Below are 115343 nucleotides of genomic sequence, written 5' to 3'. Positions count from 1 at the left end.
GAAATGGCAAGGTCCGAATCTTATAAAGAAGGTAGAATACCATTGTCTACTTTTAGGGCCGATATAGATTACGCTTTGCATGAAGCCCAAACAACTTATGGAAAGTTGGGTATCAAAGTTTGGATTATGAAGGGCGAGGTTTATGGTAAGCGTGAACTTTCTCCATTGGTAGGCATGCAGAAAGGGCAGTCTTCAAAAGGAGGTAAGCAAGAAGGTGGTAGAAAACCGCGTCGTAGAAAGTAATAATTATAGAAGTAGAGAAAAATGTTACAACCAAAAAGAACGAAGTTCCGAAAAATGCAGAAAGGCCGTATGAAAGGTCTTTCTAACAGAGGGCACCAACTTTCAAATGGTATGTTCGGTATAAAATCGGTAGGTGATGCAGCCTTTTTGACTTCTCGTCAAATCGAAGCGGCACGTATCGCGGCTACTAGATATATGAAAAGGGAAGGTCAGTTATGGATTAAAATATTCCCGGACAAGCCTATTACCAAAAAACCTCTAGAGGTACGTATGGGTAAAGGTAAGGGGGCGCCAGAATATTTCGTGGCGGTCGTAAAACCAGGAAGGGTAATGTTCGAAGTAGCTGGGGTTTCAATGGAAGTTGCTAAAGAAGCTTTAAGGTTGGCAGCTCAAAAACTTCCCGTTAAAACGAAATTTATTGTTGCACGAGATTATACAGTTGAAAATTAATCGTAGGAATCATGAAAAAACAAGAGATTAAAGAATTGTCTGTTGAAGGACTTACGGAGAAGTTAGCTGAATATAAAAAGCAACATGCAGATTTAAAAATGGCTCATTTTGTAACTCCATTGGAGAATCCTCTTCAAATAAGAAAAGTTCGAAGAACGGTTGCAAGATTGGCTACTGAATTAACTAAAAGGGAAAACCAATAATTGGTTCTGCTTTATGGAAAAAAGAAACTTAAGAAAAGAGAGAGTTGGGGTTGTAACCAGTGATAAAATGGAGAAATCCATTGTTGTTGCAGAGGTGAAAAGAGTAAAACACCCTATGTACGGTAAATTCGTTTTGAAGACTAAGAAATACGTGGCTCATGACGAAAAAAACGATTGTAATGTCGGTGATACCGTAAAAATTATGGAGACACGTCCCATGAGCAAGACCAAATGTTGGAGGTTAGTAGAAATCTTAGAAAGAGCTAAATAAGTTATGTTACAGCAAGAATCTAGATTAAAAGTAGCAGATAATACCGGAGCAAAGGAAGTTTTAACTATTCGCGTTCTTGGTGGTACAAAAAGAAGATATGCTTCTATTGGGGATAAGATAGTAGTTACCGTTAAGGAGGCTACGCCAAATGGAGGTATTAAAAAAGGAGCGGTTTCCACTGCCGTTGTCGTTAGAACAAAGAAAGAGGTGAGAAGACCTGATGGTTCTTATATCCGTTTTGATGACAATGCATGTGTACTGTTGAATCCAGCTGGAGAAATGAGAGGAACCCGTGTGTTTGGACCCGTAGCCAGAGAGCTTAGGGACAAGCAATTCATGAAAATTGTTTCATTGGCCCCAGAGGTACTATAATTGATTGTCAAGATGAAGAAGTTAAAAATTAAAGCAGGAGATACGGTAAGAGTTATTGCTGGAGATCATAAAGGTTCTGAAGGTAAGGTAATGTCCGTAAATCTTGAAAAGAATAAAGCCATCGTAGAAGGTGTTAACATGGTTTCAAAACATGAGAAGCCAAGTGCAAAAAATCCCCAAGGTGGTATAGTAAAAAAGGAAGCTCTTATTCACGTTTCTAACCTATCGTTAATCGATCCCAAGTCTGGTGAGACAACTAGAGTAGGGTATGAGGTGAGAGATGGCAAGAAAGTAAGGTTTTCTAAGAAATCTAAAGAAGTAATTTAGTTATGGCTTACGTTGCAAGATTAAAGAAAGAATATAAAGAACGCATTATAGCCGCGTTGACCGAAGAGTTTGGTTACCGTAATGTAATGCAAGTACCAAAATTAGAGAAAATCGTAGTTAGTAGAGGTGTTGGTGCTGCCGTTGCCGATAAAAAGCTTATTGATCATGCCGTAGACGAAATGACTATGATTACTGGTCAAAAAGCGGTGCCCACAATGTCTAAAAAGGATGTTGCGGCCTTTAAACTTAGAAAAGGTATGCCTATCGGAGCCAAGGTTACATTGCGTGGAGAGCGCATGTATGAATTTTTGGATAGATTGGTTACTTCCGCTCTTCCCAGGGTAAGAGATTTTCAAGGTATTAAGGCAACTGGTTTTGATGGTCGTGGAAATTATAACCTTGGAATCACCGAGCAAATTATATTTCCTGAAATAAATATTGACAAGATCAATAGAATCAACGGAATGGACATAACGTTTGTTACCTCTGCCGAAACGGACAAGGAAGCAAAATCATTACTAACAGAATTAGGATTACCTTTTAAAAAGAACTAGTATGGCTAAAGAATCAATGAAAGCCCGTGAGAGAAAAAGGGCAAGAACTGTAGCTAAATATGCAGAGAAACGCAAGGCTCTTAAAGAAGCAGGCGATTATGAAGCATTACAGAAATTGCCAAAAAATGCCTCTCCAGTACGTATGCACAATAGATGTAAATTGACTGGAAGACCAAAAGGTTACATGAGGACTTTTGGAATCTCAAGGGTTATGTTCAGAGAAATGGCTAACAAAGGTTTGATACCCGGAGTTAAAAAAGCCAGCTGGTAATAAATAAAGAATAACTGGTTTCAGGTTTAGCTATAAAGCTAAAAACCGTCACCGAATTATATATAAATGGTAACAGATACTATAGCAGATTATCTAACAAGGATTAGAAACGCAAGTAGGGCAGGTCATAGGGTAGTAGAGATCCCGGCCTCAAATTTGAAAAAAGAAATAACTAAAATATTGTTCGATCAAGGATATATTTTAAGTTATAAGTTCGAGGACGACAAGGTTCAAGGTACTATCAAAATAGCTTTGAAGTACGATAAAATGACCAAAGATCCGGTGATTAAGAATATACAACGTATAAGTAAACCTGGTCTAAGAAAGTATGCCTCTAATGAAAATCTGCCTAGAGTTCTAAACGGGCTTGGTATAGCGATCGTTTCTACATCACATGGTGTAATGACTAGTAAGCAGGCCAAAGCTGAAAACGTTGGTGGTGAGGTTTTATGCTACGTATATTAATCGAATAAAGAGTTAGAAGATGTCTAGAATAGGAAATAATCCGATAGCAATCCCTGAGGGAGTAACGATAGAAGTCAATGATCAAATGATTACCGTAAAAGGTAAATTAGGTGAATTGAAACAGGAATACTCAGGAGTTGAAGTTAAAATAGAAGACGGACAGGCTTGGGTAACAAGACCGTCTGACTCTAAAGAGCATAAAGCGAAACATGGTCTTTACCGATCTTTGATTCTGAACATGGTAGAAGGTGTATCAAAAGGATGGACTAAAGAATTGGAATTGGTAGGTGTAGGTTACCGTGCAAGTAATCAAGGACAAAAACTTGATCTTGCCTTAGGTTTTTCTCATAATATAGTTTTTGACCTTGCTCCTGAAGTAAAAGTTGAGACTATTTCGGAAAAAGGTAAGAATCCTATTGTAAAATTAACCTCGCACGATAAACAATTGGTAGGTCATATTGCTGCCAAGATCAGGTCTTTTCGCAAGCCTGAGCCTTACAAAGGAAAAGGAGTCAAATTTGTTGGAGAACAATTAAGAAGAAAGGCTGGTAAATCAGCTTAATTATAGTATTATGGGATTATCAAAAACACAAAGGAAATATAGAATTCGAAGAAGAATCCGTAAGGTTTCTAAAGGAACAGCTGAAAGGCCAAGACTATCGGTCTTCAGAAGTAACAGCGAAATCTATGCACAATTGATAGATGACGTTAAAGGCGTTACTCTTGCTGCCGCTTCTTCTAGGGATAAGGATATTGCTTCTGCAAAAGGTACCAAAACCGAAAAAGCCGCACTAGTGGGTAAGGCAATTGCAGAAAAAGCCAGCAAAGTTGGTGTTGAAAAAGTTGCTTTCGATAGAGGTGGAAACTTGTATCACGGAAGAGTTAAGTCTTTGGCTGAAGGGGCAAGGGAAGCAGGATTAAAATTCTAAATTAAAGGTATGTTCCAAAAATACAAAAACGTAGAAACTGTTAAACCAGGAGGTTTAGATTTAAAAGATAGATTAGTAGGTGTACAACGTGTGACTAAAGTTACCAAGGGTGGTAGAGCATTCGGTTTCTCCGCTATCGTAGTTGTGGGCGATGAGAATGGTGTTGTAGGCCATGGTCTGGGAAAATCAAAAGAAGTAGCCACTGCTATTGCTAAGGCGATCGAAGACGGTAAAAAGAACTTGATCCGTATTCCTTTGAACAAAGGTACACTACCTCATGAACAAAAAGGTAAGTTTGGTGGGGCGCGTGTATATATTCAGCCTGCTTCACATGGTACCGGTGTTATTGCCGGTGGTGCTGTTAGGGCCGTATTGGAGGCAGTAGGTGTACATGATGTATTGTCTAAATCTCAAGGGTCTTCAAACCCGCACAACGTAGTTAAGGCGACTTTTGATGCCTTGTTGCAACTAAGGGATGCCAAGACAATTTCACAACAAAGAGGAATCTCCTTGGAGAAGGTGTTTAAAGGTTAAGAGAATATTATGGCAAAGATTAAAGTAAAACAAGTTAAGAGTGGTATTAAGAAGCCTCAAAATCAAAAGAGGACCTTGGAAGCTCTAGGACTAAAGGGAATTGGGCAAGTTGTGGAGCATGATGCAACACCTAATATCTTAGGAATGATAAATAAAGTTAAACATTTAGTTTCTACAGAAGAAGCTTAAATATAGATCTAATGAATTTAAGTAATCTAAAACCTGCAGAAGGTTCCGTAAATAGAGATGGTAAGCGTTTAGGTCGTGGACAAGGATCTGGAAAAGGCGGTACTGCTGCAAGAGGCCATAAAGGGGCTAAATCTAGATCAGGTTATTCTAAGAAAATCGGATTTGAAGGTGGTCAAATGCCTTTACAAAGACGTGTTCCTAAATTTGGATTTACCAATATTAACCGTAAGGATTATAAAGGGATAAACTTGGATAAATTGCAGGAACTAGTTGATAAAAAAGTTGTTAAAGATACTGTTACTCTTGATACTTTGGTAGAAAACGGTCTTGTGAAGAAAAATGATTTAGTAAAGATCTTAGGGGGAGGAGAATTAAAATCCACACTTAAGGTATCTGTACATAAGTTTACTGCTTCAGCAAAAGCTGCAATAGAAGCTGCAGGTGGTGAGGCAATAAGTTTATAAGCATTAACGGGAACATGAAGAATTTTATTGATACAATATCCAATATTTGGAAGATAGAAGAACTTAGAAATAGAATACTTATTACTCTAGGTCTTCTATTAGTTTATAGATTTGGTTGCCAAATCGTTCTTCCAGGTATAGATTCGACACAATTAGGAGGCTTGGCCGATGGTACCGATCAAGGTATTTTTGGATTATTGAACGCATTTACAGGTGGTGCATTTGCCAATGCATCCATTTTTGCTTTAGGTATTATGCCTTATATCTCGGCTTCTATTGTGGTTCAATTAATGGGTATTGCAATACCTTACCTACAAAAATTACAGAAAGAGGGCGAAAGTGGCCGTAAGACCATTAATCAGATAACAAGATGGTTGACTATTGGTATCTGTATCGTGCAAGCACCGGCCTATTTATACGGTCTGGGGGCCTTTGGAGTACCGGATAGCGCATTTGTGTTAGGAAAAGGATTGGATTTCATGATACCGGCGGTTATTATATTGGTGTCTGGTTGCGTTTTCGCCATGTGGTTGGGTGAGAAGATTACCGATAAAGGTATTGGTAATGGTATTTCTTTGTTGATAATGATCGGTATTATTGCAACGATGCCTCAGTCATTTCTTCAAGAAGTTGTTTCTAGAACGACAAATAATAATGGAGGGGCTATGTTTATCTTGATAGAGATTATCGTGTGGTTCTTGGTTATTTTGGCAAGTGTACTTTTGGTAATGGCTACTCGTCAAATACCCGTACAGTATGCTAGAAGAACTGCTTCTGGTGGTTATGAGAAGAACATCATGGGGTCTAGGCAATACATTCCATTGAAATTGAATGCATCGGGTGTTATGCCAATAATATTCGCCCAAGCAATTATGTTCGTTCCCGGTATGATCGGTGGAGCTTTTGACGATACTTCGTTCGGACAATGGATGCAAGTTCAATTTAGTGATATATTCGGATGGGCGTATAATCTGTTGTTTGCCTTTTTGATTATCATTTTCACCTATTTCTACACTGCAATTACAGTGCCTACCAATAAAATGGCAGATGACCTAAAACGTAGTGGTGGATTTATCCCTGGTATTAGGCCAGGAAAGGAAACTGGAGATTTTTTAGATAAAATTATGTCATTAATTACGTTACCCGGTTCAATATTCTTAGCTTTGCTGGCTGTTTTACCGGCTATAGTAGTAAAATTGTTGGATGTTCAACAAGGATGGGCATTGTTTTATGGAGGAACATCACTATTGATTATGGTGGGTGTGGCAATAGATACGGTACAACAGGTGAATTCATATTTGTTGAATAGACATTATGATGGTTTGATGAAAACCGGAAAAAACAGAAAAGTAGCATAATTTATGGCTAAGCAAGCAGCGATAGAACAAGATGGATCCATTATAGAGGCATTGTCAAACGCAATGTTTCGAGTAGAATTAGAGAATGGACATGTAGTTACTGCGCATATTTCAGGTAAAATGCGCATGCATTATATTAAACTATTACCTGGTGATAAGGTTAAATTGGAAATGAGTCCCTATGACCTTACCAAAGCAAGAATTACTTATAGATACTAAGACAGCAAGATGAAAGTAAGAGCATCAGTAAAAAAGAGAAGTGCCGACTGCAAGATTGTTCGCAGAAAGGGCAGATTGTACGTAATCAACAAAAAGAATCCTAGATTTAAACAAAGACAAGGGTAATTATGGCAAGAATCGCGGGTATAGATATACCAAAACAGAAGAGGGGCGTAATAGCCTTGACCTATATTTTCGGAATAGGAAGAAGTAGGGCAAAGGAAATTTTGAAAAAAGCCCAAGTTAGTGAAGATACAAAAGTTTCTGATTGGAACGATGATGAAATAGGTCGTATCAGGGAAGCAGTTTCTTTCTACACTATTGAAGGTGAGTTACGTTCCGAAACTCAGTTGAACATTAAGCGATTAATGGATATTGGATGTTACAGGGGTATACGCCACAGATCTGGTTTGCCATTAAGAGGTCAACGTACAAAGAACAACTCTAGAACTAGAAAAGGAAAGAGAAAAACAGTTGCTAACAAGAAGAAAGCTACTAAATAATAAATAGGTATGGCAAAGGCAAATACTAAGGTAACCAAAAAACGTAAAGTTATAGTTGATTCTGTTGGAGAAGCGCACGTAACTGCATCCTTTAATAACATAATCATTTCATTGACCAACAAAAAAGGTGATGTGATATCATGGTCATCTGCTGGTAAATTAGGATTTAGAGGTTCTAAGAAGAATACTCCGTACGCTGCTCAGGTTGCTGCCGAGGATTGTTCTAAAGTAGCTCATGAAGCAGGTTTGAGAAAAGTTAAGGTTTATGTGAAAGGACCTGGAAACGGTAGGGAGTCTGCCATCCGTTCTATTCATAACTCAGGAATTGAAGTAACAGAGATCATAGATGTTACGCCAATGCCTCATAACGGTTGTAGACCTCCAAAAAGAAGAAGAGTTTAATCAATATTAATATATTTCATCGAAGGTGTAATTACGATTATCGAAGGATAAGCCTTAATTCATAATCTCACTTTCATAATTTAAGAAAATGGCAAGATATACAGGACCAAAATCAAAGATCGCACGTAAATTCGGAGAAGCGATATTCGGGGACGACAAGTCTTTTGAAAAGAAAAATTACCCTCCAGGACAACATGGTAACAACAGAAGAAGAGGAAAAAAATCCGAGTACTCTGTTCAGTTAATGGAAAAACAAAAAGCAAAATATACTTACGGTATTCTAGAAAAACAATTTAGAAACTTGTTCGCTTCCGCTAAAAGGAAAGAAGGTGTTACCGGTGAGATTCTTTTACAATTATGTGAGTGTCGTTTGGATAATGTTGTTTTTAGAATGGGGATAGCTCCAACTAGAAGCGGCGCCAGACAATTGGTTTCACATAGGCACATAACCGTAAACGGAGAATTGGTCAATATTCCATCTTATTCTTTGAAACCTGGTGATGTAGTCGGTGTAAGAGAAAAATCAAAGTCTTTACAGAGCATACAAGATTCTCTTGCTGCCAATAGTGCTGTATATGAATGGTTGACTTGGAACAATGACAAAAAGGAAGGTACGTTTGTTTCTGTACCTGAAAGAATGCAGATTCCAGAAAATATCAAAGAACAATTAATAGTCGAGTTATACTCAAAATAAAACAACACTGATCCTATTATGGCATTATTTAATTTTCAGAAACCCGATAAAGTAATAATGATCGATTCCTCAGATTTCGAAGGAAAGTTCGAATTTCGTCCTTTGGAACCTGGTTATGGATTAACTGTTGGGAATGCATTAAGAAGGGTATTGCTTTCTTCATTGGAAGGCTATGCCATTACGTCCGTAAGGATAGATAAGGTAGAACACGAGTTCTCAGTAATTCCTGGTGTTGTTGAAGATGTAACCGAAATTATCCTAAATTTAAAACAAGTTCGTTTTAAAAAGCAGATAGAGGATTCTGAAGCCGAAGTGGTTTCTATTTCCGTGAGTGGAAAAGAGCAATTGACTGCCGGGGATTTTCAAAAATTTATTTCTGGATATCAAGTGTTGAATCCAGATTTGGTAATATGTAATATGGATGCCAAAGTAAGCATCAATATGGAAATTACCATTGACAAGGGAAGGGGTTATGTTCCTGCAGAAGAAAACAAAAAATCGGGAGCACCTATCGGTACCATTGCTGTAGATTCTATTTTTACACCTATTAAGAATGTAAAATATAGTATCGAGAACTTTCGTGTAGAACAAAAGACCGATTATGAGAAATTGGTTTTTGAGATTGTATCCGATGGTTCCATACATCCTAAAGATGCTTTGACAGAAGCGGCCAAAGTATTGATTCATCACTTCATGTTGTTCTCTGACGAGCGTATCACGCTTGAGGCGGACGAAATAGCACAAACAGAGACTTATGATGAGGAGTCTTTACACATGAGACAGTTGTTGAAGACCAAATTGGTCGATATGGACTTGTCTGTAAGGGCATTGAACTGTTTGAAAGCTGCTGAAGTAGATACCTTGGGAGACTTGGTTTCTTTTAACAAGAATGATTTGATGAAGTTTAGAAACTTCGGTAAAAAATCATTGACCGAGCTTGAGGAGTTGGTGATCAACAAAGGTTTGAGCTTTGGAATGGATTTGTCAAAATATAAATTAGATAAAGATTAATTAATCATATTTTGCTCCTCGTTCCAACGGGTCTGGTAGCAAGATGATAATACAAAAACATGAGACACGGTAAAAAAGTTAATCATTTAGGAAGAAAAGCTGCACATAGAAAAGCTATGTTGGCAAATATGGCATGCTCCCTAATAGAACATAAAAGAATAAACACCACTGTTGCTAAAGCCAAAGCGTTAAAGCAATTCGTTGAACCTTTGATCACAAGATCTAAAGCAGAAAATAATTTGACTGCCGATAAAGGAACTCACAACAGAAGAATAGTATTCAAATATCTTAGAGACAAGTATGCTGTAACAGAATTGTTCAGTGTAGTGTCAGAGAAAGTTGGCGATAGACCGGGTGGTTATACTAGAATTATCAAATTGGGAAATCGATTGGGAGATAACGCTGATATGGCTATGATCGAATTGGTTGATTTCAATGAGCTGTATAATGCTGGTAAGCCTAAGAAGAAATCTACAAGAAGAAGTCGTAGAGGAGGAAGTGGTAATGCTGATAAAGCCGAGGCTGTAGTTGAAGAAACTAAAGTGGAAGAGCCAAAAGTTGAAGCTGCTCCAGAGGTTAAGACTGAAACCGAAACTGAATCTCAAACCGAGAACAAGGCCAAAGAGGATGATTCAAAAGAATAACATGTCAATAAATATTGATAATTATAAAAGGATAAGCCTAAAAGCTTATCCTTTTTTTATGTTTTTTTGTTAACTGTAAAAAGTAAAGAGGTAGAATGAAATATCAATCTAAAAAGAAAGCGTTTATATTACTGGCCGATGGAACCATTTTTTATGGTAAATCTGTAGGTGATAAAGAAGGGACAGCCTTCGGGGAAGTTTGTTTTAATACTGGAATGACAGGGTATCAAGAGATTTTTACGGATCCTTCTTATTTTGGCCAACTAATGGTTACAACAAACGCCCATATAGGAAACTATGGTACAAACGAGGAAGAAATTGAATCGGACTCAATAAAGATATCAGGTTTAATATGTAGAAATTTTAGTTACGAGTATTCCCGATCTATTGCAGATGCCAGTTTAGAAGAATTTTTGAACAAGTACAATCTCTTTGCTATCTCTGATGTAGATACAAGGGCGTTGGTCAGTTATATAAGAGATAATGGTGCTATGAATGCCGTTATATCTACCGATGTTGACAATATAGAGGCACTAAAAGGGCAATTGGCAGAAGTGCCAAGTATGGAAGGACTGGAATTGGCTTCTAAGGTGTCTACCAAAGAGCCCTATTTTTATGGGGAAGAAGATGCTCCTTTTAAAATTGCCGCGTTGGATATAGGGATCAAAAAGAACATACTCCGCAATTTAGCGAAACGAGGGGCTTATATAAAGGTGTATCCATACAATGCAAAATTCTCGGATATGGCCAATTGGAACCCAGATGCTTATTTCATTTCTAACGGCCCTGGTGATCCAGAGCCGTTGGTGGATGCCATTGAGGTTGCCAAAGAAATAATAAAGTCTGATAAACCGCTCTTCGGCATTTGTCTGGGACACCAGGTCATTGCTTTGGCAAATGGAGTGTCTACCTATAAAATGCACAATGGCCATAGAGGTATTAACCATCCTATTCTGAATTTAAAAACAGGTAAAGGGGAAATAACTTCGCAAAACCATGGTTTTGCCATTAATAGGGAGGAAACTGAATCAAATGATAACTTAGAGATTACCCATGTTCATTTGAATGATCAGACTGTCGCCGGTATTAGAATGAAAGATAAGGATGTGTTTTCCGTTCAGTACCACCCAGAGGCAAGTCCGGGGCCTCATGATGCCGATTATCTTTTTGATGATTTTTTTAAATTAATTGAGAAAAACTCAAAACAATCGGCCTAAGTTTAAATTATCATTATATTATTTGTATTTAAAAGGTGTAAATGTTCACCTTGAAAACAAGGTTTGTATCTTTACAAATCATTTTTATAAACAATTTAATTAAGAGAATAACAGATGAGTATCATACTAAGTGTTCATGCGAGACAAATTTTAGATTCTAGAGGAAACCCAACGGTAGAGGTAGATGTAATCACCGAAAATGGTGTTTTGGGAAGGGCCGCTGTGCCGTCAGGAGCTTCTACGGGAGAACATGAAGCTGTGGAGTTGCGGGACGGTGGAAACAGTTTTATGGGGAAAGGTGTTATGAAAGCCGTTGAGAATGTGAATACCGTTATTGCAGAGGAGATTTTGGGTATGTCCGTTTTCGAACAAAATCTTTTGGATCAAACAATGATCGATTTAGATGGTACTCCCAATAAATCAAAATTAGGGGCGAATGCCATTCTTGGTGTTTCTCTTGCGGCCGCCAAAGCAGCTGCCAACGAATTGGGACTTTCGTTGTATAGATATATTGGAGGGGTAAGTGCGAATACCTTACCGGTTCCTATGATGAATATTATAAATGGAGGCTCACATTCAGATGCTCCAATAGCGTTTCAAGAATTTATGGTAATGCCTGTTAAGGCAAAGAGCTTTTCTCATGCCATGCAAATGGGAACGGAAATTTTTCACAATTTGAAAAAAGTCTTGCATGATAGAGGTTTAAGTACTGCAGTAGGAGATGAGGGCGGTTTTGCACCTAATCTTGCCGGAGGTACCGAAGATGCCTTAGATACTATTGCGAAAGCAGTAGAAAAAGCTGGTTATAAACTGGGAGATGATGTAATGATAGCTTTGGATTGTGCTTCAGCTGAGTTCTATGTTGACGGCAAATATGATTACACCAAATTTGAGGGAGATAAGGGAGTTGTTAGAACTTCAGAAGAGCAAGCACAATATTTGGCAGATCTTGCCGCCAAGTATCCAATAATATCTATCGAGGACGGTATGGATGAAAACGATTGGGACGGATGGAAAGCCTTGACCGAAAAAATTGGCGATAAAGTACAATTGGTAGGCGATGATTTGTTCGTAACAAATGTGGAAAGACTTTCTACTGGAATAGAGAAAGGAATAGCTAATTCCATTTTGATAAAGGTTAATCAAATAGGAACCTTGACAGAAACGATAGCAGCCGTGAATATGGCTAAAAATGCGGGATATACTTCTGTTATGTCGCACAGATCTGGTGAAACAGAAGACAATACTATAGCCGATTTGGCGGTTGCCTTAAATACGGGACAAATAAAAACCGGTTCGGCATCAAGATCAGATCGTATGGCCAAGTATAATCAATTACTTCGAATCGAGGAAGAATTAGGTAGTATGGCCTACTATCCGCAAGAAAAGGCATTTAAGATCAAGTAATGTCAATAATTAAAAATTAAAAAGGCTTTCATTGGAAAGCCTTTTTTTTTGGTCTAATCTAAAACTTTGCCTACCTTTTTAAGGATTATGAATTTTTAAAAAATGTAGCCTCCATATGAATAATTTCCTTTTTGTTTCTGCAGAGAACGATGCAATTCCCAATTGTAAAGCAGGCGGTATGGGTGATGTGGTAAGAGATGTTCCCCGAGAAATTGCAAAAAGAGGAGATAGGGCACATGTGGTGGTACCTGCTTACTGCAGATTGCACAAAAATGCAATTTTTAAAACCGATCTAGAGTTCAGTTTAAGGGGGGTAAATTATAAAGCGGAACTCTATGAGGTACTTCCCAAAAAGATAATCAAGAATATTACCCATTATGTAATTCATCATCCAGAGATTACCGAAGGGGGTATCGCCCATATTTATCACGATGACCCTACAGAGCCTTTCTTTAATGATTTTATTAAGTTCATGATTTTTTCCACAGCTGTAGCAGAGGCAATAAAAATAGGGGCTTTTGGTGATTTGGATATCGTACATATGCATGATTGGCATTCGAGTGCAGTTCTTTTTTTAAAAACATATCACCCTGCATATAAGGATTTGAAAAAAATGAGATATGTGTATAGTATCCACAATTTGGCAATTCAGGGTATAAGGCCTTTTTATGACAACTACGCTTCGGTACATAATTGGTTTAACGAGATACCCCTAGACCACGAGGCATTGAAAGATCCTAGATATCAAGACTGTATTAATTTGATGGCCGTCGGAATAAGATTGGCAGATGCCGTTCATACGGTTTCGCCTTCGTATAAAGAAGATGTAATGCTGCCAAGCAGACCGCCAGAATTTATAGGGGGCGAGGGTTTGGAAAAAGATTTACAACAAGCCGATAATGAGGGTAGGTTGTTCGGTATTTTAAACGCATCCAACTATAACAATATTAGAACGGCTGAGAAAGGATTCTTGTATAGAAATATTGTGAAGGCCTTGTTCGGGTGGCTTCAAGACGAATCAAAAAAATACAAAGCGGATTTCTTGGCCCATACAGGAGAAAAAATAATGGAGTACGTAGGTAATAGACCTAAGTTCATTGTTTCTAGTGTAGCCAGGTTGACCGAGCAAAAATTCTATTTCTTAAAACAATCTCCAGAAGCCTTCGAAGCAATTCTTGAACGACTAAAGAAAGTGGATGGTATTTTTATGCTGCTAGGTACCGGAAATCCTGATTATGAGGAAATGTTCCGTGAAATGAGCTATAAACACAAGAACTTTGTTTTTACCAATGGCCAATCCGAGGATTTGATAGACTCTATATATCTAGAGACCGATCTTTATTTTATGCCCAGTTTGTTTGAACCATGTGGAATAAGTCAAATGTTGGCCATGAGAAATGGAAATCCCTGTTTGGTACATCATACTGGAGGTTTAAAAGATACGGTCGCACATATGAAAACCGGCTTTGCTTTCGACGGTGATAGCTATGAAGAGAAAATACAGAATATGCTTAAGGTCTTTGATGAGGCCCTTACGATGTGGGAAAAAGACAGACCTAAGTGGAAACGTATACAGACCAACGCAAAAAAAATGCGTTTTACGTGGGAAAACTCAGTAAATGAGTATTATAAAGACCTTTATTTGTTATAGTCTTTCCGGCCAATATCCTTATTGTTAATTTTTGCCCAAACAGAACAGTTAAATTGTTAAAACATCCCTATTTTATTAACTTTACAACTATTGAATAACAAGTAAAATTTTAAAATGTCAGATAAAGCTACTTTAGAATATAATGGTCAAAAGTATGAGTTTCCAGTAGTGAAAGGAACTGAGGACGAACTCGCGATTGATATTAAAACATTACGCTCCTCTACAGGGGGTATGATTACCATAGATCCAGGTTACAAAAATACCGGTTCATGTGAAAGTGCCATTACTTTTTTGGATGGAGAAAAAGGAATATTGAGATATAGGGGGTATTCTATAGAAGAATTGGCAGAAAAAGCAGACTTTTTAGAAGTGGCCTATTTGCTCATATTCGGTGAATTGCCCAATGAAGAAGAACTGGCCAAATTTCATAAGGATATTACGGACGAGTCTCACGTAGATGAAGAAATGAAAAAGATTTTGGACGGTTTTCCAAAATCTGCACACCCAATGGGGGTTTTGTCGTCATTAACAAGTGCCTTGATTGCGTTTAACCCGTCGACGGTAGACGTTAGCTCCGAAAAAGATATGTACCATGCCATTGTAAGGATATTGGCTAAGTTTCCGGTGTTGGTAGCGTGGACCTTACGTAAGAAAAAAGGATTGCCACTAGACTACGGGGACGATACATTAGGATATGTTGAAAATATCCATAAAATGATGTTCAAACGTCCCAACCAAGAATACAAAAGAAACAAGGTGGTTATAGATGCCTTGGACAAGTTGTTGATTCTTCACGGGGATCATGAGCAGAATTGTTCTACTTCTACGGTTAGAATCGTCGGTTCTTCACATGCTGGGCTGTTCGCTTCGTTATCGGCAGGTATTTCTGCTTTGTGGGGGCCATTGCACGGCGGTGCCAACCAAGCGGTTCTAGAGATGTTGGAAGCTATTGAGGCCGATGGTGGTGATACTAAAAAATATATGGCGAAAGCAAAAGATAAAAATGACCCGTTTAGGCTTATGGGCTTTGGCCATAGGGTGTATAAAAACTTTGACCCGCGGGCCAAGATCATTAAAAAGGCAGCGGATGAAGTACTTAGTGACCTAGGTATAGATGATCCAATTTTAGATATAGCCAAAGGTTTGGAGAAAGAAGCATTGGAAGATCCATATTTTGTAGATAGAAAATTATACCCGAACGTCGATTTTTATTCGGGAATTATTTATAGGGCTTTGGGTATACCTACCGAAATGTTTACGGTGATGTTCGCCCTAGGAAGGTTGCCGGGATGGATTGCCCAGTGGAGAGAAATGAGATTAAGGGGAGAACCTATAGGTAGGCCTAGACAGGTTTATATAGGTGAAAAATTGCGACCTTTTGTTGATTTGAAATCTAGATAGTTAAGACTAAAATTAGAGTAAAAAAACGCCCTCTTAAATTTTTTAAGAGGGCGTTTTTTAATAGTACCTTAGCGCAAAAAATTATCGTATGCTAAAGCTTAATATAAATGATGAAATCTCACCATTAAAAGCTGTGGTGTTAGGTACTGCCAAAAGTTGTGGTCCGGTGCCAAAGCCCGAAGAAGCATATGATCCAAAATCTTTGGAACATATTCTTGCGGGGACATATCCAACAGAAAAAGATATGATGGAAGAAATGGAGGCCTTTGCCGCCGTTTTTAAAAAATACGGAGTCAATGTTTTTAGACCCGAGGTTTTAGAAAATTGCAATCAAATATTTTCTCGGGATATTGCTTTTGTCATTGAGGATAAATTGATCGTTGCCAATATATTGCCCGATAGGGAAAGAGAAGTAGAGGCTATTTTGCACGTTCTTGACAAAATAGAAGATAAAAATATCTTACACCCACCAGAAGAGGTGCATGTAGAGGGAGGGGATGTAATGCCTTGGAACGATTATATTTTTGTAGGTACCTATACAGGTGAGGATTATGCCGACCAGATTACCGCACGGACCAATAAACATGCCGTCGAATATTTAAGAGCCCAATTTCCGCACAAGAAAGTAAAATCATTTGAACTTAGAAAGAGTAAGAACGCTAAAGAAAACGCCCTGCATTTAGATTGTTGTTTTCAACCTTTAGGGCAAGGAAAGGCGATACTTCATAAAAATGGTTTTTTGGTAGAGGAAGAATATTTATGGTTGGTAGATTTTTTTGGAAAGGAAAATATTTTCGAAATAACTTCTGATGAAATGTATAGAATGTTCAGTAATGTTTTTTCGATTTCGCCAAATGTTGTGGTTTCCGAACGCAACTTTGATAGGTTGAACAATTGGCTTAGAGACGAGGGTTTTGTTGTGGAGGAGATTCCATATGCCGAGATTTCAAAGCAAGAAGGCCTTTTAAGATGTAGTACATTACCTTTAATTAGAGAATAGTTTATTATGCAGATTACCAATACTATATTGATGATTAGACCGGTGAATTTTCGTATGAACGAACAAACTGCGGTCAATAATTATTTTATGGAAGACTTGAAGGAAAAGAACAAGACCATAAACCAAAAAGCACAAGAAGAGTTTGATGCGTTTGTTAGTAAGTTACGAGGAATCGGATTAAATGTTATTGTTGTTGATGATACTTTAGAACCTGATACTCCGGATAGTATATTTCCTAATAATTGGATTTCTTTTCACAAAGATGGTACTGTGGGAGTATACCCAATGTTTGCTGAAAATAGACGAAGCGAACGAAGAGAGGATATTTTAGAAATTCTTGAGAATCAGGGTTTTTTGATAGATAATGTAATGGATTATACCGCAGCCGAAGAAGAAGGTGTTTTTCTTGAAGGTACTGGCAGTATAATAATGGATAGGGTTAACAATAAGGCATACTGCGCCCTGTCAGAAAGGGCAGATGAAGATTTGTTCATAGAGTTTTGTGAAGATTTTGATTGCATGCCGGTAATTTTTACCGCCAACCAAACAGTAGATGGTAAAAGGTTGCCTATTTATCATACAAATGTTATGATGGCGATAGGAGAAGATTTTTCGGTTATTTGTCTAGAAACTATCGATGATAAAAAGGAACGGAAAAATGTAATCGACCACTTAAAAAAAGACAACAAAGAAATCATAGAAATTACAGAGGAACAAATGCACTCCTTTGCCGGTAACATGTTACAGGTTCTTGCTTCTGACGGCCAGCGATATCTTGTGATGAGCTCTGCGGCATATAACAGTTTAAATGCCGGTCAGATTCAACAAATAGAAAAACATTGCAACATTGTGCATAGTCCTTTAGATACCATAGAAACTTGTGGAGGAGGAAGTGCCCGTTGTATGATGGCCGAAGTATTTTTGCCCAAAAAAGAAAACTGATTACCGGCAAATTGGCCAAATAATACACAACCACTGTTCATCAACGGAACAGGTATTTTAATTTTTTTACGAATTGTAAAGGGATATTGTAAGGAGCGTACCTCAAAGGTAGTTCTGGCCAATATCCTTTTTTGATTATCGCTTTTTTATGTGAAAAGATATCAAAAGAGTGTTTGCCCTGATAGTGGCCTACACCAGAACTGCCTATGCCTCCAAAAGGTAGTTGGCTATTTGTAATCTGTATGACCGTATCGTTTATGGTGCCACCACCAAAACTATATTGGTCAATGATTTTTTCTTGAAATTTTTTCTTTTTCGAGAATACATATAGGGCCAAGGGTTTGTCGTAGTTAGAGATTAACCTTGAAATGTCTTTTTCTGTTTCGTATGAAATAATGGGAAGCAGTGGGCCAAAAATTTCTCCTTCCATTATTTTACTGTTCAGTGTTGGCTCGTTCACCAAGGTGGGGGACAAAAAGAGGGTGTCGTCATTAAAATCCCCTCCAAAAAGTATCTCTTCGTCCCTTAGCATACTTTTTAAGTTTTCATAATGTGCTTGGGTGGTTATTCGTGCAAAGTCGGTCGAACTTTCAATATTTTCACCAAAGAAACCTGTAATGGATTTTTTTAAGGCGTTCACAAGTTTTTCCTTTACGTTTTTGTGGACCAAAATATAGTCGGGAGCTATGCACGTTTGTCCGGCGTTCAAAAATTTGCCCCAAGCTATGCGTTTGGCGGCTATTTGTACTAAGGCCGATTCGTCTACGATACAAGGGTTTTTTCCGCCTAGTTCCAATGTGACGGGTGTAAGATGTTCGGCTGCACTTTTGTATACGATCTTACCTACTTTGGTACTGCCGGTAAAGAATATATAGTCCCATTTATTGGACAAAAGTTTTTGCGATATGTCTACACCTCCTTGAACAGCGCATACATATTCCTCATCAAAGACGGTCTTAATGATATTTTCGATTACCTGAGATGTATTGGGTGTTAATTCCGATGGTTTAACTACGGCCGTATTGCCAGCTGCGAGTGCTCCTATCAGTGGCGACATAATTAGAAGAAACGGGTAGTTCCATGGTGCTATGATAAGGGTGTTGCCATAAGGTTGCGAATAAATGTAGTCCGCTGAGGGAAAGTTTACCCAGGTAGAGGAAACCCTTTTTGGGCCGCTCCACTCTTCTATGTTTTCTATGGCATGGTTTAATTCCGAAAGAGCAAATTGTGTTTCGGAAGCCATAGCCTCGAATTTTGGTTTTTTAAAATCATTGTACAAAGCCGTGCAAACATCATCTTCATAGTCGATTATGGCCTTTCTTAGTTTTTTTAAATAGATTTTTCGGAATTTAACATCCTTTGTTTTTCCCGATAAAAAGAAATTACGCTGTTTTTCTACCAATGATTCTATCATAAGATCATAAGACTTTAGTAAGGTAAATTACATTAATTATTTCTTTTATCTACTGAAACAGGGTTGCTTGTTGTCTTTTTCTTTATGGGGCCGTAAATGGCAATATTTCTTATCATACCCCTAAAAATGAAGTAATGAAAAGGAACAACGCTGTACCAGTACAAACGTCCTTTTAGGCCTCTGGGCCTAAAAGTTGCTGTTTGGTGCAATACATTATGTTCGTCTATTTGAAATTCTAACCAAGCTTCGCCCGGTAGTTTCATTTCGGCAAATAACAGCAAGCGTTTCCTTTTTTTATCCGCCAAAAGAACACGCCAAAAATCCAAAGAATCGCCTGGGTATAATTTGTAGGGGTGGGTTCTTCCCCTTCTTAGTCCTACACCACCCGTCAATTTATCCAGAAAACCTCTTATTTTCCATAAATTATTGCCATAGTACCATCCGTTGTTTCCTCCAATTTTCCATATATTTTCTAAAACTTGTTTGGGGTTTTTGACGGATAATTTTTTCTTGTCCTGCAAGACCCCGTACTTCGGAACCTGAATATACTTTTCTAGGCTTTTGTTGAAACGTCCGCTTATCATACTATCTTTCCAGCTACTTACAACAAGGTTTTGTTCTATTTTTTTGAAAGCCATGTCAATGGCTTCTCTGTAAGTATGTGGTGTTATATTTAAAATTTTCGACAACCTATCGTCTTTGGCGACCACTTCTATTTTCATACTGTCCACTAGGTTCAATGCAAGTTTATATGAGGTAGAAGTAACAAAATATAACCAATAAGAAGATAGCTTTGGTGTCATTACCGGTACTGTAAAAATCCAGTTTTTAAAGCCTCTTGCCTTCGCATATTGCTGTAGCATATCTTTGTAGGTAAGTATATCGGGGCCTGCAATATCAAAACAATCGTCATAGGTTTCTTTATGGCCCAATACCCCTGTGAGAAAAGCGATAACGTCTCTAATGGCAATTGGTTGGGTTTTGGTCAGTACCCATTTGGGGGTAATCATTAGGGGGAGTTTTTCGCAAAGATCTCTAATGATTTCAAAAGAAGAACTGCCAGAGCCAACAACGATTCCTGCCCGTAATACGGTTAGTTTAAAATGGCCTTGCGAAAGAATGCCTTCCACGTTTTTTCTAGAACTTAGATGTTTGGACAGCGTTTGGTCATTTACAATGCCACTTAGGTAAATAACCTGTTCAATGTTGGTGTCTTTTACGTGTGAGTTGAAATTTACGGCCATGGCCGCTTCCTTTTCATCAAAATCCGTTGTGGAAGAACTCATGGAGTGGATCAAGAAATAGGCGACATCCAAATCTTTTGGCAGTAACTTGTACTTTACCTCGTTCAGAAAATCTATTTCAATAACCTCAATCTTTTTTCTGGTTTCCTCATCAACCGATAACCTGCTTGCATCCCTTACCGCACAAACCACTTCATGGCCTGCGGCCAATAATTGGGGAAGTAGGCGCATACCGATATAACCATTGGCTCCGGTTAATAGAATTTTCACGATAAGGGAGTTTTGAACATTTGAAAAATATAATCGTTTAAATTATTATAATAATAATGGTCCATATTACAGGTCATCGATAGAGGTGGGGGAGTTGTCCGCCCTGTACTCCAATATCTTTTTGAAAAACTTCTGAACCGCCTTGGTGTCAGAGACTACCTTTATAAAGTAATGGTCTTTATGTATGGCATATATAGAGGAGTCCCCTTTGTAAAGGGTTAATTTATAGTACGGGATTACCAACGCATATGTTTCCAACAAAGAGCGGAACCGTACAATAATTCCGTGGGGTCTCATTTCAACGTTACAAGTATTTCTGTTGTTGTCCAAGATGAGCAAGTTTCTGATTTCTACACTTGTATCGGTGATTATAAGTTTGGGAGAGCCGATACCTCCCATATCAAAACGTTGTTTTAGTGTAAACGGTTTGCCTACCTGCTTATCTATCTTTCTGGTGATTTCGCTATTGTTGTAAGAAACGTTTAAAAGCATATTGTTTGTATAAGGGTAGTTTCCATTAAAGTTAATCAATTGTATGTTGAATGCCGCATCCGTTTACCTTAAAAAGCGCAAAAAATGCTTAGTTTTGCAGCCTTAATTACATGTTGATGAATATTCAGAAAGTTCTAGACGAGAAAGTAAAAGAAGCAGTATCGGCTATCTATGGTATAGCCTTGCCTACGGTAGAGTTTCAACCGACCAGGAAAGATTTTGAAGGAGATGTCACCGTGGTGGTTTTTCCAATGCTTAGGCATGTAAAAGGAAATCCTGTTCAAATAGGGGAGCAGATAGGAACCTATTTGAAAAAGGAAGTTTCGGAAGTTTCTGGTTTTAATGTTGTAAAAGGGTTTCTTAATATTTCTATTTCAGATTCTTTTTACCTGAGTTTTTTCAATAAGGTAAAAGATAATGATGAATTTGGTCTAATTGCTGTCCAAGATGACGCGGTGATGGTAGAATATTCATCTCCCAATACCAACAAACCCCTTCATTTAGGGCATGTAAGAAATAACCTCTTAGGGTATTCCGTAGCAGAAATTTTAAAGGCGTCGGGTAAAAAAGTATACAAAACGCAAATTATCAACGATCGTGGTATTCATATCTGTAAAAGTATGTTGGCCTGGCAGCGTTTTGGAAATGGGGAAACTCCTGAAAGTACAGGGCTAAAAGGGGATAAGCTGGTCGGGAATTACTATGTGGCTTTTGATAAGGCCTATAAGGAAGAAATTGCCGAATTGGTAGCAAAGGGTGTTGAAAAGGAGGTGGCCGAAAAGGAAGCCCCCATTCTTTTGGAAGCTCAAAAAATGTTGCAAAAATGGGAGGCCGGCGATGAAGAGGTGGTTTCTTTATGGAAAAGAATGAACGGTTGGGTTTATGAAGGTTTTGAAACTACCTACAAAAACCTGGGCGTAGATTTTGATACTTATTATTACGAAAGCGACACGTATCTTTTGGGTAAGGATGTGGTTGCGGACGGATTGGAAAAAGGCGTTTTTTATAAAAAGGAAGATGGCAGTGTTTGGATAGACCTTACCGATGAGGGCTTGGATGAAAAAATAGTGCTTAGGTCCGATGGTACCGCTGTATATATGACACAGGATATTGGTACGGCCATTCAAAGGGTTAAGGACTATCCGGATGTGAACGGAATGGTGTATACCGTAGGTAATGAGCAAGATTACCACTTTAAGGTTTTGTTCTTGATTCTAAAGAAATTAGGTTTTACATGGGCCGATAAGTTGTATCACCTTAGTTATGGCATGGTAGATTTGCCCAGTGGTAAAATGAAAAGTAGGGAAGGAACCGTTGTGGATGCCGATGATTTAATGGAGGACATGACCCAAACGGCAGCCGCTATATCAGAAGAGCTGGGCAAGTTGGAGGACTACTCTGATGCCGAGAAAAAAGAACTATATAAAATGATCGGCCTTGGGGCTTTAAAATATTTCATTTTAAAAGTGGACCCTAAAAAAAGAATTTTGTTCGATCCTAAGGAATCTGTCGATTTTCAGGGAAATACAGGGCCTTTTATCCAATATACGTACGCTAGAATACAATCTATATTAAGAAAGGCAAAAGAAACCAATGTTGAAAGGGCTGCCTTGGTAGAGGTGTCGGAACTTCATTTAAAAGAGAAAGAGTTGATCAAACAGATTCAACTTTTTCCTGAAACAATTCAGCTAGCCGCAGAAAACTATAGCCCTGCGTTGATTGCCAACTATACATACGATTTAGTAAAAGAATTTAATTCGTTCTATCAACAAGTTTCTATACTGGGCGAAGAAGATGTGAAAAAGAAAGATTTTAGGGTGCAATTATCTCAAAAGGTAGGTAACACTATTCAATCTGCATTTAAGTTGTTGGGTATTGACGTTCCGGAAAGAATGTGATTTTAAAATTGTATTCTAAAGCTGGCATTTGGCGTAACGCCCAATGATGTGCGTTGAACGGTTTCGACTTCATTGGCTTCGTTAAGTCTATAATAGGTGTTCAAAACGTTCTTCCTGTTAGTGAAATTGAGAACGGATATTCCTGTAGAGGCTTTAATGCGCGCGCTTATTTTAAAATCGTAGGTAACAGATGCATCGGCTCTAATATATTCTGGTAAGCGGCTACTGTTCGGTCTTTGGTAATTAATTTGATACGGAAAAGTAGTATCGTTAACAGGTGTGTTCGTATCGGGTCGGGTATATGGTTTTCCTGATCTATAATTGATTCCTATACCTATTTTTAAATTGTTGTAGTTATAGTTTCCGGCAATGGTCAGCGAGTGCCTAATGTCCAAGTTGTTGGGGAAATGGGTAGGTGTAATGGCGTCGAAGGTATAATCGTTGATGTTGTAGGCGTAACTTAGCCAAGCACTATAATCGTTATTCTTTTTATTGATCAAGAACTCCACTCCCTTAATGGTATACTCCCCTATCTCTTTGTTGAACTGGTTTTGGTTTTGAAATCCTTGGGTTTCTACATTAATACCTGTTACTAATTTATAAAAACCTTCGATACCAACATAAAAACTGTTTTCGTCGTAATTAAAACCTATAGAGCCTTGTTTGCTTTTTACCACTGGTAAAGTAGTGCCGTCGGCTAGAATCCATCGCCGTTTTTCTATACCTAGAAAGTTCTGTTCCAAGTCTATTATCTGGTTGGTGGACTGGCTTTTGTATTCTCCTAATACCTCTGTTTTTAGATGTGGGGCAAACTCATAACTTAGGTTAAGTCTTGGCTCTAGTACAAGCTCTTTAAAGGTGTTTATATTTTCGATATAATTTAATCTGGCTCCAATTTTTGCCATAAAACGTTGGTCGTAAGAATTGTATTCCCCTTCAGAATATAAAGAATGGGTGTAGATGACCCCTTTAATGTTGCTTATAAATTCGGGCTCGTTCAGATCTGTCTGATTCTGTATTCCTGTTTCGTTTACTTGGTAACCGTTTGTCCAGCGAAGGTTTTCGTTGAACATATAGGTAGAGGTAAGTTTTGCACTCTTCTCAAGAACAAGATTGCTTTGTAGCAAGCGTTGACTGTCGGCATCGGAAATGCTTAGGGCATTTAAGCGGTACCTTGTATAATAAAGGTTGAGGTCGGTTTTAAAATTCTCCGTCCAATCGCTATGTAAAGTAGCGCCAAAAGAAATGTTGGTCTGGTCTAAACTACTATTTTTAGAATTGCTGTCGTCTAAATTTGTTTCTAGGTAATCTAGATGGTTTTTTATATGTATCAGGCTAATTCGTAGTTTTTGATAAGGGGCAATGTCATAAAGGATTTTTCCTGAAAAGTCATAAAAATAAAAATCATTGTCCGACTGTACATCACTATCTTGAAAGGCTTTCTCAGAAAAAGTGTTGTATGTTGGGGTGTTTAAAAAATCGGTAAGTGAGCGCCTTCCTGAAAATTGTATGGCCAAATTATCCTTTATGGGTACCTGCCCATAGGCATCACCGCTGATAAGGTTAAGTCCTGCCCCGCCATAGACCGAGTTGGTTATGGTGTTCTTTGTCCTCATGTCCAATACACCGCTTACGCCATCGCCATAAAGGGCACTGGTGCCATTTTTTATGATGGTTATTTTATCTGTAAGATATGGGTTAAAAGCAGATATTAAACCAAAGAAATGTCCAGATTGGTACATTTTTATGCCGTCCCATATAATTAGGTTTTGATCATTGGTGCCACCGCGTATGTTAATGTCCGAAACGGTTTCGTCCACGCTCTTTATACCCGGTAACGATTGTACCGTTTGTAGTATGTCTGGTTCTGTAAGACCAGGTAAAATACCGAATTTATCGGTGTTCATTTCAATACCGCCATCGGGTAATTTTACGAGGCCATCGGTTAAAAACTTATATACTACCACTTCTTCCAGTTCTTGGTAGTTTTGGGCCAATACAATTGTTTTGCAAGAAGATGATTTGCCAATTAAATTTTCGGCCGTTGTAAAATAAGGTTTAAAGCCCATGTGGGTAATTTGTACAATTGCCTTTCTAGGAATGTTTTCAAGGTAAAAAGCACCTTCGGTATCGGTGACGGTCGCTTTGTCGGTATTTAATATTTTAACAGTGGCCCCAGGTATGGTATTGTCTTCATAATTGTCAAGTACCGTAGCGCAAATAGTAATGCTGCTATTTTTGGAGACGGAATAATAGCGATCATTTAATTTCTGAATCTGTAAAGAGCTTTTTTCCGATATGTAATTTATGGCGGTCTGTAGATTGTAATTTTTTGGTTTTACGATCTTTATTTCCTCTAGGTCGGCATCGGCATAGGAAAATTTTACATTGAACTTGTCTTCCAATTCTTGTAGAAAAACTATAATATCAATGTTCGAACTAACAGTATCTTGGGCCGTGCCATTACTTTTTATAAGTAACAGTAATAGTATAAGAATGCGGTGGGCCAGTGTCTTAAGGTGCGTTTTCTTCATAGAACAGCACTTTGTTCCCTTTAAATTTATATTTTATTCGCAAGGGGGTGCTAATACTTTTTAAAGCTAAATCGGTGTCGGTATTACTGAATGTTCCCGTGAACAGTTGGTTGTCATCTATTTGGCTTGCATCTACCGTTATATTGTGCTGACGTTGAAATTCTGCCAACACATATTTAAGAGGTATACTTTTAAACGAACTTTCATTGTTCAACCAAGAAGGTTGTCCGTTTTTTGTTACTTCAGATTTGGTTATGGAGCCGTTAATGGCTATCAGTGAATGCCCGGCAGAAAGTTTTGTTTCTTGGCCGTTCATGGTAACACTTACCAAGCCTTCGAAACAACTCACCTCAAAAAAGCCTTCCCGGTTTTCCACATTAAACTGTGTCCCTAAAACGGTAACCGATCCTTGTTCGGTGGTTACGGTGAATTTTTTTCCTTTGGCAACTTTAAAAAAGGCTTCGCCATTTAAGCCAATGTTCCTTTTTTTGTCCCAATTTTTTTCATCGTACGACAGCTTTGATTCGGCATTTAATATAATTTCGGAATTGTCGGGCAAAATAATTTCCTTGTTTTCGGCAAGATCCGTGATAACGGTTTCGTTAAGTGTGCTTAGATAAAAATAAGACCCCACAATTAAGACTGTTATTACCGCAGCGATTTTTAAGAATGTTTTAAAAGGGGCCAACGTAATTACTTTTGGGGTTTCTTGCACACGACGTTTATCAATACTTTCCCAAGCTTCTTCCATATTAAAATCGGGGGACTGTAATTTTTCTGAAACGTCCCTGATCTTTTTATAGGTAGCATACTCTTCAGATTCTTTAAAAACCTTAAGTTCTGCTTCCGTTAACTCGCCGTTAAGCCATTTTGCCAAGTAGTTTTCTTGCATAATTTTAGCTTTCTACCTTTAAATAACAATCAGAAGTTGTAAAACCCTACCTCTAATTTAATAATATTGATTTTTTCTAGATTCCATCTATTTTTCCCCTTAGGTTTTTAAGGGCCAAATGCATCCTTTTTTCTATTGCCTTTATACTAACACCTTCCATTTCGGCAATTTCAGCATATTTTTTCCCATCTATCCGGTTAAGTAGAAAAGTGCTGCGTTGGTTGTCGGGCAAACTATTTAAGGCATTTTCCAGTTTTTCTTTAAACTGGGTTTCCTCCAATATGAATTCAGGTGTCTCGTTGGTGGATCTTAATGTTTTGTCCGCATACTTTAACCGCACCTTTTCCGCTTTTATAACATTTAGGTAAAGGTTATTGGCGACCGTATATAAAAAAGACTTGGCTTTTTCCGGCGAAACCTTCGAACAGTTTTCCCATAATTTTACAAAGGCCTCTTGTACGGCATCGCTCGCTTTTTCCTCGTTGCCGAACTTATAGTATATGTAGTTGAAAATGGTTTTGGAATACTCGTTGAATATAGAACTGTAGACACTCTCTTTACATACGTTTTGTTTGTCCTCGTTTTTCAACTGTTCGTTTTTTTTCAAAGATATTTTAAAAAAAATAAAAAAGAAGGTAGGGTTTTTTTTTAGTAAATTGTTTTAAGACCGAATAAACAAATAATACCAAATCGTTATGAAAAATTTATTTAGCTACACCATCTACTTTAGCTTTTTAATGGTGGTTTTGAGTTTTACCTCATGTCAAGATGAATTTGAGGAAATATCTACCGACGAACAAGAGACCATTACGGCCAATAGTGCTACGGCAAGTTTGGTAAAAAGTGCTTCTGCCAAAGATGGTTCTTATGATGATGTTGTAGACAACTCTTCCTGTTTTGCCATTAAATTCCCATACACTGTCTCGGTCAACGACTTAGAAATTGTTGTAGATTCTTATAAAGACCTTTGGTTTTTAAAGCAGTTGGTTAAGCAATATGATGGAGATTTTAGAGATATGTTGACCATTGTTTTTCCAATTACGATCACCTATTCTGATTTTAGTGAACTGACCATAAACAATCTTGTTGAATTAAGGGAGTTGGCGAGTGAGTGTACCGGTAAGCCGGTAGATGCTCGTATACCATGTGTCGCCTTTGTGTACCCCATAAAGCTGTTTACTTTCGATTTAAACAATCAGCAAACCGGGTCTGTTGAGGTGGAAAGTGATATGGAGCTGAGGAGTTTCTTTAAGGATTTGGATGATGATTCTTTGGTCAGTATAGATTTTCCTGTCACTCTTAAGCAAAAAAGCGGAGTGGAAGTGGTCGTTAACAGCAATGAAGAACTGGCCATTGCTATAGAATCTGCCAAGAACTCATGTATCGAAGATGATGACTTTTTTGACGATGACTTCTATGATGACGAAGACGATGGCGATGATTGTGAAAACTGTAGTGCCGACCAGCTTACCGAAATGCTGTTGACTTGCCCTTATTGGTATGTTCATGAATTGGAATTGGAGGACGAAGATGGATTGGAGGAGCAATATAAGGGCTATTGGTTTTCTTTTCAGGAAAATGGCGGTGTTAATGTAACGGTAAATGATGAGGTTTTAGAGGGGTCTTGGGCTACGAGCGGTAGTTTGAGTGCTACGGCCTTAGTAATTAATATTCCAGATCTTCCGAATTTCAATGCTACTTGGCGATTGGACGAAATGGAAATAGGGGATGGCTTCAAGAAAATAGAGTTCGAGTTCGGTGATGAAAATGAGATGGTGCTTAAAAGCGATTGTAGTGATGAAATACCGGCCATTTGCGAAACGGAAGCGATCGTAGAAACCTTGAGTAGTTGCTCGTGGGATATCGCTAATATAGATGGTTCTTTCTTTGCTGAGCTTACCATTGATTTCTCAAATTACAATATGCACGTTTATAGTGATGATGATAATGATGAAACTGAGAATGTTCTTGATGAAGGAAATTGGGAAATATCGGGAAGCGTCATCACTTTCAATAGCTTAAGCATGACTTTGGCCAATTACGTAGGAAGCTGGGAAGTTATTTCTTGCGAACCCGAACAATTGAAACTTCAAAGGGGAGAAGAAATTATTGTATTGACCAAAGACTGTGACTAGTAATCAAATAGAATAAAGCCATCCAAGATACACCGCCAACAGTAAAGAGTTGGGCCTCGTTGGTGGTGTTGATGGAGGTCTTTTTACAGTGTTTGATTATAAAAATTTAATGCCTTTTTCCCCCAATATATATGCAAAGGGAGCATCCATTTTACAGATGCTCTTTTTGTTTGTTATATTTTGACGGGGTTTATGCCCGATTAGCGTTGATATTATTAAATTTGCATTCCCCTTAAAATTGCAATAAGATGTTTGATAATTTAAGCGATAAGTTAGATAAGGCCCTTCATGTACTAAAAGGTCATGGGCAAATAACGGAGATTAATGTAGCGGAGACCACCAAAGAGGTTCGTAGAGCCTTATTGGATGCGGATGTCAATTTTAAAATTGCCAAGGAATTTACCAATAGGGTAAAAGAAAAGGCTTTGGGGCAAAACGTACTTACGACATTGCAACCAGGGCAATTGATGGTGAAGATCGTAAAAGACGAACTTACGGCCTTAATGGGGGGTGAGTCGGAAGGAATCAACCTTTCTGGAAATCCGTCGGTAATTTTAATGTCCGGTCTTCAAGGTTCGGGTAAAACCACGTTTTCAGGAAAATTGGCCAATTATTTGAAGACCAAGAAATCTAAAAATCCGTTGTTGGTCGCCTGTGATGTGTACAGGCCTGCAGCAATAGATCAGTTGCATGTGGTCGGTGAGCAAATAAATGTTCCGGTATATTCCGATAGAGACAATTCTGATCCGGTGGCCATTGCAAAGGCGGGTATAGCCAAGGCAAAGGCAGACGGTAACAATGTAGTAATTATAGATACTGCGGGACGTTTGGCCGTAGATGAAAAAATGATGTCGGAAATATCCGATATACATAAGGCCATAACACCACAAGAAACGCTTTTTGTGGTGGATTCGATGACGGGGCAAGATGCTGTAAATACGGCAAAGGCATTTAACGATGTTTTAAATTTTGATGGTGTTATCTTAACAAAATTGGATGGTGATACCCGTGGTGGTGCGGCCATCTCCATTAAATCAGTTGTAAACAAACCCATTAAGTTTATTGGTACGGGAGAAAAAATGGAAGCCATTGACGTCTTTTACCCAGACCGTATGGCCGACCGTATTCTTGGTATGGGAGATGTTATTTCGTTGGTAGAAAGAGCCCAAGAACAGTTTGATGAAGAGGAAGCCAGAAAGATCCAGAAAAAAATCGCGAAGAATAAATTCGGTTTCGACGATTTTCTAAATCAGATTCAGCAAATAAAGAAAATGGGTAACATGAAGGACCTTATGGGAATGATACCCGGAGCAGGTAAGGCCCTAAAGGGTTTGGACATTGATGATGATGCCTTTAAACATATCGAAGCAATAATCTACTCCATGACACCCGATGAGCGTTCAAACCCATCAAAGTTGAACGCAAGCCGTAAAAAGCGAATAGCAAAAGGTAGTGGTAGACAGGTTCAAGAGGTCAATCAATTGTTAAAACAGTTTGATCAAATGAGCAAAATGATGAAGATGATGCAAGGCGGTGGCGGAAAAAAAATGATGCAGATGATGAGCGGCCTGGGACGCTAACAAAACAATAGAACCCTATTCTAATATAATTGTATTTATAGTGCCATGGAAATACTTGACGGTAAAAAAGTATCAAATCAAATAAAAGAAGAGATTGCTGCCGAGGTAGCAAAAATGAAAGAAAGAGGAGAGAAGGTTCCTCATTTGGCGGCGATTATCGTTGGTAACGATGGTGCTAGTCTTACCTATGTGGGTAGTAAGGTACGGTCTTGCGAACGTGTCGGCTTCGAATCTACCTTGATAAAGATGCCCAGTACCACTTCTGAGCAAGAACTACTGAACAAGATCCACGAACTTAACGATAATAAGGATATCGATGGCTTTATAGTACAATTGCCATTGCCAGAACAAATAGATACCCAAAAGGTAATTATGGCCGTTGATCCAGATAAGGATGTGGACGGTTTTCATCCTACCAATTTTGGGAAAATGGCCCTTGATATGAGCACTTTTATCCCGGCGACGCCATTTGGTATTTTAGAGCTGTTAGAGCGCTATAATGTAGATACCAAAGGTAAGCATACCGTAGTGATCGGAAGAAGTCATATCGTAGGGAGGCCTATGAGTATTTTGATGGGGAGGAAAGGCTGGCCCGGCAATTCTACCGTGACATTGACACATAGCCACACCAAGAATATTACACAGATTATTTCGCAAGCGGATATTGTTATCTCTGCCCTCGGTGTTCCTAAATTCTTAAAGGCCGAAATGGTTAAGGATGATGCCGTAATTATAGATGTTGGTATCACAAGAGTGCCAGATGATACAAGAGAAAGGGGCTATTACATAACAGGCGATGTGGATTTTGAAAATGTAAGTAAGAAAGCATCGTATATAACGCCCGTACCTGGAGGGGTAGGCCCCATGACTATAGCCATGTTGTTAAAAAACACATTACTTGCCAGAGAAAGACATAGAAGTAGAGATTAAAAAATGCCCCATCGGGGCATTTTTTTTTAGCATATAATTTTAAATCCCCCGTAACATTTCAAGTATTATTTAGTCTAACCTTTAACTAAACAAAATCTATCATGATGAAATCAAATTACTTAAAAATGGGGGCTTTAGCGGTCTTTGTTTTGTCTTATGCCTGTAAGACCGATGTTAAAGAGGAACCTGCAAGGGAATTGACCTCAGGAATTTTAAAGGAAAATATGGATCCAAGTGTAAGACCTGGAGACAACTTTACGGCCTATGTAAACGGTACTTGGGTTAAGAATACCGAAATTCCTGCGGACAAAGCCTCATATGGTGTTGGGTATATGGTTCATGAAGAGTCTGAAGAGAATGTTAAAAAGATTATAGAGGAATCGGCTTCCGGTAGTTTTGAGGAGGGATCCGACGAACAAAAGGTCGGGGATCTCTATAAGTCTTATATGGATTTTGATAAAAGAAACGAATTGGGGGTAGCACCTTTACAGGAAGAGTTCGATAAGATAGATGCGATCAAGAATTATGATGAATTGGCCACCTATTTTGCCTATGCCAACAAGTACGGCCTAAATGTACCCTTGGGCTTGTTCATTTACCAAGATTTTAAAGATCCTACGATATATACGGTATATGCATGGCAAGGAGGGTTGGCCTTGCCAGATAGGGAATATTACCTAAAAACCGATGAGCGTTCAAAAGAAATTCAAACCAAATATGTAGCCCATGTGGAGAAAATGTTCGATTTGGCCGGATTGCCGAACGGAGCCTCTTCCGCAAAGACCATAATGGACTTGGAAACCAAAATAGCATCCAAGCATATGGAAAAAGAAAAAACAAGAGATTTGGTCAGCTTGTACAATATGTTTCCCGTAGATACCTTGTCCAATATAATGCCAAATTTTAATTGGTCAAATTTCTTGTCAGAAGCAGGGTTGCAAAGTCAAGATAAATTAGGAGTGCTAATGGTGGACTATACCAAGGCCTTGGACGGTATTATTACCGGTACGGATTTAAATACTTGGAAAACATACCTTAAATGGTCGGTGTTAGATTCTAATGCATCTGTACTTAACGAAGCATTGGATCAACAGAATTGGGAATTTTATAGTAAAGAATTAAGGGGGATAAAGGAACAACGACCATTATGGAGAAGAGGGGTATCTGCAGTAAACGGTACACTTGGTGAAGTGGTGGGTAAGGTATACGTGAAAAGACATTTTCCGCCAGAAGCCAAAGAGCGCATGGAGACCATGGTAGAAAACTTGTTAAAAGCATATGAGGTAAGTATAAAGGAGTTGGATTGGATGAGCGATGACACCAAAAAAGAGGCGTTGGACAAATTGAGCAAGTTTACACCGAAAATAGGTTATCCCGATAAATGGAGATCTTATGACATAGATGTTAAGGCAGATGATCTATATGGAAATATCCGTAGGGCCAAATTAATGGAATACAATAGGGAGCTTGCCAAATTGGGCCAACCTATAGATAAGGATGAATGGGGAATGACGCCCCAGACAGTAAATGCCTATTACAACCCTACGATGAACGAGATTGTTTTTCCGGCAGCAATACTACAACCTCCCTTTTTTGATTTAAATGCAGAAGATGCAGTTAATTATGGGGCTATAGGTGCTGTAATCGGTCATGAGATAGGCCACGGTTTTGATGATATGGGCAGCACTTTTGATGGCGATGGTGCCATGAGAAATTGGTGGACGGATTTTGATAAGGAAGAATTTAAAAAACGCACCGCCGCTTTGGTAGAACAATACAATAGTTATGAGGTTCTGCCCGATGTTCATGTTAACGGTGAATTTACCCTGGGTGAAAATATCGGTGATTTAGGTGGGCTTAGCATAGCGTTAAAGGCGTATAAAATGTCTCTAGAAGGTGAAGAGTCTCCCGTTTTAGATGGTTTTACAGGCGAACAGCGAGTGTTTTTAGGTTATGGACAGACATGGCTTAACAAACAGAGAGATGAGGCCCTAAGGGTGCAGATAAGTACCGACCCCCATTCCCCGGCAGATTATAGGGTAAACGGAATCGTAAGGAACGTACCGGAGTTTTATACGGCATTCGATATCAAAGAAACAGATTCATTGTATCTATCACCAGAAGAAAGAGTTAAAATCTGGTAAAAGATTTTTGCGTTAAGAAAAAACCTTCAACCTTTAAAAGTTGGAGGTTTTTTTATTCTGGTAATTTTGATATTTCAATGCCTGTTTCGGTAGAGTCGTTGGGTGTTAAAATGTCAATATCGTTACTGTCGTCATACTCACAGCTAGCGACCAAGATTACGGTTGTTGCTAAAATTAGAATTCCTGTTATTTTCTTCATAATAATTTGACTTTAAAGGAATAAGAATTTTGTGTGTTCATAAAATATTACAACGTGTAAAAATCGAAAATGGTATATGGACCCTTATTTTACAGAGAGTCAAATAACCAACAAGATGTAATGGTTTTAAACAAATAGTTAAAAGGCTTTCTTTTTGCCATTATTATCAAAAAGGCCTTAAGTGTTACAAAAGAAATAAAGAGGTAAAAGTAGAACCTCGGTGTTTATGGTTATTATAACTTCTTTGTAGCGAACCGTTATACTTGCTGTAAAATCTGGTTAATGGCAAATAAAAGATTATTTTGTGCTACAATTTTATGATTGTGGAATCTAATGTAGTTTTTTCCCTTGGTTAGAAACTCTTTTGGTTTCAAAGAGCCTTGGTATGAAAGCAAAATTTAAACCGTTTTTTGAGTCGTCTGTAGATATGCTGTGCATAGCGGATTACGCTGGGTATTTCGTTGATGTTAATCCTGCATTTGTTAACCTATTGGGGTATACAAAAGAGGAGCTGCTTTCAAAGAAAATTAATGAGTTCATTTTTGAAAGGGACAAGAAGGGTACACAGCAGGTTAGAAATGAGATGCTTAAGAACGCTCCGATAATAAATTTTCAGAATAGGTATGTTAATAAATCGGGAGATATAATATGGCTCTCTTGGAGTGCGGTCCCGGTAGAAGAAGAAAAATTGGTATATGCCATTGCCAAAGACATTACCCATGAGGTTCATTTAAGAAATCAGCGAATTCATGAGTTTTCTAAACTTAAAAATATAAACGAAGATCTTTTCCGTGTAAATTATACTACGTCCCACGACTTAAGAGCTCCTATAAATAATATGCTTTCCTTGTTTAAGCTGTTGGATTATGGGCATATAAATGATGAGGATACCATTGAATTATTGGACTATATAAAAAAATCGGCGCAAGGCCTAAAGGGTTCTCTTGAGACCTATTTGGACTTAATACAAACGGTCGGAAAAAAGTCGGATGATCTTAAAGAGGTATATTTTGAAAAGATACTTTCTAAGGTCTTAAAAAATATTGGCTCTTTGATGACCAGTTCCCAAACAAGAATGGAATACGATTTCTCTTCCTGTGAAAGTATTTATTTCAACGAGGTATTCATAGAGAGTGTTTTTCTGAATTTAATAACGAATTCCGTAAAATATGCCCGACCTGGAATAGCGCCTGTAATTAATATTACCACAAGCGTCAAAGAAGGTGAAAAACAATTGATTTTTTCTGACGAAGGCCAAGGTTTTGATATGGAAAAGAACGGACATAAGATTTTTATGCTCAACGAACGTTTTGATGACCGGCAAGAAGGAAAGGGAATAGGGCTTTATCTGGTGCATAATCAATTAAAAAGCTTAGGTGGCAGTATTGCTGTAGAAAGTGAACCGAACAAAGGCGCTACTTTTTATGTTCGGTTCCCAAATTAGTTTTTATAGTAATTTGAGAATCAAAATTTTGTGGTCGTTTCAAAATGTTTGTTCATAGAGCGATAAATAGATGAACGATTGGTTATCTTTAAGGTAACAATCAACCACTATTATGAAAAAATCATTCTTTTATTTAATAGCTCTTACCAGTTTAGTTTTTAGTTGTGGGACAACTGAGAAACAGACACCCGGCTACACATTCGATATTTCTTTTACAGAGGATGTAAGTGCAATGCCAAAAGACGGTCGTCTTTTATTGATGCTTTCCACCGACGACAGTGCCGAACCCCGTTTTCAAATTAATGATGGTTTAAATACCCAACTTATTTTTGGAATAAACGTAGATGGAATGTCTCCCGGAAAATCGGTAAAGATAGATGAGACGGTTTTTGGTTTTCCGTATGCAAGTTTGGCAGAAATTCCGATAGGTGAATATAATGTACAGGCATTGCTGCATGTATACGAAACCTTTGACCTAGCTACCGGGCAAACGGTAAAACTGCCTATGGATAATGGAGAAGGGCAACAATGGCGTAGTTCTCCGGGCAATTTATACAGTACCCCGTTTAAGATAAGGGTAGGTAGTAATGGTATTGAAAATGTTTCGGTGGTTATGGATCGGATAATACCGCCCATACCTGAGCCAGAGGATACGGAGTGGATCAAACATGTTAAGATAAAATCAGAAAAATTATCAGAATTTTGGGGCCGCGATATGTACTTGGGAGCCCATGTACTGTTGCCAAAAGGATTTGAGGAACATCCGGAAGCTAAATATCCCCTAATGGTGTTTCACGGGCATTTTCCGGATGATTTTGGGGGTTTTAGAACAACCCCTCCAGATCCCAACTTAAAACCCGATTATTCTGCCAGGTTTGATATGGAAGGGTATAATATTGTTCAACAACAAGAGGCTTATGATTTTTATAAGCGGTGGAACGATCCCGATTTTCCTCGTTTTATAATTATAGAAATTCAGCATCCAACTCCATATTATGATGATTCTTATGCGGTTAACTCTGCCAGTCAAGGTCCGTATGGTGACGCTATTACTTATGAGTTGATACCATATATAGAAAAGGAGTTTCGTGGTATGGGAGAAGGTTGGTCCAGATTTTTATATGGGGGGTCTACAGGCGGATGGGAAGCCCTTGCCGTACAAGTAAAGTATCCAGAGGAATACAATGGCTGCTTTGCGGCATGCCCAGATCCCATAGATTTTAGGGCCTATTGCCTTACCAATATTTATGAAGATGAAAATGCCTATTATTATGATAGTGAGCACAAACAATTGGAAGTGCCCGCACATCGCGATTATTTGGGAAATATACAGTCAACGGTCAGAGAAGGAAATCATTTAGAACTTGTGCTGGGCGACAAATCCAGGTCGGGGCAGCAATGGGATATTTGGGAAGCAACATATTCTCCACAGGGCGATGACGGCTATCCGGTAAGGATCTGGGATAAGATGACCGGGGAGATAGACCATGCTGTGGCAGCATATTGGAAAGAAAATTATGATTTAAGGCATATTTTAGAACGTGATTGGGATAAGTTGGGCGATAACCTAAAAGGAAAAATCCATATCTACTGTGGAGATATGGATAATTATTATCTTAACAATGCCGTCTATTTGATGGAAGATTTTTTAGAGAGCACCACAGAGCCTTATTATGATGGTGAGGTGCTGTATGGGGATCGTGCCGAGCACTGTTGGAACGGAGACCCGGAAGAACCTAATGCTATCAGTCGTTTAAGGTACAACAGCATGTATGTGCCCAAAATAATGAAGCGTATTATGGAAAGCGCTCCAAAAGGAGCCGACCTTACTAGTTGGAGGTATAAGTAAAGAATATGAACAGAACCAATAAAGTAGCTTGGATTGTATTTGGTATTTTGGCGGTCGGTGTAGGCTTATATCCGCTGGCATACGTGTTTTCCGATGGTGATATAGGAATACGGTTGTCCAAGAGCAAAGAGTTGTTGGCCAATGTGTCATGGAATATTGGGTTTTATGGGCATATATTGTTCGGAGGCATGGCTTTGACGATAGGTTGGGTGCAGTTTAGCAAGCGTTTTAGAAACGCCAATAGGGGCCGCCATCGCCTCATAGGTAGAATATATGTTATTTCGGCATTGGTAAGTGGTATCTGCGGTGCTGGAATAGCATTCTTCGCTGCAGGCGGAATAGTGGCGCAACTGGGCTTTTTATGTATGGCGGTTTGTTGGCTCTATTTTACGGCCAATGCTTATAGGGCCATTAAGGTAAGTGATATAGAAAAGCACAAGGTTTATATGATTTATAGTTATGCCCTTTGTTTTGCAGCGGTCACATTGCGCATATGGTTGCCGTTGCTGTCTTTAATGTTGGGGTCTTTTATTCCTGCTTATAGAGCAGCCGCTTGGCTTGCTTGGGTGCCAAATGTCATATTTGCCTTTTTTTGGGTAAGACGAAAAGGAATCGTAATCGGTTAATAAAAATTTGTAAATGATTTATAGAAGGTTCGGAAGAACAAATTGGGAAGTAAGTGAAGTTGGATATGGAATGTGGGGAATGGCAGGATGGACGGCCTCCGATGATGAACAATCTGCTAAATCCTTGGATTTGGCAGTTGAAAATGGAGTCAATTTCTTTGATACCGCCTGGGGTTATGGAGAAGGCCATAGCGAAGAGCTTTTGGGGCAACTGGTAAAAAGACATCCAGCTAAAAAATTATATACGGCCAGTAAGATTCCACCGAAGAATTTTAAGTGGCCCGCTAAGCCTGAGTATCGTTTTGAAGATTCGTATCCGGTAGAGCACATACTTGAGTATACCCATAAAACATTGAAAAATTTAGGGCTGGAGAAGATAGATCTGATGCAGTTTCATACTTGGGACGATGGGTGGAGCCAAAGGGAAGAATGGCAAAGGGCCGTCGAAGACCTAAAAGCTGAAGGTAAGATCGGGGCCATGGGCATAAGTGTAAATAGATGGGAACCGGAAAATGGAATAAAGGCCTTACAAACGGGTAAGCTTGATGCCGTACAGGTAATCTATAATATTTTTGATCAGGCACCGGAAGATAAATTATTTCCACTTTGCGAAAAGTTGGATATAGCTGTAATAGCAAGGGTGCCGTTTGACGAAGGCACCTTGACAGGAAATATTACCAAAGAAACCACTTTTCCCGAAGGCGATTGGCGAGGAACGTATTTTGTGCCGGAAAACCTAAATTCCTCAGTAGAACATGCAGACGCATTGCGTCCGTTGATTCCAGAAGGTATGACCATGGCAGAAATGGCACTTCGTTTTATTTTGGAAAACAAAAATGTAGCCACCACCATACCCGGAATGAGAAAGCAAAGAAATGTGTTGGCAAATACCGCTACCAGTGATGGTAAAGGTTTGCCCAACGGATTGCACCCAGAACTTAAAAAACATAGATGGGACAGGATGCCCACATCATGGTCTCAGTAAATTATTTGGCAAAAAGTTGTCCCATGTCTTTAAAAGCCTTGAATTCAAGTGCATTTCCGGCAGGGTCTAAGAAAAACATGGTAGCCTGTTCGCCTACTTGCCCTTGAAAACGGACGTAGGGTTCTATAACAAACTCTATACCTTTGTTTTTAAGATCTTCGGCAAAATCATGAAAAGTGTCCCATGGCAATACTACACCATAATGGGGTACGGGAACATCGTGGCCATCGACCGGATTGTGGTGCAATGTCTGTGTTTCCGATTTGGGTTTGTAATGGATGACCAATTGGTGTCCAAAGAGATTAAAATCGACCCAATGATCACTACTTCTGCCTTCTTCACAATTAAGTGTTTCTCCGTAGAACTTTCTACATTCCGCTAAATTATGAACGGGAATTGCGATGTGGAAAGGTGTGATGTCTTTCATTTTTCTTATTTTTCTAGTTGGTTTAAATTACCTCTTTTTGTGATGCTAATTAAGGTTAAGCATCTTTTAAAAAGGCGATAATCTTATCGTTGACTTCATCTTGGTGCATAGAGTGTCCTAAGCCCTCTGTGGTTACAAGTTGGCTTCCCTTCCAGTCTGCATGTACCTTTTTGGAGGCATGGTAAGGGGCGATCTTATCAAGCCTATCATGAAAAAGAAGTCCTTTTCTTTTGTCGTTCTCAATAAATCGAGAAGAAGAGAACTCATTAATGGTGAAACCGAACCTTTTTATGATGTATTGCTCCAACGCGTTTAATACGCTATCGTTAAATCCGAGTAGCTTTTTAAAATGGTTGATTATTTCATGAAATTCAGAAGGTGAACCTATTGTGATAATTTTTTCGACACCAACATTTTTATTGAGGAATTCATTGTATAAAATGGTCATTCCTCCCATAGAATGTCCGATCAGAAACTTGGGCTTGTATTTTTGGATCATATATTGGGTCACTTCAGCATATAAGGGAACATATAAATAGGTCCCGGAAGAATTTCCATGGGCAGGTGCGTCGAATGCGATAACGTTATAATTAGCTTCGGTAAGCTTTTCTATAAGTTTATGCCATCGCCATGCGTTACTTTCCCATCCATGTACCAATAGAACCGTTTCCTTGTCACCTTTCCATTGATAGGTTTGTATGCTGTGCTCTGCTACCTGTAATTTTTGGTGTTTTACAGGGTCTAAATACTCTTTTTGATGGGGTAAGATTTTTCCTTTTCTAACCTTGCAGAAAATACGAAATGCCATATCCGCTGCTTTTTCAGGGCTGATAAGAACATATATGTTCAATATTTTCCCGTATAGTTTAGGAATTAATTTTTGTAATATTTTTTTCATGGATCGGAAAATATCGAAGAATCTTTGAAACGCTTTACCCTTACGACAAAAGTCTAGGGTAGGTGAGACCTAGGTTAAGGTAGGAGGCTAATCCCAACCTATCATCATGTATTTTATTTTGGCATTATCGGGTATTTGTACGGCCTCAATGTTGGTGTTTGCTTTATATCGCAAACTTTCCGGTAATTCAGCTTTGTCAATAGTGAAATAGAGGTCGCTATCTTTGAGCAAGATGACAACATTGTTCAAAGAGGTGATAATCTTTTTTATTTCGTAGTTTTCCTGAATATCCTTAAAGGTACTTTTGATATTGATACCCTTGTCGGTATGGAATCTTGCATCATTGACCAATACATTCTGTATTACGGGAATACTATCTAAATTAGGGGTTAGTGTAAGTAAATGGGCTCCACCTTTTTCATAAATTTTAATTTTACTGGCACTGCTTCCAAAATTTGATTGGATGGTATCTTTTACTATGGAGTCTTCTGCATAGATAAGTTCCAAATCTCTAGTAAGACTTTTTTTGTCCAGTTTACCAACTTTTTCCGATGTTATCAAAAAGGTAGTGTCTTTTTCCTTTTTACATTGGGTCAGCGTTATACAAGAAATTAGAAAAATGATTGATTTGATTGATTTCATAAAACTTAACGTATCACTTTTTTTAATACACCAAGAACTCCTCTGATAAAGGTAGCGCTTGTCAATACTTTTATTACTGGGTTTTGTCTAGTACTACTTCTTGAAGTACTTGTTTTTCTACTTTTTGTCTTTGTTTTTTCTTTCTCGGCTAATTTTTCCGCTTGCTCAATTTTTTCGTTCAATATTTCATAGGCACTTTCACGATCTATTACCTCGCCATATTTTTTTACAAGTTTCGATTTTTGGATAACCTCCTGTAATTCACTATCCGTAAGTACATCCATTCGACTCATTGGGGCACGTAATAAAGTGGCCGCCAAGGGGGTTGGTCTTCCTTTTTCGTCCAAGGCAGAAATCAAGGCCTCACCTATACCCAAAGAGGTAAGCACTTGCTTTGTGTCATAATACTCGGATACTGGATAATTTTCTGCGGTCATTTTAATGGACTTTCTGTCCCGGGCGGTAAAGGCTCTAAGTGCATGTTGCACTTTTAGCCCCAATTGGGCAAGTACCTCATTGGGCACGTCCGTGGGGTTTTGTGTAACAAAATATAGGCCTATACCTTTGGATCGTATCAGTTTTACGATACTTTCAATTTGGTCCAATAAGGCTTTTGAAGCTTCTTTGAATATAAGATGGGCCTCATCTATAAACAGAATAAGTTCTGGCCTATCGCTATCCCCTTGTTCTGGAAAAGTATCGTAAATCTCTGCCAACAGGCTTAGCATAAAGGTCGAAAATAATTTTGGCCGGTCTTGAATATCGGTAAGGCGAAGAATATTAATATACCCACGTCCATTCTCATCTATACGGGTAAGGTCGTTGACATCAAAAGATTTCTCTCCAAAAAACAGATCGGCACCTTGCTGTTCCAGCTCAATGATCTTTCTAAGAATGGTACCGGTAGAACTGGTAGAAATACGGCCATAATCTTTGGTGAATTCCGCCTTGCCCTCGCCAGTAGCGTATTGCAGAACTTTCTTAAAGTCCTTAAGGTCCAATAAGGGTAGTTTGTTGTCATCGCAGTACTTGAAGACTACAGCAACAATACCCTCTTGGGTTTCCGTCAGGTCAAGAATTCTGGATAATAGGGTTGGGCCAAATTCAGAAACGGTGGCACGTAATTTTACCCCATCTTGCTCAGAAAGGGACAGAATTTCAACCGGAAAACTTTTGGGCTCGAAGGGAATACCGATTTTCGCATGCCTTTCGTCTATTTTTGCGTGCCCTGGGCTAGGTTGGGCAATTCCACTTAAATCTCCTTTTAGGTCCATTAACAATACCGGTATACCTTTGTCCGATAAGTTTTCGGCCAGTACTTGTAAGGTCTTGGTTTTTCCGGTACCCGTAGCACCCGCGATCAAACCATGCCTGTTAAGGGTTTTAAGAGGTATTTTAACTAGGGCGTTGGTGACGGCCTCTTCATTGAGCATTGCTGCACCCATGGTTATAAAATCTCCTTTGGTAGTATATCCTTTTTCTATATGTGCAAAGAAATCTTCTTTGGAACCCATCTTTGAAATTTTTGATAAAAATAGCTGATTTTTGACCATTAGGAAATAGCCAAGGCTGTAAATAGTCATATTTTACTTCACATTTGACTTGATATCGCCCAATAGAATAGAATTAAAAGCCATTATAGAATTGCTAGGGTATTGTAATAGGTAAAATGTATCTTTGCGCCATGAAAAAACAGGAGGTAATGACTTTGGTGGATAAAGGTGAAATGTTGCCTTTAATGGAAGAGTTTTATACCATACAGGGAGAAGGCTTTCATAAAGGTACGGCTGCTTATTTTATAAGGGTAGGTGGTTGTGATGTTGGATGCCATTGGTGCGACGTTAAGGAGAGCTGGAATGCCGAAACACATCCTCCTACGGCTATTTCACAAATAGCGGAGAACGCCGCCAAGTACTCCGATACCATTGTTATTACGGGCGGTGAGCCTTTAACATGGAATATGGGTCCCTTGACAAGGCTTCTAAAAGAAAAAAACTTAAAGACGCATATAGAAACTTCCGGCGCTTATGAGCTGACGGGGGATTGGGATTGGATATGTCTGTCGCCAAAGAAAAACAAACTGCCTTTTGGAAGGGTTTATGACGAAGCGGACGAACTTAAGGTAATCGTTTACAACAAGCATGATTTGATTTTTGCAGAAGAGCAAGCTGCTTTAACAAACGCCAACTGTATTCTTTATTTACAGCCAGAATGGAGCGTACGCGATAAAGTTACTCCGATGATCGTTGATTATGTGATGAAAAACCCAAAGTGGAAGGTATCATTGCAAACCCATAAATACTTGAACATACCCTAGATTATATCTTATCTGGCGCCATTGGCCTGTATATCTTGTATACATGATGCCCCTAGACCAGGAATTTCAACTCCCCTTGCGGTTTTTGACTGTAACAGGTTTAAGACGTTATTTCCAGATAGTACGCAACCAGGGGTAAAACCTTCGGTGTACATGTTTTTTTCGGAAACCCCATATGTTTTGGCCGACAAGGAGAAAGTAAGCTCGGCACGCATTAGGCATCCGTCTACATTGCAATGGTTGTCCCCGACCATTTCACCATCACTGTTTTCAGATTGTGATTCATGGTCCACTACCATATCGGTACCTAAATTTACCAATCCGAACAAATGTCCGAATTCATGGTTTAGGGTAGCGGCCTCTACATCTGAAACATCGATGGAGAAACTCTGTCCTGCCAATTTTCTTACGGTCGCTTCATGTATTACCATCGAGGTGTTGCGGTAAACGGCGCCTAAGGTTACCAGGCCTTCGTCTTCATCGTCATCCTCTGCCGGAGAATCTGTGAAATAAATATAGATGGCCAAAGTGGACCCTGTATTGTATTCGGTTCTGTTTTCTTGTTCCAAATCCGAAATTTCCTGTAAGCTTAAACTTTCTTCGTCAGGTGATCCTAGCTCTTTATATGTTATTTCTATATCTTCTTTAAAAGTATGTTCTTTTAAAAAATCTGTGAAGTTGGTAATGGCCGTTTCCGTAGGTTGATAACCCGATACATAACCGATCTCGATCAATAGTTTATCATAAGATCCATTGGACAGGATGTCGTTTGCAGAGTCGCCGGTAGCCAATAAATTTAGGGATTTGTCTACGCCAGTATCCTCGTTGCCGTCATTGTTATCGTTTTTGGAACAAGCCAATACCGATAGCAACAGACCTAAAAACCAAAGAAAAGGTAGTTTTTTCATACTATAAGGATACAATGAAAATATGATTTTATCATTATTGTAGCGCTAATTTAGCCAAATAATCGTTGTGCTGTCCATTACTGATAAGCTCGCAGTTAAATCCGTGATAGCTTGCGGCTCTCTTTAAGGTGTTAAAATCTAAATAGAGCCAGTTAAAGGGAGGGGCTTTTTCGCTTTTATATTCCATATAGAATGTTACCTCCCCATAGTAATTTACATTGTCGGGTACCCAATACCCTCCGTCATCATCACTTTCGAACATATACAGGATGTCACTGGAATCCAACAAAATTTGTCCGTTCGGTTTTAAGATAGATTTCATTTTATTTAGATAGAGGTCCATATTGCCAAGCAACCCAACAATTCCTATACCGTTCATCATAAGTAACAGTGTATCGAACCGTTTTTCTTCAATATCAAGTAAATTGTTATGGATGGTTTGCCTTAAGCCTCTTTCTTGGCACACCTTGATAGCTCCTTTAGATTGATCTAGGCCAGTAACATCATACCCTTTTTCCTGTAGGTATAGGCTATGGCTTCCGGCACCACAACCAATATCCAAAACCGAACCTTTGCATAGCTGCAAAGCTTTTTGCTCAAGTACGGGCATTTGTTCGTGGTCCCTAAATAAATAGGGAAGCGGAAGGGAGTCCTCTTCTTCCAAAGACGAATAGGTCTTTATATCTTCGGTATAATTTCCTCTATGGTAATCTAACAGGGCCTTGCCCAATATATCTATTTGCAATCTAATTGTTTTTGTATTGCAAAAATCCTTTTTTTTAGAACCACTTTCCTAGTTTTGGACCATTAATTTTGAGTTATGGAAGAAGTTTTGCGGCAATTACCGATAAAGGCAAAGGAAAAACATGGAGAAAACAAGAAGTTTTTTGCAAAACTAAAAAAGAAACCACCCAAGAATTTAGACTATCAAATGCAAGAAATGCATGAAGAAGAGTTTGAAAGAACGGATTGTTTAACCTGTGCCAATTGTTGTAAGACTACCGGACCGTTGTTTACCAACGCCGATATCGAAAGGATCTCTAAATTTTTTAAGCTGAAACCTAGTAAATTTATAGAAACCTATTTAAGAATAGACGAAGACAACGATTACGTGCTACAACAAGTGCCCTGTACATTTTTGGGTGCCGACAATTATTGTTCTATATACGAGGTTAGGCCAAAGGCATGTCGCGAATTTCCACATACCGACAGAAAGAAATTTCAGCAGATAAGTCACCTCACCTTAAAAAATGTATCCATTTGCCCTGCTGCCTTTAACATTGTGGAAGAGATGAAAAGAAGAATAAACATGTAGGGGAAGCTTTTTTCTTCTATATAAGCTACTCTTGTTCTTATAGTTTAGTTAAAACCAAGTATTGTCTGTAGTACCATGATCTTGTATATTTAAGACATGGAGCAGATTATAGACTATTTTGAAAACATACCTACATTACACCGCTCTTTAATATTGGTGGGCGGCATTACCTTTTTCTGGATATTGGAGGGTATGGCACCATTGTTCAATGTTAAATACAAAAAATGGAAGCACGCCATTCCTAATCTGTTTTTTACATTGACAACTATAATCGTGAATTTTCCACTTGCTTTCCTATTACTTAAAACATCTGATTGGGTCGTTGCCAACGATTTTGGTATAATTAATTGGCTGCCGGTCATGCCGTTATGGCTGTACGCCCTATTGGGCCTTATGTTATTGGATCTAATAGGGGCTTATCTGGCCCATTGGGTAGAACATAAGATAAAACCTCTATGGATGGTGCATTTGGTGCATCATTCCGATCACCATGTAGATACCACTACGGCCAATAGGCACCATCCCCTAGAATCGTTTATTAGATATGTATTTACACTCATTGGGGTTTTTGTGGTCGGGGCACCGGTGGGTATTATTATGTTGTACCAAAGCTTATCGGTAATACTGTCACAATTTAACCATGCCAATATTAAACTGCCTGTAAAAGTAGATAGGTATTTAAGTTGGTTTTTGGTTTCTCCGGATATGCACAAGGTGCACCACCATTATGTATTGCCCTATACGGACAGTAATTATGGGAATATTTTTTCTATTTGGGACCGTTTGTTCGGAACCTATATGTACAAGGATAGGGAGACTATCATTTATGGTGTAGATACTTTCCCGGACGAAAAAGAGAACTCAAGCATAAAAGGCCTGCTACGACAACCTTTTCATAAATATAGAAAACCTACTACTACTTTGAACCAAGATTGATTATCGTTAGGGGAGTTAGGGGTAACCCTTTATAAAAGGTTAATCGTACATTAAATATTTCGCCCTTATTTTTTTGAACTTTTCCAGGTCGGTCGCCCATGACTGTCGAATTTCATTTTCAGAAAGGCCTGCTTCTATTTGTTTTTGAAGTTCTGTGTTTCCGGCATGTTTTGTGAATCCGGAGGTAATGAAGAATTGGTTCTTGTCCGGTGTATTGTTATAGGCATCTATGATCCATTGTAAAGAAACCTCGCTCATTCTTTTATGATCGGATAGGTCTTTGCCATAGCATGTCTTCCCCTCTTCCTTGGGGTGCTTGGATCCAAAATTAGGTTTTGGTACATAAGAAAAGGTATAGGCGGTAGTATCCATAAAAGAGGCCCCATACCGTTGAAACTGAAATTCGGTTCCCCGCCCTGCATTTACATTGGTTCCTTCAAAAAGCCCTAAACTTGGGTATAGATTAATGGCCGTATCGTTCGGTAAATTGGGCGAGGGCCTTATGGGGAGATGGTAAACAGTAGTGTGTGTCCAATTCTCTAAGGGAATGACCGTAAGATCTGCTTTTTTAGAATTTTCCAGCCAACCTTCGTTATTGATCATTTGTGCATACTCGCCAATGGTCATCCCATATACCAATGGTATCTCTGTCATCCCTAAAAATCCGGAGTGTTCTTTTTTCATTGTAGGTCCGTCAACATAATGGGCGTTGGGGTTGGGGCGATCAAGCACAATTACAGGAATATTGTTATCGGCACAAGCTTCCATTATTAATTGTAAAGTGGCTATGTAGGTGTAAAAACGTACTCCAACATCTTGTATGTCGAAAAGCACAACATCCAGTTCTTTTAATTGCTCTGTAGAGGGTTTTCTGTTTTTGCCATATAGCGATATTAAGGGCAACCCCGTTTTTTTGTCGGTGCCATCGCTTACTTTTTCACCTGCATCGGCCTGGCCCCTAAATCCGTGTTCGGGTGCAAAGACCTTTTTGATTTTTATACCGGAATGTAAAAGTGAGTCTACCAAATGGGTGTGCCCCTGTTCGTTAAAAATAACCGATGTTTGGTTGGCGACTATCCCTATATTTTTGTCTTGTAACAAGGGAATGTAGGCCTCGGTTCTGTTCGCTGCTACCCGAACGGGTTTTAGTGTGTCGGCAATTATTGCGGTACTTATATTTTCAGTTTTTTTGTCATTTTTATCATTTGTGTTTCCGCAAGAGATACATAACAAAAAAGATAAAAAAAGGGTATTTTTGAAATGGTATAAAAATAACATCATTTGAACCTAGAATATTTTATCGCCAAACGGCTTATTACGGGTAAGGAGCATAAAATTAGTATTTCCGCACCAATAATAAAAATAGCTATTGCAGCCATTGCGATCGGTGTGGTTATGATGTTGATAGCCATTGCTACCGGAGTAGGGCTTAAATATAAGATTCGTGAGAAAGTGACGGCTTTTAATGGGCATGTGCAAATCACGAACTATGATAATAACAGTTCAGAGGTCTCTGTAGTACCCGTTTCTAAAAACCAGGATTTTTATCCAGAGTTTAAAGATGTGCACGGTATTGTCCACGTACAGGCGGTGGCTACAAAAGCCGGCATCATAAGAACACCCGACACTTTCGAGGGGGTGATTGCCAAAGGAGTAGGACAAGATTATTATTGGGCGCCCTTAAAAGAGTATTTGGTAAGTGGTTCTTTGCCGGATTATACGGCAGAATTAAATAGCGATGTACTTATATCCCAGATAACGGCCAACCGTTTAAAATTGGAGGTAGGTGATTCTTTCTTTACTTTTTTTCTGCGCGACGATGATACCGAAAAGATTCCGAACCAACGTAAGTTTGTTGTAAAGGGAATTTATGATAGTGGTTTTGAGGAGATAGATAGCAGGTACATTTTTATAGATATTCGCCATATTCAGCAAATGAATAAATGGAAAGAGGATGAGGTAGGTAATTTCGAGGTCTTTTTGGAAAGTTTTGACGATATAGATGAAAAAAGTGCCGAGATCTATGGAAAAACGCTTTCTAATTTGGATACCAAAACCTTGAAAGACAAGTATTACAAGATTTTTGAGTGGATCGGTCTCTTCGATTTTAATATTGGTCTTATCATCGGTATCATGATTATAGTTGGGGGTATTAATATGATTACGGCCCTTTTGGTACTCATTTTAGAACGTACGCCTATGATCGGTATTTTAAAGGCTTTGGGTACGACGAACTGGAGCATTAGAAAGGTCTTTTTGTATAACGCCACCTATTTAATAGGGGTAGGGCTGTTTTGGGGAAATCTGATCGGTTTGGGACTTATCTTTTTACAAAGCAAATACCGAATGTTTAAATTTCCCAATCCAGAAGAGTATTATATAGAGTACATTCCTGTTCATATTGATGTAATAACGATTCTGGTTTTAAATATAGGAGTGCTGTTGCTGTGTCTTTTAATGTTGCTTATACCATCTTATATCATCACCAAGATTACGCCCGTTAAAGCCATTAGGTTCGAGTAAATACTTGTGAACACCCATTTTTGTGGGTGTAGGAGTGTGGAGTTTCCTCTTTTTTATTTTGTATCGCCCGAGTTTTGGGTACATTTGATACAACCAAACAATTATGATGAAAAAGTTATTTGTAACCTTAGTTTTTCTGGTGTGTGTGCTGCCTATTTCGGGTCAAAAACTATCCAGAACAGAAAAGAAAATTATTAAAAGCATAGAAACCAACAACGCTGAGGCCATTCAGTTTTTGGAGAAGGTAGTGAACATTAACAGTGGTACGCTGAATTTAGAAGGAGTCAAAAAAGTAGGAAGCGAATTCAGTACTGCATTCGAGTCCATCGGTTTTGATACGAAATGGATACCTATGCCAGAAGAGTTGAACAGGGCGGGCCACCTGTTTGCCGAGACCAAGGGCTCAAAAGGAAAGAAAATTTTACTAATAGGCCATCTAGATACGGTTTTTGAAGAAGATAGTCCCTTTCAGACCTTTACCAGAATAAATGATAGCATCGCCCATGCCCCGGGAGGTAATGATATGAAAGGTGGAAATGTAATAATCCTATATGCACTAAAAGCGCTACAGGAAAACAATTTATTAAAAGATGCCCAAATAATTGCGGCATTTACCGGAGATGAGGAAAGTGCCGGAAAACCTTTGGATATAAGTAGAAAAGATTTGATAGAAGCTGCCAAAAGAAGTGATATTGCCTTGGGGTTCGAGACTTCTACCGGATTTAATTATGCTACCGTGGCCAGAAGGGGATCTTCTGGTTGGAAAGTAGAGGTAGAAGGTAAAAGGGCGCATTCTTCAGGTATTTTTAATGATGAGGTAGGTGCTGGGGCCATTTTTGAAATGTCGCGAATACTTCACCAGTTTTATACCGATGTAAAAGGAGAGGACCTACTGACCTTTAATCCGGGAACGTTGCTAGGTGGTACATTCGTAGAGTTCGATGAAATGACCAGTAAAGGAACCGTTTTTGGAAAAACAAACGTTGTTGCGCAAAAGGCAGAAGTAAGGGGCGGTCTTCGATTTATTTCCGAAGAGCAGAAAGAAAGAACTCGTGAAAGTATGCGTAAAATCGTTTCTGAAAATTTACCCATGACTTCGGCCAAAATTACCTTTACCGACAGTTACCCTGCAATGGGGCCTACCGAAGGTAACAATGCGCTGCTGACCAAACTAAATCAGGTGAGTTTAGATTTGGGCCAAGGAGAGGTAATCGCCTATGACCCTGGTAAAAGAGGTGCGGCCGATACTTCTTTTGTAGCTAAATATGTAGACTGTTTAGATGGTTTGGGTACTATGGGTTCTGGAGCACATACACCCGAGGAAACCGTAAACCTGAATACTATAGAGGCGTTGACGAAAAGAACCGCTATTTTGATCTATAGATTAATAAATGAATAATATGACCATACTTTCTTTAGGTAACCAAGAAGTTGTTGTAGATAAAGGTGAGCTGATCAGTTATAAAGTGGACGGGCACCAATATATACACCAAAAGGGAAGTCCGGGGTGGCGTAGTTCCGATACCGAAATGTTTCCGATCATAGGTCCCACAAATAAAGCGGATTTTACGGTCGAAACAGAAAAAGGCAAGGCTGTTCAAGATCAGCACGGACTGTTGAGGGAAATGACCTATGAAAGAGAGCAACACTCAAAAACCAAAGTGGTCTTTAAAAAAATATACACAGCCAACGATACCGTAAAAAACTCAAAATTTCCCCAAAAATCTACCAAAGCAGTGCTTTTTTGGCCCTATGATTTTGTTTTTGAGAAAACTTTTGTTCTAAGTGAAGACGGGTTAAGGGTTGCCTTCCAAATTTCAGGAGAAAAAGAAATGCCCTTTATGTTAGGGTACCACCCTGCGTTCAATTTAACTACCGGCGATGTAAAAATAATAACCGATGAGAAAGAAATTGCATTGCCAGAAGTGTTGGCGGTTGGTAGTAGGGCCATGCCAGTTCTGAGTGCCTCTAAAATATCCCTTGCCGATGGCGAACATGGTTTAATGATCACTACTCAAGGTTTTTCTCATTTTATGCTTTGGACAGAAGTGTCCAACATGGTTTGTATAGAACCCATTACCTTTTATCCGTATGCCGTGGATCAGAAAGATCTGCATAGAGGATTCGACTATTTATCGGACAAAAATGGAATGTTCCAAGTATTTTTGAAACCATCATAAGATTAATTTTTTAATGATTGCAACAGATGGCCTATAGCGAATATTTAGTAGATCGGGTGCGAAATCGATTAAAGGGAATCGGTTTTCTGGAAGAAAAGAAAATGATGGGGGCCCTTGTGTTTATGTTGAACGGAAAGATGTGTATAGGTGTTGATATAGACAAGACTATAATACAAGACCGTTTAATGGTAAGGGTAGGGAAGTTGAATTATGAGGACCTTTTGAATAAGAGAGGGAGCCAACAAATGAACTTTACGGGAAAACCTTCAAAAGGGTTTCTTTTTATATACCCCGAAGGCTTTGATTCTGAAGAGGACTTGGATTTTTGGGTGGGGCAAGCGGTTAAATTTAATAAGTTACTGGTATAGTTTAGCAAGTGTAATCTAATTGATTAATTTTGGGGAGTGAGGCGATTTTTACCTTTTTTGGATTGGGTAACTACCTATAAAAAAGAATATTTCATTAAAGACTTGATAGCGGGTCTTACGGTTGGTATAGTGTTGGTGCCCCAAGGTATGGCATATGCCATGATTGCAGGATTGCCACCTGTGTACGGTTTGTACACCTCGTTATTTCCCATTTTAACATACGTGTTTTTAGGAACTTCTAGAAGAATTGCGGTGGGGCCGGTTGCCATGGATTCCCTTTTAGTGGCGGCCAGTCTTTCTACACTGGCTATTTCGGGGATAGAAAACTATATAGCCATGGTGTTGGTTCTTACCCTAATGGTTGGGGCTACCCAGTTGTTGTTAGGAATTTTGAGAATGGGGTTTTTGGTCAATTTTATGTCTAAACCGGTGATAAGTGGGTTTACTTCGGCAGCTGCCTTTATCATAATGTTCAGTCAATTAAAGCATTTGTTGGGTTTGGAAGTGGCCGGAAGTAACAAATTTCATGAAATTATACAGCTTACCTTTGATAAGGTTTCAGATATGAATCCTCTAGACTTGGCTATAGGTCTTATAGGAATTTTGATTATTCTGGGGTTCAAGAAATGGAAAAAAAGCTTTCCGGCCATACTTTTGGTCGTGGTTCTTGGTATCATAGGGGTATTCTATTTAAACTTGGGGGATTACGGTGTAAGATTGGTAGGTGAAGTTCCCAAAGGTTTTCCGTCTTTTTCGTTGCCAAATGTGAATTTGGCGAATTTGGAACAGTTATGGCCAATGGCAATAGCTTTGGCATTGGTGGGGTATTTAGAGACTGTTTCGATAGGTAAGGCCCTGGAGGAGAAAAGTGGGGATGAAACTATCGATGCCGATAAAGAGCTTGTGGCATTGGGCAGTTCTAATATTGTAGGTTCTCTTTTTCATGGGTATCCTTCAACGGCAAGTTTTTCTAGGTCGGCCATTAACTATGCGGCCGGGGCACAAACCAATTTGGCTGGCCTGTTCAGCGTTGTACTGGTAGTGCTCACATTATTGTTTTTTACACCCATATTTAGGTTTTTGCCAAATGCCGCTTTGGCCAGTATAATTATGGTTTCCGTTTTTGGCTTGATCGATCTTAAATACGCTAAAGTACTTTGGGCAGATAGAAAAGATGAATTTGCGGTATTGTTATTGACTTTTTTGATTACCCTTTTTGTAGGTATTACCCAAGGAATTTTGATCGGGGTACTTGTGTCCTTATTGCTAATGGTCTATCGCACCTCGAAACCCCACTTTGCCGAACTGGGCAATGTAAAAGGGTCTGATTATTATAAGAACATCAAAAGGTTCGATGATGAGGTGATAATACGAAAAGATCTCTTGATCGTACGGTTCGATTCACAATTGTATTTTGGCAATTCGGCATATTTTAAAAAAGAGCTTTTAAAACATATAAAGGGCAAAGGGCCCGATCTAAAGGCGGTAATATTAAATGCCGAGGCCATTAATTATATAGATGCCACCGCAGCGGATACACTTTCAAAGCTAATACACCAAATTCATGAAAAAGGACTGCAATTTTATATAGCCGGGGCTATTGGCCCAATGCGCGATATTATTTTTAACAGTAAAATTATTCATGAACTGCAAAAGGAGTTCTTGTTCGTAAAAACAAAGGAGGCCGTTGATTTTTATGATAATCCAGATAAGGTTTCGATGATTACCGCTAGGGTGGCGCATGAGAATAGTAAACTTAAATTGTAGCGGCACTTTTTGCATCCCTTACCGTATTTATCCCTTGGCTTTCATAGTATGACCAATATCATAAAATGAAAGCATGCAACCGATTATTTTTATTGTTGGGAATTTGTATTATAATTCTTTAACAACCTGCTAATTGAATAATTGAATAGATATGGAAAATTTGGTACCCTTGGTCAACTGGAGTTACGGTATAGTGATAATCGGTGTATTTGTAGCCGTCGTTATAGCACTTATACTGGTGCTCGTTAGTATGATGAACAGCGGAAAGAAAAAAGAGTAATGATGCTTTTTTTCATGCAACAAAAAAGTTAGTTTAATTGTAAATTGATTCGTATTTTATGAGATAGGTTTTATAAATCAATTCGAATTGTTAAAAAAATCTTAATATTTATTAAGATTGCATTTTATATTTTAATACCTTTAAGTAGGATTTGTATTACAAAGATGATTAAAAATTTTATTCAGCGTATAGGATTGATGAATTTTATAATGCTCCTAGTAGTCTTATCCATTATAATCGTATCCGAAGTATTGTTTTTAAAGGGAGAAAAGCTCGAAGCTATATTTATAGCTTTATGGGCCCCAACAATTCTCGGTTTTATGAATTACTTAAAGTATCGTAAATAGTGGACTTTGTTTTAATCTATTCGTTGATTGTAGGCTTTATCTTTTTGGTATGGCTCTTTTTTGTGATACGAATGTATAAAAAGATGAAAGAATAATGCTTGTCCCTAACGAGTAGTTTCAGGAGCTAACTTTAATATTTTTGGTTCTTTTTTTCTTAGAAAAGATTCTAATATGCGCTGCGCTTCTAAAGTACTTGGCTGTCTTATCAAATAATTTTCAAAGTCTTCCAAATATGTTAGGTTGGTTTCTTTTGAAACAAAACCATAACCGACGTAAATATTTTTTCTTGTTAATACGAATGCTTCTTCATCAATGCTTCTTCCTTTTGTCTTTATAACATAATCGGTTTTGGATTCCTCTATAGACTCAATTGCGGTTAATACCCTTTTGTTGTATTCTTTTACATAAGATAGGTCAGAACATATACCAATGCATTGTTTTATCTTGTAATGATCGCAGATCTCAACGTTTTCTTGTAGATGACAATATTTAGGACATAGCTCATATGTTTCACAGAGCGATTCTAAAAATAGTCTACATTCGGTTATACTGTAAAAAATATGTAACGGATTAGGGGCCATTTTTAATTTATTGAAAGCTAAATGAAGAATGCCATTGCGGTCTTCATAACTAAAAATGGCGTACTGTTGAACTTGTCTTTTTTGTGCCCGGTTAAATTTCGGATAATGTCTTTTTATTTCCGATGATTCTTGTAGAAGAGCAATCAGTTCGCTGCCCGTTTCTTCATAGTCTAGGTATGAGGTCTCTGTACAGAGAGAAATCTCTTTTGATGATTTGTCGTAAAAATGGCTTAATACCCTCTTTTTGATGTTAATGGCCTTGCCAACATATATAATTCTCCCCTTACTGTCCTTAAAGTAATATACACCAGGGGTGCTGGGTAATTTTTCGAACTCTGCCTTTGGTAGTGATGGTGGTAGAGTGGCTTCTTGTGATTTTGCGTTCAAGAAAGATTTGAAAACCTTATCTGCATTGGGGGTTCTTAGCAATTTATGAAACAACAACATGGTGGCGTGTGCATCGCCCCTGGCCCTGTGTCTGTCTTTTAAAGGTATACCTATGGCAGAACATAGCTTGCCCAGGCTGTACGAGTTATAACCTGGAATCAGTTTTCTGGAGAGCCTTACGGTACATAATTTCTTTCGAACAAAATCTAGCCCTATCTGTTGAAATTCGTTTTTTATAACGTTGTAATCAAAATTTACGCTATGGGCAACAAAAATGGTATCTGCCGTAATTTCTAATACTTTGGGGGCTATTTCCTCCAATTTTGGGGCATTGCGTACCATATCGTTGTCAATGCCCGTAAGGCCGGTTATAAAATATGGTATCTCGCATTCAGGGTTCACCAATGACGTAAACTCGTCTATCACCTTATAACCGTCCGTTTTAAAGATGGAAATTTCAGTGATACGGTTGCCCTTTATACCGTTGCCGGTGGTCTCTATGTCTACAATGCTATACAAAAATCGGAGTGGGTAATGTTTACTATAAAGTTAGGCCATTTTTTAAATCTTAAAAGTCGATTTTTAGATAACGAATAAATAAAGGCTAAAGGCTGTTGTTTCTTTCCAAATGAACAATGATCGATTTGCTGATAGGGGTGTTGCTCTTATCCGCAAAATGGTTGTGGGGTACGATGATATTGGTTTCCGGAAAATAGGCGGCCAGGTTTCCTTCTGGTATGTTGTAGGGTATGACCAAAAATTTCTCGGCCCGTCTTTCCTTATTTTCATACTTACTGATCAAATCGACAATATCAAATTTTTTGTAACCGAAACGCTCCATATCGGCAGAGTTCATAAAGACCACGCGGCGCTCGTTTTTAATACCCCTGTACCGGTCGTTAAGCCCGTAAATAGTAGTGTTGAATTGATCATGAGACCGTATCGTCATCAATAAAAACTCGTTGGGTCTTAATCGGTGTTGTGCCAATCGGCAAATACTGAATCGTGCTTTTTTATTAGGTAATTTTGAAAAGTCCAGTTCCCGGACATTATTGGGTAGATAGTAACCGGCTCCTTCTGATGCTGTTTGCACTTCTTCAAAACCTTTGAAAGTTTGCGACATTTTTTTTCTTATGAAGTCGTAGTCGTTTCCTAGCCGTTTCCAATCTACAGGGTGGGTTCCTTTGAAGTAGGCATTGGCAATACCGGATATAATTTCAGGTTCGCTTTTTAACTGATCTGATTTGGGAGTCAACAGTCCTTTGGTCCTGTGTACTTTTCCCATGCTGTTCTCAACGGTCAAAAATTGTGATTTTCCATTTTTTGAGTCCTTTTCCGAGCGCCCTAAAGTGGGTAAGATCAGAGCTGTTTTTCCTGTTATTAAGTGGCTGCGGTTAAGTTTGGTACTTATTTGTACCGTTAAATTACATTGTTGCAGGGCTTCTGCCGCATATACGGTATCGGCCACGGCAGAAATAAAGTTTCCGCCAAGGGCAACAAAGACTTTCGCCTTATTTTGGTGCATGGCATCGAGGGCATGTACCGTGTCTAGCCCCTCTTTGTCGGGTGGGGTAAAACCAAAAACATTTTTTATGGCTGTATTAAGCTCTTCGGATACATGGTGCATAATACCTACGGTTCTGTCACCTTGTACATTACTGTGCCCTCTTACCGGACAAGTACCGGCGCCCGGTTTGCCTAAACTACCTTTTAAAAGCAATAGGTTTACACATTCTTTAATATTGTCAACGCCATTTTTATGCTGGGTAAGGCCCATGGCCCAACAAATGATAATTTTGTTGTTCTTAGCCAAGAGTTCGACAGTTTCGGTAATTTTTTCGTCGGCGACACCACATGCCTCTAAAAGTTCATTGTCGGAAAAATTATCTAGATCGGCCAAAAGTGCTTCGTAACCCTCTGTATGTTTTTCAATAAAATTATGGTCGAACACCTTGTTGTCGGTCTCGCTCAGCTTGGCAAGTCTTTTAATGATCAGTTTTAAAAGAGCCACATCTTGGTTGATTTTTACCTGTAAATGAATGTCGGTAAGCGATGCGCCCTTAGTTAGTCCCGAAATTGATTGGGGGTTCTTAAAACGAATAAGTCCTGCTTCTGCCAAAGGGTTTATAGTAATTACCTTGCCGCCATTATTCTTACATTTTTCTAGTGCCGACAGCATTCTAGGGTGATTGGTGCCCGGGTTTTGTCCTATGACCATTACAATTTCTGCTTTGTCAAAATCTTCCAGTTTTACAGAGCCTTTACCTATTCCCAATGTTTCAGAAAGGGCTACCCCACTGCTCTCATGGCACATGTTTGAGCAATCTGGCATGTTGTTGGTGCCAAATGCCCTTATAAAAAGCCCGTATAAAAATGCGGCTTCGTTACTGGATCTTCCCGAGGTATAAAAAATACCTTCATTAGGAGAATTTAATGCTCTTAATTCGTCGGCGATAAGCATATAGGCATCTTCCCAAGATATGGGGCTGTAGTGAATTTCCCCTTCACGAAGTATCATGGGGCGGGTTAAACGACCACTTTTTCCAATTTTATAATCGGACCAAGTAGAAATTTCTTCTACACTGTATTTCTTAAAAAATACTTCATCGACCTTTTTATAGGTTGCTTCCTCTGCCAGTGCTTTTGCCCCATTCTCACAATATTCGCCCAGTTTAGAAGGTTTTTCGGGGTCTGGCCATGCACATCCAGGGCAATCGAATCCCTCTTTTTGGTTCATGTGCGATAAGGTAGACAGTGCTTCCAATGCCCCCATTTCTTTAAAGGTATGCTGAACGGCCACTTTTACGGCGGGTAATCCGGCTGCGAAATTTTTTGGCTCGTTAAGGGTAATTCCCGTAAATTCTATGTTGCCGGTTATTGATATGTTTCTTTTATTGTTTTCGGACATTAGGTTTCCCTTTTTTGTATTTGATTCTAAGTTATTACAAATAGAATAAAACCCCATGGTCGAGGCATTGTTATTACTTGTCGGATATGATTATGTTAACTACGAGGGGGCAATATATTCTATAATAGAGGGGCAGTCCGCTTAAAAGGTGCGGCCAATTGTTATTTGTAAGAGAAAGAAAATAGAATAATTATCGATGGTGCCGTATAAGATAGCTTGCTAACTGAAACAGGCCTGAAACTAAATATTTTTAAAATAGAGGTCTATTCTTGTTCCGTTAGTTCTTTGAAATCGGTAATTTGGTCTGTGTTGATTAGGTGGGCAGGGGCAAGGTCTTCTAAAATCACAAATTCGGAAACCAGATCGTGCTGTTTGTTACAGGAAGTTAAGTTTAAAAGAAAAGAAATAGAAAGGAAAGAAAAAATCAGGAACTTAAGGGAGACTTTTTTCATTTAAAACTTAATGCTAATAAATTGATAATTGGTTGAATAGGTCTTCCCAAAAATATCCATATGATTCTTTTAAACGATTAAAAGACTAATTTTTTCGATGAAATGCACTTAAAAAGTTATCACGATAAATTGTTGATAAAATTATAGAGTCGGTATTGTTGTTTAATTTCTTTTTGGTTAAAGGTGTTTTGCTAAAAACTAAATGTTGAATGGGCTTCTGCCAGCTTAATAAAATCAGAAATATGAATACCAAAATTTTAGTATCGTTATTAGTAGTCTTTTTGAGTATGTCATGGGTAAATGCACAAAAGGATAATACCAAGGTAGTGTTGATTACGCTGGACGGTTTTCGTTGGCAAGAAATGTTTTCGGGGGCGGATGCGCAACTTATAACCAATTCGGGGTATGTACACGATACTACGGCCCTAAAGAAAAAGTTTTGGAGAGAAACACCGGAAGAACGCAGAAAGGTATTACTTCCCTTCATTTGGACAGAATTAACTAAAATAGGACAGCTTCATGGAAATAGGGCAGTAGGAAGTAAGGTAGATTTAACCAATACCAAGTGGTTCTCCTATCCCGGTTACAATGAGATATTAACAGGGAAGGCAGATGATGGGCGTATTGTTAGCAACGATAAGATGCCAAATCCGAACAAGACAGTTCTAGAGCTTGCAAATATGAGTCCAAAATATCATAATAAGGTGGCGGCCTTTGGTAGTTGGGATGTTTTTCCTTCCATTATAAATGAGGATCGTTCCGGGGTACCCGTGAATGCTGGTTTTGAAATTGCCAAAGGTGAACACCTGACGGAAAGAGAAAAGTTCTTAAACCAATTACAGCCCTTGGTGCCCAGTCCGTGGAGCACGGTGAGGTTAGATGCTTTTACCCACCATTATGCAATGGAAAAAATGAAAAAGAACCATCCGGAATTATTGTACATTTCTTATGGTGAAACCGACGATTTTGCCCATGATGGGGACTATGGAGCCTATTTAAAATCCGCTCATACGACAGATGTGTTCATACAACAGCTTTGGAATTTTACCCAATCGGATGATTTTTATAAGAACAAGACTGTTTTTATAATTACTACAGATCATGGTCGTGGAACAGAACCTTTGAATACCTGGAAAAGCCATGGAAACGATATCGTAGGGGCTGGTAGTGTATGGTTTATTGCCTTTGGTAAAGGGGTAAGGCCAATGGGTGAGGTAAGAAATGAAGAACAAATTTATAGTAACCAGATCGCACCTACTATCATGAATGTTTTGGGACTAAAAATAGATAAGAACAAAATGCCGGCAGACATTCTTGAATTAAACTAAACTTCATCTTGGGGTAATTGTGTAATAACAATTAGAAGTCACCTTTGCAGTGAGGTTTAGAATTAGTTTGAGTTAGTTTGTGACCGGTGTTTTCTTAGGAATCTGCCGGTTATTTTTTTGTTGTAAGTTATTTGAAAATATGCTGAAATGTATACCTGCCAATAAGACAAGCATGTAATTTAATGTGTATGCCCTATAAATGTACCTGAATTTCCCTGACTTTCATGGTTTGCTCCCTTAATAGGTTTTGAAAGATAATCACGGTCCTTTCTTGATATTCTTCAGGTATCCTTCCACCGATCATCCAATTTTTCTTTATAGTCTTTTTGTTGTCCAATTTAAACTCGGACATTAGGCACGATAGTGCCGTGTCTCTGGTGCAATCGTTCATTTTACTGAACATTGTTTTAATGTTTTCGGTCATCATAATAATCAATGGTAGGTTCCCAAATATAAATAAATAATGAAATAATTATGTGGTTGTTGATAAATATGTTTTTAACAAATACCTGTAAGACAATTATTTGTGGATAAAAAATTATAGTTGGTCCGAGGGTGTTTTATATATGTGCGACGAATGAGCATTTGGTGTAAGTTTTGTTACGCCCATAAATGGATAAAACTTACTGTGTCGGTTATTTTTTTGGTTAGATATTAACCTTTATTTTTATCGCCATTCATTTTAATAGATTTGCATTGAACGAAAGAACAACACCCTCGAAAAGGAAGAAAGAAATTAGGATAATGTCGCCCGGAAGAACATGTTTGTTCGGGGATCATCAAGATTATCTGGGGTTGCCCGTTGTTGCCTGTGCAATAGATAGGCAGATATCGCTAACGGCCAAGCCCAACAGTTTAGGCTCGTTTGTGATAAATATGAAAGATATCGGAAAACAAAGAGTCATTTCAATATCCGATATGTTCATGGAGTTGGAACCACGTGATTACTTTGGTTCTGCATTACGGGTGTTAAGAAGACGGGGCTGCGTTACGGATCAGGGTTATGATGTTGATATAACCGGTAATATTCCTATCAATTCTGGTAACTCCAGTTCTTCGGCAGTACTCTTGGCCTGGATCTATTTTTTGGTCGAGGCATTTGGCGTAAACGATGCTGTAGATAAAGATTATTTAGCGGAATTGGCATATTCGGCAGAGGTGTTGGAGCATAATGAGCCCGGTGGCATGATGGACCATTTTAGTATTGCAGTAGGAGGCATCGTAAAAATTAAGACCTCAATGCCGTATAAGTGTCAATCTATAAAATCAGACCTCAATGGTATGGTGTCCGGCGTTTCGGGTGTGCCAAAAGAAACGGTCGGGCTATTGTCGCGTGTAAAGGGCAATGCCTTAAAATCTATAGAAATAGTTAAGAAAGAATTTCCGGACTTCGACTTGTCCAAGGCAACGGTAGATGACCTAAAGAGCTATATAGCTGTATTGCCGGCAGAATATATTCCTTATTTTGAAGGAGCGATAGAGAATCACCATATTACCCAATTGGCGCTGAAAGAACTAGAAAAAACAACGGCCGATTTAAAGGTGTTGGGTGATTTAATGAACCAACACCATGCAGTGCTTAGGGATAAACTTCAAATTACAGTTCCTAAAATCGATGCCATGATCAATGCGGCATTGAATGCTGGTGCCTATGGTGCAAAAATAGTTGGTTCTGGTGGAGGTGGCAGTATAGTCGCGATTACCGAACCGGGTACCGAAGATAAAATTATAAATGCCCTCATGGCGGTAGGGGCCAAAGATGCCTACGCCATATCGGTAGATCCAGGTCTTCGAAATTTGTCGTAACTTTTTTGAACTGACCATTGTTAAATGGTATATAAGAGATCAAAAGCGGTAATTGGTAAATAGAGTGCAGTTAAGTAGTAGCTGCTCGCAACAATTTATGTCGCTTTAATTGGCGTATAGGTGTACCATATTCTTCTGAGGGAATATGGTATAGGGCTTTTGTGCAAAATTATTTTTAAATAAAGATATCAAGGGCCAGGTTCATTTATATTCACGTTTACTTGACCTTTAGTTAAAACAAATCTTGGAAATAAATAGGACATTTGCCGCTCACAAGTTTTTCTTTAGGTAAAAAATACCGGCCTGTAGATGTATGGGCTATCTTTATTAAAATAGGTTTATGAAATTGAGAGGAGTAATGTTCATATGCATGTTCATGGTAATGCATTTTGTATTGCCACAAGATAGTAAAGTGCATTCGCATAATGATTACAAACAGAATATTCCTTTTTGGAAAGCCTTTGGCGCCGAAGCGCAGTCAATTGAGGTGGATGTTTTTTATACGGACGGTAAATTGATGGTAGCTCATGAGCCAAGTGAAATTCATGAAAAGAAAACCTTAGAGAGACTGTATTTAAACCCCTTGCAAGAAGCTTTGGAGCTGGGGTTGCTCAAGGGCAGGTCCTTACAGCTCATGATAGATGTAAAGACCGACGCCCATATCACTTTAGATGCTATTGTTACCAGTCTAAAAAAGTATCCGTCCATTATTGGCGACCCTACTATTAAAATTATTATATCCGGAAACCGTCCGGTATTAAAGGAATATGTCGATTATCCAGATTTTATTTATTTCGACTATCAAAGTTTACAGCCTGTAAGCAATGCCAAAGTACTTGAAAAAATAGCTATGGTCAGCGTAAGTTTTAAGCACTATTCTAATTGGAACGGTAAAGGCAGGTTAACGGCCGAAGATTATAAAAAGGTTGCGAAGGCCATTGAAATGGGGCATCAATTAAAAAAGCCTTTTCGCTTTTGGGCGACACCCGATTCTAAAACTGCCTGGAAGGCCTTTGTGGACATGGGTGTGGATTTTATTAATACAGATATGCCCAATGAGTGTGTAACCTATGTTTCTTCATTGAATGAAAGGGTGGTGCGAAATACTGTTTTCTCAGAAGTGTATCATCCAACTTTTGAGACAGATCAGGTGCTAAGAGCCCCAAAGAACATTATTTTAATGATCGGTGACGGCAATGGGTTAACACAAATATCATCTGCTGTTTTGGCAAATAATGGGGCCTTGTCTTTAACACAATTAAAAAGCATAGGGTTTATTAAAACGCAATCTGCTGACGATTTTACAACAGATTCTGCAGGTGCGGGTACCGCCATAGCAACAGGGCAAAAAACGAACAATAGGGCCATTGGTACCGATGTAAATGGAGGGCCTGTTCGTAACCTAACAGAAATATTATCGGAAAAAGGCTTTCTTGCAGGGGTTATTACCACAGACGAAATTACGGGGGCAACCCCTTCTTCTTTTTATGCCCACCAAACCGATAGGGGTATGGTGGCCGAGATAGCGTCAGATCTACAGGCCTCCCGATTAAAACTGTTTATCTCTCAGCCATCTTCTGCAGTGCGGAATATTGAAGATGCCGGTTTTGCAATGAGTACAAATATTGGTGCCATTGGTTCCAGTAAAGATAAAAAGGTAGGGGCATGGTTTAATTTTGTAGAGGGGGAGTTGCAAGAGTCTTATGTGAAGAAATTGGCCGAAGCAACTAAAAATGGACTTTCATATTTAAATAAGGACAATTCGTTTTTCTTAATGGTTGAAGGGGCGAAAATTGATAGCTACGGCCATGCAAATAATATCAAAGGGGTCGTTACCGAGAGTATCTCTTTTGATAGAGCGGTCTCAGAGGCTATAAAGTTTGCCGATAAAGATAAAAATACCTTGGTGGTGATTACGGCGGACCATGAAACGGGTGGGTTGACCATACCACAAGGTAATGTAGGGAAACATGAAATTGAGGCAGATTTTACCACTCATGACCATACAGGTACTATGGTTCCTGTTTTTGCCTACGGACCCATGTCTCAAGAGTTTCAAGGAGTGTATGAAAACAATGTGATCTTCGAAAAGCTATTGAAGGTTCTGCAAATTACTTCAGAAAAGTAGTGGTTAGATTGCTAGCTTGTTGGGCCGAGAAGAAATCATTTTACCTAATGTTTACAATGTTATAATATCACTTCAATTTAATTATTGGAGATTTGGGCAGAATGAAAATCGAGAAAATGGACAATAGTGAAATTGAAAATTTGGTTTTACGTGTACGGCAATCGGATCAAAAAGCATTCAATACCTTGTTTAAAGTTTTGTGGGAGCCTATGTACTCCTACGCCTGTTCTATACTCATGAATGATAGTCTTGCCCAAGACATAGTACAAGATATTTGGGTAGATTTTTGGCAAAGAAGACAAGATTTGGAAATCAAGTTTCTAAAATCATATTTGTACAGGTCTATTCGCTATAAATGTTATAATCATTTACGGGATCAAAAATTCAATAAGATACAGTTAGAGGTTGCCAATTCGGTTTCCGTTGCGTCAGAAGTAGATCAGAATGATGATGTAATAGAGTTATCTACTAGAATAAATAGCGTTATTTCCGCCCTTCCAAAAAGATGTCAGGTGATTTTTAGACTTAGTCGTATTAATAATATCGACAATAAAGAGATTGCCAATAAATTAGATATTTCCCAACGTTCTGTAGAGAACCAAATTTCTTTTGCCCTACGTCAATTACGTAAAGAACTTGCAGTGGCAAAAACCTTATTTTCATTTCTTTAGTTTCTTTTTTATTACCTAAAAGTTAAGTGGTTCGTTGTTTTGTTAAGTAACGATTAAGACTGCTTTTTAGAGTGTGCGTGGCCCGCCTGTTTCGGTACTTATCATTGTAACGATAGTATAATGACCGAAAAAGAAGTAAAAACACTTATGGACAAGTACCTTAATGGTACTATTACCGCTACTGAGGAAAAGCTTTTGGAAAAGTTCGACGCTTCTTTGATTATTAAAAATAAGGAGCGTGTTTCTAAAAAAGAGGGCCGTACGGAACAATTGGGGCAAAAGCTGTTGAGAAGAATACATGGGCGACAGTATAAAAAGTCTGGCAGGTTATGGGTTAAGGTGGCCGCATCTATTGCCATAATCATTAACCTTGGGGTTTTGGCATACCTTGGGCTGCATACTACAAAAAAAACGCCCCAAACTGTTTCGCAGATAGTGGAGACTACAGATTGGGGTAAACGAAAAGAATTTGTTTTGTCTGACGGGACCAAAATAAAATTGAATACTGGCAGCACTCTATCCTTTCCAGAAAAATTTATTGGTAATACCAGAGAGGTAACGCTGATAGGCGAAGCCTTTTTTAATGTGGCAAAAGATGCAGCTAAACCTTTTATTATTAAGTCAGGTGGTTTAAGCACTAAGGTTTTAGGTACATCTTTCAACGTAAATGCCTACCCGGGCAATAACGAAATTTCGGTTACGGTGGCCACCGGTAAGGTGCAAATTGACGCTAGCGACAATGTGGTGTATTTGCACCCCAACCAACAAGGTGTTTTTCATAAGAACCTAGGCAGTATTTCTAAAAAGGAGGTAGACACTTCAAAATTCATCAATTGGCAAAAGGGGATATTGAAGTTTAGCGATATTACTGTTAAAGAAGCCCTTGGTATTATGGAGAAGTGGTACGGGGTTACTTTTGTGGTCCATGATGACCAATCGCTAGATTGCCATATAACCGCATCGTTTGATAATGAAACCTTGTCCAATGTTCTGGCAAGTATCACCTATGTTAAAAAAGGACTGTCATTTAAGCCTTTAAAGAACAATAATATCCTTATTCAGGGTACGTGTATCGATAAAAATTAATAAACCAAAAAACAAACTATGATATAAGCTAAAAAAGAAGACAGCCTGTAAGACTTTGGCGAGCTATAACAGACTGTCGATTATTCAACGATTAAAAAAAATAACCATTAAACATTATGTGAAATTATGAATTTGCTAACTATTAAACAATTTATCAAGTTGACATTCAATACGTTTTGTCTCCTTATGATCATGGCGATGCTGAATCCCATACTTGCAGCTGACCTTAGGGGCCAAAAATTAGAAAATTATAAAGTGGATATTGCCGTGAAAGGTGCTACGGTCTTGGATATTTTGGGCAATATCGAGGATCAGACAAATTTTAACTTTGTCTATGACCGTAAAGTAGGTAAGTTAAGAAATACCTATAATATGGCTTATGAAAACGTATCTCTACGATCGGTTTTAGAGCTAATGGCCAAAGATGCCAATCTAACCTTTAGAAGAATAAACAAAACTATTTCGATTACCGTAAAGCCTAAGGTGTATAAGAGGGTGGTAGAAGTAGAGTTTGTTACTGTAACCGGTACGGTTACGGATCAGGAAGGTGTGCCTTTGGTTGGTGCAACAGTAATGGAAAAGGGAACCTTGAACGGTGTTACCACAGATTTTGATGGTAATTTTACTATCGATGTAAAGAGCGATGCTATTTTAGAAGTATCGTATTTGGGCTTTACTACGCAAGAAATTGCCGTACAGGGTCAGACGACATTGACCGTTCGGTTGGTAGAGGACGCCACCCAGTTAGATGATGTCGTGGTTGTTGGGTACGGTACCCAAAAACGTTCTGATGTCACCGGATCTATTGCTTCGGTAAAAAGTGAAGACTTTAATAAAGGGGTAGTTGCCAATCCGGGGCAGTTACTGCAAGGTAAGGTTGCAGGTGTTAATATTACTTCGGTAAGCGGAGAACCAGGTGCTTCGCAGAATATCGTGATACGAGGTATCGGTAGTTTTAGATCGGGAACTTCACCTTTGTTCGTTATTGATGGCTTTGTTATCGACAATACCTCTACAGGTGTGGCATCCAATCCTTTGAATTTTATCAATCCGCAAGATATCGAGTCTATGGATGTGTTGAAAGACGCATCTGCGGCAGCTATTTATGGGGCACGTGCGGCAAACGGGGTTATTGTGATCACTACCAAAAAGGGAAAAACCGGAAAAACGGAGATGAATGTTTCCGTTTCGACCGCCTTTGCAACATTGGCAAATAAGATAGATGTGTTTTCTGCAGATGAGTTCAGGCAACAGGTGCCGGCCGTTGGGGGTACCTTATTGGACGGTGGTGCAAATACCGATTGGCAAGATGAGCTGACCCAAACGGGGATATCTAAAAACGTAAACTTTTCAATGAGCGGTGGTGCTTCTGATAAATTCAACTATTATGCCTCTATAGGTGTTGATGATCAAGAGGGTACGTTCGCAAATAGTTCTTTAAAAAGATATTCCGGTCGTTTAAACTTAAATCAAAAAGCATTGAATGGTAAGTTGAACGTAGATTTTAATCTTTCTGCTACCAGAACTCTGAACAATAGACCCGATGTCGGTGCTACGGTAACGGATATGTTGGAGCTGAACCCTACGATACCAATATACACCAATGGAGAACCCACGTTATTGGATGATAATAGATTAAATCCGTTGGTGCGTAATGAGATCTATTTAGATGAATCTAACAGCAACCGTATTCTAGCGAATATTTCCCCGTCCGTAGAGATAGTAAAGGGACTTACCTATAAATTGAATTTGGGGGTAGATTACTCTTCTACAACTAGAGATCAGCAACGTGCACCATATGCCTTGTTAGAAGATTTGAATCAAGGGTATTTGAATACCTGGATCACTACCAATCAAAATACACAGGTAGACAATACCCTGACCTATACTTTCGAAAAAGGGGATCATGGCGCAACCATTTTGGTAGGGCATTCATATCAAGAGGTTTTTGTTCAGCAAAAGAAATTTGAACTGGAGAGCTTTGCCGATAATGATATAGAACCAAGGTATCAAGACCAGATCAGTAGTCAAGAATACCCCACAAGTTTAATTTCCATTGCCGAAAAGAATGAACTACAATCTTTCTTTGGTAGGGTAAACTACGACTATCAAGACAAATATTTATTAACGGCCACGATGCGTGCCGATGGTTCTTCCAAATTTGGGGAAAACAATAAGTATGGTTATTTCCCCTCTGTTGCCTTGGGGTGGAATATTAGTAAAGAGGATTTCTTGTCGGAAAGTGTGATTGTCAACAACTTAAAGTTACGTGCAAGTTGGGGACAGACCGGTAGCCAAGAAGGTATAGATAACAAAGTGTCATTGGCAAGTTATGTAGATAGTAAAAGTGATAATGATACCTATCCTTTAGACGATAGTGCCACCACCTTGGATGGTTATCCTTTTGGAACGGTGCCTGTACGTACGGCAAACCCCAACCTAAAATGGGAGGTCGCAACGCAAACAAACGTAGGTTTGGATTTTGGGCTCTTTAACAATAAGGTTACAGGTACGTTGGATTACTTTAATAAAGTAACTACAGATGTTGTCTTGTATGCCAATAGGGTAGACCCTATTCAGCCAACCGAAAAAATTTGGACCAATTTGGACGATTTGGAGATTCATAACTCCGGTATAGAATTCGCCTTGGATTACAGAACAATGATCGGTACTGACTTCTCTTTTAATATTGGAGGAAATATGGCATTCATTAAGAATGAAGTGACCAATTCGCCTTTTGCGATCATAACAACGGGGGCTGCACAAGGTGGCGGACAAACCGGTGCCACTATCAATGGTTATTTAAACAATGAGGCTATAGGTACTTTTTATATGAAAGAGTTTTTGGGTATTGGCGAAGACGGGCTAAACCAGTACAGAGATGTAAACGGAGATGGCGAAATACTGGATGACGACCGTATTGCGGCAGGTAGTGCATTGCCCGATTTTACCTATGCGTTCTATTTAAATTTCGACTATAAGAATTTTGATCTAGGGTTAAACTTCAATGGGGTTTCGGGTAATAAAATATACAACCACACCGCCATGTCTTCTTTTTCTAAAGGGCAATTGAGCAGAAATTTGAATACCACTGATTTCGCCATACAATTTCCGAACGAGGATGTAAATAACTCTAATGAAGTATCAACGCGTTACCTTGAAGATGGTGCTTATTTAAAATTGAACAATGCTACTTTGGGCTATAACCTTCCGGCGGAAAAAATAGGTCTGGGTAATTATGTGAACGATATTCGCTTCACCTTAACAGGTCAGAATTTATTCATAATTACAGATTATACGGGCTATAGTCCCGAAGTAAATACCGGAAGTGAAATAGATGGTATACAAACATTTGGTATAGATAGGTATACCTATCCTTCATCTAGAACAATCTTATTTGGTTTAAACGTATCCTTTTAAAAAAACAGCTTTCAAAATGAAAAATAAAATAATTATAACAACCTTGTTCCTTGTTTCCTTTTTAAACTGGAACTGTACGGATCTAGAAGAAGAACTGTTGGACGAATCGTTGACCGGCGCCCAGGCAGAAGTGATCAGTGGGGCCATAGCGCCCGCTTATGGGTATGTCTCATGGACATGGAGACATACCAACTATTACGGCTTGCAATTAATACCTTCAGATGAGGCTATTTTGCCTTATCGTGGTGGTACCGATTGGTTCGATGGAGGTAAGTTCTTGGCGGCCCATAGCCACAATTTTACACCTACCAATGATTTGGTAGCCAGTGGTTGGAACGAGCTTACGACCAATATATCGAGAACCTTGGCTGCCATAGAAGTATTGGCTCCCCTAGCTGAAGAAGGCGATGCGGAGGCGGCCGGTGCTTTGTACGAGATGAAAGCATTAAGAGCTTATTTGAACATGTTGTTGTTAGATAGTTGGGGCATTGTACTTAAAAAGGAATCTTCCGAAGAACTTTCAGAGGTCTTAAGAACCCAAGATGCCATAGATTACATAGAAAGCGAATTGTTGTCCGTGGTCGATGTCATTAATACCGATAAAGGTCCCGGTAGGTTAACTCAGGCAGCTGTTTGGGGGTTCTTGGCAAGGCTAAACTTAAATGCCGCCGTTTATCGCGACCCATACGCTACCCCTAATTTTACACAGGCTGATATGGATAAGGTGATTTCTTATACCAACAATATCATTAATTCTGGAAACTTTTCTTTGTCTCCCGAATATTTCGAATTGTTCAATGATGAAAACCATTCCAATCCTGAGCTGATTTTTGCCTTGGACCAGCGTGGAGTATTGAACAATGAACATATGAGATGGGCATATTGGTCCATAGCGGGTTCTATGTTTCCAAGACCCGAATGGCCAAGTGCCGATGGTACCGACGGGCCTTCCATTACTTCCGATTTTTATCAGACTTGGGTAGATGCTTACGGTGATGTGGATCCAGCAGAGGCCGATGCTCGCTTCTATCAAAAAAATACGATAATACCTGCGGTTCAGTTGGCCGATTTTGAAGGTCGGGAACCATTGGTGGAAACAGAAACGGAAGATAGTTATTACTGTATAGAAGATGTAGCCTTTGAAATGGATCGGGGTATTTTACGAGGTGTTCAATGGGGTGCAAGAAAAGGGGACGATGGTCAGTTTCTTACGTGTGATGACGGTACGGTTAGAATTTATCCTGTTATTCAAAGAAAAGGAAATGGTCCGGCAAGAGATGTAGGGTACGTTGATCATACCTTACAGGTCGATTTTACAAATGAAGGCTCATTGCACAATACCGGCTATCGTGTCTCTAAGTATCAATTTAGTCGCACTTCGCCAAATGGTAATAGTTATAGTAGTGTTGATATTGTATTGATGCGCTTGGCAGAAATTTATCTAATGAGGGCAGAAGCCAAATTAAGAAATGGTGATACGGCCGGTGCTTTGGCAGATGTCAATACTGTAAGAACATCTAGAACGGCCCGTCCGGAACAAACGCCCGCTCCACTATCTTCCATAGATGCCGATATTTTATTTCGTGAGCGTGGTTTTGAGTTGTATTGGGAAGGTTTTAGAAGAACGGATCAAATTCGTTTTGGAAAATACGAAGATACCTGGACCGAAAAAACAGATACAGATGTAAACCATAGGTTGTTTCCTATACCTCAAAGTGCCGTTGACGGTGCTTCGGGCATAGATGGCTTTTTGGAACAGAACCCAGGTTATTAATATAAATCCAAAAAAGATGAATACGGCAAGAATATACTTCTTGCCGTATTTATTTTTAACTAACAAATGTTTCTATATGATAGGTTTAAGCTTATGATACGAATGTTGATTATTTTGTTTTTGTCGAGTCTTTTTGGCGGGTGTAGTTCAGCATATATTCAAAAGGAGGTAAAAATAGCTTTTATGGCAGACGTACATTTTGCCGATGTATATCCAGATACGGTAGATTTTGGTTCTGAGGTTTTTACGGATACCCGTGATGGAAAAAATGTACTTATACGCACTATGGAATCGCAATTACATTCTACACGTTTGTTCAATGAGAATTATTTTGCTTTTAGGGCAGCGTTGGACGATGCCATAAAAAGAGGAGTAAAGATCATTGCAATGCCCGGCGATATTAGTGACGATGGGCAACCAATGCATATCAAGGGGTTGCGAAAAATAATGGATGATTATGTGAGGCAATATGATATTTCGTTTTTTGTGATCAACGGCAACCATGATCCAACAAGCCCTTATGGTAAAGAGGGTGGAAAAACCGATTTTTTGGGAAGAAATGGAAGGGCACAACCTATAGTAAGTAAAGAGGGGGTGCATGTTTCAAGGTCCGATTTTGAAAATGAGGTCGTGGTTTCAAAAGAAATCACGGAATGGGGATATGACAAAATCATAGAAGAGCTGCACCAATATGGGTTCTTTCCCAATAAAGATCATATCTATTGGCAAACACCTTTTTCGACCTACACATATGAAGAATATAGCCTTGAAAAGGCTGAGGTAGCTTCAAAGAAAGAAAAACGAGTCTATTTTCATGGAGATACCGATATTAAAATTCCCGATGTCAGTTATCTTGTAGAGCCTGTAAAAGGGGTCTGGTTGTTGGCATTGGATGCCAATGTTTATATTCCAAGATCTGATCATGTTTTCAACAATGCCGGAATTGGCTATAATGAAGTACTGGAACATAAAAAACACCTGGTAACCTGGACAAAAAATATAGTTGGGGAGGCCAAGCGGTTAGGTAAGACTTTAATAGCTTTTAGCCATTATCCAATGGTAGATTTTAATGATGGGGCTTCAGAAGAAATGAAACATCTTTTTGGTGATAAAGGTTTTCAGGCGCATCGAATTCCCAATAAGTTGGTAGGGGAGACCTTTGCCGATTTGGGATTAAGGGTGCATGTTGGCGGGCATATGCATTTGAATGATACCGGCATAGTTACGACCATTGCGGGTAATACACTTGTTAATATTCAGACACCGTCGCTAGCGGCCTATGTGCCGGGGTATAAAATAATTACAATAAATAATGAAGATGAGCTTAAGGTAAAAACGATCGCATTGAAATCTGTTCCTGAATTTAAGACGTTTTTTCGGTTATACGGTAAAGAGCACAAGTTTTTAAGGGCCGATTTTCCAGACCGGGCGTGGGATAAATCTATTTTAGATTCCAGATCATATATCGATTTTACAAACAATCATTTAAAAGAACTGGTTCGATGGAGGTTTCTACCTAAAGATTGGCCTGTTGGGTTAAAAGATTCGTTGGTGGGTAAAACGGGATGGCAATTGTTGCAGTTTGCCAATACTTCAAGTAATAGCGACAATGGGAGAGAATGGCCATTGTTTACGGAAAAAGAACTTTTGAAACGGATGCACGGGACCGGACTCACAAAAACCGATTTTGACAATTGGAAAGGAGAAGACATGATTTTAGACTTTTATCGGTTTAGAAGTGCGGATCAGTTGGCCCTGGAAGATATCGATGACTTTAAAATCAAAGCCTATGAATTTATATCTTCTCTATTGGATAAGAACAATAAAAATAAGAACCTACGATCGTTAAGGCGATTTATGTCAATTTTTCAAAAACAGATGCATGGGGAAGAATCTATGGATTTTACGGTGATATTGGAATAGATAGGTCTGTTCTTAATAGATAATGCTATCCGTTTTAAGGGGTGGTAAATTGTAATTTCCATATTCTATAATTGTTCTGCCTTCGTTTAGGAGTTCTGTTCCTGTTTTTTCCAAGCTGGGGTTAAACAGATAAACACTTTCCAATGATGTAAATCCTTTTAACTTGTCCAGGTTTTCTTTTTTAAAATTGGTGTTGGACAGGTTGATGGATCTAAGGTGCTCTAGACTCTTTAAAAGATCTATATGTTCTCCAGTGATGTCGGTGTTGTCGATTTTTAAGATGGTGAGGTTCGGTAGGGTTGCGAGATCTTTGATAATGGCATCCGTTACTTGTGTGCCACCAAGGTCCAATATTGCTATCTGGGGAGCAATAGATTTTAATGTTTGAAAATTGGTATCTGTAAAGCCCGGGAAGTTAAGAGCAGATACCTTTAGGTAGTTGGTGCTTTCGCTGATAGGGTCTAAATGAAGCCCAATATTCTTTACTTTTTTTATACTGTCTTGCACGGCTGCCGTAATTGCAGTACCCGGGTAATCGGTTTTTGTTGTTTTAGGAAAAAATGATTGAAAAAGTGATTTTTCTAAACCTAGTTCTCCAATCGTTTGGTCAAAGGAAAGACCGTTTTCTATCCAAACACCTATCAGTTTAATGGCTTCTTTAGATGGTTGTGTCTTTCCGTCCGGAGGCATATGTTTATCATCTTCTTTAGGAAGTTCCATTCTAGTGAAGAGGTCGCTTTTATCGGGGTGGTTGGCCATTATAACAGGTGCGTTTTCCCCACTTTTAAGAATACCTTCTTTGGTGTTTAACAATAGTTCGCCTTTTGCCTTTTTCGGGTTATGGCAACTTACACAGTGATTGTTGAGTATAGGTTGAACAACATCGGTGTATAAAACGGCCGTTTCCCAATTTTCATCCGTAAGCACAATTTCTTTTTCTTCGAACACTTCATAACCGAGTGCTGATTTTATGGAGTTTGGTAAGGGTTCCACCAAATAATCTTCGCCATGGGTGATATTGCCTCCTTGATGTCCGGTAAATGAAATAAGGGCAAAGAATAACATGGATAAAACTACCAACGGAGTTTTTGAAATTAGCGTTGTTTTAAGGGCATCTTTCAATTTGGCCCACATTAAAAAGCAAAACAATGCGGTGACTATGCCGGACCATAAATGTAGTTTAACGGAATCAAAAGAATAACCTTCCCCTAAATACTGTAAATAACCGGTAATACAGGCTAAAATGGCAAAATATCCGGCCCATAGGTAAATCAGCGATATTACCTTGTTGTGTTCCTTTAGCTTTCTATCGTACACCTGTAAAATCAGGCCGATGATTATAAAACCAATGGGCAAATGAACAATAAGTGGGTGTAGTCTTCCTAAAAGTTCTTTTAAAACATGCATGCGGTCAACGGTTTACTCAATATTCATTCTATCCTTAATGACTTTCATCATATAGAGGTTTGCTTTCCACTGATCTGCGACGGGTACCCTAGTATAGGGCAGGGTAGGCATATAATCGGCAGGCCCAAATTCTGTGGTCAGGGTAAAAATGTTATCGGTTTTCCAATGGTTCGTAATAACTTTTTCCCAAATATCCAAGTGCCTGTTTACCGCTTTTTCCCATTCTGGGGCTTCTGGGTCGTTTACTTGCGGACCCTCGGCATAACCAACACGGGCATGAAGGTGATGTGTTCGATTTAGTATTTCTTCAAGTTCTTTATCTTGATTTTCCAGTAATGATTCGTGTACGACCATCCAATGGCTAATGTCCAGATTTAGATTAAGGTCTGGTATTTTGTTGATATAGGTTTTTGTGTCTGGAAGGTTAAAGCTAAAACGACCCCTGTGCGTTTCATGGTAAATGGGTATGTTGCTTTCTTTTGATATTTGGTTGGCTATATCTATAAAGGCCTTGTTTTGTTCAAATGTAAAAAAATCGCTTCCCGTATGGCAGTTGATGTAAACGGGGGACCATGCGGTCAACATCTTTAAATGCTCGCCATAGGCTGTTAAACTTTCCTGAAAGGGCATTGATTTATTGGTACCGTTCAAGAAACCTACTTTTAGGTCGTGTTTTTTAAGAGCGGCTTTTAGGTTTTTTTGGTCCTCCGCATCTTTTGGAAACCATATTTCAATTCCATCATATCCGGCGGCCTTGGTTTTTTCGCAAAAAGTATCCCAAGAAGAGGTACGCCCCCAATCTGTCTGAAAAAATAGGATTTTGTTTTCTTCTTGTCCTTTTCCCGATAAGACAGTTAGAAATATCATAAAAGAAAATAAAGGTCGAAGTATGTTCATGCGTAATGGGTTTGTTTTTTATGGATTAAGCTAAGATTTCATGTATTACTTCGCCCTCTACATCCGTTAAACGGAAGGGTCTGCCTTGAAAATCGAACGTAAACTGTTCATGGTCAAAACCTAACAAATGTAAAATGGTGGCGTGGACGTCATGAACGGATACCCTGCCATCTACACCAGAAAACCCAATAGCATCGGTCTGTCCGTGAGAGGCTCCTTTTTTAATGCCGCCACCGGCCATCCACATGGTAAAGGCGTCTCCATGATGGTCGCGACCTTTAAAGCCCATTGTTTTACCTTCCCTGTTTTCCTGCATGGGGGTTCTGCCGAATTCACCTCCCCATACAACTAAGGTATCCTCTAGTAGGCCCCTTTGTTTTAAGTCCAATAATAGGGCGCTCATAGGTCGGTCGATCTCCCTGCACTTATTCTTAAGTCCTAGATCCACGGCTGTGCTCGCATCGGTGCCGTGTGCGTCCCATCCCCAATCGAACAATTGTACAAATCGAACACCATCCTCCACCAGTTTTCTGGCTAAAAGACAATTGTTGGCAAATGATTCCTTACCGGGTTCTACTCCGTACATTTCCTTGATATAATCTGGTTCGTTATTGATGTTCATTACCTCTGGAACAGCTATTTGCATTCTATAGGCCATTTCGTATTGGTTGATACGGGCCAATATTTCCGGATCGGCATATTTTGAATACTCTTTTTTGTTGATTTCGTTAATTGCCTTGATCGTATTCTTTTTAAGGTCGCGCGAGATGCCATCGGGGTCTTCTATATATAATACGGGATCTCCTTTTGATCTACATTGAACCCCTTGGTATACAGAGGGCAAGAAACCACTTCCCCAAACACTTTTACCTGCACTAGGGGCCTTTCCGCCAGAAGTAAGCACCACAAAACCGGGTAAATTTTGGTTTTCGGAACCTAGACCGTAAGTTACCCAAGAGCCTATACTGGGGCGTCCTAATCTAGGACTTCCCGTATGCATGAACAATTGAGCTGGGCCATGATTGAACTGGTCGGTATGTACTGCTTTTAGGAAAGCTACTTCGTCTACCACTTTTTTAAAATGTGGTAAGTTGTCGGATACCCAATTTCCGGATTCTCCTTCTTGTTTAAATGTTGCTTGGGGCCCTAGAAGTTTAGGCGTACCCCTAATAAATGCAAATTTTTTGCCTTCCAATAGCGATTGTGGGCATTCTTGATTATTGAGCTTTGCCAATTCGGGCTTATAATCGAACATTTCTAGTTGCGAAGGGGCCCCTGCCATGTGAAGGTAAATTACATTTTTTGCCCTGGGTGCAAAAGGAGGGGACAAGGTAGCTAATGGGTTGAGGTCTCTTTCGGTAAAACCAGTATGTAGATTGCTGTTGGTTTTTGAAGGGGTTAAAGGGTCGCATCCCATAAAGATGGATCCCAAGGCTATACCTCCCATACCGGTAGCGCATTGTTTTATGAAATGCCTACGGGTTTGGGTCTCTATCTCTCTTTTTAGTTTTTCTGCTATGAGCTTTTCTATGTTGTTTTTCATAGTAGTTGTTGGTTTATTTAAGTATTAGGCCTTGGTCAAAAATTCATCTAGATTCATAATGGCATTGGCTACAATGGTCAATGCCGCTAATTTTTTAGTTGGTTTTTCCTGTAATCCTGCAAAATTTTCTTGAAACTCGTTTTGAGTTTCGAATTCTTCCAATGCCTGATTATACAGGTTTTTCAATACTTCTAGTTTTTCGCTATTGATTTCTGAGAATGTTGCTTTTTTGTAACCTATGGAGATTCCTTTTTCAACACTCTCCGTATCCATCGATTTTGCAAGTGCATAGGCCGCCTCTATATAAACAGGGTCGTTTAAGGTGACCAATGCCTGCAAGGGTGTATTGGTGACCGTACGGCGAATAGTGCATACCTCTCTACTGCCAGCGTCAAATGTAATGAAAGAAGGGTAGGGGCTAGTGCGTTTTAAGTACGTGTATATGGCTCGCCTGTATTTGTCCTCTCCTTTGCTTTCTATCCACGACTCATTACTGTAGACAGATTGCCAAACCCCGTCGGGTTGGGGAGGCATAACCCCAGGACCGTACATTTTTTTGCTCAATAATCCGGAAATTGCCAATGCTTGGTCACGAATCTGTTCTGCACTTAAACGCAATCTAGGGCCACGGGCATATAGCTCGTTATTGGGGTCTTTTTGGTACAGTTCTGGCGTAGCTACGGAACTTTGTCTATAGGTGCCGGACATAACAATGTCTTTTATAAGTGCTTTCATACCCCAGGCATGCTCGTTCATGAACCGTAAAGAAAGCCAGTCCAATAATCTAGGGTGACTTGGAGGGTCTGATTGTGTTCCCATGTCTTCCAAAGACGAAACAATACCTCTTCCGAATATTTGATGCCACACCCGGTTTACCAATGTACGGGCAGTTAATGGGTTTTCTTTGCTCACCAGCCATTTAGAAAGTCCAAGACGATTGGCAGGCCATTCTTCGTTGTAGTCGTTAAGAATTTTTGGTGTACCTGGTTGCACCGTGTCGCCTTTTGCCAACCAATTACCTCGTTCAAAAATTTGAGTGGTCCTGGACATGAAATCGGGGTTTTCTACCATGATCGGAAGCTGTGGGGAATCGGTATTCAGTAGTTCCAAGAAAGACTTGTTTATCTGCGAGTAGCCAGCTTCACTAACTCCAGGAATATCCTTTATAAAGGCAAACCAAGTGATAAAGCTTGTTGAAACCTGTTTTCCGATTCGGTCGTTGTTCGATTCAAAATAAAGGTTGGTTGGTTTATTGGTTTTTTTAAAAGGGATTTTTCTTATAATATTTCCCTTTGTCTTGTCGATTTTGAAGTGGGCCAAAATTTCGCCATGACTATTATTTTCTCTAATGGTCATAGTGGTGCCGTCCACATAAGCTTGGTAGTTCATATACATAGCCGAAGCGCCCTGTGTGTTTACGTTTTTTAAAACACATGAACCATCGTCCCACAGCGCTAAATATTTGGTGTCCGCAAGTTCTCCGTTTACAAAGTCGGTCGCATCGTGGGCCAAATATTTTGGTTCCATAAAGGATAAAAATTCTTCATAAAGTTCAGCCTCTTTCTTTGTGCCGTATTTTTCTACCCAAGAAATAATCTTGTTTTTCTTGTCGTTTTGTTCATCGGTATAAAAACGTATGTTGGGGCTTTCATCCGGAGTATCCTCATCGGCCGTGTTATTAAAATAGGCGTAGCTTTTGTAATATTCTTCAAACTTAAAGGGGTCGTATGGGTGGCTGTGGCATTGAACACATTCCATAGTAGTACTTTGCCATACAGAAAAAGTGGTGTTTACCCTGTCCATCACCGAAGCTACCCTAAACTCTTCATCATCGGTTCCTCCCTCGTCATTGTTCATAGTGTTTCTATGAAAGGCTGTGGCAATCAGTTGGTCTACCGAAGGGTTGGGTAATAGGTCTCCGGCTAACTGTTCGGTCGTGAACTGATCATAGGGCATGTCTTCGTTAAAAGATTTTATGACCCAATCCCTATATCGCCACATGCTTCTACCATTGTCTTTTTCGTAACCCTTAGTGTCCGCGTAACGGGCCAGATCCAACCACCAGCTTGCCCATTTCTCACCAAATGTATCTTGCGCCAAAAGGTTATCGACCGCCTCTTCGTAGGTGATTTCTCCTTTTGTAAATGCTTCGTATAGGTTATTGGTAGGCGGTAGTCCGGTAATATCAAAAGATAATCTTCGGATCAATGTACTTTTATCTGCAGGGTGGTTTGGGGGAAGGTCGTTGTCTTCTAAACGGTTGATTATGAATTTATCGATATCGTTCTGTAAAAAATCGTTCTTCTCATTTATTATTAGACTGGCTTCTTCGGTTATTGCGGGTACCTTAACTTCTTTGGGAAGTGAATAGGCCCAATGCTGCCCCCATTTTGCTCCTTGGTCTATCCACTTGGTAAGTAAATCTATTTCTTCTTTGGAAAGTTTCGGTTTTTCGTAGGGCATTCTTAACTCCGGGTCTTCTTCATGGAGTCTTTTAATAAATTCACTTTCACTTGCATTGCCCGGTATTATTGCGGGTTTGCCCGATTTGGTTGCCGCAAAAGCCTCTTCTTTAAAAAGTAAACTGAAACCACCGCTTTTTTTTACCCCTCCATGACAGCTAATACATTTATTGTTTAAGATGGGTTTTATCTGGGTGCTAAAATCTATTTGTTCCGATGAGCTATTACAGGAATAAATTAAACTGATAGCTATCAGGGATATCCAGATTTTAGCATATGATAAGAGTTTCTGTCTATTCATTTTTATCAGAACTTTTTCAGTTGCCAATAGCCATAGTGGTCTATTTTTATTATGGTTTACGGTCTCATTTTAGAGTGATATAATATTAAGGATTAATCTAAAAATAGATATGGATTAATAAACTATAGATATGGATTTTATTACACAATATTATTTTTTTAATATGTGCAATTGATAAACTAGTAAAAAATCAGCCTAAACACTCTTAAATATGTAATAAAGGTTTTAATCTTTTGTGTAGAGAACGGTCTCGGTTCCGTCGGTGTGGCGCACCATTATCTTTTCTTCTTTTCCAGAAATTCGGAGGCTTTGGGAGGATTGGGACAAATAGCCCGAACCATGATAAAATTCTTGGGCGCGTGTTTTTCCGTTATCAAGAAGCACTGTGCCAAAAACACAGGTTCGGGGTACGTTGATAATTTTGCCCATAACATTGCTATCGGTGGTAGTGTATGATTTTAAATCAGTATTGTTGAATCCGAAAATATGGGTCAGGGCACCATTTGCAACAATAGAAACGGCTCCTCGAGCATTACCTTCTGTTAGCAGTCCGCTCTGTATTGGTGGTACGGGTAAAAAATCGCCTGTTCCATTCCCTTTTAAAAAGAGTCCTTTTGAGGCATCGTACCGGCCTATGCCCACTTCGGTGCCATAATCGTTTCCGGATACCAGTACATCAAGATTGCCATCGTTATCAAAATCGGAAATTAAAATACCATAGATGGGAGAAAATTGGGCCCATATGGGTAATGGCCTTATTTCAAATTTACCATTGCCCTGATTTATAAGAATGGAAGAGGCAAGTTGAAATACCTTGGCACTATACGCACTGCTTTTTTCTTGCGGAGTTAAAATATCTGAAATAGTGGCACGTGCGTAACTCGCATAATCGGGGAATTTTTTCTTCAAAGAAGGAATTTGCTTAATCAGGTCGTCCCTTGAATGAACGGGGTATTCTTTACCCTCGTTATAGGTGGTTATAATAGGGTCTATGGTGCCGTTTTTATCATAGTCCAGCGCATAGATAGATAGCGGTTCTTTTGAAGTTGCCCTGTATTTAGAGTTTAGCCCAAGATTGCCCACTATATAATCTATGTCGCCATCATTGTCGAAATCTCCACCATTTATACTGTTCCACCATCCAGAGGTGTGACTTAACCCTGTGTTTTGTGAGCTGCTTACCAATGATCCATTTTTGTTCTCATAGAATTCGATGGACATAAACTCGCCCACTACTATAAGATCTACGTCTCCATCGTTATCATAATCTGTCCAAAGGGCATCTGTGACCATACCTGGTTTTCTAAGGGAGGGAGCCAATTTGTTTGTAGCGTCTATATACCTTCCTCCTTCGTTTACCAGTAAATAGCTTGTGGATGGCAACGGATATTTTAAAGGAGTTAACCTACCTCCCACAAAAAGATCTAAATCTCCATCTTTGTCAAAGTCGGCAGCACGTACGCAAGAACTACTGGTGGGCATCGAAGGTAATACACCCTCTGCCAATTTAAAATTGCCTTTTCCGTCATTGATGTAGATACGGTCTTGGTAGTACTCCGATTTTTCGTAAAATTCATTACTACCACTGGCAATATATAGATCTAGGTCTTGGTCGTTATCATAATCAAAAAACAGTACCCCCGTGTCTTCTTCATATTTTTCATTTTTATTGGGGGTTAAAGGTCTTCTTTTAAAGGAACCTGTTTTTGAACCAAAAAATAACTGACCGCTATGGTTGTATCCGCCTCCCATAAAAAAATCTTCATAACCATCGCCGTTTATATCGCCGACGGCCAATCCGGGTCCTTGTTCAGATAGCTTGTGCGGTAACAGATACTCTCTGTTAAAATCATAATAAACGGTTTCTCCATGCGGTGTTTTTAAGTTTAAAGAAACGGTAACATCTTTAAAATAGGTCTCTTTTTTATGATGTACCGGTCTGGTAGAACTAATGCTCTCGTCTTTTGTGACCACTAAATTTTGGTCCGCTTTCGGATGCAGTATTTTTTTGGTATCACCATCTGGCCATGTTATCAATAGACTGTCTATTTTATCGTTTGTTCCCAAACCAAAATGTAGGGTGTTGTCTACGGCCGATTGGTATCCTCTTGTTACGGAGAGTCTTGTTAATTGAGCTTTGCCGTCTTGATACAATTTTACTTGGGTACCCGTTGCAAACCGATTTAAGCCGTCGCCTACCAAGCGGAGGCTCAGGTAGTGGTTTTTGTCTATAGTGTCCGATAGGTTTTCGTAAACAGAGGCCGCTTGGTTGATATTGTTGATTACCAGATCCAGGTCCCCATCGTTATCCAGATCTGCATAGGCTGCACCGTTGGACAGAGATGGTTCCGCAAATCCCCACTCTTTGGTGTTGTCTTTAAATGAAAGGTCTCCCCTGTTCTTAAAAATATAATTGGATATTTTGATAGATGGCATTTCTTTAGACTTTTGTTTTAGCACAAAGTCTAAGCTGTCGTGTGTAACCGCGCCATACAAGGTGCTTGTGTAGTTTATAAAATCAAGGTCGGTTATATCTCTTAAATATCCATTGGTAACAAAAAGGTCTTTAAGGCCATCGTTGTCAAAATCTGCAAATAAAGGCGCCCAGCTCCAGTCGGTGGCATCTATTTTGGCAAGCTGTCCGATTTCAGAAAACTTGGGTTCGCCGGTGCTACTGTATCCTGTGTTTAACTGTAGCGTATTTCTCATGTACTGTGGCATGTATCCTATTTGAAGTGATCTTTCAAAAAGGTCAAAATTGAGCGGACCAGACATTTTCTTTTCATGAAAATTGTCTTTTGGTCTCATGTCCATGGTCACCAGGTCGTACATGCCGTCATTGTTAAAATCGGCTATGTCGTTTCCCATACTAAAATGACTTACATGGTTTAGATACGATTTGGCCATTTCCTTAAAGGTGCCATCTTGTTGGTTTATATAAATATAATCATTGGCAACAAAATCGTTGGTAACAAAAATATCGTCCCAGCCATCGTTGTTTAGGTCCGCGATACTTAAACCGAGCCCAAGACCATCAAAATGGATACCGGCCGAATCTGTAACATCGGTGAATTTTATCCCCATACCTTTATCTTCATCATTTCTGTAGAGCCTGTCATTGGCAGGGCCACTACCATCAGAAATTAAGGGCCTGATATTGTTAGGGTCCCTAATGGCATTCGTGTGGTTCAGTAAATACATATCAAGATCGCCATCTTTGTCATAGTCGAAGAAAGCGGCTTGGGTGGAATAGCTGTCATCGGCGAGGCCATATTCTTCGGCCTCTTCTTTAAAAGTTAGGTCACCCTGGTTTATGTATAGTAGATTTTTGCGTTGCTCTTTTTCAAAATTGCCAGATCTACAAACATAGATGTCCAGTAGGCCATCGTGATTAATATCTACCATGGTAACACCAGTAGACCAACCATTGTGTTTGCTGTTCAAATTAACGCTTATATCCTTAAATTTTAGGTTCCCAAGATTTACGTAAAGGGCGTCGTTTACCATGTTTCCGGTAAAGAAAATGTCGGGAAGACCGTCATTGTTCAAATCTCCCGTAGCAACCCCGCCACCATTGTATACATAGAAATAATCTACCATGTTAAATTGTTCGTTCTCATCAATGATATTGTTGAAAACAATATTGCTAGTGTCTGGATGCACTGCGTTAAACCGTGTTTTAATGTTTTCTATGTTCTTGGAAGTAGTGTCGCTCTTGCTGTTACAGGCACTTAAAAGAACTAGCAGGGTGTAAAAGGTAATCTGCTTTAAGGCACTTGTTTTCTTCATGGTCTATAGCCTTTTTTTTGATATGATCGGTAATTTAAGGAAAAATAAAAACCTGTCTCCTCAGACAGGTTTTTAAACTAAATTTAACAAACTAACTCAACATATTACTCATACTCTGGATTTTGGGTAACGTTCGGATTTCCCAAAACCTCATTTAATGGAAGCGGCAGCACATAGTCTTTTGGAGACAATGTTCTGTCGACACCATAAGTGTCTATAAAATCTTGGATATATTCACCAAGGTAGTCAGGAGAACCACCAAACGTACTTTTTCTTTTTAATTCAGGATAAATCTCACATTCCATCGCAAATTCTAGTACTCTTTCGTTTACAATGGCATCTCTTAATTGCTCTTTGTTAAGTCCTGAAAGAGGGGCGAGCCCTGCTCTTCTTCTTACTTCGTTGATACCATAATATGGGTCGCCGGTGCCACTTTCGTTCGCTGCCTCTGAATGCCCTAGAAGCACATCGGCCAAACGAAGGTATACGATGTTCTTCTCGGTCAAATTGGCATTTGATAATCCCATTTCGGTATATTTTGCCGACCATCCGTTCGAGAATATTAGTTCATCGGGGTTGTTAGGGTCAGCGTCCGCGGCCACCATTCCGCCAAAACGGCTGAGGTTGTAGGGCGCTTCGGCGCTCCATTTAACAATGGGTCTTTCACCTTCAGAATTAGGACCTACCCTAGTGGTTGGATATTCTTGGATAAAGGTACCGGCGATTCTTTTGTCGGTCGGGTCATATTTTTCGCGGAATGCCTGAGTAGAGTTTAGCCAATGCCAGCCCACACCTCCTAGATCGTTAGGTAAATCACCAGGAATAAAATGCTGGTGGTAATTTTGGTTTTCTCCAGAATTTGCGGAAGCGGATACTTGTGCTTCAAAAATTCTAGGTCCGGAATTCTCGTTCTCTACAGAAAAAGTGTCCGCGAAATCCTCGAACAATACCATGCCGCTTTCACTAATAAACGTTTGTGCGGTAGTATAGGCCTCATCCCATTTTTCATCTTGCAGATAAGCTTTTACCAATAACGCTTCGGCCGCCCATTTAGTAGCTCTTCCTACATCGCCAGAATCATAGGATTCCGGTAAAATGGCTGCGGCCATTGATAGGTCGGACTGTATCAGATCAAGAGCCACCCTTTTACCGTTTTCGTTAGAAGGAAGGTCTTGGTCGCTGGCTGTTTTGGTCGTTGTTACAGGTATATTGTCAAAATAGCGAACAAGGTTGTAGTAGTAGAATGCCCTTAAAAATTGAGCTTCTGCTTTTACCCTGTCTATTAATGCGCTGTTAGGAACCCCTTCTGCCTTAAGGTCATCTGCTTTTTGAATAATGGCGTTGGCCCTGTTTATGTTCTCGTACGAGATTCTCCAATAAGTAGCAATATATTCATCGTCCGGTGAAACATTTCCATTTTGGTAGTTCAGCGGACCTTTTTCCCATCCTACTTGATACCCTGCCAAACATTCGAATACAAATCTATTGTAATAATGATTGAACCAATCTTGGCCGTATCCGATGCCGTCATATATGGCATTTACGCCTAATTCTAACTGCTCTGCGGTGTCGAAGAAATTATCCTCGGTCGTAAAATCCGGATTTTCGTCTAAGTCGGTACAGCCTACTATACTTATCGCAATAAATAGGAGGGGGATGATTCTCCATGAAATTGCTTTTGTGTACTTCTTCATAATTTATTTTTTTTAATTAAAATTCTAAGTTAATTCCGATGGTCAAAGTTCTGGATCTTGGGTATGCATCATAGTCATCGCCCCTGTTCAAGTTGTCTTGGCCTCTATTGTTTACTTCTGGATCAAAACCGGAGTAATCTGTAATAGTGAGCAAGTTTTGGCCACTTACATAGATTCTCGCTTTTGTAATCAAATCGTTGATATGAGGAAGGGTGTACCCTAAGGATACATTTTGCAACCTGATGAAAGAACCGTCTTCTATAAAGTAGTCAGAATCTCTGTAAGAGTTGGCAAAATCACGATTACCGTCTATAATAGGTCTAGAGGCGCTGGTATTGGTAGGTGTCCAAGAATCGGTAAGAATAGTACTGATCTGATTTATCTTTTGAACACCGTCACCTAATTCAGATGCCTGTAGGTTTCTAACATCAAATCCTTGAGAACCTCTGAAAAATAATCCCAGATCAAAATTCTTGTAAGTGAAGGTAGAATTTAGCCCCCATGTAAAATCTGGGTTCGGGTCACCGATAATGACATAATCATCGGGCGTAATTTCTCCATCACCGTTTACATCTCTATATTGGGGATAGCCCGGTTTGTCTCCCGATCTCGATGGATTGTTCGCTATTTCTTCTTCGGACTGAAAAATGCCGATGTAATCATAACCTCTCCATACGCCGATAGGGTTTCCTGCTTCTACCCAACTACCTTCTACACCAAGGTGGCCACTGGTAGTTTCAGAGAAAAATGGTGTGCTATCACCCAAATCGGTAAGTTCGTTTCTTAAGATAGATATGTTACCGGCAACGTTCCATTTAAAATCTTCGTTGTCTATTACATAACCGTCCAGGCCAACCTCGAATCCTTTATTTTCCAATGATCCGGAATTTTTAAGAATGGATTCAAAACCAAGACTACTAGGTATGGATACAAAGAGTAATAGGTCTTCTGTTTTATTGCTAAAATAATCCAATGTTAGATTTAGGCGACTATTAAAGAAAGAGGCGTCTAGCCCAATGTTTCTCATAGTGGTCGATTCCCATTTTAGATCAGGGTTGCTAAGTCTGGCATCCGCAAGACCTAGTACCAAACCTCCGTTAAGTACGTAGTTGAACTCGCTCAGGTTCGCCAAAGAATTGTAGACCGGAATTTCAGAGTTACCCGTTAATCCCCAGCTACCTCTTAATTTAAGATTGTTGATCACGTCAGATACACCGCCTTCAAAGAAACTTTCGTTAGATATGTTCCAACCAAGGGCAACAGATGGGAAGTTGGCCCATTTGTTCTTGCTTCCAAATCTGGAAGAACCATCACGTCTAAAGGTTACGGTAGCCAAATATCTACTGTCATAATTGTAATTTACCCTTCCTAGTAAAGATTCCAATAACCATTCTCTTCTTTCTGAATAGGGGGTTAATATATCTGGACCTCCTTGTAGTGTGGCTTGATCCACAGAGGCAGCGGTAATACCACGGGTAGTACTGCTAAAATACTTATTTACCTCTTTTTGGTACGTGTAACCTACTACGGCATCTACAAAGTGTTTGTCGTTAAATGTTTTTGTGTAGGTTAATAGATTTTCGTTCAGAATGTTGGCCGAATTTCTGTTTGCCAAAGTCAGTTCTCCTGCATTGTCTCTTCCTATTCTTGTGTTTACGGATGGGAAAAAACTAGTTCTGTTAATATTAAGGATATCTGCACCTATACTGGTTTTAGCCTTTAGGTTTTCGGTTAGGGCAAAGGTGAAAGTCGTATTTCCGAGTACCCTGTTGGTAATATCCTGATCGGTGGCATATTTAAGTTCCTGTAATGGGTTTATATTAAATCTGCCATCGTAGGAAGCTAGGGCGTATGTACCATCTTCGTTATAAACGGGTACGGTAGGATCTAAACCTAAAGCGGTGATGATGATACCTCCAGGACCTCCTTGGTCCGTTGGTGCATTGTTAGAAACCGTTCTGTTGTACGACCAGCTAGAACTTACATTTAAAAAGTTGTCAAATGCCGAATTATCTACATTTAAACGGATACCATATCTTTGAAAGTCGGTCATTTTAATGATACCTGCGTTATCGTGATAGTTTCCGGTAACAGCATATTTATGGTCTTCGTTTCCACCAGAAAATGTTAGTTGGTGGTTTTGAATAGAACCGACCCTTGTTACTTCATCTAACCAGTTTGTTCCTTTTCCAAATGCATCTATTTGTGCCTGAGTGTAAATTGGAGCACCTCCTTGGCTTGTTTCCAAAGTGTTAAGGTAAGTGGCAAACTCAGAGCCGTTTAATACATCTATTGGGTTAGAAATTGTTTGTGTGGAATAAGAGCCTTCGTAACTAATCTTGGCTTTTCCGGCCTTTCCTCTTTTGGTGGTGATCAAAACAACACCGTTAGAACCCCTTGATCCGTATATTGAAGTTGCAGAAGCATCTTTTAATACTTCGATAGATTGAATGTCGTTAGGATTTATAGATGCCAGAATATTAGTGGCCTGTCTTGAGCCACCCGCACCATAGGCACTGTTGTCCGGATAAATAGGAAAACCATCTATAACATATAAAGGTTCACTACCACTGTTAATGGAGTTGGAACCTCGAATACGTACAGACACTCCACCACCTGGAGCGGCAGAGGTTTGGGTTACTTGTACACCGGGGGCTCTGGCCTGTATTGCCTGATCTACCGATGTTACCGGAAGCTCTTTAAAGGCATCCCCGTCTATCGAAGATACAGAACCTGTGAGGTCACTCTTTTTAACGGTTCCGTACCCTACAATGACCACCTCGTCCAAGGCTTCACTTTGGGGTTCTAATGTTACGTTGATCGTAGTTCGGCCATCAATGCTTATTTGTTTGGGAGCAAAGCCTAGAGATGAAAATTCAATGACCTTAACATCGGCTGGGACGGTAAGTTCATATTTTCCATCAAAATCAGTGATGACACCTGTGGTTCCTGCAATTACATTTGCGCCTGGTAAGGGTGTTCCGGTTTCCCCGTCCGTTACCGTACCACTAATGGTTGTTTGGGCATTTAATGTTAGGCCGCTCCATAATAATGAAACTCCCCACAATAAAAGTTTGAGTTGACTTGTGAATAGAGATAACTTCATACGTTTTATAATTGGTTTTGTTTTAGTTAAGTAAGAATTGTCTTGTTATAGGAAGACAAAATCCTACCAAACAATATTAAGAAGATATTAAGATTTAAAAATGGACGATTATTGCAAAAACATGGACTTTTTGCGATAAAAAAAATAATTTGTCATAATAACGGTTGATTTTTAGGTTAAAATTTAATTTTAAGACCTTAAAAATATTAAATCAACAACGGTGTTGTAGGGGGTTGTTTGTTAAAAAAGAGTTAAATAAATATGAAGAGCTTTTATTCTTGTTGTTCTTTTCTATAGTCTTTTGGAGAAATTCCGAAGTACTTTTTAAAGGTTCTAGAAAAGTATAAAGGATCTTGAATACCCACTTTGTAGCTTATTTCCTTTATGCTTAAATCTGTATATTTAAGATATTCACAGGCTTTTTGAATCTTTTTTAGATTGAAAAAATGAATCAATGAGTAACCTGTTCTTTTCTTGAACAAATTAAATAGATAAGAAGGTGAGCAGTTAAATTGTTTGGCTATTTCATCGGATTTATAGGTCTTGTCCAAATTGGCCGTTAAAAAATCTATGACCGAATTTACCATATTGGTATGCGAGGTGGTTTCCGAAGCAAATTCTTTGGTGGTATATATAAAGGAGCTGATGAACTGTAATCCTAAAATATTGGCGAACTCCAATTTTGGAACGGTGTATTCACTTTTATACATCAAAAATATTTCATTGAACATTTTAATTCGATTGTTCTCAAAAGCGATATTGCCATCCGTACTTCTAAATTCTAGATAACGCTTGTAAAGGGCATCTGAAGAGTGTCCTGAAAAATGCAACCAGTAAATGCTCCACGGTTCGTTTTCATCAGATTTATATTCGTGGGGGGTATTTTTGGGTATAATATGAAAAGAATTGGGGAGTACTTCTATGTTGGTGTCGTCGATCTTCATTTTTCCCTTGCCCTCTACACAGTACATAAAAATATACTCCTTTGATCCCTTTTTTCTGGTTCTATAATGGTGGCGTGCATTCGGGTAAAAACCAATATCGGTAATATAGAAGGGTTTGCATATGCTGTTTTCTTTGAGCTCCTTTTTTATGGAGTCTGGTAAGACAGTCATTTTTTGACCTAAAAATCCCTCTTTTAGTTTGGAAGTGTCCACTTGTCGGTACTGGTTTTATGGTTAAGTAATAGAATTGGTCAACATGGGTGTTATTGGTGGTTTTTTTCTTTTCCAAAAAATGAAAATAGAATGATAATTCCCTTGGGGGTCTAAAATATTAAATAAAAATAGGAATGTCCATATTTATCTATATAAATTCCATGTAGTAAACTGTAATATTGAATAAATTCGCAAATAGCACTGTTTAGTATTAATGTTATTGCTGAAATAATGGTATGTTTTTATGGCTATGTTAAAACATGATGTTTTTTGAATTTCGCTTCAATAAATTAAAAAATCCATGTTTGTCCTAGTTTGTATTATTTCGTTACAAGCGACATGGCGGTTCTTAAAACATAATGCTGGTATGCATATATCTTACAGAAAAATATAATATGCAACGCGGTATAGTTGCTTAAAAATAAATAGGTAAAGATGGTCAATAGAAAATTATTTGGTGTTTTTTTGGTGTGCTTCCTTATTAGTTTTACAAGTTGTAAGGATGAGGAATCACCTGTCGAAAACAAAAAACCGAACATTGTTTTTATACTGGCGGATGACTTAGGGGCACATGACTTAAGTTATGCCGGTAGCACCTATTATGAAACCCCTAATATAGATGCCATTGCAAAAGAAGGGGTGAGTTTTGTTCAAGGGTACGCCGCAGCACAAGTTTGTAGCCCGTCGCGGGCAAGTATTATGTTGGGGCAGTCTACCGCCCGTCATGGAATTACGGATTGGATAGGGGCGGCTACGGGCAAAAAATGGGGAGACGAACGTAATACAAAAGTACTGCCTCCCGAATATGAAAGAGCTTTAAAAGAAGAAGATATTACCATTGCCGAGGCTTTAAAAGCAGAAGGGTATAAAACCTTTTTTGCCGGAAAATGGCATTTGGGAGATGAGCCATACTCACCTGAAAACAATGGTTTTGATATTAATAAAGGAGGCTGGGAAGTCGGTAGCCCTAAAGGAGGGTATTATGCTCCATGGGACAATCCAAAACTGGATTATAAGCACGAGGGCGAAAGCTTAACAAAGCGATTGGGGCAAGAAACTGCCGATTTTATTACTGATAATAAAGACAAGCCATTTTTTGCATTCTTATCGTTCTACGCCGTACATGGACCAATTGAGACTACAGAGGACAAATGGAGAAAATATCGCAATAAGGCCGAGGAGATGGGTATTAAAAGCACTGGGTACAAAATGGAACGTATTTTACCTATTCGTACCGTTCAGGACAACCCTATATATGCCGGATTGATTGAAACTATGGACGAAGCCGTGGGCATTGTGATGCAGCGGTTAAAAGAGCTGGGGTTAGATGATAATACCATTGTTGTTTTTACTTCTGATAATGGTGGTGTGGCAAGTGGCGATGCTTTTTCTACAACTAATTACCCTTTAAGGGGCGGAAAGGGCTATCAATGGGAAGGTGGCATCAGGGAGCCGTATCTGATCAAGGCGCCCATGTTCAAAAACACGCCCAAGGTGGTGGATTATCCCGTATCGGGAATAGACTTTTATCCGACTCTTTTAGAATTTGCAGGGGTTGATATACCTAAAAACCATCTCTTGGAAGGGGTGAGTCTAGTGCCTTTGTTAAAAGGGGAGACCCTTGCCGAAAGACCTTTGTTTTGGCATTACCCACATTATGGCAATCAAGGAGGGGAACCTGTTAGTATTATTAGAAAAGGTGATTGGAAACTCATTCATTATTATGAAGATGGCCGTGATGAGCTGTATAATTTAAAACAAGATTTAGACGAAAAAGAAAATGTGTTGGGCAAGCGTCCTCAGTTGGCACAAGAACTTAAAAAGGAACTCACCGATTATTTGACGCAAACGGGAGCGAAAAGACCTGAAGTCAATGTAGATTATGATGGTATAAAGGCTGCCGAGCTTCAGAAGAAAAGAAAAACTGAAATGCTTCAGAATTTAGAAAAACAACGAAAAGAATTTCTAAAAAGTGATTTTGAACCAAACAAGAACTGGTTCGATAGCAAAACAACCAAAGATTAAGGAACAAAGTTGATTTATATACTATGAAAAACCCACAATACAATTTTGCTTACTTACTTTTTCTGGCGTTGGTCTCTGCCATGGGTGGATTTCTGTTCGGTTATGACTGGGTGGTAATAGGAGGGGCAAAACCCTTTTATGAGCTTTATTTTAATATTGCCGATATACCCACGTTACAAGGTTGGGCCATGAGCAGTGCCTTGGTGGGGTGTATTTTTGGAGCGATACTTTCTGGGGTGTTGACCGATAGATGGGGGCGAAAAAACAGTCTTATATTGGCGGCGGCACTATTTTCCTTATCTGCTTTTGGAACAGGATATGCCGATGACTTCACCCTTTTTGTTGTGTATAGGGTCTTAGGTGGTTTGGGTATAGGGTTGGCCTCTACATTGTCGCCTATGTATATTGCAGAAGTGGCACCCGCAGAGTATAGGGGGCGATTTGTAGCTATAAATCAATTAACGATCGTGTTGGGTATTTTGGTGGCGCAAATTGCCAACTGGGGTATTGCCGAGGCCATACCTGCCAATTTTAACGATACGGATATACTGAACTCTTGGAACGGTCAAACCGGTTGGCGGTATATGTTCTGGGTAGAACTTATACCTGCATTACTTTTCTTTTTTCTAATGTTCGTGGTGCCCAAAAGTCCAAGATTTCTTGCCAAGGCCGGTAAAGAAGAGGATGCCAAACAGGTGTTGTTTAAGATCGGTGGTATGGGCTATGCCGAACAAGAGTTCGATAACATGAGGTCGATCCTTAACGATGATGGGGGCAAAAAGATTTCCATTTCCGAATTAAAGGGAAAAAAGGTGTTTCCTATCCTCGTCATAGGTGTTGTATTGGCGGTATTTCAACAATGGTGCGGTATCAATATCATTTTTAATTACGCGGAAGAAATATTTTCCGCTGCTGGTTATAGTGTTGGCGATATGCTCTTTAATATAGTGATTACGGGCAGTGTTAATCTTATTTTCACTTTCATGGCCATGCGAACGGTAGATAGTTGGGGCCGTAGAAAATTAATGCTCTTTGGGGCGGCAGGGCTCGCCATTATTTATGCATTGTTAGGGGGTGCTTATTTCTTTGAGTTTAGTGGTTGGCCGGTTCTAGTGTTGGTAATTACGGCAATTGCGATCTACGCTATGTCTTTGGCGCCGATAACCTGGGTGGTGCTCTCCGAGATTTTTCCGAATAGATTAAGGGGGGTGGCTATGTCTATAGCAACATTTTCATTGTGGATAGCCTCATTTGTCCTAGTATTTACTTTCCCTATCATGAACAGTGAATTGGGGTCGTACGGTACATTTTGGGCGTATAGTATTATTTGTGTGGCCGGTTTTGTTTTCGTTAAAAAAAGATTGCCGGAAACAAAGGGCAAGAGTTTGGAGGAAATTGAAATAGAGCTTACGAAAGAAAAATGAAAATAAGACTTAAGGTCATAGTATTTATTGCTTTTGCCATACAAAGTGCCTATGCTCAAACCGATATGGGGAAGATGGATTATTTACGTGATGTGACATCGGAATTGCGTAAAGAGTGGCCGAACAATAGAACTATCAATCTCGTTTTTCACGGGCATTCCGTGCCTTCGGGATATTTTAAAACCCCCAACGTAAACACATTGGAGGCATATCCGTACGTAACATTAAAAAATATAAAGCGGGTATACACCTCTGCAGTGGTAAATGTTATTACGACCTCTATTGGTGGGGAGCAGTCGGAGCAAGGCGAAAAAAGGTTCACGGAAGAGGTATTGGTGCACCGGCCCGATGTATTGTTTATAGACTATGCCTTAAACGATCGCAGCCTTGGGCTCGAAAGGGCAAAAATAGCATGGGAAAAAATGATCCTTCAAGCAAAGGCATACGGTACAAAGGTGATTCTAATGACGCCCACACCCGATGTAAAGGAAGATATTCTGTCCCCCAAATCGGAACTGTCTAGGCACTCTCAACAAATAAGGGACTTGGCAAAAAAACATGAAATAGGTCTGGTAGATAGTTATCGGCTGTTTCAGAAAATAGCCGAAAAAGAGGATATAAAAACCTACATGGCCCAAAGTAACCATATAAATGAAAAAGGGCATAGGGTTGTTGCAGATGCCATATTCGATTTTTTCAGCGAAGATTATAAATAATAATAATACGATTTTATGAAAAGTAAGGTCTTGATACTGCTAATGGTATTGTTTGCTTTGTGTTCTTGCCAAAAAGAGGATCCGAAGGAAATGGATCTGTCGGGCGAGTGGCAATTTAAGATAGATTCGTTGGATCAAGGGGTTAAGGAAAAGTGGTTTTTGAAAACTTTGGACGACACCGTTCATTTACCGGGTTCAATGGCGGAAAATGGTAAGGGAGATGATATAACCGTTAATACACATTGGACCGGAAGTATGTGGAACGATAGTCTTTGGTACAAAGATCCAAAGTATGCTAAATACCGTCAGCCCGGCAATGTTAAGGTTTCCTTTTGGTTGAGCCCAAAAAAGGTATATACCGGTGCGGCATGGTACCAGAAAAAAGTAGTTATACCACAATCATGGCAAAACCAACATATAAACCTAGGGTTGGAAAGACCGCATTGGGAAACTACGGTTTGGGTAGATGACCAAGAGGTTGGTATGGAAAATAGCTTAGGCACTCCGCATGATTATAATTTAGCTAAATATCTTACTCCCGGTGAGCATACGATTACCATAAGAATAGATAATAGGGTGAAGGATATAAACCCTGGCGTAGATGCGCATAGTATTTCCGATAACACCCAGACCAATTGGAACGGTATTGTAGGTGATATTAAATTAACGGCGACATCACCTATCGTTTTTCAAAATGTAAAACTATTTCCCAATGTAAAGGATAAGGGGGTTACGGTAAAGGGGAAGGTGGTCAACTCTTCGGGAAAGACACAGAAGGGTAAAATTGTATTGCAGGCAATAGAATCTGGCAGTACAAATAGTTTGCCGCCGTTAGAGAAAGAAATGGAAATAGAGGGGGAAGGTGATTTTGAAATCGATTACCCCATGGGGAACGATCTTTTGCTCTGGGATGAGTTCGACCCTAATCTATATACCATGAAATTGCAATTGGAAACCCAATTGGGCACAAGTGAAAAAGAGGTGGTTTTTGGTATGCGCAGTTTTGAAGTAAACGGCAAACACTTTACCGTTAATGGAAGACCTGTGTATTTACGGGGAACATTGGAGTGTTCCATCTTTCCCTTAACAGGGTACCCCTCTACCGATGTAGATGAATGGAAACGAATTTTTAAAACTATTAGATCGTATGGTCTTAACCACATGCGTTTTCATTCGTATTGTCCACCAGAAGCGGCTTTTCGGGCTGCGGATGAAATGGGGGTTTATGTTCAGGTAGAAGCTTCCTCTTGGGCAAATATAGGAGACGGTGAACCTGTTGATGAATGGATCTATAAAGAGGCCGAGGATATATTGAATACCTATGGTAATCATCCTTCTTTTGTAATGATGGCCTACGGTAATGAACCGTCGGGTAAGAACCACGAAGAATATCTTTACAAGTTCGTAGATCATTTTAAAAAGTTAGATAATAGAAGGTTGTATACCAGTGGTGCCGGATGGCCCTTGTTGGATAATTTGGATTATTACAATCATAAAGGGCCCCGCATACAGGGTTGGGCCCAAGAATTGAACAGTATTATCAATGCCAAACCACCACAAACAGAGTTCGATTATAACGAGTTGATCCAAAAAACTCCCATGCCCTATGTTAGTCATGAAATGGGACAATGGTGCGTATACCCTAATTTTAAGGAGATGTCAAAATATACCGGTGTTTTAGAACCGAAAAATTTTGAAATATTTAAAGAAACCTTAGAGGATAATCATCTTGGTCATCTTGCGGATAGTTTGTTGATGGCATCGGGTAAGTTACAGGTACTCTGTTATAAGGCCGATATCGAGGCGGCGTTGCGAACAAAGGATATGGCAGGTTTTCAGTTGTTGGACCTACATGATTTTCCTGGTCAGGGTACCGCATTGGTCGGTGTTTTAGATGCTTTTTGGGAAGAAAAGGGGTATGTGAGTGCAGAAGAGTTCAGAGAATTCAACTCAGAAACGGTGCCTCTTGCAAGAATGGCAAAACGTGTGTTCTTGAACGACGAAGACTTTACGGCAAAGGTAGAAGTTGCCCATTATGGCGAAAAGCCGATCAAGACCGTGACTCCTACTTGGGGCCTTGTTGATAAAGAAGGAAATACGTTCGCCAAAGGTGAATTTGCCAAGACCGATATACCTATCGGAAATGGATTTGGCTTAGGTGAGATCTCTTTGGATTTGAACGAGGTAGATACGCCAAAAAAATTAACGCTTACCGTTTATATCGGTAATCATAAGAATAGTTGGGACGTATGGGTCTATCCTTCTAAAAACACCTCTATCGAGAAAGAAGATGACATTAGGGTGGTTCAAAAATTTGATGCGGCCACGATCAATTACCTAAAAAATGGGGGCAAGGTATTGCTTACTATCAACAAAGGGGATATTGCAGCGGACAAAGGGGGTGATATTGGTGTAGGCTTTTCCAGTATTTTCTGGAACACCTCATGGACCAAAGGCCAAAAACCGCACACCCTGGGGATTCTGACGGATCCTCAACATCCTGCCTTGACCGAATTTCCAACAGAATATCATAGTAATTGGCAATGGTGGGATGCTATGAGCCATTCAAATGCCATTGTTCTTGATGATTTTACTTCCGATCTAAACCCCATTGTTCGTGTGATCGACGATTGGTTCGAGAACCGTAGAACGGCCTTGATTTTTGAAGTAAAAGTGGGCAAGGGAAAACTATTGGTTTCCGGTATAGATCTGCATTCCGATTTAGAAAATAGACCAGAAGCGCGTCAATTACTATACAGCTTAAAAAAATACATCGCCAGCAACAGGTTTGATCCTAAGGTAGAGCTACAACCAGAGGATATCAAGAATTTGATGAAATACTAAGGAATATGTTTAAATGATTCGATGCTGGGCATCGGACTAAATGAAATTTGAAATGAGTACAGTAAAGGCTTGGAAAGATAAAGTAGTAATACCTACCTACGAAGTTGGTAAACCGGAGAAATATCCTGTTTTTTTGGACAAAAGGGTTTATCAGGCAAGTAGTGGTGTGGTATACCCCCATCCTGTAATCGAAAAAATAAGTGACGAAAAGATAGATAAGGAATGGGATGCTATTTATATCGAAAACGATTATATAAAAATAATGGTTTTACCTGCCTTGGGGGGCAGGGTGCAAATGGCGTACGATAAGATAAGGGAACGTCATTTTGTCTATTATAATAATGTTATCAAACCTGCCTTGGTCGGACTTACCGGACCATGGATTTCAGGAGGAATAGAATTTAATTGGCCACAACATCATAGGCCCAGTACCTACGACCCTACCGATTTTTATATTGAAGAAAATGAGGACGGCAGTGTAACGGTGTGGGTAAGCGAGGTAGAAAGAATGTTCAGGACCAAGGGGATGGCCGGTTTTACGCTGTATCCAGACAAGGCATATCTAGAAATTAAAGGGCAACTTTATAATAGAACCCCGGTGCCACAGACTTTTTTATGGTGGGCAAACCCGGCAGTGGCGGTTAATGATCATTACCAATCTGTTTTTCCGCCAGATGTAAATGCGGTCTTTGATCACGGTAAAAGAGATGTTTCCGAGTTTCCTATTGCCAAAGGTGAATATTACAAGGTAGACTATTCGCCGGGCACCGATATATCTAGATATAAGAATATTCCCGTACCCACTTCATATATGGCCATAACTTCAGAGTACGATTTTGTGGGCGGTTACGAGAATGATACCAAAGGCGGATTGTTGCACATTGCCGACCACCATATTTCTCCGGGTAAAAAGCAATGGACATGGGGCAATGGTGATTTTGGAAAGGCGTGGGATAGAAACCTTACCGATAGTGATGGTCCCTATATAGAATTAATGTGCGGCGTATATACGGATAACCAACCGGATTTCTCTTGGATGCACCCCTATGAAGAAAAAAGCTTTAAACAGTATTTTATGCCGTACTACAATGTGGGGGTGGTAAAAAATGCCACCAAAGAAGCATTGTTGAATTTAGAGAAGGAAGGTGATGGGGTTCGGTTAAAGGTGTACGTAACATCACATTATCCAAATTCGAAGATAAGTCTTAGTTCTAACGAAAAGGTGTTGTTCGAATCGGTAAAAGACCTAGACCCTGCAGACGGATTTGAAGAGCTCGTATCTACGGGCAACGTTGATTATAATTCTCTTACGGCCACGGTAACCGATGCGGATGGTACGATGTTGGTGTCATGGTCGCCTAGTAGCCTCAAAGAAAACGAAGTACCCGAAGCGGCCAAAGCTGCAAAAGAGCCAAAAGAGATTACAAGTGTAGAACAGCTCTACCTGCGCGGTTTGCATCTAGAACAGTACCGCCATGCTACCTATGATCCGACCGCTTATTATCTAGAAGGGTTGTCACGCGATCCCAAAGATGTGCGTTGTAACAACGCTATGGGCCTTTGGTACTTAAAACGGGCGAAATATGAAAAAGCTTTGGGGTACTTTAACCAGGCCATAGATACGTTGACAGAACGTAACCCTAACCCTTACGACGGGGAGCCTTTTTTTAACAAAGGGCTGGTTTTGTCGTATTTAGACAGAAAAAATGAGGCGTACGATGCCTTTTTTAAATCTTGTTGGAATGCCGCTTGGCAAGATGCCGGTTATTTTAACTGTGCCCAAATAGATTGTGCGAACGGTAATTTGGAAAAATCGTTGGAGCTTGTAGATAAATCACTTGTTAAAAACTGGCATAACCACAAAGCACGTCATCTTAAAATTGTGCTTTTGAGAAAGCTGGGCCGTATAGGGGAAGCAGTTCAACTAATAGATGATTCTTTGGCGATTGATGCCTTTAATTTTGGGGCGATCTACGAGAAATATCTGATTTCTGGCGCATCCAGCGATCTCGATTTCTTGATGGAAATTACACGAGGTAACCAACATAATTTTATAGAGTTTTCTATAGACTATGCGCAGGCGGGCCAGTTTAACGAGGCAATATCACTATTGAACGTTCTGGTGGAAAGCCAGTTGGCTACCTACCCAATGGTCTATTACTTTTTAGGGTTTTATTACCAGAAAAATGGTGAAGTGAACAAGGCAAAAGACCATTTTAAAATGGGGAGCGAGATGCCTATGGACTATTGTTTTCCCAACAGGTTAGAAGAGATAGCAGTACTGAAAGCGGCTGTTGCACAGAACCCGAAAGATGCCAGGGCCTCTTATTATCTGGGTAATTTTTGGTACGCATCCAAACAGTATGAAGATGCATTGGAGTGTTGGTCTATATCGGTACAATGGGAAGATACAAATGCCATTTGTCACAGAAATTTAGCCCTTTTGTACTATAATAAGAAGAACGAGGTTCAATTGGCAAAAACCCATTTGGAAAAAGCTTTTGATTTAGACAACACGGATGCACGTTTGTTGATGGAATTGGACCAATTGTATAAAAAGTTGAATGTAGATGTAGATACCCGTTTAAATATATTGGAAAAATATATAGACCTTACCATGTCTAGGGATGATATTTATCTAGAAAGGGTAAGCTTATATAGTTTTAAAGGAGACTTTGAAAAAGCTTTAGGTCTTATAGGTAAAAGACAGTTTCATCCGTGGGAAGGGGGCGAAGGTAAAGTACCCTTACAATATATTACGGCTAAGGTAGAGTTGGCAAAAATATACATAAAGAAAGGGGAATATGCACTAGCGATCCGTTTGTTAAATGAGGCGCAGATCTACCCTGCCAATCTGGGCGAAGGGAAACTTTACGGCACTCAAGAGAACGATATATTTTATTGGTTAGGGTGTGCCCATGAAGGATTGGGGCAAATGGAGAAGGCTGTTGAAAACTGGCAAATTGCATCGAAAGGGCTTTCTGACCCTAGTCCGGCGATGTTCTATAACGACCAACAACCGGATAAAATTTTCTACCAAGGTCTGGCTCTTTTGAAATTGAAAAAGGAAGATGAGGCAAACCTTCGTTTTAATAAATTGATCGCCTATGGTCAAGAACATATGAACGATGAGGTTAAGATGGATTATTTTGCTATTTCATTACCAGATCTGTTGATTTGGGAAGAAGACCTAAACGTTCGTAATAGTATCCATTGCAGGTATCTAATGGGATTGGGGAAGTTGGGGTTGAGAAAAATCGACGAAAGTATGGAAATGCTGGAAAACGTAATGCGTGATAATTTTTATCATTTACCGGCCTTTATTCATTTTAATATGGCAAAGGATATTGCCGACGATATTGTAAAAAAACAGCTATGAGAATATTCTTTACCCGATTTTTGATAGTGCTTTTAAGCGTTGTTCTATGTCAATGCGGAATAAAAACAGAAAATCAGATTTCTTTGGCAGGTACTTGGCACGTTGCCTTGGATTCGCTGAATGTCGGGGAAACCGAAAAATGGCCCAGCACCCTGATCGAAGGCACTGAAGTAGAGCTTCCCGGTACCTTGGACGATGCAGGCATAGGAAAGCTCAATACCATGAAACCGGCCATTAATAACTACGTAATGTCCAATTTGGCCAGAAAGCACTATTATACCGGAAAAGCTTGGTATCAAAAGCAAATAACCGTTCCATCATCATGGAAAGAAAAAGAGATTACGTTACACTTAGAACGTATTATTTGGGAATCAAATGTATTTGTAGACGGTAAAAAAGTAGGTGCCGCCAATAGCTTAATAGGTAGTCATGAGTATAACCTGACCGATGTTTTGTCTCCCGGAGAACATACTTTGACCATAAGCATCGATAATTCCAATAAATTTCCGTTGGTAAATGTAGAAGGATCTATGTATCCGGATGAAAGAAATAGGGATATGGCCCATGCCTATACCAACCATACCCAAATAAAGTGGAACGGTATCTTGGGCGATATTGTCTTACAAGCTTTCGATAAGGGCGCTCCGAGTAATCTTCAGGTATATCCGAAGGTAGAAGAAAATGCTTTGAGGATAGCTTTTGATAATAACGGGGCCGATGTTCCAAAGCAATTGGAATATGAAATATATGATCTACAAAGAAATATCATTTCAAAAGGAAGTGTAGGTGAGCCACAGGTAAAGAACGGTACCGTAAGTTTTAGGGTTGAAAGACCGGAGCAATTGGAGTTTTGGGACGAGTTTAATCCCGCTCTGTACTATTTGAAGCTAAATGTTGGCGGCCATAGCCTAGAGACAAGGTTTGGTTATAAGAACATTGGTAACAACAACGGAAATCTAACCCTGAACGGAAAACGGATTTTTCTGAGAGGAAATCTAGAGTGCGTTATATTCCCGTTAACCGGACATCCACCGATGCAAAAAGAGGAATGGGCAAAATTAATCGGGCAGGCCAAAAATTATGGATTAAACCATTTACGCTTTCATTCGTGGTGTCCACCCAAAGCTGCTTTTGAGGCAGCGGACGAAGCGGGGTTCTATTATCAGGTAGAATTGCCCCATTGGAGTTTAAGGGTTGGGGAAGATGAAAAAACAACGGAGTTCTTAAAACAAGAGGCGGATAAAATTATCAGGGATTATGGCAACCACCCTTCTTTTGTTTTTATGGCAATGGGGAATGAATTACAGGGTGATATAGGTGTTCTTAATGAAATGACCGCGGACCTTAAAAAGAAAGATGACCGTCATCTGTACGCCACAACATCCTTTTCTTTCCAAAAACCTACCGGTACAAGGCCAGAGACAGAAGATGAATTTTTTATAGCACAATGGACCGATAAAGGCTGGATAAGGGGACAAGGCATTTTTAATGATAAGGCACCTCATTTTAACGCCGATTACTCAGAAAATAGTGAGCATATCAACATACCTTTAATTTCGCATGAGATAGGCCAATATTCCGTATATCCGGATCTAAGTGAGATTCCAAAATATACAGGGGTTTTGGAACCATTGAATTTTATTGCCGTAAAAAATGATCTTGAAAACAAGAAATTAATCGATTTGGCGGAAGACTTTACACAGGCATCGGGAAAATTGGCGGCCATATTGTATAAAGAAGAAATAGAAAGAGCCTTGAAAACACCAAGTTTTGATGGATTTCAATTATTGCAGCTACAAGATTTTCCAGGACAGGGGACCGCGCTTGTTGGTCTATTGAATGCCTTTTGGGAATCTAAAGGTATTATTTCTGCTGAAGAGTTTAGGCAGTTTAATAGTGAATTGGTACCGTTGGTCAGGTATGAAAAAGCGGTGTACGAAGACGGAGAGGTATTTAAGGCCTCTATTGAAGTAGCTAATTTTTATAAGCGGTTACAAGGGCGATCATTGGATTGGAGTATTGCCGATGAAGAAGGGAATATCTTAAAAAAAGGAGTTCTGCCCGACATTGATTTAAATATAGGAAATAACCCAGATTTAGGGGTGATCGAGTATCCTATAAGTGTAGAGTCCGCAAAAAAAATAACGGTGACCGTTTCTTTAAGGGATTCTAAATACACGAATAGTTGGTCTATTTGGGTATATCCTAAAGAGGTAGAAACAAATTATAATAATATAGTCTTTGCAAAAACCATAAAAGAAGCGCAATTGGCTTTAGAAGAAGGTAAAAAGGTATTGTGTAATCCTGATTATAAAACCTTAAAAGGTATAGAGGGGCGTTTTGTTCCGGTATTCTGGAGTCCGGTGCATTTCCCCAATCAACCGGCCACAATGGGCTTGCTGTTAGATGAAAAAAATGCTGCTTTCGATAACTTTCCCACAAGCTCACATGCCGATTGGCAGTGGTGGGATCTATGCATCAATTCTAAGTCGATCGTTGTCGATTCTTTGAATGTGACACCGATTGTCAGGGTCATAGATAATTTTGTGACCAATCACCATTTAACCAATGTTTTTGAGGCAAAAGTGGGGCCGGGTAGTCTATTGTTTTCTGCGATGGATATTACAAATGATATAGAAAACAGACCGGTTGCAAGGCAATTAAGACATAGTTTCATGGAGTATATGAAAAGTGCTTCTTTTAATCCTTCTAAAACAATTGAGCCCAATGATCTGGAACAGCTTATTCTTGATCAAAATGGCAAAAATTTTGAAACGGGGGATATCTATGAAAATTAAGTTGATCTTTACTTTGGCCACTATAAGGGGGTATTTTGTTACCGTACGCAAAACACGTTCTTTAGTCGTGGTTTATAGGTTCTTAACCACACGGTCTTTTCTTTCAATGGTAAAAAGCAACCTTTTTCGCCCCCCGATTTAGGTCAAGCGGGTAATGTACTTGGCCTATTACCGCCCATATGTTCATATTATTTTTTGTGTTGGTTTGTACCATAAAGGGGCAAGAATGTTAAAATATTACAAATAGGTAAATGTTAATATTTTGTGAAATTGCTAATTGTGCATTTAGAAATGGATAATTCGTTCATTATTTTTTATAAATACGAATCTATATTTCTGATTTATAGTGGGTTTTGTGTAATATTCAATGCTCGTGCGAACTCTATTTTTACAGTGATTTTTTTTTAAATGTAAGTATTAATGACTTTCTTTACCGAATTATGTAAGTTTTTCGCGTACTGAAAAGTAGGATAAATACTATATAGATCTAAAAAATTTGCTGGATGTAAATACTAACTAAATGCTAACCGCTATGAAAATTAACACTGTTTGTATTATTGATGATGATCCCATATGCGTATATGGAACCAAAGTTTTACTTAATCGAAATAGTTTTTTCGGTGCTGATATTTTGGTATATGAAGATGGTTACGAGGCTATCGTAAACCTTACTTCGCTATTAAAAACGGAAAAAAAATTACCGGATGTAATCTTTTTGGATTTGAATATGCCCGTAATGGACGGTTGGGGGTTTTTAGATGAATTGGTGAAATTGCCAGTGAAGAAAAAACCACATGTTGTCGTCGTAAGCTCCTATTTTTCTGGAAAGGATGTAAAGAAAGGAAAAAGTTATGGTATTGTTGATGATTTTATTTCCAAACCATTAGTGGAGGAAAAGCTTATGAATATATTTGAGACTATAATGACCAATAGTGGGAATGTAGTTGGTTAAAAATCAATGCAGTATAAATAATATAGTAGTGCAAACAACTTGTTTTTGCATTTAACGGATAAATTATGGATTTGGCGTAATTGGTGAAAAACTTATTTCTTTCGTGTAAGCACCAAACCCGATGAAAACTAAGGCCTTTGTTGTCAATTTTTATTTTGTTGATTCAATTTGTATTTGCTGTCGAAGATAGCTGTTAAGTTCGGCTTTATGTATCCCCAGGTATTTTTTGATCGCATTGTAATAGTCTTCGTCCGTTTTTCCTTCAGACATAAATTCTTTTATGAGGTTCCAACCGCCTTTGTCCAATATTTTCTTGGCTATTAGTCCGCCCAGAACGTAATGATAAGAGGTTTCGTTGTCCAAATTTGTTAATTTGAGCATATCGTTTAGGTTTATTTCCGGATGTTTCCGTAAATGGATATTTGTTCGTTTTATATGCCAATCCAGACTTTTTCCACGGCTTCCGCCCAATAATGTCGCTATGCCTTCAGAAACCCAAAAATGCTTGTTCGGATAGTGTTGGTCTATTTGAACATGAAAAACTTCGTGTGTATAATATTCTCCCAAACCGCCACAATAAACTTTGTCGTCCGTTGCTTTGCCACGTGGTTTTGACGGTCCGCCCATACCCATGTAATAATCGAGGCCTTTTAACTTTTGAACTTCATCATAGTCGTCGGCAAGGTAATATTCGAACGGTTTTGGTTTTACACCAAAATTGTTACAGATCTCATTTATAAAACCATTGAGCTTTTGGGCCTTTTGGTAGTTGAACTTATGGTATGTCGGATAATAAAAGTCTACAACACCAACCGTTGTACAATTCCAAGTTTGTTTGTTGACGGTTAAGGCATTGAACAATTTAAACTTTCCGTTTTCCCTTTTTGCAACATAGTTTGCTATGGCCAAAACATAGGGGGTGCCATCTTGCTTATTGTAAGAAAACTGGGCTTTTATTCTGTAGATGTCTTTTTTAGATTGTAGGCTTAAGACATGGACCGGAAATCCCATATAAAGAGAAGGATGAAATTCGCTCTCCAAGAAGTCATAATTCTTATGTTTCTGTTGTTCTTCTCGGTTCCAAAATGGGTTTTCTGTTTGGTTTTGAGGGTTTGAAGCCAAATAGTTTTCAAAAAGCATCATTACCTCTTTAGTTTCCACTTTTGTTGAGTCAACAACGTAATTGTACGTTATTTTTTGTCCCAGGGCATTACTGCTTAAAAAAAGAAAAATTATGAATTGAAGACGATTCATTCTATGGGACGATAACGGTTGATATAAGAATTGTTGCTGATTTGTAAAGACTTTTGTTTTACCCCGGCTTCATTACGTTTACGCCGTGTAGGCCAACATTGTTTCTCTTTTCGGTCCAACTGGCAATTCGTTGGTAATTGGTCAATAATACAAATCCTAAAATTAAATTTATTATTGATACTATCTATTTGTATTCTGCTAAAGAAAATCCCGTTCGTAGGGTAGCTACTTCCATCGTTCTTAAAAAATGTTGGGTATTCTATAAAAATATAAAAAGGACCGAACATATCTTACGGAAAAACGTAATGGACTACGCGGTGTTCTCTCTTGACAGTACTTCCAATAGCGTGTAATTTGTCGGTTTGTGAAAAATAAAAAGATAATGAAAGGGAAATTTGATACCATTGCCCTGAAATAATTAATTTTAGGGTTTCAGCCCAAAACCATCCTGTTTTGGTTAGAAATGGGGTAGGGGCGGCAATACTAAAAGGGCATTTAAAAAAGATTCAGATTCTTTTTGAATGACAATCATTAAAAACCAAAACATAAAAACAGCTTTTTCGGTCGCGCTTTTCACGACCGTACGGGTAAGACAAACAACAACCTTTCTAACATGAGAACATTATTTTCAACAGTACTGATCGCGCTTACGGTTACCTCTATTTGGGGGCAAAAAAAAGTATTGGACCATCCAGATTTTGATATATGGAACACCATTGAGGGAAAAACAGTTTCTGCGAACGGACAATACATGATGTATTCTCTTGAAAAGGGGCAGAAGGATAGCTTTTTAAAAATAAAAGATGCCAAGGCGCGGACCGTTTTTGAATACGAACGCTCTGAAAATGGCGTGTTTACCTACAACGATAACTATGCGTTGTTCGCCATAAAACCATGGAAAGACAGTGTGGTGGAATTAAAAAGGGCAAAGGTGAAAAAAGACGATTTGCCCAACGACACTTTGGGTATTTATAACATAAAAACACAGATGTTTACCAAGATACCCAATGTTAAATCGTATAAAGTGCCGGAAAAATGGGAGGGGTTTGTAGCGTGTTTGGTAGACGAGGAAAAGTCGGGAAAAAAGAAAGAAAAAACCGAATCAAAAAAGGATAGCGTTCAAAAAAAATCTAAGAAAAAGAAGGTCGGAAAAGAAAACGGATATCATCTGGTCATCCATAATCTATCCACATCAAAAAACGATACCGTAAAATTTGTTACCGATTATACGTTTGCAAAAGAAGGCAAAACCTTGGCCTATGCCACTAGTGGACAAGATTCCACGTTAAAGGCGGGAGTTTATGTGCTAGATCTTGAAAACAATGTAAAAAGACAGGTTTTTGAAAACGAGAAAGCAAAATATTTTGAGTTAAGTTTAAGCGACTCTGGAGAAAAATTGGCCTTTGTGGTCGATACCGATACTACCAAGGTACAAATTAGGCCCAATGAATTGTACTTGTGGAAAGAAGGCAACGAAAAGGCAGAAAAGAAATTGGATGCCGAAAAAGCCCCTAAAGGATATCTGGTCTCGTCGGATGGAAAAGTCCATTTTTCCAAAGACGAAACTAAATTGTATTTCGGACTAAGAAGACCGCCAGTTGTAAAGGACACTACTCTAACGGAGGACGAAATTGTAAATGTTGAGGTATGGACGTACAACGAGCCCGAATTGTATACGGTACAGGAAGTGGAGGTAAAAAATGAGCAAAAACGATCCTATACTACCGTTTTGAACCTAGATACCGATAAGCTGGTGCAAATAGGAACCCAATCTTTTCCCGATACCAAGATAGGCAATGAAGGAAACGCCAAATTTGCATTGGCAGGTACCAGACTGCCCTATCAATTGGAAAGGCAATGGAAGGGGTACACCGCTGCAGATTATGTATTGGTAGATACGGAAACGGGAGAAACCCGTGAAATTTTAAAAAATGTGGCTGGCAATGTCCGTTTTAGTCCCGAGGCAAAGTATGTATACGGCTATCATTCGGTAGATAGTACTTGGTTTAGCTACTCTTTGGCCTCCAATAAACTTGTAAAATTGACCGAGGGAAAGGTTTTTTACGATGAATTGAACGATAGCCCCAAGCACCCAAGAAGTTATGGATCGCCCGGGTGGACCAAAAATGACGATGCTTTGTTGCTCTATGATAGGTTTGATATTTGGAGTTTTGATCCCGAAACGGGACAAGCGGAAAAATTGACCAATGGAAGGGATACTCGTACTGTGTACCGGTATGTGAAATTGGATGATGAAGAACGCTTTGTAGATGCCGATAAATGGCTGTTAAGTACTTTTAACGAGGTAAATAAAGAAGCCGGTTTTGTACAGTACGACCCCAAAAAGAAATCGTTTAAAAAGTTGGTTTCGGGTCCCTATAGGTATACTGCACCGATAAAGGCAAGAGAAAGTGATGCCTTGATATATACGAGGGAATCGTTCACCGAGTTTCCGAACATTCGCCTTACTGATCTGAATTTCAAAAAATCTACGGTGATCAGTAATGCGAACCCACAGCAAAGCGAATACAATTGGGGGACCGCCGAATTGGTGGAGTGGACCTCTTTAGATGGTATTGAATTAAAGGGAGTTCTTATTAAACCCGAGAATTTTGACCCTTCTAAAAAATACCCCATGATCGTTAATTTCTATGAAAGAAGTTCTGATAACCTATACAGGCATAGGGCTCCAAGCCCCGGGCGATCTACCATTAATTATAGTTTTTATGCCAGTAGGGGGTATCTGATCTTTAACCCAGATGTACAATATCGTGTTGGGTATCCTGGTGAAAGTGCCTTTAATTGTGTGATTCCGGGAATAACCTCGTTGATAGAAAAGGGCTTTGTGGACAAAGATAACATAGGTGTTCAAGGGCACAGTTGGGGAGGATATCAAATCGCGTATTTGGTAACGAAGACCAATATTTTTAAGGCAGCAGAATCTGGAGCCCCGGTAGTGAACATGATCAGTGCTTACGGAGGTATTCGTTGGGCCACCGGCTTAAGTAGGGAGTTTCAATATGAACACACACAAAGTAGAATAGGCGGTACCCCTTGGGAATATCCTTTGCGGTATATAGAGAATTCGCCCATATTCAATATAGATAAAATAGAAACCCCCTTGTTGATCATGCATAACGATTCGGACGGACACGTGCCTTGGTACCAGGGTATCGAGTTTTTTATGGCCTTAAGAAGATTGCAAAAACCGGCATGGATGTTAAATTACAACGGGGAACCACATTGGCCACTTAAATTGCAGCACAAGAAAGATTTTAATGTACGCATGCAACAGTTTTTCGACCATTATTTAAAAGGGGCGCCAAAACCTGTATGGATGGACAAGGGCGTACCCGCTATTGAAAAAGGGATTCATCAAGGATATGAACCTGTGAGCGACAAATAGTATGGTAACGGCTGTAATAGCGTAACCAAAAATATATAAACCTCAGGTCAAAAAATGGCCTGAGGTTTTTTCTTTTCAAATAGACCCAATAATCATGGCATGGTAAAAAGACAATCTTTTTTAGGGGTTGAAAGTAAATAGTGGCATTTTTATAGGGTTTGTTGATCAATATCATATTTCCTTTTTACCATACTGTCTAGTTTTGGGGATGCTTTTTTAAGATAGGTGTAAAATGAGAGACAGTTCAAATACCATAATTTATGTCGTTGCCGGTATTATTATACTTCATTTTGTTGTAGGTATAATTTGGCTAGCTTTTAAAATGAACAAGAAAAAGAAAGACTAGGCTGTCTATGGCATTCTTTTGAAAGCATTTTTTTTGTGTTCGAGAGTGGTTATAAATAGCTATGGGCCATAAATGGGTTGTTCTTTTTTACCTTGGTTCTTTGTTGTACGTAGGCTTTTATTCATTTTCTCGTTCTATATTTTTGAAAATTTTATCAAAGTCTTCGTTTTTTACATTAAGCACCTGAGCTTCAAATGTTTGTTTGTTAAAGTCTATAAAATATCTGATGTTATCAGATTTTATACCTGAGATATTTGTCCAATATTTAAATTTATAAATTTCAATATTAGGTCGGCTGAGTAGCACACTTTCTTTTAATTCATAACGCAAATCATAATTTTTAGCGTCGCTACGTAAATAATCTTCCATTAAGTTTTTGATAAATTTAGAGGTGCCCATAGTTATAGGGATATAATTCGGGTATTTTTTTATAACAATAAAATTCAACGGATCAGAAACTTTCTTATAAATTGAAATTCCACTGTTGAGTGATTGAAGATTAGATTTCCACATGTTAATTACATTTGAAGGAACCTCTTTTTGTAAAGGTTTAAAAAGAAACTCTTCTAATTTCGATTTATCTACTTCTATATAATCTTTGGGCAAGAATATGGATGCTTGTAAATACTCTATATTATGTTTGGAATACTCACTTTCGTCAAAAATTCCCTTTTTGTCAATTGTATTTTTACAGGATACAAATAAAATTAATATACCTAGGTAAAATCGCTTCATAATTATTGTTTTTCTTAATTCATTTTAAATTTTTGTTCAAGCTTGCGTACAACGTGTTTGTATATGGAAAGTTACGTGTTTACATACAAATATTTTCTGCCGAAAAATTAGACCTTGGAACGCAACGCCCTATAGTTAATTATAGATTTATCTTTTTAGTGTAAAGTGGCCTGAGTATATATCTCCATCTTTAAAATAGACTTTGAACCAATAATCACTGGATATCATTTGTTTGCCATTGAATAAACCCGTCCAGCCTAAATCATTTGGCGATAGTTGCGCCAACAGTTTTCCATATCGGTCGTAGATATGTATACGGGCATCTGGATATTGATCAATCCCATAAATCTGCCAATAATCATTAATACCGTCATTGTTGGGTGTAAAGAATTTAGGATAATCAAGAATCGTAATTTCTTTGATATCTTCACCACAACCATTTTTGTCCCTTACCATTACGGTATAGTTACCTCCTATAATATCTGAAAAATAGTTACTTTCTTGAAAATTGATACCATCTATGGAATATTCAAAATTACCATCTCCTGAAGCTATTATTTCAATGAAATTATTATTGGATAGCGTTTTGTGCTTCACTTCTATAATAGTAGGTGGTGATGATCGCACCAATTCAAAATCATAGCTGTTTTCGCAATATTGGCCATTTGTAATTTTGCCTATGGTAAGGGTATAATTTCCCTCATTAACCAAGTTTACCTCATAGGTGTCTGAGATGATATCTTCATTTTTATTGCGCCAACTGTAATAGTCAAAACCACCTTCTACCTGAATGGTCAGCGATGGCTCTAAATGGCATATAGAATAGATTTTCTGAACCGGTGTTGTAGGTAGTTCGTTTACAACAAGGTCAAAACTCGTTTCTGCAAAACACAAGGTATTCAATGAATTCTCTGCACGAACCGTAATGGTTTCATTCCATGCGGTACTGTTTTCATAAGAAGTTAAAGGGCGAGCCAATTCAACACCGTTTGCATTATAATAAAAGAGGTTTAATCCAGATTGTGTCCCAATAATATCCTGCTCAATATGAGAAAGGTCAAAGTTGGCGAAACCGTTCCCGATGTCACAGGCATAAACCGTAGAGGGCTTGTTCAATTTTGGCTGGGAAGATGTTCTTAAGACCAAAGGAGTCTCGTCATAACAACTGGTCTTTGTATTGGTGACCCTGACGGTTATGGTTTCTTCATCGGCAATAATATTGGTATATGGATTGTTCAGTGGGCTCGGTAATCTATTACCATTGGCATCAAAATAAGAGACCTCTAGGTCTATTTGGCCGTTTAGCACTTGCGATTCAATATTTGAGGTGTCAAAATATTCCGAGATACCATCACCATCGTCATCACAACCAATCAGAATATCCAAATCGTGGGCCACAGGCAACGGATTGGCCATAAGCCTAAATGTTGATTCATTATAACAGTTGTTTACATTTTCATATGCACGAACCGTTATTTCTTCTTCGTTTATGGTCAGGTTTTTAACCTGGCTCAAAGGTGGCTGTATTTGATCTCCATTTTCTCGATAAAAAACAACTGAGTCTATATTGTTGCCACTCAAAAGATTATTCTGTACCTGCTCTAAATCAAAAGTGGCAAAACCATCTGTTTCGTTGCTACAAACAATGAGGTCTGAAACGGATGAAAGGTCGGGAATTGGGTTTACGATCAAGTCGAAGCTGGTTTCAGAATAACAACATGGGGCATCATTATGAGCCACCCTTACGGTAATTGTTTCCCTGTTCGGAACGGAATTGGTAAACGGATGGGGCAGCGAGGTGTATGTGTTGCCACTACCATCAATAAAAGTGACTGTCATATTATTTTGCCCACCTAAAACCTTTTCGGTTACATGTGCTACGTTAAAGGATGATGAAATACCCGTGTTCTGGCTATCTTCACAGGCAAAAATATTATCGATACTATAAGCATTTGGAGGTTCTTTTACATCTATGGTTTCCGTAAGCACTTCTGTACTGCCATCTGTGGCCGTAACCGTTGCGGTAATGGTGTATGTTCCATCATCAGAAAAATCATGGGAAGGTGAAATATCAGTTGAGTTATTATCGGATCCAGAGGTCGGATCATCAAAATCCCAAGCTATGGATGCTATATTACCTGTTGGGGCTACACTGAACTCCTTCAAAAACTCTGAGCAGATATTAGAAATGTTCATGGAGAATTTATGGGTCATATGATGTACATCTCCGGTTACATTAATGTAAAAGTTAGCATCCGGTCTCCCAAAATCTACCGTAGAAACATATTCATTTGGTCCAAAATTATGTTCAGAAGAAGTTCTGGTACAGCCTCTTTGCCATGAAACTCCGGTATCTTGCGGCGAACCGGCAATAAATGCAACCCCATCTCCATAAACGATGCCTTTATGCACTTCTACCAAAATTCTTTCGACACCCGCAGGTACTACCACAGGCGTATCAAATTCAACATTTATAATTTGCGAATCACGGCCAATGCTTGGTGATAATTCTTGATATTGACTACTTCCTATCAGGGTTGTTTCTGAAAATGAACTTGGGAAATTATCATCAATAGCATATATGTTAAACCTGATTTCAGGCAACCAACCTACTTTATTAATACCTACTTGACCTGAGGTTATCACAAATTCCTCATCGGTAGAAATACCAAAATCATCCAAATAAAAATCCCTTGCCCAGTAAATATATGAGGAAGTACATGAGTGAATACTCGTTTCTACAATATCATCGCATACATTGTGTGATAAGGTTACCGATGAGGCGGTATTGCCCAGATTGTTAATTCTCCCCGTTACATTTATAAAGAAATTGGCATCGGGAACCGCTGGACTCATATCTTCGGTAGATGTATAGGTGTAATACTCGCTACAGCCTTTAAACCAAGAGGTGTCATTGTCGAACTCCGTTCCTGCGATACGAACTTTCTTAAAATCATCATTGTAAATATCTTCCATTTGGGTTACCTCTACCAAAATTCTTTCGACCCCCGTAGGAACCGTAATGGGAGTGCTAAAATCTATCTGAACAATTTCTGGGGTGTCCCCAATTTCGGGCGTACTAACCACATGGCCATAACTAATGCTTTTGGGGTTGTTGCCCGGTGCCTCTGCATTTAAACTATAAAAGTTAAAAACCAATCTTGCGCCGTCGTATGAATTACTGATGGCCACCTGCCCCGAAGTAATAATAAATTGATCAGCAGCAGTGATTCCAAAATCCGAAAGTGTAAAAGCTCTGGCCCAAGATTCTTCACGTTCGCAAGAAATCATGTCGGTTTTAATGGGCGTATTACCAATATTATGGGTTAAAGTAATTTGTGATGAAATCACATTGCATAACAAAAAAAATAGAACGAACGTGTATTTTTTAAGCATGGGGGTCTGTAATTTATTCAAGATAACAACTGGCTAATATTAATAATTATTTGATCAACGTTTTTGGCTTTTTTGATGATCGGTAAGAAAAAAAGTTATGTGTACAATTAGTTTCCGCTACAGTCTAATTTTTTTCGGTTTCTTACTAGCTTCTCGTATAAAAATGATTGTAGGATTGTGTGCGAGGATTTTCCGAAGGAAAACAAGTTGTTAGTGTTATTCCGTTACTTTTTTAAAATTCAGCTCATCTGCCCAACAATGTCCAAATTCAGATGCACAGTTTAATGTAAACTCGTTTTTTAATAGTATCCCACTGTATTTTAAGAGACCTTTAGAAACATCACTTATTGAGTCTTTTTTTAGATCACTTTGCTGTTTTACGATTCTCATTTGTGTAGTCTTATAAAGATTTCTTGTTCCAATATCAAAACTGATTTTGTCTTTTTCTATAGTCAGATTTTCTAGTTCGTTTGCATAAAAGAGAACGCCGTGTTCGCCGTTATCTTCCGTTCCGTAATAAACTCCCGTATATTTTCCATTTTGAATATCCAGCATGATGTAATGATTTTCAGATACTTCGGGTGTTTTGTATTCGTAAATTCCTATAAAATCAGAGTTCGGCTTATTAGAGTTTGTGTTTACTTCGGTCTTTTTTTGTGAATTACAATTCGTAAAACTCAAAATTAAAAGCAGTAAAGAAATGTTTCTCATGTTGTTTGTTGATGTTTTGGGTAACAACTTAGTTGCAAGGTTTGGTACTTGACTCTGCCTGGTAAACACCAAGTTAAAAATTTGAGAGGATTTTTACAAGTAGGCGATAAAGAGGCAATTAACTATACACGACACAAGTTTGATTCTTATTAAATTGTTGGTGTAATCAGAAAGAACAAAAAAGAGAATTAAGGAAGAATTTGTTTTTTCACCTCGGTTCTTGGTAGTAGGTAAGTATTACTTGTTTTCTTTGCTGTATTGCTTAAGCACTTTTTTTAGTCGATTGCCAGATTCTTGATCAAAAGAACCGTTGCATTTCAAATTATTCTGATGGCAATAATCCATGAATTTCGCGTACCTTTCTGCGTTATATCTTATAATATTTGAATAACCGGGTATAGTGTCCATTTTTTGATGGTGTATTTTGTTATCGCGAAAAGTATAGACAATTTTGAATGCTCTGACTTTTCTTTTTAGGGCAACATCAAGATAGTTGCTGTTTTCTTCAATTGTGGTAACAGTCTCTCCGTCAGATTTGATATCCAATAGCTTAATATGTGAATCAAGTTCTTTTCCCCATAAGATGGCATCCATTAATTTCTCTTTATTCTCTATTTCCATGCTGCCATCCGCGAACATTTCAAAGTAATCGTTGTGGGTAAGGGTGTTTACTTTTTTTGTATTATACTTGTTTCTGGCCTTTATGTACGATGTAACGATGTCTTCTTTATGTAATGTTTGAAAACCGGTGGTAGCGTACGAAACAACTACTAAGGTAACTATTGAAAAAAGTGATTTAAAGAATCTAGTTGTCATATTTTAAGCATTAAAAACAGCGGAACGACTATGCGTAGTTGCGCAATTTGTAATTTACCTGGCAGGTATTTACCTCCAAGAACATTTAAAGTTGTTTTCGGAAGCGGGTGATAACAAGCGCTTGTTTACTGTTATTGTCAGCGGTCTTTGTTTTTTAATTGCAATATTCAATTCCCCAGTCTGTGTGTCCGCGACCCTGATAACATCTCCAATTCTCTTTAATTTCCAGAATGCTCCAGGTATCATTCTTTTGTTCAGCTATCAAAATTAGTTTAGTTGCTCTCTGCGAGTCGTCCTGTTGGTTATCATGGATCAGTGTAACTTCAAATTTATTGTCCATAAGTTCACGGCTTTCGATTTCTAAATGAGGAATTCCTTCATTTTCAGGAAAGTCGTAAAATAACCGTGCCAACTGTTCAACCGATTTTATATCTGTTCTGGTACTAATTTTTTTATTGAAGTCTGTTGGATCAATGGTTTTAAATTTTTCTGAGCATGAAGTCAGGCAAATAACCATCAAAATTGAAATAAGTGTTCGCTTCGTCATTTTATATGTGCCACGATTGGTGTACGGTAGTTGCTCGCCCAACTAAAATAGCAAAAGCAGACCGAACCTTCTGAAAATGCACAAGAATTTTTTAGAAGTAGAAGAGGACAAGCAATTACGTATGGCCACAGTTGTACATTCGTATTTTATTTAATAGACTTATTTATAAGTTCAATTATTTCATTTATTCTTTTGACCAAAGCCTCAGATTGTAGATTGGCGGAGGTATTAAAAGTAATGGCACTTGAGGCCATTGATTCCATATTTTTATTTGTAAGTATTTGTTGTAGAGGTGAACTTAATTTTGAAACCCCAATTTCTTTTTTATGATAATTCTGATTTTTGTCTAAAAGCCAAATATGATTGATGTCGTTCATAAAGCTATTGGTAACATCTCTTGATATTCCTAATTCCCTTAAAACATTCTCTAAGGTATGATTGGCAATTTCACTCCAAACAGCTTCGATCTCTCTTAATGCAACTACGTCAGAAGACCAATTAGAAAGTAGGCGTTTTAGTTTTTCATCTTGAATCAACCTTAAGTTTCCAGAACTTATCAAATCATTTTGTACGGGATCAAATGTTGGATCGTTTGCTATTTGTGCAATGTCTTTTATTAGGCTGTCACGAACTATATTTTCAGGTTCGTCAAACGCTTTTAAAATTCTAAATGCGGCATTGATCATATTGGTTCTAGTCGTCATTTTTTCTTCTAATTGGCTTAGATCGGATAAGTAGTCATCTTTTAATTGTGTTAATACTATTTGTTCTTTTATTCCGTCTTTTCTGTTTTCGTTGCAATTATTAATCTGTAGTGCGATCAATATTCCAATTACAACAAGTACAATTTCGCCAAATGCATATTTGAGATAATTTACTGTCTTTTCTTCGGCAAGGAAGCTTTGTCTAATTTTTCTGAAGAATTTTATCATCTGGCTGGCGGTTGGTTTTAATGAAGCACAACGGTCTTGTAACTGTTGGTTAGGGTATTAAAGTTAATGTTTTTCGGTTAAGCACGGCCGTTAGCAATTCTGAGTGGATTTGGACAGCTTACCCCGAACTTGTTTCGAGATAGTCGAATGCGCCGACCAGAACATTGCGACCGACGAACACTTTAAACAAAATATACAACAGTGAATAAAAGGTGGTCATACCTTGTTGGCAACTGGCTTTTAAACATTGGGTAAATAAAAAAATCACAGTAATAATAAAATATATTACTGTGATTTTTGCAATAACATTAATTTGTTAAAAGACTGAATTATTGTTCAGGATAATTTTCTACATCAAAGAATCCGGTAATGTCTTTTAATTTATTGTCTTCAACTAGCACAAAACTAGACCCACCATCAATTACTTCTTTATTTTCGTTAAGAGTGTTCCATTTTACTAGATTTTTATTGTGATGAGAAACCACATTTGTTTGAGCAAAAGTTATTCCTGGAGATTGCTTATGAAATTCACCAATATAGTCAGAAACCTCATTGAGTCCGCTTAATTCTATTAAAGGGTCTGTGTAGCGGAAGTCATCAGCTAAAATTGTTTTTAATAATTCATCTCGTTTTGTTCGTTCGGTTATAGCCCAACTTTCACTCCAAATATCAAATACTTCTTTAAAATTTTTTATATTTCTTTTCTTTTAAAATGCTTGAAGAGTTTAAGATTATCACAAAAGATAAATTGCCGGATAATAAGAAAACCAATATTTATACTTTAACCGAAAAGGGTGTAGACCTAATGCCCATAATAGCAGAATTATCTATTTGGAGCGATAAGCACGTTAGAGAGTTTCATCCCGAATTATATTCTGGTGAAACGCTTCAAATTATAAAAAACAATAAAGAAGGTTTTATTGATAAAAAAATTGAAGACTATAAGTTAGAAAATTGGAAATAGGGTGAAGTTTATG

General features: G+C 38.9%; 96 protein-coding genes and 1 pseudogene (1 of these 97 running past the window's edge). 63 read left to right on the top strand and 34 right to left on the bottom strand.

Annotated elements, in window-relative coordinates; all coding sequences use genetic code 11:
• From rpsC to ctlX, 28 genes are all read left to right on the top strand, one after another.
• Window positions 1–243, top strand: partial view of a 30S ribosomal protein S3 gene (gene rpsC, locus AB657_RS09485; protein WP_047246270.1) — the end only. 477 nt of this gene lie to the left of the window's left edge; 243 of the gene's 720 nt are visible here — the last part of the coding sequence; its start codon lies off the left edge, out of view; its stop codon occupies window positions 241–243.
• A 21-nt stretch (window positions 244–264) separates the two neighbouring features.
• Window positions 265–693, top strand: a complete 429-nt coding sequence (gene rplP / locus AB657_RS09480) for a 50S ribosomal protein L16 (protein ID WP_047246269.1) — start codon at window positions 265–267, stop codon at window positions 691–693.
• 11 nt (window positions 694–704) lie between these two features.
• Window positions 705–896, top strand: a complete 192-nt coding sequence (rpmC, locus tag AB657_RS09475) for a 50S ribosomal protein L29 (protein ID WP_047246268.1) — start codon at window positions 705–707, stop codon at window positions 894–896.
• 13 nt (window positions 897–909) lie between these two features.
• Complete coding sequence (gene rpsQ, locus AB657_RS09470) at window positions 910–1167, top strand: 30S ribosomal protein S17 (RefSeq protein ID WP_047246267.1); 258 nt, start codon at window positions 910–912, stop codon at window positions 1165–1167.
• A gap of 3 nt (window positions 1168–1170) precedes the next feature.
• Window positions 1171–1539, top strand: coding sequence for a 50S ribosomal protein L14 (gene rplN, locus AB657_RS09465; RefSeq protein WP_027064819.1), 369 nt, complete (start codon window positions 1171–1173; stop codon window positions 1537–1539).
• A 12-nt stretch (window positions 1540–1551) separates the two neighbouring features.
• Window positions 1552–1866 (top strand): 50S ribosomal protein L24, encoded by a 315-nt coding sequence (gene rplX / locus AB657_RS09460; protein ID WP_047247910.1) that lies wholly within the window; start codon window positions 1552–1554, stop codon window positions 1864–1866.
• Between the two features lie 2 nt (window positions 1867–1868).
• The gene (gene rplE / locus AB657_RS09455; protein ID WP_047246266.1) at window positions 1869–2420 is read left to right on the top strand and encodes a 50S ribosomal protein L5; all 552 of its coding nucleotides are present in this window, start codon (window positions 1869–1871) and stop codon (window positions 2418–2420) included.
• A gap of 1 nt (window position 2421) precedes the next feature.
• On the top strand, window positions 2422–2691 hold the full coding sequence (rpsN, locus tag AB657_RS09450; protein ID WP_047246265.1) for a 30S ribosomal protein S14: 270 nt from the start codon (window positions 2422–2424) through the stop codon (window positions 2689–2691).
• Between the two features lie 66 nt (window positions 2692–2757).
• Complete coding sequence (gene rpsH, locus AB657_RS09445) at window positions 2758–3156, top strand: 30S ribosomal protein S8 (RefSeq protein ID WP_047246264.1); 399 nt, start codon at window positions 2758–2760, stop codon at window positions 3154–3156.
• Window positions 3157–3175: 19 nt separating this feature from the next.
• Window positions 3176–3718 carry a 50S ribosomal protein L6 gene (gene rplF, locus AB657_RS09440; protein WP_047246263.1) on the top strand — a complete coding sequence of 181 codons (543 nt, stop codon included), beginning with the start codon at window positions 3176–3178 and terminating at the stop codon, window positions 3716–3718.
• Window positions 3719–3728: 10 nt separating this feature from the next.
• On the top strand, window positions 3729–4085 hold the full coding sequence (gene rplR, locus AB657_RS09435) for a 50S ribosomal protein L18 (RefSeq protein ID WP_047246262.1): 357 nt from the start codon (window positions 3729–3731) through the stop codon (window positions 4083–4085).
• Between the two features lie 9 nt (window positions 4086–4094).
• Entirely contained in the window at window positions 4095–4619 is a 525-nt protein-coding gene (rpsE, locus tag AB657_RS09430) for a 30S ribosomal protein S5 (RefSeq protein ID WP_047246261.1), read from the top strand.
• A gap of 9 nt (window positions 4620–4628) precedes the next feature.
• Window positions 4629–4808: a 50S ribosomal protein L30 gene (gene rpmD, locus AB657_RS09425; RefSeq protein WP_047246260.1), complete on the top strand. Its 180-nt coding sequence runs from the start codon at window positions 4629–4631 to the stop codon at window positions 4806–4808.
• 11 nt (window positions 4809–4819) lie between these two features.
• Window positions 4820–5272 carry a 50S ribosomal protein L15 gene (gene rplO, locus AB657_RS09420; RefSeq protein WP_047246259.1) on the top strand — a complete coding sequence of 151 codons (453 nt, stop codon included), beginning with the start codon at window positions 4820–4822 and terminating at the stop codon, window positions 5270–5272.
• A 14-nt stretch (window positions 5273–5286) separates the two neighbouring features.
• Window positions 5287–6630, top strand: a complete 1344-nt coding sequence (gene secY, locus AB657_RS09415) for a preprotein translocase subunit SecY (RefSeq protein ID WP_047246258.1) — start codon at window positions 5287–5289, stop codon at window positions 6628–6630.
• A gap of 3 nt (window positions 6631–6633) precedes the next feature.
• The gene (gene infA / locus AB657_RS09410) at window positions 6634–6849 is read left to right on the top strand and encodes a translation initiation factor IF-1 (RefSeq protein WP_013305172.1); all 216 of its coding nucleotides are present in this window, start codon (window positions 6634–6636) and stop codon (window positions 6847–6849) included.
• Between the two features lie 9 nt (window positions 6850–6858).
• Window positions 6859–6975: a type B 50S ribosomal protein L36 gene (ykgO, locus tag AB657_RS17850; protein WP_013305171.1), complete on the top strand. Its 117-nt coding sequence runs from the start codon at window positions 6859–6861 to the stop codon at window positions 6973–6975.
• A gap of 2 nt (window positions 6976–6977) precedes the next feature.
• Entirely contained in the window at window positions 6978–7352 is a 375-nt protein-coding gene (rpsM, locus tag AB657_RS09405; RefSeq protein ID WP_047246257.1) for a 30S ribosomal protein S13, read from the top strand.
• A 9-nt stretch (window positions 7353–7361) separates the two neighbouring features.
• On the top strand, window positions 7362–7754 hold the full coding sequence (gene rpsK, locus AB657_RS09400; protein ID WP_047246256.1) for a 30S ribosomal protein S11: 393 nt from the start codon (window positions 7362–7364) through the stop codon (window positions 7752–7754).
• Between the two features lie 88 nt (window positions 7755–7842).
• Window positions 7843–8448 carry a 30S ribosomal protein S4 gene (gene rpsD, locus AB657_RS09395; RefSeq protein WP_047246255.1) on the top strand — a complete coding sequence of 202 codons (606 nt, stop codon included), beginning with the start codon at window positions 7843–7845 and terminating at the stop codon, window positions 8446–8448.
• Between the two features lie 18 nt (window positions 8449–8466).
• Complete coding sequence (locus tag AB657_RS09390) at window positions 8467–9459, top strand: DNA-directed RNA polymerase subunit alpha (RefSeq protein WP_047246254.1); 993 nt, start codon at window positions 8467–8469, stop codon at window positions 9457–9459.
• A gap of 59 nt (window positions 9460–9518) precedes the next feature.
• Complete coding sequence (rplQ, locus tag AB657_RS09385; RefSeq protein ID WP_047246253.1) at window positions 9519–10103, top strand: 50S ribosomal protein L17; 585 nt, start codon at window positions 9519–9521, stop codon at window positions 10101–10103.
• A gap of 95 nt (window positions 10104–10198) precedes the next feature.
• A complete protein-coding gene (carA, locus tag AB657_RS09380) occupies window positions 10199–11320 on the top strand; it encodes a glutamine-hydrolyzing carbamoyl-phosphate synthase small subunit (RefSeq protein ID WP_047246252.1) in 1122 nt (373 codons plus the stop codon).
• A gap of 114 nt (window positions 11321–11434) precedes the next feature.
• Complete coding sequence (gene eno, locus AB657_RS09375; protein WP_047246251.1) at window positions 11435–12727, top strand: phosphopyruvate hydratase; 1293 nt, start codon at window positions 11435–11437, stop codon at window positions 12725–12727.
• Between the two features lie 115 nt (window positions 12728–12842).
• Window positions 12843–14378 carry a glycogen synthase gene (locus tag AB657_RS09370; RefSeq protein WP_047246250.1) on the top strand — a complete coding sequence of 512 codons (1536 nt, stop codon included), beginning with the start codon at window positions 12843–12845 and terminating at the stop codon, window positions 14376–14378.
• 114 nt (window positions 14379–14492) lie between these two features.
• Window positions 14493–15779: a citrate synthase gene (locus AB657_RS09365; RefSeq protein ID WP_047246249.1), complete on the top strand. Its 1287-nt coding sequence runs from the start codon at window positions 14493–14495 to the stop codon at window positions 15777–15779.
• A gap of 88 nt (window positions 15780–15867) precedes the next feature.
• On the top strand, window positions 15868–16779 hold the full coding sequence (locus AB657_RS09360) for a dimethylarginine dimethylaminohydrolase family protein (RefSeq protein WP_047246248.1): 912 nt from the start codon (window positions 15868–15870) through the stop codon (window positions 16777–16779).
• 6 nt (window positions 16780–16785) lie between these two features.
• The gene (gene ctlX / locus AB657_RS09355) at window positions 16786–17721 is read left to right on the top strand and encodes a citrulline utilization hydrolase CtlX (protein WP_047246247.1); all 936 of its coding nucleotides are present in this window, start codon (window positions 16786–16788) and stop codon (window positions 17719–17721) included.
• Between the two features lie 40 nt (window positions 17722–17761).
• Here the strand turns inward: ctlX and AB657_RS09350 are convergent, their stop codons facing one another.
• From AB657_RS09350 to AB657_RS09340, 3 genes are all read right to left on the bottom strand, one after another.
• The gene (locus tag AB657_RS09350) at window positions 17762–19135 is read right to left on the bottom strand and encodes an aldehyde dehydrogenase (RefSeq protein WP_047246246.1); all 1374 of its coding nucleotides are present in this window, start codon (window positions 19133–19135) and stop codon (window positions 17762–17764) included.
• Window positions 19136–19167: 32 nt separating this feature from the next.
• A complete protein-coding gene (locus tag AB657_RS09345) occupies window positions 19168–20649 on the bottom strand; it encodes an SDR family oxidoreductase (RefSeq protein WP_047246245.1) in 1482 nt (493 codons plus the stop codon).
• A gap of 66 nt (window positions 20650–20715) precedes the next feature.
• Window positions 20716–21141, bottom strand: a complete 426-nt coding sequence (locus AB657_RS09340) for a hypothetical protein (RefSeq protein ID WP_047246244.1) — start codon at window positions 21139–21141, stop codon at window positions 20716–20718.
• A 116-nt stretch (window positions 21142–21257) separates the two neighbouring features.
• Between AB657_RS09340 and argS the strand changes: the two genes are divergently transcribed.
• The gene (gene argS, locus AB657_RS09335) at window positions 21258–23039 is read left to right on the top strand and encodes an arginine--tRNA ligase (protein ID WP_047246243.1); all 1782 of its coding nucleotides are present in this window, start codon (window positions 21258–21260) and stop codon (window positions 23037–23039) included.
• A 2-nt stretch (window positions 23040–23041) separates the two neighbouring features.
• Here argS and AB657_RS09330 read toward each other — a convergent pair whose 3' ends face one another.
• From AB657_RS09330 to AB657_RS09320, 3 genes are all read right to left on the bottom strand, one after another.
• Window positions 23042–25573: a TonB-dependent receptor gene (locus tag AB657_RS09330; RefSeq protein ID WP_047246242.1), complete on the bottom strand. Its 2532-nt coding sequence runs from the start codon at window positions 25571–25573 to the stop codon at window positions 23042–23044.
• Entirely contained in the window at window positions 25554–26465 is a 912-nt protein-coding gene (locus AB657_RS09325) for a FecR family protein (RefSeq protein ID WP_047246241.1), read from the bottom strand. The genes AB657_RS09330 and AB657_RS09325 overlap by 20 nt, the downstream gene beginning before the upstream one ends.
• Before the next feature lie 76 nt (window positions 26466–26541).
• The gene (locus tag AB657_RS09320; protein WP_232304870.1) at window positions 26542–27072 is read right to left on the bottom strand and encodes an RNA polymerase sigma factor; all 531 of its coding nucleotides are present in this window, start codon (window positions 27070–27072) and stop codon (window positions 26542–26544) included.
• A gap of 88 nt (window positions 27073–27160) precedes the next feature.
• Here AB657_RS09320 and AB657_RS09315 point away from each other — a divergent pair, with 88 nt between their 5' ends.
• The 4 genes from AB657_RS09315 to AB657_RS09300 all read left to right on the top strand — a co-directional run bounded on the left by AB657_RS09315 (window position 27161) and on the right by AB657_RS09300 (window position 33254).
• Window positions 27161–28600 (top strand): BAR domain-containing protein, encoded by a 1440-nt coding sequence (locus AB657_RS09315; protein ID WP_052958670.1) that lies wholly within the window; start codon window positions 27161–27163, stop codon window positions 28598–28600.
• A 248-nt stretch (window positions 28601–28848) separates the two neighbouring features.
• Window positions 28849–30180: a signal recognition particle protein gene (gene ffh, locus AB657_RS09310; RefSeq protein ID WP_047246240.1), complete on the top strand. Its 1332-nt coding sequence runs from the start codon at window positions 28849–28851 to the stop codon at window positions 30178–30180.
• A gap of 45 nt (window positions 30181–30225) precedes the next feature.
• Complete coding sequence (locus AB657_RS09305) at window positions 30226–31110, top strand: bifunctional 5,10-methylenetetrahydrofolate dehydrogenase/5,10-methenyltetrahydrofolate cyclohydrolase (protein WP_047246239.1); 885 nt, start codon at window positions 30226–30228, stop codon at window positions 31108–31110.
• A gap of 101 nt (window positions 31111–31211) precedes the next feature.
• Entirely contained in the window at window positions 31212–33254 is a 2043-nt protein-coding gene (locus AB657_RS09300; protein WP_052958669.1) for a M13 family metallopeptidase, read from the top strand.
• A 52-nt stretch (window positions 33255–33306) separates the two neighbouring features.
• Here the strand turns inward: AB657_RS09300 and AB657_RS17970 are convergent, their stop codons facing one another.
• Entirely contained in the window at window positions 33307–33453 is a 147-nt protein-coding gene (locus AB657_RS17970; protein WP_157491663.1) for a lysis protein, read from the bottom strand.
• A gap of 385 nt (window positions 33454–33838) precedes the next feature.
• On the opposite strand from AB657_RS17970, the gene AB657_RS09295 reads away from it, so the two are divergent.
• The 4 genes from AB657_RS09295 (at window position 33839) to AB657_RS09280 (ending at window position 38357) form a co-directional block, all read left to right on the top strand.
• A complete protein-coding gene (locus AB657_RS09295; protein WP_047246237.1) occupies window positions 33839–34897 on the top strand; it encodes a PAS domain-containing sensor histidine kinase in 1059 nt (352 codons plus the stop codon).
• A 112-nt stretch (window positions 34898–35009) separates the two neighbouring features.
• Complete coding sequence (locus AB657_RS09290) at window positions 35010–36746, top strand: alpha/beta hydrolase-fold protein (RefSeq protein ID WP_047246236.1); 1737 nt, start codon at window positions 35010–35012, stop codon at window positions 36744–36746.
• A 5-nt stretch (window positions 36747–36751) separates the two neighbouring features.
• Entirely contained in the window at window positions 36752–37372 is a 621-nt protein-coding gene (locus AB657_RS09285) for a DUF2306 domain-containing protein (RefSeq protein WP_047246235.1), read from the top strand.
• Window positions 37373–37385: 13 nt separating this feature from the next.
• Entirely contained in the window at window positions 37386–38357 is a 972-nt protein-coding gene (locus AB657_RS09280; protein ID WP_047246234.1) for an aldo/keto reductase, read from the top strand.
• A gap of 1 nt (window position 38358) precedes the next feature.
• On the opposite strand, the gene AB657_RS09275 is transcribed toward AB657_RS09280, so the two are convergent.
• The 4 genes from AB657_RS09275 to AB657_RS09260 all read right to left on the bottom strand — a co-directional run bounded on the left by AB657_RS09275 (window position 38359) and on the right by AB657_RS09260 (window position 41838).
• Window positions 38359–38784, bottom strand: a complete 426-nt coding sequence (locus tag AB657_RS09275) for a VOC family protein (RefSeq protein ID WP_047246233.1) — start codon at window positions 38782–38784, stop codon at window positions 38359–38361.
• A 55-nt stretch (window positions 38785–38839) separates the two neighbouring features.
• Window positions 38840–39682: an alpha/beta hydrolase gene (locus AB657_RS09270; RefSeq protein WP_047246232.1), complete on the bottom strand. Its 843-nt coding sequence runs from the start codon at window positions 39680–39682 to the stop codon at window positions 38840–38842.
• Between the two features lie 87 nt (window positions 39683–39769).
• Window positions 39770–40324, bottom strand: coding sequence for a hypothetical protein (locus AB657_RS09265; RefSeq protein ID WP_047246231.1), 555 nt, complete (start codon window positions 40322–40324; stop codon window positions 39770–39772).
• A gap of 5 nt (window positions 40325–40329) precedes the next feature.
• Window positions 40330–41838 carry a helicase HerA-like domain-containing protein gene (locus AB657_RS09260; protein ID WP_047246230.1) on the bottom strand — a complete coding sequence of 503 codons (1509 nt, stop codon included), beginning with the start codon at window positions 41836–41838 and terminating at the stop codon, window positions 40330–40332.
• Between the two features lie 170 nt (window positions 41839–42008).
• Here AB657_RS09260 and AB657_RS09255 point away from each other — a divergent pair, with 170 nt between their 5' ends.
• Window positions 42009–42641, top strand: coding sequence for a 7-carboxy-7-deazaguanine synthase QueE (locus AB657_RS09255; RefSeq protein ID WP_047246229.1), 633 nt, complete (start codon window positions 42009–42011; stop codon window positions 42639–42641).
• A gap of 8 nt (window positions 42642–42649) precedes the next feature.
• Here the strand turns inward: AB657_RS09255 and AB657_RS09250 are convergent, their stop codons facing one another.
• Window positions 42650–43549 carry a hypothetical protein gene (locus tag AB657_RS09250; RefSeq protein ID WP_047246228.1) on the bottom strand — a complete coding sequence of 300 codons (900 nt, stop codon included), beginning with the start codon at window positions 43547–43549 and terminating at the stop codon, window positions 42650–42652.
• 34 nt (window positions 43550–43583) lie between these two features.
• Entirely contained in the window at window positions 43584–44294 is a 711-nt protein-coding gene (locus AB657_RS09245; protein ID WP_157491661.1) for a class I SAM-dependent methyltransferase, read from the bottom strand.
• A gap of 75 nt (window positions 44295–44369) precedes the next feature.
• Between AB657_RS09245 and AB657_RS09240 the strand changes: the two genes are divergently transcribed.
• Both AB657_RS09240 and AB657_RS09235 read left to right on the top strand, forming a co-directional pair.
• A complete protein-coding gene (locus AB657_RS09240) occupies window positions 44370–44864 on the top strand; it encodes a YkgJ family cysteine cluster protein (RefSeq protein ID WP_047246227.1) in 495 nt (164 codons plus the stop codon).
• Window positions 44865–44960: 96 nt separating this feature from the next.
• Entirely contained in the window at window positions 44961–45800 is an 840-nt protein-coding gene (locus AB657_RS09235) for a sterol desaturase family protein (RefSeq protein WP_047246226.1), read from the top strand.
• Between the two features lie 39 nt (window positions 45801–45839).
• On the opposite strand, the gene AB657_RS09230 is transcribed toward AB657_RS09235, so the two are convergent.
• Entirely contained in the window at window positions 45840–47078 is a 1239-nt protein-coding gene (locus AB657_RS09230; protein ID WP_047247906.1) for an exo-beta-N-acetylmuramidase NamZ family protein, read from the bottom strand.
• Between the two features lie 3 nt (window positions 47079–47081).
• On the opposite strand from AB657_RS09230, the gene AB657_RS09225 reads away from it, so the two are divergent.
• From AB657_RS09225 to AB657_RS18215, 6 genes are all read left to right on the top strand, one after another.
• Window positions 47082–48323 carry an ABC transporter permease gene (locus AB657_RS09225; RefSeq protein WP_047246225.1) on the top strand — a complete coding sequence of 414 codons (1242 nt, stop codon included), beginning with the start codon at window positions 47082–47084 and terminating at the stop codon, window positions 48321–48323.
• Window positions 48324–48426: 103 nt separating this feature from the next.
• On the top strand, window positions 48427–49722 hold the full coding sequence (locus tag AB657_RS09220; RefSeq protein ID WP_047246224.1) for a M20/M25/M40 family metallo-hydrolase: 1296 nt from the start codon (window positions 48427–48429) through the stop codon (window positions 49720–49722).
• Between the two features lies 1 nt (window position 49723).
• A complete protein-coding gene (locus AB657_RS09215; protein ID WP_052958760.1) occupies window positions 49724–50503 on the top strand; it encodes an aldose 1-epimerase in 780 nt (259 codons plus the stop codon).
• Window positions 50504–50529: 26 nt separating this feature from the next.
• A complete protein-coding gene (locus AB657_RS09210) occupies window positions 50530–50871 on the top strand; it encodes a TfoX/Sxy family protein (RefSeq protein ID WP_047246222.1) in 342 nt (113 codons plus the stop codon).
• A gap of 36 nt (window positions 50872–50907) precedes the next feature.
• Complete coding sequence (locus AB657_RS09205; RefSeq protein ID WP_047246221.1) at window positions 50908–52638, top strand: SulP family inorganic anion transporter; 1731 nt, start codon at window positions 50908–50910, stop codon at window positions 52636–52638.
• Window positions 52639–52789: 151 nt separating this feature from the next.
• On the top strand, window positions 52790–52918 hold the full coding sequence (locus AB657_RS18215; protein WP_262493341.1) for a hypothetical protein: 129 nt from the start codon (window positions 52790–52792) through the stop codon (window positions 52916–52918).
• Window positions 52919–53369: 451 nt separating this feature from the next.
• On the opposite strand, the gene AB657_RS09195 is transcribed toward AB657_RS18215, so the two are convergent.
• From AB657_RS09195 to AB657_RS09185, 3 genes are all read right to left on the bottom strand, one after another.
• Window positions 53370–54752, bottom strand: coding sequence for an exonuclease domain-containing protein (locus AB657_RS09195; protein ID WP_047246219.1), 1383 nt, complete (start codon window positions 54750–54752; stop codon window positions 53370–53372).
• Window positions 54753–54837: 85 nt separating this feature from the next.
• Window positions 54838–57141, bottom strand: coding sequence for an FdhF/YdeP family oxidoreductase (locus AB657_RS09190; RefSeq protein ID WP_047247905.1), 2304 nt, complete (start codon window positions 57139–57141; stop codon window positions 54838–54840).
• 263 nt (window positions 57142–57404) lie between these two features.
• Window positions 57405–57593 carry a hypothetical protein gene (locus AB657_RS09185; RefSeq protein WP_047246218.1) on the bottom strand — a complete coding sequence of 63 codons (189 nt, stop codon included), beginning with the start codon at window positions 57591–57593 and terminating at the stop codon, window positions 57405–57407.
• Between the two features lie 242 nt (window positions 57594–57835).
• Here AB657_RS09185 and AB657_RS09180 point away from each other — a divergent pair, with 242 nt between their 5' ends.
• Complete coding sequence (locus tag AB657_RS09180) at window positions 57836–58921, top strand: phosphoglyceromutase (protein WP_047247904.1); 1086 nt, start codon at window positions 57836–57838, stop codon at window positions 58919–58921.
• Between the two features lie 193 nt (window positions 58922–59114).
• On the opposite strand, the gene AB657_RS09175 is transcribed toward AB657_RS09180, so the two are convergent.
• Complete coding sequence (locus tag AB657_RS09175) at window positions 59115–59348, bottom strand: hypothetical protein (RefSeq protein WP_157491659.1); 234 nt, start codon at window positions 59346–59348, stop codon at window positions 59115–59117.
• 269 nt (window positions 59349–59617) lie between these two features.
• Between AB657_RS09175 and AB657_RS09170 the strand changes: the two genes are divergently transcribed.
• From AB657_RS09170 to AB657_RS09140, 7 genes are all read left to right on the top strand, one after another.
• A complete protein-coding gene (locus AB657_RS09170) occupies window positions 59618–60727 on the top strand; it encodes a mevalonate kinase family protein (RefSeq protein ID WP_232304869.1) in 1110 nt (369 codons plus the stop codon).
• Between the two features lie 340 nt (window positions 60728–61067).
• Complete coding sequence (locus tag AB657_RS09165) at window positions 61068–62855, top strand: alkaline phosphatase (RefSeq protein ID WP_232304868.1); 1788 nt, start codon at window positions 61068–61070, stop codon at window positions 62853–62855.
• Window positions 62856–62956: 101 nt separating this feature from the next.
• Entirely contained in the window at window positions 62957–63526 is a 570-nt protein-coding gene (locus tag AB657_RS09160; RefSeq protein WP_047246216.1) for an RNA polymerase sigma-70 factor, read from the top strand.
• A 120-nt stretch (window positions 63527–63646) separates the two neighbouring features.
• A complete protein-coding gene (locus AB657_RS09155; RefSeq protein ID WP_047246215.1) occupies window positions 63647–64612 on the top strand; it encodes a FecR family protein in 966 nt (321 codons plus the stop codon).
• 198 nt (window positions 64613–64810) lie between these two features.
• Window positions 64811–68032, top strand: a complete 3222-nt coding sequence (locus AB657_RS09150) for a SusC/RagA family TonB-linked outer membrane protein (protein WP_232304867.1) — start codon at window positions 64811–64813, stop codon at window positions 68030–68032.
• A gap of 16 nt (window positions 68033–68048) precedes the next feature.
• Window positions 68049–69806, top strand: coding sequence for a RagB/SusD family nutrient uptake outer membrane protein (locus tag AB657_RS09145; RefSeq protein ID WP_047246213.1), 1758 nt, complete (start codon window positions 68049–68051; stop codon window positions 69804–69806).
• A 183-nt stretch (window positions 69807–69989) separates the two neighbouring features.
• On the top strand, window positions 69990–71729 hold the full coding sequence (locus tag AB657_RS09140) for a metallophosphoesterase (RefSeq protein WP_198146894.1): 1740 nt from the start codon (window positions 69990–69992) through the stop codon (window positions 71727–71729).
• A gap of 12 nt (window positions 71730–71741) precedes the next feature.
• Here the strand turns inward: AB657_RS09140 and AB657_RS09135 are convergent, their stop codons facing one another.
• The 8 genes from AB657_RS09135 to AB657_RS09100 form a co-directional block, all read right to left on the bottom strand.
• Entirely contained in the window at window positions 71742–73136 is a 1395-nt protein-coding gene (locus AB657_RS09135; RefSeq protein WP_047246211.1) for a c-type cytochrome domain-containing protein, read from the bottom strand.
• A gap of 12 nt (window positions 73137–73148) precedes the next feature.
• Complete coding sequence (locus AB657_RS09130) at window positions 73149–74033, bottom strand: sugar phosphate isomerase/epimerase family protein (protein ID WP_047246210.1); 885 nt, start codon at window positions 74031–74033, stop codon at window positions 73149–73151.
• 25 nt (window positions 74034–74058) lie between these two features.
• Window positions 74059–75576 carry a DUF1501 domain-containing protein gene (locus AB657_RS09125; RefSeq protein WP_047246209.1) on the bottom strand — a complete coding sequence of 506 codons (1518 nt, stop codon included), beginning with the start codon at window positions 75574–75576 and terminating at the stop codon, window positions 74059–74061.
• A 24-nt stretch (window positions 75577–75600) separates the two neighbouring features.
• Window positions 75601–78339 carry a PSD1 and planctomycete cytochrome C domain-containing protein gene (locus tag AB657_RS09120; RefSeq protein ID WP_047246208.1) on the bottom strand — a complete coding sequence of 913 codons (2739 nt, stop codon included), beginning with the start codon at window positions 78337–78339 and terminating at the stop codon, window positions 75601–75603.
• 225 nt (window positions 78340–78564) lie between these two features.
• Window positions 78565–82128, bottom strand: coding sequence for a VCBS repeat-containing protein (locus AB657_RS09115; protein ID WP_052958668.1), 3564 nt, complete (start codon window positions 82126–82128; stop codon window positions 78565–78567).
• 104 nt (window positions 82129–82232) lie between these two features.
• On the bottom strand, window positions 82233–83822 hold the full coding sequence (locus AB657_RS09110; protein ID WP_047246207.1) for a RagB/SusD family nutrient uptake outer membrane protein: 1590 nt from the start codon (window positions 83820–83822) through the stop codon (window positions 82233–82235).
• Between the two features lie 16 nt (window positions 83823–83838).
• Window positions 83839–86928: a SusC/RagA family TonB-linked outer membrane protein gene (locus AB657_RS09105; RefSeq protein WP_047246206.1), complete on the bottom strand. Its 3090-nt coding sequence runs from the start codon at window positions 86926–86928 to the stop codon at window positions 83839–83841.
• Window positions 86929–87200: 272 nt separating this feature from the next.
• Complete coding sequence (locus tag AB657_RS09100; RefSeq protein ID WP_047246205.1) at window positions 87201–88043, bottom strand: AraC family transcriptional regulator; 843 nt, start codon at window positions 88041–88043, stop codon at window positions 87201–87203.
• A 477-nt stretch (window positions 88044–88520) separates the two neighbouring features.
• On the opposite strand from AB657_RS09100, the gene AB657_RS09095 reads away from it, so the two are divergent.
• The 7 genes and pseudogenes from AB657_RS09095 (at window position 88521) to AB657_RS09065 (ending at window position 102223) form a co-directional block, all read left to right on the top strand.
• Window positions 88521–90110 (top strand): sulfatase, encoded by a 1590-nt coding sequence (locus tag AB657_RS09095; RefSeq protein ID WP_052958667.1) that lies wholly within the window; start codon window positions 88521–88523, stop codon window positions 90108–90110.
• 17 nt (window positions 90111–90127) lie between these two features.
• Window positions 90128–91534 (top strand): annotated as a pseudogene (locus AB657_RS09090) (sugar porter family MFS transporter); the annotation flags it as partial.
• Window positions 91531–92250: an SGNH/GDSL hydrolase family protein gene (locus AB657_RS09085; RefSeq protein WP_047246203.1), complete on the top strand. Its 720-nt coding sequence runs from the start codon at window positions 91531–91533 to the stop codon at window positions 92248–92250. The pseudogene AB657_RS09090 and the gene AB657_RS09085, both read left to right, overlap by 4 nt.
• Before the next feature lie 15 nt (window positions 92251–92265).
• Complete coding sequence (locus AB657_RS09080) at window positions 92266–95094, top strand: sugar-binding domain-containing protein (protein WP_047246202.1); 2829 nt, start codon at window positions 92266–92268, stop codon at window positions 95092–95094.
• A gap of 52 nt (window positions 95095–95146) precedes the next feature.
• Window positions 95147–98473: a DUF5107 domain-containing protein gene (locus AB657_RS09075; protein ID WP_047246201.1), complete on the top strand. Its 3327-nt coding sequence runs from the start codon at window positions 95147–95149 to the stop codon at window positions 98471–98473.
• Window positions 98470–101271 (top strand): sugar-binding domain-containing protein, encoded by a 2802-nt coding sequence (locus AB657_RS09070; RefSeq protein ID WP_047246200.1) that lies wholly within the window; start codon window positions 98470–98472, stop codon window positions 101269–101271. The genes AB657_RS09075 and AB657_RS09070 overlap by 4 nt, the downstream gene beginning before the upstream one ends.
• Before the next feature lie 532 nt (window positions 101272–101803).
• A complete protein-coding gene (locus AB657_RS09065) occupies window positions 101804–102223 on the top strand; it encodes a response regulator (protein WP_047247899.1) in 420 nt (139 codons plus the stop codon).
• A gap of 150 nt (window positions 102224–102373) precedes the next feature.
• Here AB657_RS09065 and AB657_RS09060 read toward each other — a convergent pair whose 3' ends face one another.
• The gene (locus AB657_RS09060) at window positions 102374–103384 is read right to left on the bottom strand and encodes a hypothetical protein (protein ID WP_157491657.1); all 1011 of its coding nucleotides are present in this window, start codon (window positions 103382–103384) and stop codon (window positions 102374–102376) included.
• Window positions 103385–104090: 706 nt separating this feature from the next.
• Here AB657_RS09060 and AB657_RS09050 point away from each other — a divergent pair.
• On the top strand, window positions 104091–106883 hold the full coding sequence (locus AB657_RS09050; RefSeq protein ID WP_047246197.1) for an alpha/beta hydrolase family protein: 2793 nt from the start codon (window positions 104091–104093) through the stop codon (window positions 106881–106883).
• A 463-nt stretch (window positions 106884–107346) separates the two neighbouring features.
• Here the strand turns inward: AB657_RS09050 and AB657_RS09045 are convergent, their stop codons facing one another.
• The 7 genes from AB657_RS09045 to AB657_RS18280 all read right to left on the bottom strand — a co-directional run bounded on the left by AB657_RS09045 (window position 107347) and on the right by AB657_RS18280 (window position 115013).
• Complete coding sequence (locus AB657_RS09045; protein WP_047246196.1) at window positions 107347–107964, bottom strand: hypothetical protein; 618 nt, start codon at window positions 107962–107964, stop codon at window positions 107347–107349.
• A 147-nt stretch (window positions 107965–108111) separates the two neighbouring features.
• A complete protein-coding gene (locus AB657_RS09040) occupies window positions 108112–111360 on the bottom strand; it encodes a T9SS type B sorting domain-containing protein (RefSeq protein WP_047246195.1) in 3249 nt (1082 codons plus the stop codon).
• A 216-nt stretch (window positions 111361–111576) separates the two neighbouring features.
• On the bottom strand, window positions 111577–112071 hold the full coding sequence (locus AB657_RS09035) for a hypothetical protein (protein ID WP_047246194.1): 495 nt from the start codon (window positions 112069–112071) through the stop codon (window positions 111577–111579).
• Window positions 112072–112308: 237 nt separating this feature from the next.
• Complete coding sequence (locus AB657_RS09030; RefSeq protein ID WP_047246193.1) at window positions 112309–112887, bottom strand: hypothetical protein; 579 nt, start codon at window positions 112885–112887, stop codon at window positions 112309–112311.
• A gap of 154 nt (window positions 112888–113041) precedes the next feature.
• Window positions 113042–113434, bottom strand: coding sequence for a hypothetical protein (locus AB657_RS09025; RefSeq protein ID WP_157491644.1), 393 nt, complete (start codon window positions 113432–113434; stop codon window positions 113042–113044).
• Window positions 113435–113580: 146 nt separating this feature from the next.
• Complete coding sequence (locus tag AB657_RS17660; RefSeq protein ID WP_052958665.1) at window positions 113581–114366, bottom strand: DUF6090 family protein; 786 nt, start codon at window positions 114364–114366, stop codon at window positions 113581–113583.
• Window positions 114367–114695: 329 nt separating this feature from the next.
• Window positions 114696–115013: a nuclear transport factor 2 family protein gene (locus tag AB657_RS18280; RefSeq protein ID WP_394332530.1), complete on the bottom strand. Its 318-nt coding sequence runs from the start codon at window positions 115011–115013 to the stop codon at window positions 114696–114698.
• A gap of 65 nt (window positions 115014–115078) precedes the next feature.
• Between AB657_RS18280 and AB657_RS09015 the strand changes: the two genes are divergently transcribed.
• A complete protein-coding gene (locus AB657_RS09015) occupies window positions 115079–115330 on the top strand; it encodes a winged helix-turn-helix transcriptional regulator (RefSeq protein WP_052958664.1) in 252 nt (83 codons plus the stop codon).
• Window positions 115331–115343: the final 13 nt, after the last annotated feature.

Origin of the sequence: Maribacter thermophilus (assembly GCF_001020565.1) — a bacterium.
Taxonomy (GTDB): Bacteria; Bacteroidota; Bacteroidia; order Flavobacteriales; family Flavobacteriaceae; genus Maribacter; species Maribacter thermophilus.
Note: the sequence above shows the minus strand (reverse complement) of the source record. Positions and strands in the feature narration are given on the sequence as shown.

Bases quoted from the DNA above. Each gene is read 5' to 3' on its own strand.
- rpmD (WP_047246260.1), top strand. From the start codon at position 4,629: ATGGCAAAGATTAAAGTAAAACAAGTTAAGAGTGGTATTAAGAAGCCT.
- AB657_RS09075 (WP_047246201.1), top strand. From the start codon at position 95,147: ATGAGTACAGTAAAGGCTTGGAAAGATAAAGTAGTAATACCTACCTAC.
- AB657_RS09300 (WP_052958669.1), top strand. From the start codon at position 31,212: ATGATGAAATCAAATTACTTAAAAATGGGGGCTTTAGCGGTCTTTGTT.
- infA (WP_013305172.1), top strand. From the start codon at position 6,634: ATGGCTAAGCAAGCAGCGATAGAACAAGATGGATCCATTATAGAGGCA.
- AB657_RS09015 (WP_052958664.1), top strand. From the start codon at position 115,079: ATGCTTGAAGAGTTTAAGATTATCACAAAAGATAAATTGCCGGATAAT.
- AB657_RS09255 (WP_047246229.1), top strand. From the start codon at position 42,009: ATGAAAAAACAGGAGGTAATGACTTTGGTGGATAAAGGTGAAATGTTG.
- AB657_RS09145 (WP_047246213.1), top strand. From the start codon at position 68,049: ATGAAAAATAAAATAATTATAACAACCTTGTTCCTTGTTTCCTTTTTA.
- rpsH (WP_047246264.1), top strand. From the start codon at position 2,758: ATGGTAACAGATACTATAGCAGATTATCTAACAAGGATTAGAAACGCA.
- rpsQ (WP_047246267.1), top strand. From the start codon at position 910: ATGGAAAAAAGAAACTTAAGAAAAGAGAGAGTTGGGGTTGTAACCAGT.
- AB657_RS09360 (WP_047246248.1), top strand. From the start codon at position 15,868: ATGCTAAAGCTTAATATAAATGATGAAATCTCACCATTAAAAGCTGTG.
- AB657_RS09120 (WP_047246208.1), bottom strand. From the start codon at position 78,339: ATGAATAGACAGAAACTCTTATCATATGCTAAAATCTGGATATCCCTG.
- rpsM (WP_047246257.1), top strand. From the start codon at position 6,978: ATGGCAAGAATCGCGGGTATAGATATACCAAAACAGAAGAGGGGCGTA.
- AB657_RS09140 (WP_198146894.1), top strand. From the start codon at position 69,990: ATGGCAGACGTACATTTTGCCGATGTATATCCAGATACGGTAGATTTT.
- AB657_RS09080 (WP_047246202.1), top strand. From the start codon at position 92,266: ATGAAAAGTAAGGTCTTGATACTGCTAATGGTATTGTTTGCTTTGTGT.
- rplN (WP_027064819.1), top strand. From the start codon at position 1,171: ATGTTACAGCAAGAATCTAGATTAAAAGTAGCAGATAATACCGGAGCA.
- AB657_RS09215 (WP_052958760.1), top strand. From the start codon at position 49,724: ATGACCATACTTTCTTTAGGTAACCAAGAAGTTGTTGTAGATAAAGGT.
- AB657_RS18215 (WP_262493341.1), top strand. From the start codon at position 52,790: ATGGAAAATTTGGTACCCTTGGTCAACTGGAGTTACGGTATAGTGATA.
- AB657_RS09175 (WP_157491659.1), bottom strand. From the start codon at position 59,348: ATGATGACCGAAAACATTAAAACAATGTTCAGTAAAATGAACGATTGC.
- ctlX (WP_047246247.1), top strand. From the start codon at position 16,786: ATGCAGATTACCAATACTATATTGATGATTAGACCGGTGAATTTTCGT.
- rplQ (WP_047246253.1), top strand. From the start codon at position 9,519: ATGAGACACGGTAAAAAAGTTAATCATTTAGGAAGAAAAGCTGCACAT.
- AB657_RS09285 (WP_047246235.1), top strand. From the start codon at position 36,752: ATGAACAGAACCAATAAAGTAGCTTGGATTGTATTTGGTATTTTGGCG.
- rpsK (WP_047246256.1), top strand. From the start codon at position 7,362: ATGGCAAAGGCAAATACTAAGGTAACCAAAAAACGTAAAGTTATAGTT.
- AB657_RS09095 (WP_052958667.1), top strand. From the start codon at position 88,521: ATGGTCAATAGAAAATTATTTGGTGTTTTTTTGGTGTGCTTCCTTATT.
- AB657_RS09250 (WP_047246228.1), bottom strand. From the start codon at position 43,549: ATGAAAAAACTACCTTTTCTTTGGTTTTTAGGTCTGTTGCTATCGGTA.
- AB657_RS09115 (WP_052958668.1), bottom strand. From the start codon at position 82,128: ATGAAGAAAACAAGTGCCTTAAAGCAGATTACCTTTTACACCCTGCTA.
- AB657_RS09370 (WP_047246250.1), top strand. From the start codon at position 12,843: ATGAATAATTTCCTTTTTGTTTCTGCAGAGAACGATGCAATTCCCAAT.
- AB657_RS09240 (WP_047246227.1), top strand. From the start codon at position 44,370: ATGGAAGAAGTTTTGCGGCAATTACCGATAAAGGCAAAGGAAAAACAT.
- AB657_RS17660 (WP_052958665.1), bottom strand. From the start codon at position 114,366: ATGATAAAATTCTTCAGAAAAATTAGACAAAGCTTCCTTGCCGAAGAA.
- AB657_RS09280 (WP_047246234.1), top strand. From the start codon at position 37,386: ATGATTTATAGAAGGTTCGGAAGAACAAATTGGGAAGTAAGTGAAGTT.
- rplR (WP_047246262.1), top strand. From the start codon at position 3,729: ATGGGATTATCAAAAACACAAAGGAAATATAGAATTCGAAGAAGAATC.
- AB657_RS09290 (WP_047246236.1), top strand. From the start codon at position 35,010: ATGAAAAAATCATTCTTTTATTTAATAGCTCTTACCAGTTTAGTTTTT.
- AB657_RS09265 (WP_047246231.1), bottom strand. From the start codon at position 40,324: ATGAAATCAATCAAATCAATCATTTTTCTAATTTCTTGTATAACGCTG.
- AB657_RS09270 (WP_047246232.1), bottom strand. From the start codon at position 39,682: ATGAAAAAAATATTACAAAAATTAATTCCTAAACTATACGGGAAAATA.
- rpsE (WP_047246261.1), top strand. From the start codon at position 4,095: ATGTTCCAAAAATACAAAAACGTAGAAACTGTTAAACCAGGAGGTTTA.
- AB657_RS09160 (WP_047246216.1), top strand. From the start codon at position 62,957: ATGAAAATCGAGAAAATGGACAATAGTGAAATTGAAAATTTGGTTTTA.
- AB657_RS17970 (WP_157491663.1), bottom strand. From the start codon at position 33,453: ATGAAGAAAATAACAGGAATTCTAATTTTAGCAACAACCGTAATCTTG.
- rplP (WP_047246269.1), top strand. From the start codon at position 265: ATGTTACAACCAAAAAGAACGAAGTTCCGAAAAATGCAGAAAGGCCGT.
- AB657_RS09330 (WP_047246242.1), bottom strand. From the start codon at position 25,573: ATGAAGAAAACGCACCTTAAGACACTGGCCCACCGCATTCTTATACTA.
- ykgO (WP_013305171.1), top strand. From the start codon at position 6,859: ATGAAAGTAAGAGCATCAGTAAAAAAGAGAAGTGCCGACTGCAAGATT.
- AB657_RS09025 (WP_157491644.1), bottom strand. From the start codon at position 113,434: ATGACGAAGCGAACACTTATTTCAATTTTGATGGTTATTTGCCTGACT.
- AB657_RS09210 (WP_047246222.1), top strand. From the start codon at position 50,530: ATGGCCTATAGCGAATATTTAGTAGATCGGGTGCGAAATCGATTAAAG.
- AB657_RS09165 (WP_232304868.1), top strand. From the start codon at position 61,068: ATGAAATTGAGAGGAGTAATGTTCATATGCATGTTCATGGTAATGCAT.
- AB657_RS09220 (WP_047246224.1), top strand. From the start codon at position 48,427: ATGATGAAAAAGTTATTTGTAACCTTAGTTTTTCTGGTGTGTGTGCTG.
- AB657_RS09180 (WP_047247904.1), top strand. From the start codon at position 57,836: ATGAATACCAAAATTTTAGTATCGTTATTAGTAGTCTTTTTGAGTATG.
- AB657_RS09135 (WP_047246211.1), bottom strand. From the start codon at position 73,136: ATGCATGTTTTAAAAGAACTTTTAGGAAGACTACACCCACTTATTGTT.
- AB657_RS09235 (WP_047246226.1), top strand. From the start codon at position 44,961: ATGGAGCAGATTATAGACTATTTTGAAAACATACCTACATTACACCGC.
- rplX (WP_047247910.1), top strand. From the start codon at position 1,552: ATGAAGAAGTTAAAAATTAAAGCAGGAGATACGGTAAGAGTTATTGCT.
- AB657_RS09230 (WP_047247906.1), bottom strand. From the start codon at position 47,078: ATGTTATTTTTATACCATTTCAAAAATACCCTTTTTTTATCTTTTTTG.
- AB657_RS09390 (WP_047246254.1), top strand. From the start codon at position 8,467: ATGGCATTATTTAATTTTCAGAAACCCGATAAAGTAATAATGATCGAT.
- AB657_RS09365 (WP_047246249.1), top strand. From the start codon at position 14,493: ATGTCAGATAAAGCTACTTTAGAATATAATGGTCAAAAGTATGAGTTT.
- argS (WP_047246243.1), top strand. From the start codon at position 21,258: ATGAATATTCAGAAAGTTCTAGACGAGAAAGTAAAAGAAGCAGTATCG.
- rpsD (WP_047246255.1), top strand. From the start codon at position 7,843: ATGGCAAGATATACAGGACCAAAATCAAAGATCGCACGTAAATTCGGA.
- rpsN (WP_047246265.1), top strand. From the start codon at position 2,422: ATGGCTAAAGAATCAATGAAAGCCCGTGAGAGAAAAAGGGCAAGAACT.
- AB657_RS09035 (WP_047246194.1), bottom strand. From the start codon at position 112,071: ATGAGAAACATTTCTTTACTGCTTTTAATTTTGAGTTTTACGAATTGT.
- AB657_RS09305 (WP_047246239.1), top strand. From the start codon at position 30,226: ATGGAAATACTTGACGGTAAAAAAGTATCAAATCAAATAAAAGAAGAG.
- AB657_RS09100 (WP_047246205.1), bottom strand. From the start codon at position 88,043: ATGACTGTCTTACCAGACTCCATAAAAAAGGAGCTCAAAGAAAACAGC.
- AB657_RS09085 (WP_047246203.1), top strand. From the start codon at position 91,531: ATGAAAATAAGACTTAAGGTCATAGTATTTATTGCTTTTGCCATACAA.
- AB657_RS09295 (WP_047246237.1), top strand. From the start codon at position 33,839: ATGAAAGCAAAATTTAAACCGTTTTTTGAGTCGTCTGTAGATATGCTG.
- rplO (WP_047246259.1), top strand. From the start codon at position 4,820: ATGAATTTAAGTAATCTAAAACCTGCAGAAGGTTCCGTAAATAGAGAT.
- carA (WP_047246252.1), top strand. From the start codon at position 10,199: ATGAAATATCAATCTAAAAAGAAAGCGTTTATATTACTGGCCGATGGA.
- AB657_RS09185 (WP_047246218.1), bottom strand. From the start codon at position 57,593: ATGAAAAAAGTCTCCCTTAAGTTCCTGATTTTTTCTTTCCTTTCTATT.
- AB657_RS09110 (WP_047246207.1), bottom strand. From the start codon at position 83,822: ATGAAGAAGTACACAAAAGCAATTTCATGGAGAATCATCCCCCTCCTA.
- secY (WP_047246258.1), top strand. From the start codon at position 5,287: ATGAAGAATTTTATTGATACAATATCCAATATTTGGAAGATAGAAGAA.
- AB657_RS09105 (WP_047246206.1), bottom strand. From the start codon at position 86,928: ATGAAGTTATCTCTATTCACAAGTCAACTCAAACTTTTATTGTGGGGA.
- AB657_RS09125 (WP_047246209.1), bottom strand. From the start codon at position 75,576: ATGAAAAACAACATAGAAAAGCTCATAGCAGAAAAACTAAAAAGAGAG.
- eno (WP_047246251.1), top strand. From the start codon at position 11,435: ATGAGTATCATACTAAGTGTTCATGCGAGACAAATTTTAGATTCTAGA.
- AB657_RS09340 (WP_047246244.1), bottom strand. From the start codon at position 21,141: ATGCTTTTAAACGTTTCTTACAACAATAGCGAAATCACCAGAAAGATA.
- AB657_RS09040 (WP_047246195.1), bottom strand. From the start codon at position 111,360: ATGCTTAAAAAATACACGTTCGTTCTATTTTTTTTGTTATGCAATGTG.
- AB657_RS09275 (WP_047246233.1), bottom strand. From the start codon at position 38,784: ATGAAAGACATCACACCTTTCCACATCGCAATTCCCGTTCATAATTTA.
- AB657_RS09065 (WP_047247899.1), top strand. From the start codon at position 101,804: ATGAAAATTAACACTGTTTGTATTATTGATGATGATCCCATATGCGTA.
- AB657_RS09315 (WP_052958670.1), top strand. From the start codon at position 27,161: ATGAAAAATTTATTTAGCTACACCATCTACTTTAGCTTTTTAATGGTG.
- AB657_RS09190 (WP_047247905.1), bottom strand. From the start codon at position 57,141: ATGTCCGAAAACAATAAAAGAAACATATCAATAACCGGCAACATAGAA.
- rpmC (WP_047246268.1), top strand. From the start codon at position 705: ATGAAAAAACAAGAGATTAAAGAATTGTCTGTTGAAGGACTTACGGAG.
- AB657_RS09350 (WP_047246246.1), bottom strand. From the start codon at position 19,135: ATGATAGAATCATTGGTAGAAAAACAGCGTAATTTCTTTTTATCGGGA.
- AB657_RS09155 (WP_047246215.1), top strand. From the start codon at position 63,647: ATGACCGAAAAAGAAGTAAAAACACTTATGGACAAGTACCTTAATGGT.
- AB657_RS09045 (WP_047246196.1), bottom strand. From the start codon at position 107,964: ATGAAGCGATTTTACCTAGGTATATTAATTTTATTTGTATCCTGTAAA.
- rplF (WP_047246263.1), top strand. From the start codon at position 3,176: ATGTCTAGAATAGGAAATAATCCGATAGCAATCCCTGAGGGAGTAACG.
- AB657_RS09260 (WP_047246230.1), bottom strand. From the start codon at position 41,838: ATGGGTTCCAAAGAAGATTTCTTTGCACATATAGAAAAAGGATATACT.
- AB657_RS09070 (WP_047246200.1), top strand. From the start codon at position 98,470: ATGAGAATATTCTTTACCCGATTTTTGATAGTGCTTTTAAGCGTTGTT.
- AB657_RS09325 (WP_047246241.1), bottom strand. From the start codon at position 26,465: ATGCAAGAAAACTACTTGGCAAAATGGCTTAACGGCGAGTTAACGGAA.
- AB657_RS09050 (WP_047246197.1), top strand. From the start codon at position 104,091: ATGAGAACATTATTTTCAACAGTACTGATCGCGCTTACGGTTACCTCT.
- AB657_RS09150 (WP_232304867.1), top strand. From the start codon at position 64,811: ATGCTGAATCCCATACTTGCAGCTGACCTTAGGGGCCAAAAATTAGAA.
- ffh (WP_047246240.1), top strand. From the start codon at position 28,849: ATGTTTGATAATTTAAGCGATAAGTTAGATAAGGCCCTTCATGTACTA.
- AB657_RS09030 (WP_047246193.1), bottom strand. From the start codon at position 112,887: ATGACAACTAGATTCTTTAAATCACTTTTTTCAATAGTTACCTTAGTA.
- rplE (WP_047246266.1), top strand. From the start codon at position 1,869: ATGGCTTACGTTGCAAGATTAAAGAAAGAATATAAAGAACGCATTATA.
- AB657_RS09130 (WP_047246210.1), bottom strand. From the start codon at position 74,033: ATGAACATACTTCGACCTTTATTTTCTTTTATGATATTTCTAACTGTC.